The organism is Yaniella halotolerans DSM 15476, from assembly GCF_000420805.1.
GTDB lineage: Bacteria > Actinomycetota > Actinomycetes > Actinomycetales > Micrococcaceae > Yaniella > Yaniella halotolerans.
Genome location: NZ_ATVQ01000001.1, coordinates 403,701 through 519,043, shown reverse-complemented (window position 1 = coordinate 519,043; position 115,343 = coordinate 403,701). Strand labels below are relative to the sequence as shown.

Annotated in this window: 98 protein-coding genes, 1 tRNA gene and 1 pseudogene (2 of these 100 cut by a window edge); 46 read left to right on the top strand and 54 right to left on the bottom strand. The window is 57.4% G+C overall.

Going from position 1 to position 115,343, the window contains the following annotated elements; all coding sequences use genetic code 11:
- The 3 genes from G583_RS0102475 to G583_RS0102465 form a co-directional block, all read right to left on the bottom strand.
- Positions 1-618 carry the 5' portion of a helix-turn-helix domain-containing protein gene (locus tag G583_RS0102475; protein ID WP_022869615.1) on the bottom strand. 363 nt of this gene lie to the left of the window's left edge, so 618 of the gene's 981 nt are visible here — the first part of the coding sequence; its start codon is at positions 616-618; its stop codon lies off the left edge, out of view.
- A 178-nt stretch (positions 619-796) separates the two neighbouring features.
- A complete protein-coding gene (locus G583_RS0102470) occupies positions 797-2,404 on the bottom strand; it encodes an FAD-binding oxidoreductase (protein WP_022869614.1) in 1,608 nt (535 codons plus the stop codon).
- Between the two features lie 135 nt (positions 2,405-2,539).
- Complete coding sequence (locus G583_RS0102465; protein WP_022869613.1) at positions 2,540-3,928, bottom strand: MFS transporter; 1,389 nt, start codon at positions 3,926-3,928, stop codon at positions 2,540-2,542.
- A 179-nt stretch (positions 3,929-4,107) separates the two neighbouring features.
- Between G583_RS0102465 and G583_RS0102460 the strand changes: the two genes are divergently transcribed.
- Positions 4,108-4,695 carry a TetR/AcrR family transcriptional regulator gene (locus tag G583_RS0102460; protein ID WP_022869612.1) on the top strand — a complete coding sequence of 196 codons (588 nt, stop codon included), beginning with the start codon at positions 4,108-4,110 and terminating at the stop codon, positions 4,693-4,695.
- A gap of 162 nt (positions 4,696-4,857) precedes the next feature.
- Here the strand turns inward: G583_RS0102460 and G583_RS0102455 are convergent, their stop codons facing one another.
- The 3 genes from G583_RS0102455 to G583_RS0102445 are packed head-to-tail and all read right to left on the bottom strand — an operon-like array spanning position 4,858 to position 7,681.
- A complete protein-coding gene (locus G583_RS0102455) occupies positions 4,858-5,730 on the bottom strand; it encodes a DUF4097 family beta strand repeat-containing protein (RefSeq protein WP_022869611.1) in 873 nt (290 codons plus the stop codon).
- The gene (locus G583_RS0102450; RefSeq protein ID WP_022869610.1) at positions 5,727-6,413 is read right to left on the bottom strand and encodes a response regulator; all 687 of its coding nucleotides are present in this window, start codon (positions 6,411-6,413) and stop codon (positions 5,727-5,729) included. The genes G583_RS0102455 and G583_RS0102450 overlap by 4 nt, the downstream gene beginning before the upstream one ends.
- Positions 6,401-7,681 carry a sensor histidine kinase gene (locus tag G583_RS0102445; protein WP_022869609.1) on the bottom strand — a complete coding sequence of 427 codons (1,281 nt, stop codon included), beginning with the start codon at positions 7,679-7,681 and terminating at the stop codon, positions 6,401-6,403. The genes G583_RS0102450 and G583_RS0102445 overlap by 13 nt, the downstream gene beginning before the upstream one ends.
- A 137-nt stretch (positions 7,682-7,818) precedes the next feature.
- Between G583_RS0102445 and G583_RS0102440 the strand changes: the two genes are divergently transcribed.
- Positions 7,819-8,313: a DUF3237 domain-containing protein gene (locus tag G583_RS0102440; protein WP_022869608.1), complete on the top strand. Its 495-nt coding sequence runs from the start codon at positions 7,819-7,821 to the stop codon at positions 8,311-8,313.
- On the opposite strand, the gene G583_RS13775 is transcribed toward G583_RS0102440, so the two are convergent.
- Positions 8,310-9,434 (bottom strand): DUF418 domain-containing protein, encoded by a 1,125-nt coding sequence (locus G583_RS13775; protein ID WP_084677210.1) that lies wholly within the window; start codon positions 9,432-9,434, stop codon positions 8,310-8,312. The two genes, G583_RS0102440 and G583_RS13775, sit on opposite strands and share 4 nt — an antisense overlap.
- A 155-nt stretch (positions 9,435-9,589) precedes the next feature.
- On the opposite strand from G583_RS13775, the gene G583_RS0102430 reads away from it, so the two are divergent.
- Positions 9,590-11,308 carry a gamma-glutamyltransferase family protein gene (locus tag G583_RS0102430; RefSeq protein ID WP_022869606.1) on the top strand — a complete coding sequence of 573 codons (1,719 nt, stop codon included), beginning with the start codon at positions 9,590-9,592 and terminating at the stop codon, positions 11,306-11,308.
- Between the two features lie 74 nt (positions 11,309-11,382).
- Here the strand turns inward: G583_RS0102430 and G583_RS13770 are convergent, their stop codons facing one another.
- Genes G583_RS13770 through G583_RS0102415 form a run of 3 tightly spaced genes read right to left on the bottom strand, consistent with a single transcriptional unit; the run spans position 11,383 to position 16,442 of the window.
- Positions 11,383-14,889: a 2Fe-2S iron-sulfur cluster-binding protein gene (locus tag G583_RS13770; protein WP_022869605.1), complete on the bottom strand. Its 3,507-nt coding sequence runs from the start codon at positions 14,887-14,889 to the stop codon at positions 11,383-11,385.
- A complete protein-coding gene (locus G583_RS0102420; RefSeq protein WP_022869604.1) occupies positions 14,886-15,140 on the bottom strand; it encodes a sarcosine oxidase subunit delta in 255 nt (84 codons plus the stop codon). The genes G583_RS13770 and G583_RS0102420 overlap by 4 nt, the downstream gene beginning before the upstream one ends.
- 27 nt (positions 15,141-15,167) lie before the next feature.
- The gene (locus G583_RS0102415; protein WP_022869603.1) at positions 15,168-16,442 is read right to left on the bottom strand and encodes an FAD-dependent oxidoreductase; all 1,275 of its coding nucleotides are present in this window, start codon (positions 16,440-16,442) and stop codon (positions 15,168-15,170) included.
- Positions 16,443-16,748: 306 nt separating this feature from the next.
- Between G583_RS0102415 and G583_RS0102410 the strand changes: the two genes are divergently transcribed.
- Positions 16,749-17,306 (top strand): hypothetical protein, encoded by a 558-nt coding sequence (locus G583_RS0102410; protein WP_156832034.1) that lies wholly within the window; start codon positions 16,749-16,751, stop codon positions 17,304-17,306.
- Here G583_RS0102410 and G583_RS13765 read toward each other — a convergent pair.
- The 3 genes from G583_RS13765 to G583_RS0102395 form a co-directional block, all read right to left on the bottom strand.
- Entirely contained in the window at positions 17,261-18,727 is a 1,467-nt protein-coding gene (locus tag G583_RS13765) for an amidase (protein ID WP_022869601.1), read from the bottom strand. The genes G583_RS0102410 and G583_RS13765 overlap by 46 nt on opposite strands.
- A gap of 53 nt (positions 18,728-18,780) precedes the next feature.
- Complete coding sequence (locus G583_RS0102400) at positions 18,781-19,149, bottom strand: iron chaperone (protein ID WP_022869600.1); 369 nt, start codon at positions 19,147-19,149, stop codon at positions 18,781-18,783.
- Between the two features lie 127 nt (positions 19,150-19,276).
- Complete coding sequence (locus G583_RS0102395) at positions 19,277-20,500, bottom strand: amidohydrolase (protein ID WP_245540561.1); 1,224 nt, start codon at positions 20,498-20,500, stop codon at positions 19,277-19,279.
- Positions 20,501-20,705: 205 nt separating this feature from the next.
- Here G583_RS0102395 and G583_RS0102390 point away from each other — a divergent pair, with 205 nt between their 5' ends.
- The gene (locus G583_RS0102390; RefSeq protein ID WP_022869598.1) at positions 20,706-22,067 is read left to right on the top strand and encodes an aminomethyltransferase family protein; all 1,362 of its coding nucleotides are present in this window, start codon (positions 20,706-20,708) and stop codon (positions 22,065-22,067) included.
- 59 nt (positions 22,068-22,126) lie between these two features.
- Here G583_RS0102390 and G583_RS13760 read toward each other — a convergent pair whose 3' ends face one another.
- Positions 22,127-23,320 (bottom strand): NAD(P)/FAD-dependent oxidoreductase, encoded by a 1,194-nt coding sequence (locus tag G583_RS13760; RefSeq protein ID WP_022869597.1) that lies wholly within the window; start codon positions 23,318-23,320, stop codon positions 22,127-22,129.
- A 2-nt stretch (positions 23,321-23,322) separates the two neighbouring features.
- Positions 23,323-23,643 carry a 2Fe-2S iron-sulfur cluster-binding protein gene (locus G583_RS0102380; RefSeq protein WP_022869596.1) on the bottom strand — a complete coding sequence of 107 codons (321 nt, stop codon included), beginning with the start codon at positions 23,641-23,643 and terminating at the stop codon, positions 23,323-23,325.
- 131 nt (positions 23,644-23,774) lie between these two features.
- Between G583_RS0102380 and G583_RS13755 the strand changes: the two genes are divergently transcribed.
- The 4 genes from G583_RS13755 (at position 23,775) to G583_RS0102360 (ending at position 28,066) form a co-directional block, all read left to right on the top strand.
- On the top strand, positions 23,775-24,743 hold the full coding sequence (locus tag G583_RS13755; protein WP_022869595.1) for a LysR substrate-binding domain-containing protein: 969 nt from the start codon (positions 23,775-23,777) through the stop codon (positions 24,741-24,743).
- A gap of 137 nt (positions 24,744-24,880) precedes the next feature.
- The gene (locus tag G583_RS0102370; protein WP_022869594.1) at positions 24,881-26,080 is read left to right on the top strand and encodes a cytochrome P450; all 1,200 of its coding nucleotides are present in this window, start codon (positions 24,881-24,883) and stop codon (positions 26,078-26,080) included.
- Between the two features lie 81 nt (positions 26,081-26,161).
- Entirely contained in the window at positions 26,162-27,535 is a 1,374-nt protein-coding gene (locus G583_RS13750) for an MFS transporter (RefSeq protein ID WP_022869593.1), read from the top strand.
- 108 nt (positions 27,536-27,643) lie between these two features.
- Positions 27,644-28,066, top strand: coding sequence for an SseB family protein (locus tag G583_RS0102360; RefSeq protein ID WP_022869592.1), 423 nt, complete (start codon positions 27,644-27,646; stop codon positions 28,064-28,066).
- A gap of 96 nt (positions 28,067-28,162) precedes the next feature.
- Here G583_RS0102360 and G583_RS0102355 read toward each other — a convergent pair whose 3' ends face one another.
- Positions 28,163-28,921: a SurA N-terminal domain-containing protein gene (locus G583_RS0102355; protein WP_022869591.1), complete on the bottom strand. Its 759-nt coding sequence runs from the start codon at positions 28,919-28,921 to the stop codon at positions 28,163-28,165.
- 144 nt (positions 28,922-29,065) lie between these two features.
- Positions 29,066-30,091 carry a LacI family DNA-binding transcriptional regulator gene (locus tag G583_RS0102350; protein WP_029629198.1) on the bottom strand — a complete coding sequence of 342 codons (1,026 nt, stop codon included), beginning with the start codon at positions 30,089-30,091 and terminating at the stop codon, positions 29,066-29,068.
- Positions 30,092-30,245: 154 nt separating this feature from the next.
- Between G583_RS0102350 and G583_RS0102345 the strand changes: the two genes are divergently transcribed.
- From G583_RS0102345 to G583_RS0102330, 4 genes are read left to right on the top strand one after another with little or no spacing between them, the layout of a single operon-like run.
- Positions 30,246-31,907, top strand: coding sequence for an HAD-IA family hydrolase (locus G583_RS0102345; RefSeq protein ID WP_029629197.1), 1,662 nt, complete (start codon positions 30,246-30,248; stop codon positions 31,905-31,907).
- A 49-nt stretch (positions 31,908-31,956) separates the two neighbouring features.
- Entirely contained in the window at positions 31,957-32,859 is a 903-nt protein-coding gene (locus G583_RS0102340; RefSeq protein WP_022869590.1) for a hypothetical protein, read from the top strand.
- A complete protein-coding gene (locus G583_RS0102335; RefSeq protein ID WP_022869589.1) occupies positions 32,860-34,596 on the top strand; it encodes an ABC transporter ATP-binding protein in 1,737 nt (578 codons plus the stop codon).
- On the top strand, positions 34,596-35,435 hold the full coding sequence (locus tag G583_RS0102330) for an energy-coupling factor transporter transmembrane component T family protein (protein WP_022869588.1): 840 nt from the start codon (positions 34,596-34,598) through the stop codon (positions 35,433-35,435). Before G583_RS0102335 ends, G583_RS0102330 begins: the two co-directional genes overlap by 1 nt.
- Before the next feature lie 93 nt (positions 35,436-35,528).
- On the opposite strand, the gene G583_RS0102325 is transcribed toward G583_RS0102330, so the two are convergent.
- Positions 35,529-36,260 carry a PIG-L deacetylase family protein gene (locus G583_RS0102325; RefSeq protein ID WP_022869587.1) on the bottom strand — a complete coding sequence of 244 codons (732 nt, stop codon included), beginning with the start codon at positions 36,258-36,260 and terminating at the stop codon, positions 35,529-35,531.
- 6 nt (positions 36,261-36,266) lie between these two features.
- Positions 36,267-36,587 carry a putative quinol monooxygenase gene (locus G583_RS0102320; protein ID WP_022869586.1) on the bottom strand — a complete coding sequence of 107 codons (321 nt, stop codon included), beginning with the start codon at positions 36,585-36,587 and terminating at the stop codon, positions 36,267-36,269.
- A 234-nt stretch (positions 36,588-36,821) separates the two neighbouring features.
- Here G583_RS0102320 and G583_RS0102315 point away from each other — a divergent pair, with 234 nt between their 5' ends.
- The 8 genes from G583_RS0102315 to G583_RS0102280 all read left to right on the top strand — a co-directional run bounded on the left by G583_RS0102315 (position 36,822) and on the right by G583_RS0102280 (position 47,786).
- Positions 36,822-38,402, top strand: a complete 1,581-nt coding sequence (locus G583_RS0102315; protein WP_022869585.1) for an ATP-binding protein — start codon at positions 36,822-36,824, stop codon at positions 38,400-38,402.
- 86 nt (positions 38,403-38,488) lie between these two features.
- A complete protein-coding gene (gene catA, locus G583_RS0102310; RefSeq protein ID WP_022869584.1) occupies positions 38,489-39,358 on the top strand; it encodes a catechol 1,2-dioxygenase in 870 nt (289 codons plus the stop codon).
- A 529-nt stretch (positions 39,359-39,887) separates the two neighbouring features.
- Entirely contained in the window at positions 39,888-41,282 is a 1,395-nt protein-coding gene (gene glnT / locus G583_RS0102305; protein ID WP_022869583.1) for a type III glutamate--ammonia ligase, read from the top strand.
- A gap of 302 nt (positions 41,283-41,584) precedes the next feature.
- Positions 41,585-42,481: a class II glutamine amidotransferase domain-containing protein gene (locus G583_RS0102300; RefSeq protein ID WP_022869582.1), complete on the top strand. Its 897-nt coding sequence runs from the start codon at positions 41,585-41,587 to the stop codon at positions 42,479-42,481.
- A complete protein-coding gene (locus tag G583_RS0102295; RefSeq protein WP_022869581.1) occupies positions 42,469-43,167 on the top strand; it encodes a GltB/FmdC/FwdC-like GXGXG domain-containing protein in 699 nt (232 codons plus the stop codon). The genes G583_RS0102300 and G583_RS0102295 overlap by 13 nt, the downstream gene beginning before the upstream one ends.
- Complete coding sequence (locus G583_RS0102290; RefSeq protein ID WP_022869580.1) at positions 43,168-44,496, top strand: FMN-binding glutamate synthase family protein; 1,329 nt, start codon at positions 43,168-43,170, stop codon at positions 44,494-44,496.
- Between the two features lie 394 nt (positions 44,497-44,890).
- On the top strand, positions 44,891-46,363 hold the full coding sequence (locus G583_RS13745; RefSeq protein WP_022869579.1) for an APC family permease: 1,473 nt from the start codon (positions 44,891-44,893) through the stop codon (positions 46,361-46,363).
- A 94-nt stretch (positions 46,364-46,457) separates the two neighbouring features.
- Positions 46,458-47,786, top strand: a complete 1,329-nt coding sequence (locus G583_RS0102280) for a flavin monoamine oxidase family protein (protein WP_022869578.1) — start codon at positions 46,458-46,460, stop codon at positions 47,784-47,786.
- A 2-nt stretch (positions 47,787-47,788) separates the two neighbouring features.
- On the opposite strand, the gene G583_RS0102275 is transcribed toward G583_RS0102280, so the two are convergent.
- From G583_RS0102275 to G583_RS0102255, 5 genes are all read right to left on the bottom strand, one after another.
- A complete protein-coding gene (locus G583_RS0102275; RefSeq protein WP_022869577.1) occupies positions 47,789-49,240 on the bottom strand; it encodes a protein adenylyltransferase SelO in 1,452 nt (483 codons plus the stop codon).
- Positions 49,241-49,334: 94 nt separating this feature from the next.
- Positions 49,335-50,975, bottom strand: a complete 1,641-nt coding sequence (locus G583_RS0102270) for a thiamine pyrophosphate-binding protein (RefSeq protein ID WP_022869576.1) — start codon at positions 50,973-50,975, stop codon at positions 49,335-49,337.
- Positions 50,972-51,766, bottom strand: a complete 795-nt coding sequence (locus G583_RS0102265) for a cyclase family protein (RefSeq protein ID WP_022869575.1) — start codon at positions 51,764-51,766, stop codon at positions 50,972-50,974. The genes G583_RS0102270 and G583_RS0102265 overlap by 4 nt, the downstream gene beginning before the upstream one ends.
- 87 nt (positions 51,767-51,853) lie before the next feature.
- Positions 51,854-52,909, bottom strand: a complete 1,056-nt coding sequence (locus tag G583_RS13740) for a threonine aldolase family protein (RefSeq protein WP_022869574.1) — start codon at positions 52,907-52,909, stop codon at positions 51,854-51,856.
- A gap of 36 nt (positions 52,910-52,945) precedes the next feature.
- A complete protein-coding gene (locus G583_RS0102255; RefSeq protein WP_022869573.1) occupies positions 52,946-53,377 on the bottom strand; it encodes a PaaI family thioesterase in 432 nt (143 codons plus the stop codon).
- A gap of 149 nt (positions 53,378-53,526) precedes the next feature.
- Here G583_RS0102255 and G583_RS0102250 point away from each other — a divergent pair, with 149 nt between their 5' ends.
- Positions 53,527-53,739: a hypothetical protein gene (locus G583_RS0102250; protein WP_156832033.1), complete on the top strand. Its 213-nt coding sequence runs from the start codon at positions 53,527-53,529 to the stop codon at positions 53,737-53,739.
- On the top strand, positions 53,739-54,182 hold the full coding sequence (locus G583_RS13735; RefSeq protein WP_022869571.1) for a peptidoglycan recognition protein family protein: 444 nt from the start codon (positions 53,739-53,741) through the stop codon (positions 54,180-54,182). The genes G583_RS0102250 and G583_RS13735 overlap by 1 nt, the downstream gene beginning before the upstream one ends.
- Here G583_RS13735 and G583_RS0102240 read toward each other — a convergent pair.
- The 5 genes from G583_RS0102240 to G583_RS0102220 all read right to left on the bottom strand — a co-directional run bounded on the left by G583_RS0102240 (position 54,179) and on the right by G583_RS0102220 (position 59,129).
- Positions 54,179-54,991 carry an HpcH/HpaI aldolase family protein gene (locus G583_RS0102240; protein ID WP_022869570.1) on the bottom strand — a complete coding sequence of 271 codons (813 nt, stop codon included), beginning with the start codon at positions 54,989-54,991 and terminating at the stop codon, positions 54,179-54,181. The genes G583_RS13735 and G583_RS0102240 overlap by 4 nt on opposite strands.
- A 28-nt stretch (positions 54,992-55,019) precedes the next feature.
- Entirely contained in the window at positions 55,020-55,805 is a 786-nt protein-coding gene (locus tag G583_RS0102235) for a fumarylacetoacetate hydrolase family protein (RefSeq protein WP_022869569.1), read from the bottom strand.
- An 86-nt stretch (positions 55,806-55,891) separates the two neighbouring features.
- Positions 55,892-57,688, bottom strand: a complete 1,797-nt coding sequence (gene selB / locus G583_RS0102230; RefSeq protein WP_022869568.1) for a selenocysteine-specific translation elongation factor — start codon at positions 57,686-57,688, stop codon at positions 55,892-55,894.
- Positions 57,685-59,016 (bottom strand): L-seryl-tRNA(Sec) selenium transferase, encoded by a 1,332-nt coding sequence (selA, locus tag G583_RS0102225; RefSeq protein ID WP_022869567.1) that lies wholly within the window; start codon positions 59,014-59,016, stop codon positions 57,685-57,687. The genes selB and selA overlap by 4 nt, the downstream gene beginning before the upstream one ends.
- 17 nt (positions 59,017-59,033) lie before the next feature.
- Positions 59,034-59,129 (bottom strand) — tRNA-Sec (locus tag G583_RS0102220).
- A 100-nt stretch (positions 59,130-59,229) separates the two neighbouring features.
- On the opposite strand from G583_RS0102220, the gene G583_RS0102215 reads away from it, so the two are divergent.
- Positions 59,230-60,513, top strand: coding sequence for an ATP-binding protein (locus tag G583_RS0102215; RefSeq protein ID WP_022869566.1), 1,284 nt, complete (start codon positions 59,230-59,232; stop codon positions 60,511-60,513).
- Between the two features lie 81 nt (positions 60,514-60,594).
- On the top strand, positions 60,595-61,599 hold the full coding sequence (selD, locus tag G583_RS0102210) for a selenide, water dikinase SelD (RefSeq protein WP_022869565.1): 1,005 nt from the start codon (positions 60,595-60,597) through the stop codon (positions 61,597-61,599).
- Here the strand turns inward: selD and nrfD are convergent.
- The 3 genes from nrfD to fdnG are packed head-to-tail and all read right to left on the bottom strand — an operon-like array spanning position 61,596 to position 66,995.
- Positions 61,596-62,696: an NrfD/PsrC family molybdoenzyme membrane anchor subunit gene (gene nrfD, locus G583_RS0102205; RefSeq protein WP_022869564.1), complete on the bottom strand. Its 1,101-nt coding sequence runs from the start codon at positions 62,694-62,696 to the stop codon at positions 61,596-61,598. The two genes, selD and nrfD, sit on opposite strands and share 4 nt — an antisense overlap.
- Positions 62,693-63,745: a 4Fe-4S dicluster domain-containing protein gene (locus G583_RS0102200; RefSeq protein ID WP_022869563.1), complete on the bottom strand. Its 1,053-nt coding sequence runs from the start codon at positions 63,743-63,745 to the stop codon at positions 62,693-62,695. Before G583_RS0102200 ends, nrfD begins: the two co-directional genes overlap by 4 nt.
- Complete coding sequence (gene fdnG / locus G583_RS13730; RefSeq protein ID WP_245540560.1) at positions 63,738-66,995, bottom strand: formate dehydrogenase-N subunit alpha; 3,258 nt, start codon at positions 66,993-66,995, stop codon at positions 63,738-63,740. Before fdnG ends, G583_RS0102200 begins: the two co-directional genes overlap by 8 nt.
- Positions 66,996-67,125: 130 nt before the next feature.
- On the opposite strand from fdnG, the gene G583_RS0102185 reads away from it, so the two are divergent.
- Together G583_RS0102185 and G583_RS0102180 are read left to right on the top strand one after the other, a co-directional pair.
- On the top strand, positions 67,126-67,572 hold the full coding sequence (locus G583_RS0102185; RefSeq protein ID WP_022869560.1) for an acyl-CoA thioesterase: 447 nt from the start codon (positions 67,126-67,128) through the stop codon (positions 67,570-67,572).
- A gap of 15 nt (positions 67,573-67,587) precedes the next feature.
- Positions 67,588-68,799: an acyl-CoA dehydrogenase family protein gene (locus tag G583_RS0102180; protein ID WP_022869559.1), complete on the top strand. Its 1,212-nt coding sequence runs from the start codon at positions 67,588-67,590 to the stop codon at positions 68,797-68,799.
- On the opposite strand, the gene G583_RS13725 is transcribed toward G583_RS0102180, so the two are convergent.
- Entirely contained in the window at positions 68,796-69,974 is a 1,179-nt protein-coding gene (locus G583_RS13725; RefSeq protein ID WP_022869558.1) for a MalY/PatB family protein, read from the bottom strand. The two genes, G583_RS0102180 and G583_RS13725, sit on opposite strands and share 4 nt — an antisense overlap.
- A gap of 127 nt (positions 69,975-70,101) precedes the next feature.
- Positions 70,102-70,782 (bottom strand): DNA alkylation repair protein, encoded by a 681-nt coding sequence (locus G583_RS0102170; RefSeq protein ID WP_022869557.1) that lies wholly within the window; start codon positions 70,780-70,782, stop codon positions 70,102-70,104.
- Between the two features lie 150 nt (positions 70,783-70,932).
- Here G583_RS0102170 and G583_RS0102165 point away from each other — a divergent pair, with 150 nt between their 5' ends.
- Positions 70,933-72,279 (top strand): MFS transporter, encoded by a 1,347-nt coding sequence (locus G583_RS0102165; RefSeq protein ID WP_022869556.1) that lies wholly within the window; start codon positions 70,933-70,935, stop codon positions 72,277-72,279.
- Positions 72,280-72,360: 81 nt separating this feature from the next.
- Here the strand turns inward: G583_RS0102165 and hpaD are convergent, their stop codons facing one another.
- From hpaD to G583_RS0102145, 4 genes are read right to left on the bottom strand one after another with little or no spacing between them, the layout of a single operon-like run.
- Positions 72,361-73,524, bottom strand: a complete 1,164-nt coding sequence (gene hpaD / locus G583_RS0102160) for a 3,4-dihydroxyphenylacetate 2,3-dioxygenase (RefSeq protein WP_022869555.1) — start codon at positions 73,522-73,524, stop codon at positions 72,361-72,363.
- A 32-nt stretch (positions 73,525-73,556) separates the two neighbouring features.
- A complete protein-coding gene (gene hpaE / locus G583_RS0102155; protein ID WP_022869554.1) occupies positions 73,557-75,056 on the bottom strand; it encodes a 5-carboxymethyl-2-hydroxymuconate semialdehyde dehydrogenase in 1,500 nt (499 codons plus the stop codon).
- 19 nt (positions 75,057-75,075) lie between these two features.
- Positions 75,076-75,750 carry a GntR family transcriptional regulator gene (locus G583_RS0102150; protein ID WP_022869553.1) on the bottom strand — a complete coding sequence of 225 codons (675 nt, stop codon included), beginning with the start codon at positions 75,748-75,750 and terminating at the stop codon, positions 75,076-75,078.
- Positions 75,751-77,229, bottom strand: a complete 1,479-nt coding sequence (locus G583_RS0102145; RefSeq protein ID WP_022869552.1) for a fumarylacetoacetate hydrolase family protein — start codon at positions 77,227-77,229, stop codon at positions 75,751-75,753.
- A gap of 396 nt (positions 77,230-77,625) precedes the next feature.
- On the opposite strand from G583_RS0102145, the gene G583_RS0102140 reads away from it, so the two are divergent.
- Positions 77,626-77,811 carry a hypothetical protein gene (locus G583_RS0102140; protein ID WP_022869551.1) on the top strand — a complete coding sequence of 62 codons (186 nt, stop codon included), beginning with the start codon at positions 77,626-77,628 and terminating at the stop codon, positions 77,809-77,811.
- Positions 77,812-77,863: 52 nt separating this feature from the next.
- Here the strand turns inward: G583_RS0102140 and G583_RS16145 are convergent, their stop codons facing one another.
- Positions 77,864-78,751, bottom strand: coding sequence for a hypothetical protein (locus G583_RS16145; RefSeq protein WP_022869550.1), 888 nt, complete (start codon positions 78,749-78,751; stop codon positions 77,864-77,866).
- A 294-nt stretch (positions 78,752-79,045) separates the two neighbouring features.
- Positions 79,046-80,554 (bottom strand): class I adenylate-forming enzyme family protein, encoded by a 1,509-nt coding sequence (locus G583_RS0102130; RefSeq protein ID WP_022869549.1) that lies wholly within the window; start codon positions 80,552-80,554, stop codon positions 79,046-79,048.
- Between the two features lie 98 nt (positions 80,555-80,652).
- On the opposite strand from G583_RS0102130, the gene G583_RS0102125 reads away from it, so the two are divergent.
- The 4 genes and pseudogenes from G583_RS0102125 to G583_RS0102110 all read left to right on the top strand — a co-directional run bounded on the left by G583_RS0102125 (position 80,653) and on the right by G583_RS0102110 (position 83,999).
- Positions 80,653-81,285, top strand: coding sequence for a TetR/AcrR family transcriptional regulator (locus tag G583_RS0102125; RefSeq protein ID WP_022869548.1), 633 nt, complete (start codon positions 80,653-80,655; stop codon positions 81,283-81,285).
- Positions 81,282-82,937: an acyl-CoA dehydrogenase family protein gene (locus G583_RS0102120; protein WP_022869547.1), complete on the top strand. Its 1,656-nt coding sequence runs from the start codon at positions 81,282-81,284 to the stop codon at positions 82,935-82,937. Before G583_RS0102125 ends, G583_RS0102120 begins: the two co-directional genes overlap by 4 nt.
- 228 nt (positions 82,938-83,165) lie before the next feature.
- Positions 83,166-83,303, top strand: a pseudogene (locus G583_RS17030) (hypothetical protein); the annotation flags it as partial.
- Positions 83,304-83,519: 216 nt separating this feature from the next.
- Positions 83,520-83,999, top strand: a complete 480-nt coding sequence (locus G583_RS0102110) for a hypothetical protein (protein WP_022869545.1) — start codon at positions 83,520-83,522, stop codon at positions 83,997-83,999.
- Positions 84,000-84,011: 12 nt separating this feature from the next.
- On the opposite strand, the gene G583_RS0102105 is transcribed toward G583_RS0102110, so the two are convergent.
- The 4 genes from G583_RS0102105 to G583_RS13710 form a co-directional block, all read right to left on the bottom strand.
- Positions 84,012-84,674, bottom strand: a complete 663-nt coding sequence (locus G583_RS0102105; protein WP_022869544.1) for a hypothetical protein — start codon at positions 84,672-84,674, stop codon at positions 84,012-84,014.
- Positions 84,675-84,722: 48 nt separating this feature from the next.
- Positions 84,723-84,986, bottom strand: a complete 264-nt coding sequence (locus tag G583_RS13715) for a hypothetical protein (protein WP_022869543.1) — start codon at positions 84,984-84,986, stop codon at positions 84,723-84,725.
- 301 nt (positions 84,987-85,287) lie between these two features.
- Positions 85,288-85,614 (bottom strand): hypothetical protein, encoded by a 327-nt coding sequence (locus G583_RS0102095; RefSeq protein ID WP_022869542.1) that lies wholly within the window; start codon positions 85,612-85,614, stop codon positions 85,288-85,290.
- 91 nt (positions 85,615-85,705) lie between these two features.
- Positions 85,706-86,422 carry an ion transporter gene (locus G583_RS13710; RefSeq protein ID WP_040894818.1) on the bottom strand — a complete coding sequence of 239 codons (717 nt, stop codon included), beginning with the start codon at positions 86,420-86,422 and terminating at the stop codon, positions 85,706-85,708.
- A 466-nt stretch (positions 86,423-86,888) separates the two neighbouring features.
- Here G583_RS13710 and G583_RS0102085 point away from each other — a divergent pair, with 466 nt between their 5' ends.
- Positions 86,889-87,500 carry a YdcF family protein gene (locus tag G583_RS0102085; RefSeq protein WP_022869540.1) on the top strand — a complete coding sequence of 204 codons (612 nt, stop codon included), beginning with the start codon at positions 86,889-86,891 and terminating at the stop codon, positions 87,498-87,500.
- A 123-nt stretch (positions 87,501-87,623) separates the two neighbouring features.
- Complete coding sequence (locus G583_RS0102080; protein WP_022869539.1) at positions 87,624-87,842, top strand: DUF6458 family protein; 219 nt, start codon at positions 87,624-87,626, stop codon at positions 87,840-87,842.
- 606 nt (positions 87,843-88,448) lie between these two features.
- Here the strand turns inward: G583_RS0102080 and G583_RS0102075 are convergent.
- The gene (locus G583_RS0102075; RefSeq protein WP_022869538.1) at positions 88,449-89,027 is read right to left on the bottom strand and encodes a DUF421 domain-containing protein; all 579 of its coding nucleotides are present in this window, start codon (positions 89,025-89,027) and stop codon (positions 88,449-88,451) included.
- Between the two features lie 281 nt (positions 89,028-89,308).
- Positions 89,309-89,923: a GerMN domain-containing protein gene (locus G583_RS0102070; protein ID WP_156832031.1), complete on the bottom strand. Its 615-nt coding sequence runs from the start codon at positions 89,921-89,923 to the stop codon at positions 89,309-89,311.
- A gap of 162 nt (positions 89,924-90,085) precedes the next feature.
- Between G583_RS0102070 and mvk the strand changes: the two genes are divergently transcribed.
- Genes mvk through G583_RS13695 form a run of 7 tightly spaced genes read left to right on the top strand, consistent with a single transcriptional unit; the run spans position 90,086 to position 100,093 of the window.
- Positions 90,086-91,207, top strand: a complete 1,122-nt coding sequence (gene mvk / locus G583_RS13705) for a mevalonate kinase (protein WP_022869536.1) — start codon at positions 90,086-90,088, stop codon at positions 91,205-91,207.
- Positions 91,207-92,178 carry a diphosphomevalonate decarboxylase gene (gene mvaD / locus G583_RS0102060; protein WP_022869535.1) on the top strand — a complete coding sequence of 324 codons (972 nt, stop codon included), beginning with the start codon at positions 91,207-91,209 and terminating at the stop codon, positions 92,176-92,178. Before mvk ends, mvaD begins: the two co-directional genes overlap by 1 nt.
- The gene (locus G583_RS13700) at positions 92,175-93,263 is read left to right on the top strand and encodes a phosphomevalonate kinase (protein WP_022869534.1); all 1,089 of its coding nucleotides are present in this window, start codon (positions 92,175-92,177) and stop codon (positions 93,261-93,263) included. The genes mvaD and G583_RS13700 overlap by 4 nt, the downstream gene beginning before the upstream one ends.
- Before the next feature lie 2 nt (positions 93,264-93,265).
- Positions 93,266-94,354, top strand: coding sequence for a type 2 isopentenyl-diphosphate Delta-isomerase (gene fni, locus G583_RS0102050; RefSeq protein ID WP_022869533.1), 1,089 nt, complete (start codon positions 93,266-93,268; stop codon positions 94,352-94,354).
- A gap of 55 nt (positions 94,355-94,409) precedes the next feature.
- Complete coding sequence (locus G583_RS0102045; protein ID WP_022869532.1) at positions 94,410-95,495, top strand: hydroxymethylglutaryl-CoA reductase; 1,086 nt, start codon at positions 94,410-94,412, stop codon at positions 95,493-95,495.
- An 18-nt stretch (positions 95,496-95,513) separates the two neighbouring features.
- Positions 95,514-96,662 (top strand): hydroxymethylglutaryl-CoA synthase, encoded by a 1,149-nt coding sequence (locus G583_RS0102040; RefSeq protein ID WP_022869531.1) that lies wholly within the window; start codon positions 95,514-95,516, stop codon positions 96,660-96,662.
- Positions 96,659-100,093: a DEAD/DEAH box helicase gene (locus tag G583_RS13695; RefSeq protein ID WP_022869530.1), complete on the top strand. Its 3,435-nt coding sequence runs from the start codon at positions 96,659-96,661 to the stop codon at positions 100,091-100,093. Before G583_RS0102040 ends, G583_RS13695 begins: the two co-directional genes overlap by 4 nt.
- Positions 100,094-100,103: 10 nt before the next feature.
- Here G583_RS13695 and G583_RS0102030 read toward each other — a convergent pair whose 3' ends face one another.
- From G583_RS0102030 to G583_RS0102005, 6 genes are all read right to left on the bottom strand, one after another.
- A complete protein-coding gene (locus G583_RS0102030; RefSeq protein ID WP_022869529.1) occupies positions 100,104-101,981 on the bottom strand; it encodes an HNH endonuclease signature motif containing protein in 1,878 nt (625 codons plus the stop codon).
- Between the two features lie 326 nt (positions 101,982-102,307).
- Positions 102,308-103,180, bottom strand: a complete 873-nt coding sequence (locus G583_RS13690) for an ABC transporter ATP-binding protein (RefSeq protein ID WP_022869528.1) — start codon at positions 103,178-103,180, stop codon at positions 102,308-102,310.
- Positions 103,177-104,862 carry an ABC transporter permease gene (locus G583_RS13685; RefSeq protein ID WP_245540559.1) on the bottom strand — a complete coding sequence of 562 codons (1,686 nt, stop codon included), beginning with the start codon at positions 104,860-104,862 and terminating at the stop codon, positions 103,177-103,179. Before G583_RS13685 ends, G583_RS13690 begins: the two co-directional genes overlap by 4 nt.
- Entirely contained in the window at positions 104,817-105,848 is a 1,032-nt protein-coding gene (locus tag G583_RS0102015; RefSeq protein ID WP_022869526.1) for a thiamine ABC transporter substrate-binding protein, read from the bottom strand. Before G583_RS0102015 ends, G583_RS13685 begins: the two co-directional genes overlap by 46 nt.
- Before the next feature lie 186 nt (positions 105,849-106,034).
- Complete coding sequence (locus G583_RS0102010; protein ID WP_022869525.1) at positions 106,035-107,498, bottom strand: MFS transporter; 1,464 nt, start codon at positions 107,496-107,498, stop codon at positions 106,035-106,037.
- A gap of 8 nt (positions 107,499-107,506) precedes the next feature.
- Positions 107,507-108,595, bottom strand: coding sequence for an agmatine deiminase family protein (locus tag G583_RS0102005; RefSeq protein WP_022869524.1), 1,089 nt, complete (start codon positions 108,593-108,595; stop codon positions 107,507-107,509).
- A gap of 313 nt (positions 108,596-108,908) precedes the next feature.
- Here G583_RS0102005 and G583_RS0102000 point away from each other — a divergent pair, with 313 nt between their 5' ends.
- Both G583_RS0102000 and G583_RS0101995 read left to right on the top strand, forming a co-directional pair.
- Complete coding sequence (locus tag G583_RS0102000; protein WP_022869523.1) at positions 108,909-110,279, top strand: FAD-binding oxidoreductase; 1,371 nt, start codon at positions 108,909-108,911, stop codon at positions 110,277-110,279.
- A gap of 46 nt (positions 110,280-110,325) precedes the next feature.
- Positions 110,326-111,258 (top strand): DMT family transporter, encoded by a 933-nt coding sequence (locus G583_RS0101995; protein WP_022869522.1) that lies wholly within the window; start codon positions 110,326-110,328, stop codon positions 111,256-111,258.
- Here the strand turns inward: G583_RS0101995 and G583_RS0101990 are convergent.
- Positions 111,255-112,655: an aspartate ammonia-lyase gene (locus G583_RS0101990; protein ID WP_022869521.1), complete on the bottom strand. Its 1,401-nt coding sequence runs from the start codon at positions 112,653-112,655 to the stop codon at positions 111,255-111,257. The two genes, G583_RS0101995 and G583_RS0101990, sit on opposite strands and share 4 nt — an antisense overlap.
- 781 nt (positions 112,656-113,436) lie before the next feature.
- Between G583_RS0101990 and G583_RS16140 the strand changes: the two genes are divergently transcribed.
- Entirely contained in the window at positions 113,437-114,297 is an 861-nt protein-coding gene (locus G583_RS16140) for a M23 family metallopeptidase (protein ID WP_022869520.1), read from the top strand.
- Positions 114,298-114,374: 77 nt separating this feature from the next.
- Here G583_RS16140 and G583_RS13675 read toward each other — a convergent pair whose 3' ends face one another.
- Positions 114,375-114,869: a MarR family winged helix-turn-helix transcriptional regulator gene (locus G583_RS13675; RefSeq protein WP_022869519.1), complete on the bottom strand. Its 495-nt coding sequence runs from the start codon at positions 114,867-114,869 to the stop codon at positions 114,375-114,377.
- Positions 114,870-115,041: 172 nt separating this feature from the next.
- On the opposite strand from G583_RS13675, the gene G583_RS0101975 reads away from it, so the two are divergent.
- A protein-coding gene (locus tag G583_RS0101975) for an MFS transporter (RefSeq protein WP_022869518.1) crosses the window boundary here: on the top strand, positions 115,042-115,343 show its 5' portion. The gene runs 979 nt beyond the window's last position; only the first 302 of its 1,281 coding nucleotides appear in the window; its start codon is at positions 115,042-115,044; its stop codon lies off the right edge, out of view.

Genomic DNA, 115,343 nt, shown 5'->3' with positions numbered 1-115,343 from the left:
ACGTGCCAAGGTGGTGCCATCTGCATCGCCATGGACTGTCTGGAGGATCGTGAGAAGCATTTCGAAGGCACCTTCGCTCTCATGACTCAACAAGTCACCTCGGTCAGCGGCGCTCGCAAGCCGTGCCACAAAAGGAGCAGCGAGCTGGACGAAAGGGGATTTTTGCGCGCTGAGGCGTTGGGCGGTTTGCTGCGAGATATGATCTGCGCGCGGGCCCAAAAGCTGCTTGGGAAAGCTCAGCACAAATAAGGATAAGTTCCCCGGAGATTCGACAATCGAAGGTCTAGAAGTGTCCTGGATTCCCATGTCGCCAGCTGCGAGGACGCATCGTCTGTCGTCTTGGCCGATCCGGAAATTACCCTGCCGAGCCAGATACAACAAGATGTGCTCAGGATCAGACTGCGAGATTTCCGTGGGCTCCCGTTCAATCCGGTGCGGACTACCGTTGATAGCTCGAATGGTAACCGGTCCGACTTGCGAGCCCTTCATCCAGCCCTCGAACGGTCTTGGACCCAGGGGGCTGAAGCGTGTTTCGAAGAAATGCTCTGCAATCCCACCGGTCCAATAATCCACCCGGCCTAATGGATGGACTGCCGAAGTATTCAGGAGCGTCGACATCAAACAAACTACCTTCCATCCGGTACGGTTCGTACCGATTCTAATGTATGGTGATGATAGTCACAAGTGATGGTGGTAGTGCAGATGCCCTACCTCAAGCAAGAGGTAGGGCATCTGAGGTCGAATTTATGACTGGCTCTCGTAACCCGGAAGCGCTTTGGCGCTGAGTGCTACGAGACTAGGCGTTATTGCCGTTGCGTAGGCGGGCCGGCCAAATACCTGACTTTCCTGGAGCGAGGATGCCATTGGGGTCAAGGGCGTCTTTAATGGTTTCGTTGAAGCGTCGTTGCGAGTGGTTGTTGAATCCAAACTGGTCCGCAGCGAGGTCCATGAATGAGAGGTGCGCACGGTATTCGCCGTAGCCTTTTTTGCCGGCGATGGCCACCATCTTCTTGGCGACTTCGTACGCTCGACGGGTTTGATCTTCGTCCTTGGTGTCGAAAGCAAGCACATTGATGAAAGTGGTCGACCGTGCGTTGATGGGAAGCAGTCCGGCCATGAGGTCCAAACCGGCTTCTTGTACCATCTCTTTCATGAGAGACTGGGCGGCCAGGGTGTCAGTTGTGGTGAGTGGAATAACCGGCGAGAAGTCAACGTGACCGCCTTCGTCTCCGCCGTACCACGAGGCCATCTTGTAAAGGTCGAGGTTCGGGATCCCGATTTGGATCTGTTCGTGAGGGTTCTGTAAGTTCTTCCACTCGGATTTTTCGTATTTCTTGCCGGTGACTTCAACGCCGGAAATCGATTCGAAACGTTTCTTGAGCTTCGCGTAGCGGTGATCCACTACTGCTTCATCGCCATACAGAGCAAAACGCATCATCCAGCGGCCAAGGTTCAATTCTTTGGCGATTTTGTCGATGATGTGTTCTGGCACTGGGCCGTCGCCATCCCACCAGTCTTTTCGGGAGGTCATCATGGAGGCCATAATGAGCGTGTTGGAGAACTGTGGGCGCATATCGATGGTGCCATCAAGCATGAGTTCACGCAGTGCATTCACAATGGGGCCTACGTCATCTTCGTTCCATGAACGCAGCCACAGAGGCATATAGACCTCGGGTTTTGGCATGAGCCAGTAGCCCATTTTTGTGACGATGCCGTTGTTCGATTGCATGAAGAGCTCAGTCGACGTCGGGCCTAAACCGCGCTTATACAGCGGCCAGGTCTTATTGCCTTCCATCGCGCCCATGCCTGTGCGAATGAGGTCGCCGTCTGGGAGAACAACTTCCATGCCACAGTGTGACGCCTGGTCGATTGAGTAGGGCATATAGGTCAGCCCATGGTCCAGGGTGTTTGAAACAACGCCACCCCAGCCAACGTCAACGATGGAAGCAGCCAAATCGTGGCCACCGGCTTCGATTGCCTCATACAGGTCGATCCAGCTGACGCCGGGTTCCACCATGGCGTAACCCAGCTCTTCGTTGATCTCCAGCACTCGGTTCATGTTTTCAAACGACACAATGATCGATCCGTTGACTTGTGGAGCCGGCCCGCCGTAACCATTGTTTTTTCCACGACCAATCGGCCACAGCGGGATGCGGTGTTCATTTGCCAGGCGGACGATCTCTTGGACCTCTTCGGTGCTGGTGGGCTTGACGACAGCAGCAGCAAGGTTGGTGGTCCAAGTGGAGATTTGGTACGGGTCGCGGTAAGTCTTGAGTGTCTCGTCGTCGGAGGCGACCTTCTCTGCGCCCAACGCTTCAACGAAGGCGTCCAGGGCCTTTTCTAGGCCTTCTTCGGTGACGCCGGGTGGGACAGCTTTGGTCTGGTTTTCAACGTTTTGAGTCATCGTAGTCTTCCTTTCGAAATTCGTGCATGCGGTGATACTCATCACACCAAGTTCTTCGAACTTTTAGGGAGAAGTGGGGTTGATAGTGCATTGGCTGCACAGTGGTGTGCAGCATCCGCATAGGGGCAGGTTTATCTAGGTCAGAGAATTCACGAGGGGCTTCTCTTGAGCGTGTGCTTGTTTTGTTTTGCGCTGTTGCGAGCGTTTGAGTACGCCAAGTGAGCCGCCAAGAATACCCAAGGGAACGAGGAGGACAAGGAAGAAGCCACCAAGACCAATTCCTGCGCCAGCGACGACTCCTCCAGCGGCGCCGAGGCCTGCCGATCCGAGTCGGGCATAAAGCTCCATGACCCCTAGGCCGGTGCCCTTGAGGTCAGCTGGATAGGCGCCAACCGTGAGCACATTGCGTGTCGGGCCCACGGCCGCAGGGATAAAGAATCCGGCCGCTGTCAAGGTGATGAGCAAGGTGCCGAAGCCGGCATCCGAAGTGACGCTCACCAAGACTGCGGTAAAGGCCGCGAGAGTTATCGCTACTGCGACTGTACGGTACATCGGCAGCTTGACCAGAACCGAGCCCAGCAAGAGCATGCTCAAAACGCTGGCAAAGCCATAGAGCGCAAAGATAGTGCTGCTCTGGGCGGTATCCATGCCCGGGGAGGGCTGTTGTAAGAGCAGCGGCAAGTACTGCACAATGACCATCTGGGTTCCCAAAGAAAAGAACGCAAAAACCCACAGGGCGATGGTGGTTCGGCGGAAGCTAACCGTGAGAAGCTGTTTCAGTCCGCGGGTGGAGTGACTTGAGATTTCCGCACTCGCCAGGTCGATGCTTTCCACATTAAAGCGTGGGTTGATTCGCAGTATCGCATGGCGCGCACGGCCGTGATGTCCTTTGTGGGCCAAGAATATTGGGGATTCAGGGATGATGAGCCAAATAAGCGCAATGAACACAAGAGGAAGGATGCCGCCCAGGTACATGAGCGTTTGCCACCCAAGGGTGGGGAGCACAAATCCGGCCAGGACCGCACCAAGGGAAGTGCCGATGCCAAGTCCAGCATATGAGGCGGCAACCATGGCGACACGCTGTTTGCCGGGAATGAGGTCTGATAGCAATGCAACGCCGGTGGGCAGGACTGCGCCGATGCCAAGGCACGCGAGGAAGCGCCAGGTCATGAACATATTGAAGTCTGGCGAGGTGCCACCAAGACCAGTGCCAATAGCAAAGAGTAGACCGGCAGCAATCAACACCACCTTCCGTCCTAAGAGGTCTGATAGACGTCCAGAAATCAGAGCCCCGATGCCCATGAAGATGAAGCCGCCGGTGACCACGAGGGAAATTCCCCCGCCGATCGAGACACCCCACTCAGCAATAAGTGAAGGGAAGATATGGCTGACGATCGTGGCGTCCATGCCATCGGTAACGAAGAGGAAGAAGAGGAGGCCGAAAAAGAGCCAGTGGCGCCAGTTGAGGCCACCGGCATCTATGGCATCCGACAACGTGTGTCCGTTAAGAGATTTGGTAGTCATTTTGAACCTTGCATGAAATTAGGGATAGATGAAAACGTAGCGATACGGGCCGTGTCGTATCGAATATACCTCACCCAGGCGTGTTGCGCATCACATTCATCAAAGTTTTTTTGCGGAGCATTTGGTCGTAGGGCACTAAAGGTGACCGTATCGTATCGAATGAGTGTAGGATTGGCTCCATGGCAGTACGTAGTGAAGCAAGTCATAAAGCGGTTCTTGATGCAACGATGGAGCTCCTCGACCCAGAGAGCGGGGAGGGGGTGTCGGTGCAGAAACTGTCGATTGAGCGAATAGCTCGAGTGGCCGGTGTCAGTAAGACCACGATCTATCGGTGGTGGCCCAGTAAGGTTGCGGTCGTCATTGATAGTTTCGTAGCCAGCCATATTGCGCGTACTCCCATACGCGAGGATTTGCCAGGAATCGAAGCATTGCGCGAACATATGGGGGCGCTAGTAGAGACCTATGCGACCCATGAGGGGCGACTTGTTTCGCAACTGATCGCTGAGTGTCAGCACGACCCCGGCGCAATGGATGAGTTCAAAGAACGTTTTTGGCATAACCGGCGTGATGCGGCTGTCTCGATAATCCGGCGTGCCCAAGAAGAAGGGGATATTTGGGCGGAACTGGACCCCGTCGGCGTCGCCGATTTAATCTACGCCCCGATTTATTTCCGCTTACTGTTCCAGTCCGGGCCGTTGGAGAAAGCGTGGAGCGACCGGGTACTAGATCTGGCATTAGCTGGTTTAACCCCGCGTGAGAGCGCCTGAGAGCGGTTCGCTGTTTTTGTGTCCGGGCTTTGTGCGAAAGGTTATTTCGCAGCCGGGGGGATAACCATCTAGGGCAGAACCTAGCAAGCGATTATGTTTTGCAGGTTCTGCCCTAGGACGCTCAATGATTGAGCCTATTCAGTTGTTCTATAGGCCGTGCTGTTACTGCTGTGTGGCGGGTTCTCCTGGACGCAGGGTCGCGCCGCCTGCTGACAGCTCCACGAAAACCTTATGGTTCGAGTCCGAGCTGGTTTGCAGTTGATTGTCTAGGTCGCCGGCGCTGATCTCTGAGGTGACCGCGTATTGGGTATCCGGCAGGGTCAGATCGAACTGCCCCGCGCTGACCTCGGTGTTGACAGTGTCCGGTGCGCTGCCGGTGAGTTCGGTGGTCAACCGTCCGGCTGACACCTCAAACTCGGCGGTCTGGACGTCGGCCAGATTGAGGTTGGCGCTGCCGGCACTCAGCTGGGCATCCAGCGCGTTAGCCGAGCCATTGACGGTGGCTTCCCCGGCGCCCAGTTCTACTTCGAGATGATCAAAGTTGCCGTCGGCAATGAGCCGCCCGGCTGACAAATCCATATCGGCGTTGAGGCTGCCGTCATTGAGTTCTTCCGGAAGGGTCAGGGTGACACGGTTTTCTTCGAAGTTGCAGTTGAAGAAGCACCAGTTGAACCACTGATCCGGGGCGGTGACTAACAGCTCGTCGCCTTCGCGGCGCAACTGCCAGTTTTCCGCATTCACGCCGTCGGTGCGCAGTGTTGCTTCGGTGACATCACCAAATGCCAGGTTGAATTCCGAAGCGTTGGCCTCAATATTGACGCCGGTGATGCCGGTCGTATCGGCCGTTAGGTTAGCTGATCCTCGATTGAAGTTTATGGTAGAGGAGAACACCGCGGTCGCGGCGACCACCAGGAGGGTGAGCCCGCCGATGATGGCGATGAGGATCATGATCGGTCTGGTAGCCGGGGAGCGTGGGGGTTGGGGCGTATGCAATGGGGCGTTGCCCGAGGTCTGAGAGGTGTCGTGGATACTCATGGCTGTTCCTGTCTGGACTGCGGGCCGGACTGTGGCCCCTGATTTTCTATGTGTGCCAGGGCAGCAAGCACGCGGCGGTTCCCGGTGCCATCGGCTTCAAGTTCGAGTTTTTGGAAGATCGCGGTGATGTGTTTCTCCACGCTGGCCGCTGACAGGTGCAGCAGGGCCGCAATGGCCTGATTCGATTTCCCTTCGGCCACCGCTGCCAGCACGGTGCGCTCGCGGGCGGTGAGCCGTTGCATGCGGTCGTCGTGATGATTTCTGCTCAAGAGCTGTGCCACCACTTCCGGATCCAAAATGGTGCCGCCGGCTTGGATCTGTTGTAGCGATTCCACAAAGTCAGCGACATCCGCCACCCGGTCTTTCAACAGGTAGCCCAGTGCCGGACTGTGCGCGGAAATCAGCTCGGATGCGTAGCGTTCCTCAACGTACTGGGACAGCACCAACAATGGCAGGTCGGGGTAGGTGTGCCGAATCTGCAGTGCTGCCCGAATGCCTTCGTCCGTGTAGGTGGGTGGCAACCGAACATCCAGGATCGCAAGATCTGGCATATCGGTTTGCAACGTGGAGATCAGATCGGTCGTATCGGGTAATGCGGCAGACACCTGGTGTCCTGAATGCTCCAGGAGCCGGACCAAGCCTTCGCGTAACAGCACGGAGTCTTCACAGATTAGGATGCGCATGGCACGTTCACCTCCAGGGCTGTTGGACCACCGGCAGGACTGTCGATGGTGATGGTGCCACCTGCGGCAACCACCCTGTTGGTTATGCCGTCGAGTCCACCACCGGGCAGTACTTTGGCGCCACCGGTGCCGTTGTCTTCGACTCGAGCCCACAGGTATGGTCTGCCGTTGTTGTCTTCACGCAGCCGGACGCTCACCCGGGCTTCGGATGCTCGCGAGTGCTTGGCCGCATTGGTCAGGCCCTCGGCGATCGCAAAGTAGACGGCGGCTTCTGCATCCCGGTCGTACCGGTGGGGGAGGCGTACATCCAGGTTGACCGGAATGTGGGATCGCCCGGCCACCGCCGACAGTGCAGCATCCAAACCTCGATCATCGAGTACCGAGGCGTAGATGCCGCGGGTCAACTGACGTAGCTCGGTAATCGCTGCTTTGGTGGAGGTGTGGGCTTCATCCACGAGTTCTTTAGCCTGTTCGGGGTTGTCGTCGATCTGTTGCTTGGCGATGCCCAAGGTCATGCCGACTGAGACTAAACGGGGTTGGACGCCGTCGTGCAGATCGCGTTCGATGCGGGTTCGTTCTACGGCAGCGGCACGCATGGCGCCTTCGCGCTGCACCGTGGTGGTCCGTACCCGTTCGGTCAGATCAGACTCTCTGGCGGTTGCGCCGATGATTGCCACCGAAATGGCGCGGTGGAGGAACACCATGCCCACCACCACGCCAGCACATAGTAGGGCCAGCGCCACGAGCCAGGCAACCTGGGAGGCCTCGATTTCCATGTTGAAGGGTGCAGCAACCACGAAGTCCGCATTCGATGCCGGAGTGAACACACCGGCCGCGAAGTGCAGCATGGCCTGAAAAGCGGCCAGGGTCACGGCACCCATGATGGATGCGAGCAGGAAGTTCCCAAGCGCCGCCCACATACGACCATTGGCGAGGTTGCTGCCCAACGATTTGAGGTAGCCGCCGAATGTCTGTTGGATTCGTGGCCGCCACGTCAACGAGTGGGCCGGCAGTTTGTAGAGACTGGCAATGCGTTCGATTTCGAACCAGGCAAGCCCGAACAGTGTGTAGAGCACGCCCAGCAGGATAATGAGACCAAGACCAAGCACGAATAGAAATCCGACGCCGGCGCCGATCGCACCGCCAAGCAGTCCGATGATTACCCAGCCAAATGAACCCATCACGGCCAGATGAAGCAGTGTCAGGCCCAACCGTAATGGTGGGCGTTGGGCTGTGTGAGCCGCTGGGGGAGCTGTTGTTGAAGTCATGCTTTAACAGTATGGTCCCGTACGACAAAGCAACACCGAGGAACCCGGACACTTTGATTATGGAAAACCCGAAGATTCAACCTCGAGGTTGAGTCCCAGGCGCTGTAGGTGGGACTCATCCGAGTAAGGTAATCAACATGACTACTGCATCGGACAACACCACACCCCAGGCGCCAGATCTCGAATACTTCGGCACACTGCATATTGAAGTGGCCGCACCGGTGGAAGTTGGGCATACTCATGCCGGCCAACGCCGGGTCATTCCAATAACCGGGGGTACGGTCACCGGGCCAAAGGTATCGGGCAGGATCCTGAATGCCGGTGCGGATTTTCAAGTTATCCGAAGTGAAACGGAATCTGATCTTGATGCACGTTACGTGATGGAATTCGACGATGGCGCACGCGTGTTTGTCACTAATATGGCCTATCGGACCGGTGCCGCCGAAGATATTGCTGCCATTGCTCGGGGCGACAAGGTTCCGGCCCAGCGCATCTATTTCCGCTGCGCCCCACGGTTTGAGGTTGCCGATACCGCTGAGACTTCGTGGCAGTGGTTGGAATCCACCGTGCTGATTGGTTCAGGACGGCGCGAACCCGAGGCCGTCATTATTGACCTGTGGATCGTACGCTAGCGAGTAAGGCGTGGTGGCCAGCGGAGCAGCCGTTCCAGTGGGCCAATACCCAGGTGTCGCCACCACAGATGTGCTGCGGCAATAAAGAACACCGACATGATCGCGATGGTGAGATACCCTTCGACCACGTTGTGTGGACCAGGCCGCACCAGCCACGCAAGCATGAACAGGTGTGCCACATAAATCGTCAGGGCCAGGCGTCCGGCTGAAACCAACCAGCCCAGCCGATGCACAACGACTTTTTCACCCCGTAGGAACATACCGATCACCAGCACCGCGCTGCCGCAACCCGAGATCATCCACAGGGGCATTTGGGAATGCGGTTCAGCTGACATCAGGCGGTCCCAACCGTATTCCGAGTCTGGGAAACCGAAGTTCATGACCAGGTATAACCAGGCCAGCATCGGGACCGTCGTTGCTACAGCACCCCAGCCGATGAGCCGATGTTGCACTGCTGTCTCCGAAAGAGCCAGCCGCCCCAAAACGAGGCCGAGCAGAAACGGTGCGAACCACACTGCCAACGGATAAGCGCCGGTCAGCAAGGTCGCGTGCACCATGGTCCACAGCGGATCGGTCAATGCCGGGGCCATAAAATCAAACGTCGTTGCGGTCTGCTGCTGCAGATACAGCCAGACCACCGGTCCAGCTGCCAGACTCACAAGCGCCAGCGCCGTTACCAACCAGGTGGGGGCTCGCAGCAGCGGCAGGCCACAGAAAAACAGCACTCCGTAGTAGGTCAGAATCACGCTGATATCGTGATCGAGCATTTGGAGTGCTGCACCGCTCAAGATCAACAGTGTCGCCCGCCAGACGATGGTCTGCCACGGCAATGGGGCACCTGTTGTGCGCGAGCGCTTGGTCATCAGCGACATCCCGATGCCCGCTAGGATCATGAACAACAGTGATGCTCGGCCGTGGGGCAGATCGTAGATGAGTACGGCCAGTTGGGTTTCGCCGTCTTCTTTGCGGGGGCCCACATTAACGGCCAGCATCCCAATGATGGCAAGCGCCCGGGCTGCGTCCAGGCCATGGAGCCTGTGTGACTTACCGGCGCTGCGATCTTTGGTATTGGAGACCGGAGCTTGAGGCATATGCGGGTTCTGGTTTCGTGTGGAGGGCATCAGGATTGGAAGTCTAGGGGCTTTAGTTTCATGCTAACTGGACACGCGATATGTTTTGGCTTGACCAGGCCAAACACGCCGATACGAATAAAATAGGGCTGATGCAGTCGTGTTACTGTGGCCCAAGTTATGCTCTGATCGGAAGGAACCCGTCTATGTCGAGGCACCTACCGAAAACGCGGTCTCGTTTTCGTGCGCTCATGTCCATGACGTCGGTGGCGGCACTGCTTGCCGTAGCCGGTTGTGCTGACGAAACGGAAGAACAGGACCCGATCCCCCCGCCAACCCCGAGTGAGTCAACGCCTGCGGAAACACCCTCTGAAGAACCCACAGACCAGGATGAGGAGGCCGAAGCCGCTGCTGAATTGAACCAGCAAGGTGTGGCCGCAGCCCATCCGGAAGCGGTTGAGGCCGGGATGCAGATTCTGGAAGATGGTGGCAACGCCGTGGATGCCGCGATCGCCACGTCCTTTGCGATCAGCGTGGTCGAACCCTATGCCTCGGGTATTGGTGGAGGTGGTTCCACCCTGCTGGCCAGTCCAAGCATGGAACCGGTGGGCTATGACTACCGTGAGGTCGTGGCTGAAAACGGTGAGATCCCAGACTCCGGTACCGGCGTGCCCGGCATGGTTGATGGCATGGCCACCCTGCACGAAGAACACGGCAGCATGGAATGGTCCGAACTTTTGGCGCCGTCTATCGAATTGGCCGAGGAGGGTTTTGAAGTCACCGAACTGTTAGCGCAGCGGTTTGAAAGCGACTGGGGACCGGCTTCGATCTCCGGGCTTAGTCACTTTCACAGCTGGGGGCAGCCACTGGACGCTGGTGACACTCTGGTCCAGGAAGAGCTCGCCGAGACGCTACGAACGATCGCCGATGAGGGTGCCGAAGCCTTCTATACCGGTTCGATCGCCGATGAACTCTCCGAGGTCGATGGCCTCGACGCTGAAACCCTGGCCAACTATGAAACCAAAGAAGCCCCACCGGTCAGCGGCCCATTCGGCGACTATGAATTCGTCTCGGCCGCACCACCACTGCCAGGCGCTGCCGTCGTCCAGCAACTCCAAATAGCCGAATCCTTAGGAGCCGGTGACTCGGCACCCGGATCGGCCGACTACATCGACCAAACGTCCCAGGCGTGGCAAACCGCGAATCAGAGCGTGAGCGATCATTTCGGGGATCCTGACTTCGTCGATGTGCCAACCGATCAACTCACCGACGCTGAAGCCAATGCGAATTCGGCTGAACCTGCCTCGGCACAGCGACCAATGACCGAGGAGGGTGAACGCCCAGAAATCGAAGCGGGCAACACCACACACGTGACCGTGGTCGATGAATCCGGGCTCACCGTCTCGATGACCAACACCCTGACCAGCTTCTGGGGTGGCAATGAATCTGAGTACGTGGGCGGGTTTTTCCTCAACGACCAGCTGTCACGATTCGACGCGATCGATACCCCTTCCAACCAGCCTGAGGCCGGGCGGAAATCCGTCAGTTGGTCTGCACCCTCGATGGTCCTGGACGATCAGGGACGCGTTGTGATGGGTATTGGTACTCCGGGTGGTCACCAGATTCCAAATATCCTGACCTCCGTCATGGTCCCGTGGGCACTGCATGATGCACCCCTGCAAGAAGCTATCGATGCACCGCGCCATAGCCTGCAGGATGGTGTGCTGGCCATGGAACAAGAGCCCAGCGCAGAAGTTTCCGACCTGATCGATGACCGCGGATGGGAAGCCCAGGTCACGACTCGTGCCGATGCGGTGTTCGGTTCGGTCCAAGCACTCGAAATCAACTATGAGGACGGCAGTGTCATCGGTGCTCAGGACTCGCGCCGTGACGCCGACTTTGCGGTCACCGACGTCGAAGAATAACTCACGTTGTCTTCAATAGCACAGTAAAGTGGCCGGCCCCATTTCGGGACCGGCCACTTTTTGGTGGTTCTTGATTAGCCTGCGCTGAACCCTACTGGTTCGATGCGGTATTCATTACCGGCATCGAGCAGTGTGTTCCACAGGTACTGACCCGATGACCGCTCGCAGTGCAGCACGTAACTACGCTGCCCCGAGAGATCATTGCGGGCAATATCGGTGACCACACCGGCTACCGAACTGCGCAGTGCTGCCCCATTGGGCACCATATCGTCGGCGAATTCCAACGAGCACAGCTTATTGAGCACTTCAGCCGACTCGTCACCGGTGAGCCGGAACATGGCTCGTCCGTGGGTAAGATCCACGGCCGTGGTCAGCTCGTCGCTGTCGTCACCAAGTTGTTGTAGGTCAGCCAGCGCGCTGGCTTGGGAATCGACCTCGGAAATCACGTGCCACTGGCCCGGACCGGAACCAATGACTAACGTGCCGCCTTCAGCCTGATAGGTGCGACCGAAGTGGGTTTGTAGTTTCTGGGCAACCGCACCATTGGCCTGACTGCGGACCTCAATCTTGGCCAGTGCCGACTGATCCTCGAGCGTCAGTGCTGCCGTCGATGGCTGGGCGCTGACTTCCCAATCACCAATCCGAGTCGTCGCTGCGCCTAAGGCAACCGGACCGCGTGCAACCGGTTCGGCAAATCTACCCATCGGCTGCGGCACAGTGTCATTGTCCAGCCGGGTACCTTCGGCATCAACCGCAGACATTTGCGACGTGACTTTGGCCTGGATGGTGGAACCATCCGGAAGCCGCACATTGACGATGGTTCCCGGTTCAGACAGTGAGATATCGACTTGTGCCAAACAGATCGACCGGTTCAGGGTTGGGGAGTGGCGACTCGAGGTGATTCGTCCGGCAATCTTGCCGTTGTCTCGAATGATCTGACTTGCCTCGGTCGGCACAACGGTCGGATCCAGCGGCTGCAGTGGCACCAGTCGGGCACCGGCTTGTTTCTGTTGTTGCCACAACAGTTCCGGTTTGCCAACGAAGTCGTCTTTATCCAGTTTGATCGCCCAGTCCAACCCGGCGCTATAGGCCTGGGTGAGGCCGTCGGTATCTTGGCCAACAATGAGGTGACCGCTTTCCAGACGCAGCACGCGCTGAGCTTCGATGCCGAATGGTCCAACACCCAGATCCTTGCCGGCTTCTAACAGGGCTTCCCACACGTGCAGACCATAGGCGGCCGGGACGTGGATTTCATAGGAGAGTTCCCCGGTGAACCCAATGCGCCACAGAATGGAGTCGGCAACGCCAGCGACCGTGCCGGTGCGCACCTGCATGAACTTGAATGCATCGGCTGACAGGTCGACATCGGTCAACCGTGACAGCAGGGTACGGGAATGCGGTCCGGCGATATTGATACTGGTGTACGCGGTGGTTACCGGTGTTGCATGGACCTGCCATTCTGGGCGGTAGGCCTGCAACCATTCTTCAATCCAGTCCCAGACACGACCCGCGCCACCGGAGGTGGTGGTGAGCAGGTAGTGGTCCTCGCCCAGGTGAGCGGTGACGCCGTCGTCCATGACCACGCCGTCTTCGGACATCATGGCACCGTAGCGGACCTTGCCGATATCCAGTTTGGACCACTTATTGGTGTAGAGCAGGTTGAGCAGCTTCGGGACATCCGGGCCGCGCAGATCGATCTTGCCCAGCGGGCTGACATCGATAATGCCGACCTGTTCGCGGACCCTGCGGACCTCTGCTTCGGGGTCACCGTAGTGTTCTGGACGAATCCAAGCACCGGCGACCATCGGAGTGGCACCGTGAGCATCATGCCACGGCTGGATCGAGGAGTACCGGACCGGATCATAGTTGCGACCGGCCAGGGCACCCAGCGTGACCGGTGCGTACATCGGACGCCACGTGGTCGTGCCGGTTTCAGCGATCGTTTTTCCGGTGGCTTCGGCAATGATCGCGATGAAGTTCATCAGCTCGATCTTGCCCTGTAGCGGCCCCATGGTGACCGTGGTGAAACGCTTGACCAGCTCTGCTGAGTCATAGCCTTCCTCAACGGCTGAGACGAGATCTGCCGAGGTGATGTCTTCGGAGAAGTCCACATACCCGTGGGTTGAAGAGCGATACACTTCGGGGTGCTCGGGAAGATGCAGCGGGGTGATGTCCGGCAGCTGGGCTTGCGCCAGGCCATCCTGGTCACCCGCTACGGTTGGAGCCGAGGCGATCTTTTGACCGCGTTCGGTCAGCGCATGTGCTGCGGCGCGTGCCCCAACGGATGCCGCGTGATCGATCAGTTCTTGGGCGGTGCCGTCACCGGCAATACCACCGGCCGCGTATACGCCTTCTTCGGTGCCACCTGGCAAGAAGCGTGCAGACCGTGGTTCGTAGTACGGCTTATCCCCGGACATGTTCAGCAGCGAGGTTGGAGCGGTCCAACCCACCGCGGTGACCAGCAGATCAGCATCCACGCGCTGACCGGTGGACAGTTGTACGGACTGGAGTTGTCCGCGACCGCGGGCTTTCACTACGGTTTCACCGGCGCGAGCATCAACAACCGCTGCAACATCCACACCGGCTGCTCGGAGATCAGCAACTACGGCGTCGCCTTCGGGGTTGGCGGTCAGCACGACCGCACGCTGACCCGGACGAACCGAGTGCAGGTTTATCAAACGGCGGACCGCGGTGGAGAGCATGACGCCGGGCAGATCGTTACCCTCAAATACGTAGGGGCGTTCGATGAGACCGGCGGCCACCACCAGGCTGCGAGCCCTCGTCTTGATGATGCGCTCATGCATGCCGGGTTTCGGTGAACGCTGGACAACGGCCATCCAGTTATCGTCATAGCGAGCTGCAACCGTTGAGTTGGTGAGCACCCGAATATTGGTGGTCGATTCGACCTGGGAGCGCAGCTGGCGTGCCAGATCGCCGTCGGCCCAACGCAAGTGGCCGCCCAGTTCGTGGTCTTCTTCCACGAGCATGACCGAAGCACCGGTTTCGGCAGCTGCCAGGGCGGCTGACATCCCGGCGGGTCCACCACCGGCGACTAATACATCGGTGTGTGCGTAGCGTTTTTCATAGGTTTCTGCTGGCCGTTCGTCGGCGACGACACCGCCGTGGACGAAGCCGCGCAGAACCTTCTGATATAGCGGGCGCAGGAAATCGGGTTTCATGAAGGTCTTGTAGTAGAAACCCGGACCCAAAAACCGACTGCCCAGCTGGTTGATTGAACGAATATCGTATTTCAGCGAAGGCCAGGTGTTCTGGGAGCCGGCGTTCATGCCGTTTTCAATGCGACGGTGTGCCCCACGCACGTTGGGTTCGTCATCGATCTGCATGATTGTGCCCGGATCGTGCAGTGAACCGGTGAGCACACCGCGGGGGCTGTGCAGTTTCATACTGCGCGAGAAGACGCGTTCTCCGGCGGCCGCGAGTGCCGAAACCACTGAGTCACCCTCATAGCCGGTGTAGGACTTGCCGTTCCAGGTGAAGGTGACGCGCTTGGAACGATCAATCACCTCGTTGGGCTGGGTTGGCAGGCGCTGCGGCTGGTTGTTGTGTTCAGAGGATGTCATCGAGGGTCTCCTTCGGAACGGATGGCTTTATTGGCAAAGGTGTCGCGGTGCAGGGTGAAGAATTGTCGGCAGCCTGCCGAGTGGAACCACATTTCTTTCACAACGCCCCAGTGGTTGCTGCGGAAGTAGAGGTAGTCGTGCCACTGTTCCATCGTGGTGGTGGCGACATCTGGACGTGGCGGTTTTTCGCCGTGTTGTTTGAATTCCGTGGCATTGCGTAGTCCGCACCACGGGCAGTTAATTTGCATCATAGTGAAGCTCCTTGAGGTGAGACGGGTTTAGTGACCTACCGCGGCGGCGCCTTTTTCGCCGACCAGCTGGCCGGTCGAGAAGCGCTCCATGCCAAAGCCTTTGATCAGTTCCGGGGTTTTCTCGGTGGCGATCAGTGCCGCCATGGATTCCCCGGCGACTGGCCCGGCCTTGAAACCGTAGGTGCCCCACCCAACATCTACATAGAAGCCATCGACCTCGGTCCCGCCCATGATGGGGGAGTAGTCCGGAGTCATGTCACACAGGCCCGCCCACTGGCGCAGCAGTCGCATTTTGGACAGCGAAGGCATCAGGCTCAGCACGTTGGTGGCCAGACCTTCGACGAACTCCAGGGTGCCGCGCATCGAATACGATGTAAATGGATCGACACTGGCACCGAATACGAGTTCACCGCGGTCGGTTTGGCTCACATACACGTGCAGGGTTCCCGAGACCACGACGGTGCCCAAGAACGGCTTGACCGGTTCGGTGACTGCCGCCTGCAGCGGCGACGTGGTAACCGGCATACGCACACCGGCCATATCGGAAATCAGTGAAGCCCAACCAGCGGTACAGTTGACCGCAGTCTCGGTGGCGATGCGCCCCTGTGAGGTCTGCACCCCGGTGACTTTGCCGCCTTCGACGTCAATGCCGGTCACTTCGGTGTGCTGAATAACGTGCACGCCCATTTCGTGTGCGGCACGAGCATAACCCCACACCACAGCATCGTGGCGAATGGTGCCGCCCGGTGGGTGGTAGAGCGCACCCAGTACCGGATACCGGGTGTTTTTGGAGACGTCAATGTAGGGGACGAGTTCTTCAACTTCTGCGGGACCGATGACCTCGGAATTGACACCCTGGGCTTTATTGACCTCGGCGCGCCAGCGCATGGTGCGCATGCCCCCGTCGTCGTGGGCCAACGACATGTGGCCCATCTGAGCAAACATCAGGTTGAAGTTCAGCTCCCCGGAGAGCTCTTCATAGAGTTTCAGCGAGCGATCATAGAAACGCACGCCTTCTGGGGTGAGGTAGTTGGACCGCAGAATCGAGGTATTGCGGCCGGAACCGCCGCCTCCGATATAGCCTTTGTCGATCACAGCGATATCTGTGATGCCGTGGTTTTTTGCCAGATAGTATGCGGTGGCGAGGCCGTGGAGACCACCGCCGATAATCACCACATCGTAACTGCTTTTCATCTCAGGCTGGGACCAAACCTCGGGCCAGCCTTCCTGGGTAAGGCCCTTGGAAAACAGTTGGAATGCCGAATAGCGGGAACGTTTTTTGCCGGAATGTTGTGTCGTCATGACGCGTATCAAGTCCTTTATACGAGCGTGCTCGTAGAGGTTGCGTTTCGTGTGAACCAATCTTGAATTGTGGGCTGCGTTACAGTTAGTTTCAGGTTGGCATCCGGGATGTTCCCGGTCAAGGTTTGGTAAATAGCCTGGTGACGCGTCGTGTTAATCTCAATACACAGCTCCTAACTACACTTCATGACTCCAAAACTTCGCTGTATTCTGGCTTTTTAGTGCGCAATGGGTCCGATCGTTTCGGAATCAGAATCGATCCTGAGCGAATCAAAAATGCGACGGGACGTTCGCTACAGTAAGAGCATGCAGCAATGGTTGAGTTTCAGGGCACCAAGCTTGGTGGCGGTCGGCATCTTGGCCGGCGGACTGCTGGGGTGTGTCAACGAGTCCGAGGAACGCGAGTGGATTGACGCAGCCGAAGCGCGCGAGGGCAGTATCGCCACCATGCAGCTTATTCGAGACTTGGTGCCCGACGATGTTGTCGATACCACCCGGCCGCTGCCCGAGCTAGCAGACCACGATGCTGCACCACGGGTCTGTCAGGGCATTGAGACCGGCAATGCTGGTGCCGCGCTGTACTATCCCGGTGAAACGCTGGTGCCGTTGGCTGACGGAACCGATGCAGCGGAAGTTATTGATGACCTCGTCAATGTGCTGCATGTCGAGCACGGTTGGCGGCTCGCCACGAATATGTCGGTCACCGAAGACAAGGCCGGCACCGAGCAGGGTTTGGTGACCGAGGATGCCTACATGGTGGCGTTGCGCAGCGTCGAGGATGGTGGGACGCAGTTAGAAATTTCTGCTTGGAGTGCTTGTTATAACGAGGACGCTGACACCGGGGTCAACGACGGAAATTCATAACGTTGTAGTGCCAAACCGATGCGCACTGCCCGATGTTCTTGGCCGGGACCAGAAATCAGCGAGATGCTCATCGGTAACCCACTGCGTGATCCAAGCGCGGTGGGAACGGTCACCGCAGGAAACCCGGTAAAGTTCCACAGCGCAGTAAATAAGGTCATTGGGTCTTCTCCGCCAACCGCTTGATCGGCATCATAACCACTGCCGCGTTTGGGTGCCGGAATCGCCTGGGTTGGCTCCAGCAGCGCATCAATGCCGTGGCCCCGGAACCAGTTGCGCCAACGGTCGGTGGCCTCGATGCGCGCATGCTGCGATGCTAAATACTGGCTGACGGACATCTCGGGTGCCCCAAACGCCAAAAAGTCTCGCGTACTGCCCCGATACAGTTCCTCGTGTTCCGCATAGCGGGCATGGTAGCTGCGCGCCTCGGCCAACAAAATGGTGTCGTAGTCGGTTTTATTCATCTCCACCGGAGCCGACAGTTCCACGATCGTTGCGCCCAATCGCTCACACGCTGCACGAGCGTCGTCCACGGCTTCAACAACATCGTCGTCAACCAGGTCGATCATAGTGCGCTGGGTAACTGCAATGCGCGTGCCGGCCAGCGGCCGTCGGCTCAAATCCGGCTGGGTGGCTAAGTTTAGGCTCGGGTCGCCCCATCCCATCCACGGAAGCCCTGCCATAGGAGCCTGACTCATTTCATTGAGCAGCAGCGCACAGTCAGCTACGGTCCGAGCCATAGCACCGACATGATCAAGTGTTGGTGCAAGTGGTATGACCCCGGTCGTGGGCACTTGATTGAAGGATGGTTTAATGGCCGCAATCCCGCACAGTGACGCGGGAATGCGAACCGATCCGGCGGTGTCGGTGCCCAGGGCTGCCGGGACCATGCCGGCGGCAATGGCAGCAGCCGATCCACCGCTTGACCCGCCGGCGGACTTGTTGAGATCCCACGGATTGCCCACCTGATCGGTTGAACCACCGGCCGCAAACTCATGAGTGTGGGTGTGCCCCAACAACACCATGGATTGTGCTTCCAAATGCTCAACGACCGCCGCGGATCGTTGTGCAATGTTGTGCTCGAGCACACGAGAAGACGCCGTTACAGGTAGCTGTGCAACTGGAAAAAGATCTTTGGCGCCCCAGGGAATCCCGCACAGTGCTGGTGCGCTGTCCGCTTCGGTTCTCAGCCGCTGATCGGCGGCTATGGCCTGCTGTCGACCACGTTGGGGATACACTCGCGCCCAGGCATTAATCGATTGCTCATCGCCATCAAAACTTGGTTCGCCACCATTGCGTTGCGCAATACGGTCAAGCTGAGCCTCTAGGAGTTCAACCGCGGTGAGCTCCCCGCAGCGCAGCGCGTGGGCGGCATCGATGACGGATAAATCCGCGGCATGCGCGGGCGGATTATGGGATTTCATAATCGCACATTAGCACCCCGGCGCGAACGATAGGTGGTTCAGGCTACAATCCGTTAGGCCCAGAACGTTGTTGAACCCTTTTTGAATTCAATGCTGCGCTCGATGATGTCACTCAAGAGCGCATAATCGATCTCTTGGTTCCATTTGATCTGGAATTTCATCTTCGTGTGCCCATAGCCGGTCTGGATGATGCGATCGAGGAATTCGTGCAAAACGGCCGTTTCGGGTGCAATCGAAACATACTTTGCGGCTGCACTGAAGCCGATAATGAATGTTTGGTTGTGAAGCATCATCGGCTGATTCCATTTGATCTCAAGGTTCAGATCCGGAAAGTTCGCGGCCACCCACTCAATGAGGTGCTGCATGCTGTTTCGATGCTCTTGGTTCGGGACGGTTTCCAGGTATTGCTGCAGCGTATCCATGAGCCCAGTGTACTGCGGGATAGCTCGCTGGCAGAGACTGTCGAGTCAGATTGTTGCGGTCACCCGTTGAGGGTCTCTTGACGGTGGCTCATAGACGGCGTTGGGGCCGTGGACGATATCGTCGTTGCTACGGTGCAGCGAGGTAGGCCAGTGCGGCTACCACGTGTGTTTGGATTCCGGTCTCTAGCGTCGGGTCAATGTCCGGTGCGAAAGCCGGCGAATGATTTGCGGGGATGTTTTGGGCAACCGTGCCTTCGGCAACCGCCTGACGATACTTTTCAGCCTCAACGGAGCCAATCACCCAGTAGGTATACGGGATACCAAATGCATCGGGGAGACGGCTGAAGTCTTCAGACGCGGTGTATGGATCGGTCTGATAAACGGCTTTGCTGCCAAAAAATTCCGTGAATGCTTCGGTCACCTTTGCATTGACCTCAGCATCATTCGTGGTCAACGGGAACTGGTCATAGTAGGCAAACGCTGGGTCCAGCGGTGACCCAGCGGCTTGGCACATACCGTGCACAATACGTTCAATGGATTTCATGATGCGCTCGCGTACTGCCTCGTCGTAGGTGCGCAGATTCAATAAGAGTTCCGCGCGATCGGGGATGATATTCGACTTTGTTCCCGCATTGAGCGCACCAACGGTCACAACCGCGAATTCACCAGGATGGGTTTCTCGCGAGACGATGGTTTGCAGCTGCAGCACAATGGAGGAGGCCAGTACTACCGGATCAATACTGTTGTGCGGCATCGATCCGTGGGCGCCTTGTCCGTGCACGGTTATTTTGAGGGAATCCCCGGCAGATAAAATCGGTCCGGCGCTGGTGCCGATGGTGCCAGCTTCAGTGGGCATGACATGTTGTGCCAGGGCAACCTCGGGGCGCGGGATCTTCTCGACCAGACCATCATCCAGCATTGCTTGGGCTCCGGCAGCGATCTCCTCGCCCGGTTGGAACACGGCAATATAGGTTCCTGCCCAGGCCTGCGGCTTGGCAGCCAACACTTTCACCGCGCCCAACAGCGTGGCCACATGCATATCGTGGCCGCAGGCATGCATGACACCATCTATCTTCGATGCGTAGTCCAACCCGGTTTGTTCGGACAGTGGTAAGGCATCGGTGTCTGCGCGGGCCATGATAGTGGGCCCGTCACCGTTGCGTAGCACGGCGACCACACCAGTGCCGCCGATGCGCTGAACTTCTATATCCAGTGTGTCCAGCTCGTTGTTTATTCTTTGTGCGGTGTTATGTTCCTGCATGCTGAGTTCAGGTTGCAGATGCAGATCGCGATACAGGGCTCGTTGTTCAGCGAGCAGTTCATCCAGTTCATGCAGTATGTCTACGGCCAAGGAAACCTCCCGTGGGATCAGCAAAGACATCGGGTCAGCCGGGACGCTCACCCGTGGACTTGGCTTCAGTGTATCGACCCCCGCTATCGATAGCGCATCCGAGCTGCAGGTGCGTTACAACCGCACCGCGATGTGCTTTTCAAAGTGAGCTAGCACGCAGATACTGGGAGTGTGGCCGCAGCGTCAAGCATTACAAGGAGTGTTCATGTCCAAGAATCTTGAAGAAGCCATTCAGCAGGCCGGCAGCGCCGTCAATCTGTTGTGGGAGGCCCAGACACCACCGTCGGTCGTTCCGCGGCTGGCCCCAGAATTTTCGAACTGGCGAGATGAACAACTCGCCTGGCGCAAAACAGCAGTCATCTACGACCAGTCGCACCACATGGTCGATCTCAACCTCAAAGGCCCCGACGCCCTGCGCCTGATCAAAGACCTCGCCATCAACTCGATGGAAAACTTTCCCGTTGACAAGGCCAAACAATTCGTCGCGGTGAACTATGACGGCTACATCATCGGAGACAACATCCTCTTTCATCTCGATGAGAACGAATATCGTGCGGTTGGCATTCCGCCGTCGATCAACTGGATGCAGTATCACGCCGAAACTGGTAACTATGACGTCGAAATTCGCCGCGACGACAGCTCCGCGGTCCGCCAAGGACCACCAGAACTGTACCGCTATCAGCTCCAAGGCCCCGGCGCTATGGAAGTGCTGGCCGAGGCCATGGGCGCACAACCGCCGAAGCTCAAATTCTTCAACATGACCACGGTGACCATCGCCGATAAGCCCGTGCGCGTGCTGCGTCACGGCATGGCGGGGGAGCCCGGTGTTGAAATTTGGGGACCGTGGGAGCATCACGACGCGGTACACGGTGCCATCTTGGCCTCCGGGAAACAGCACGGCCTCGTCCAGGTCGGTGCACGCGCTTATCACACCAACGCACTAGAATCAGGGTGGCTACCGCGACCCCTGCCTGCCATTTATACCGGTGAACGACTCGCCGACTACCGTCGGTGGCTGGATGACAACGCCTACGAGACCATCTCGCCACTGGGTGGGAGCTTTTATTCCGAAAACATTGAAGACTACTACTTCACACCGTATGAACTCGACTACGGCAAGATCATTTCCTTTGACCATGACTTTATCGGTCGTGACGCCCTTGAACACACGTCAGCAGAGGGAGCCCGTCAGAAAGTGACCTTGGTGTGGAACGGTGACGACGTCGGCAAAGCGTATGCCTCGATGTTTCAAGATGGCCCGGGCGCGAAATTCATCAATCTGCCGATGGCGCTCTATGATACATTCCATTTCGACCGGGTCGAGGTCAATGGACGGACCATTGGGCTGTCCACGTGGACGGGATACTCCGCCAATGAACGGGCCATGCTCTCCCTGGCTGTGGTTGATCCACAATTTGCGGAACCGGGAACCGAAGTGGTGGTGAAATGGGGTGAAGACACCCCATCGTCGAAGTTGCAGGTCGAAGATCACGTGCAGGTGCAGATCCGTGCAACGGTCCAACCAGCTCCACTGACGGAATTCGCTCGCACTACATATCGCGCATAACCACCCGGTGCATAATGGGCGGTGATGGGAATTTCCCGTCACCGCCCATTACTCTGACATTAGCTCGCTACTTGAGACGCCAGATGCGTTACCGAGGCTGCGAGCGTTTTCCTGGCCTTCATGTGAGGGCCAGGAGCGTTGATAGTTTCAACTGCTACCAGACGATCGTCTCGCAGACGCTCAACGACTAGCTTTCCTGTGGCCTCATCGTGCTGTACAACTCTTGTGTCGTCGTCAGGAAGTGCCAGACCTGCAATCTGTACGCGCTGGGTTCCCTGAATACTCCAGAACCACGGGAGCGCCTGATAATCTTCCAGTGAGCCCTTTGTTATGACCGAGGCGACGTGTCGTGCTTGGTCAGTCGCATTTTGGACAGATTCCACACGCATAGTGCTGTCTGCATAAACGCTTGGAAAGACGGCGCAATCGCCAATAGCAAAGATACTGTCATCGCTGGTCCGAAGTTGTTCATCGACAATGATCCCTGCATCGGTCACCAGACCCGCTTGAGCTGCAAGCTCATCGCGCGCCGTAGCTCCAACCGAAACTACTACGCGCGCTGCAGCTATACGTTCGCCATCTTCCAGCTCTACTGCGGCGACTTTATTGTTTTCGCCAAGGATAGCTCGTATTGAGGTACCGCACCGGATGTCGACACCAAGCTGTTGATGGTGTTTGGCTAATGCCTCAGCGGCTGGGCGACTCAGCACACGTCCAAGGATTTGTGGTGCGACTTCCAGAACGGTGACTGAACCGTGGCGGGCGGCTTCAGCTGCCACCTCAAGATTCAAGAATCCGCCGCCGATAAAGACCGTATGCCCACCGTTAGTGAAACATTCTCGCAGGGCATCGGCATCTTCCACCGTGCGAACGGAATGAAGCCCAGATAATTCCTTGCCGGGCACCATGAGATCACGGGGTTCCGAGCCTGTTGCGATGATTAGCCAACGGTATTGGAGTCTTTTGCCATTGTCGAGGACGACGACTTTTTGTTCACGATGCAGTTGAGTTACTGCCACACCAAAGTGCGTTGTGATCTGTTGATTGCCCAGCGCCGCAGTTGAACACAGTGCCAGGTCAGATATATCCTCGGTGCCTGCAAGATAGCCTTTCGACAGAGGCGGACGCTGATACGGGACGTGACCTTCTGCTCCAATGATGTGAATCTCTTGGTCCCATCCCTGGTCGCGAAGCGATAGAGCGGCTGTGACGCCTGCTTGTCCAGCTCCAATGATGACGACATTAGTAGTCATTTCTACACCTGACTTTCTGGCAGTCGTACTGTGATCTGGTTGAAGTGCGTCTCGGCGGATAACTGACATCCGAGTCGGCTATTTGGCAACTGTTCATCAGCAGTGCACTCGAGCATTTCTTCTTCGTCTTCGCTGATCTCGGGAAGTTCGCCCTCGACGTCTTCGACGTATACGTGACAGGTTGCGCACATGGCTTGGCCACCACATTCACCAACGATTCCTGATACAGAATTCAGGATGGCGGTGCGCATAACACTCTGATTCGCGGGGGCTTCGACGGTCTCTTCGGTTGCATCCGGGTGTACAAAAGTAATCTTAGACATCTTTGATTCCTAACTCTTTGGTCGAATATTGTCCGCTACCTTCGATTATGATCTAAGTCATACCCGTACGGAAGCGGGAATAATCGTTTTATATCCCCGGGTAACCCGGGGATAGGAAGTGGAGTGTTGGCATGGTGGATGAGCATTTTGAACAACCAGCATCGTCATTGCGGTTTACGTTGCGACAAGTTGAATGCTTCCTTGCGGTTGCAGAAGCCGGTTCAATTGCAAAAGCAGCCATCTTGCTTAGCGCTTCCGACTCAACGGTGGCCGATGCGATCTCGGCGATGGAAAGGTCTTTGAGGGCAAAACTTTTTCAGCGGAGGCGATCGCACGGCGCCACACTGACTTCGGATGGCCGAACGGTCCTGCCGCTTGCACGGCGGATCCTTGCGGATGGCGCCGAGCTGACTGCTGCGGTTGGGCGCGACGCGGGGGCGGTGGTTGGTCCTGTTCGAATCGGTTGTAGTCCAACGCTTGCTAGCCTGATCCTGCCGCAGTTGATCGTGGAAGTCGGTCATCGGTTCCCGGGAATTGAGCTTGAGTACCACACGGATGATCTGGCGCCGATGATTGCAAAAATCGAGAACTCAGAATTGGACCTCGTAGTTTCCTTCGATATAGATGTTCCGCCGGAATTTGAAAATGTCCAATTGTCAACGACCCGAGCAATGTTGGTCGTCGCCTCTGATCATCGTCTAGCGGATCGGGAATCTGCTTCGCTTAGTGAAGTAGCTGATGAAGATATGGTTCTGCTCGACATTCTGTCCAGTCGAACCCATACGTTGGAGCTGATGTCCGCCCGGGGAGTGACGCCTCGGATTAAGTATCGCACTCCGGACTACGAGTTATGTCGCTCTCTTGTTGGTAGAAACTTGGGGTACACGCTTTTAATGCGCCGACAGGTCTCCAGGGACACCTGGGACGGCAAGCAGGTTGTGTATTTGCCCATCGATCCTGCTCCGCGAGCGGTGGGCGTTCAGATGAGTTGGAAACTGGAGACCATCCCGCCGCGCGTTAGGGCAGTGGTTGATTGCGCGCAGTCCATTAGCGCGGACCTCGTTGGTGCCATGGATAAAGGTGACGAATCCTCGTTGTAAGCGTGGAAGTTACACGGAAAATACCGCTTGTCACGCGGTGTCAAGAGTTTGCAGAATGAGCACTACTACGCAATATATGACGCAAATCACGCTCGAATCACATCGTTGTTTCGGAAAACGCCTTTAGGAGTTGCACTATGACTACAACACCCAGTCGGACGAACCTCCCTGTTGCACAGTGGTTTGATCCACAGGAAGCGATGGTCGACCCATACCCCCAGTATGAGCGGCTCCGCGAAGTGGGACCTGTAGTTTATGCTCCTGCGGTGGCGAGGGTTTTGGTCACGACCCACGAAGCAGTGAAGGAAGCCGAACATCATCCGGAAATCTTTAGCTCGTATTCAGAGACAAACTTGACCATGATGCGGGCCATTGGGGCCCGGCCGATGTTGCGTAAAGACGATCCAGAGCACGCGACTGAACGTCAGGCGATTAACCCAACGTTGCGTCCACGAGCTATCAAGAATTTATGGTCTCCGAAGTTCAAAGAAACTGTTGAAAAATGGTTGGACTACCTCATAGAAAAAGGCCCCGCCGATGCAGATATAAATGTTGATTTCGCAGCCCCGGTTGCAAGCCAGAATCTTATTGACCTTTTGGGATTCCCTGAGTCTGTGGGAGTCGAGGACATGAGCAGATGGTCAATAGATTTTATTGCTGGCACCGGCAATCTGCTGGACGATCAGGAGATTTGGCGACGTTGTGACCAGAGCCGGGAAGAGGTAGACGAGATCCTAGACGATCTTTTGCCTCGATTGCGTAAACAACCAGACGGTTCAATCACTTCCCACCTGCTAGAAGTTGGACTGCCTGAAGAATCAGTCAGGGCAAACGCAAAACTCACAATCTCTGGCGGCATGAACGAGCCGCAGCATATGATCTCCAACATGGTGTGGGCTTTATCGAAACATCCACAACAGCGAGACCTACTGCTGGACGGAAGCGCCCAGTGGAATCATGCCTTTGAAGAAACAGTCCGTTGGCAGTCTCCCATCGGGATGATACCTCGGGAGGTCGCAGCCGACACCGAATTCTTCGGGGTGCATCTGGAACAGGGAACGAATGTAGGGCTCCTCTTGGCGAGTGCCAACCGGGATAGCCAGGCATTTGTCGACCCAGATACATATGATATCCGTAGAGCTGCCGGGGGACACCTTGGTTTCGGTAGTGGAGTCCACCTTTGTGCAGGCAAATTGGCTGCCAAGAATGCTATAGCCGAACATGCTCTACCTCGGTTGTATGAGCGTTTACCGAACCTGGAGCTTGATCCGGTGCGCCAGCCGAAATGGCACGGCTGGGTTTTCCGGGGACTTACAACGTTGCCGGTCACCTGGTAGAAGCGCGACGTATAAAATTAACCGCTGCGTTCACGGGTGCGAAGAGTCCCACGAATACAGCTCAAAATTGAGGAAAAGAATATGACAGCACAAGCGCAGAGTCACAAGGCTGGTTTCTCCCGTGAACAGAAACGTGTTCTTGGGGGAACACTGGTCGGCACCACCGTCGAATGGTACGACTTCTTTATTTATGCAAACGCCGCAGCCATTATTTTTGCGGGACAATATTTCGGTCCAGTCGGTCAAGAGAACCCCCAGTTGGCGCAGTTACTCTCGTATGCATCAGTGGGGATATCATTTCTCTTTCGCCCGCTGGGAGCGGTCATTGCAGGCTGGGTCGGCGATAAGTTCGGTCGGCGTATGGTCTTGATGCTCACCCTTGGGCTCATGGGTGTGGCCACCACACTCATCGGTTTGCTGCCTACCTATGCAACTCTTGGTGTGTGGGCGCCGATTACGCTGATTCTGCTGCGGATTCTGCAGGGTGTATCAGCCGGCGGTGAGTGGGGAGGTGCCGCGTTGATGGCCGTGGAGCATGCTCCAACGCCTAAACGTGGACTCTTTGGCGCCTACCCGCAGATTGGTGTGCCGCTCGGGATGCTCCTGGCTTCCGCTATCCTCGGCGTCTGTTCGATGGTACTTACCGAAGAGCAATTCCAGCAGTGGGGCTGGCGAGTCCCCTTCCTTTTATCATTTATTCTGATTTTCGTTGGCTACTATATTCGTCGCAAAGTAGCTGAGACTCCGGTGTTCCAAGAGCTTCGGAACAGTGCCACGCAAACCAAGACACCACTAAAGCAGCTTTTCCAAGATGATTGGCGGACTGTCATCAAGGCTGCACTTGCGTTTGCTGGGAATAACGCAGCCGGCTATATGGTCACCGGCGGTTTTGTCTTAGGGTATGTGACTTCGACTCACGGTGTCTCGGAAAGCGACATGTTGATGTTGGTCTCCGCTGCGGCCGCGGTCTGGATATTCACCACGCTGTTTGCAGGTGTGATTTCGGACCGCATTGGTAGGCGTCCAACATATTTGATTGGCTTCGGATTCCAGGTTGTCTGGTCGATCCCGATGTTCCTCATGATCGACACGGGGAGCATGCCTCTGATCGTATTTTCTGTCATGGTCTTCACGATTCCGATCGGTTTGAGCTACGGTCCACAATCTGCCATGTACTCAGAAATGTTCCCTTCGCGTACTCGGTTGTCTGGCGTTTCAATTTCTTATGCCATCGGCGCTGTTATTGGTGGCGCGTTCGCTCCCACCATCGCGCAGTATCTGACCGGCGCAACCGGATGGGTTGGATCAGTGGGTATCTACTTGACCCTTATGGCAGTTATCTCTGGTCTAGCAATCTTGTCGATTCGCGAACCGAAAGGTGCTCCTTTGACTCCTGAACAAGAGAACCAGGCTCGTCAGGTCGAGCGCGCATCAGAGCGTATAGCAGAACAATAAAGCCGACGATGCTCAACGATTTCACACGAGGCCTTGTATTGCGTAGCGTGGAGGTCGTTATGCCTGTGGACAGCAGGTCCCCGATGAAAGAATAATTGAGGTATTGAGATGACACAGGACGCAGGATTTCCAGAGCAGACGGACCTACGAGAAAAGCTGATCACAGCGACTTCAGGCGAGACAAGCAATGAGCACGTCGTGGATGTCGTCAATGCCTTTTTGAACTCACAGGTGGTCTTCCCATCCGTGGATCAGGCCGGCGAAGATGGCTCGGTCAGCCCACTGATGTTACAGGACACCGAAGGCAATCCGGTGATGCCGCTGTTCACCGATCCAGAAGGCATTCCGGAAGATTTCACCGAGGCTGCCCCACATGTGAGTGTGGTCCCGGGTTCGGCGATTATTCAGTCTGTGACAGACGCCGGCATTGTGCTTGACTTTGGTGCCGACCACCAGTTCGGACTTGCCCAAGAGCAGATCGAAGCGGTCCGTAACGAAATCGTTTCCCAGATGGGTCAAGAACAAGAATAAGAGACTTCTTCAAATAGCTTCGGCCGCGGTGCACGGTTTTACCCGTACACCGCGGCCGAAGTCTTTTCATGCACCGGGGCTGACGTGATCGTCAGTTTAGATATGTGTTTCGATCTCAGCGTCCTCACGGAGTGTCTCCAAATGAGCTGAGACGGCTTCGTTTTCCTTCTGCTGGGCGGCCTGTTCCTCGAGGTCGGGTTTCAACTCTTCAAAGGATGGGACCTCTTGTTCCTGGCCTTCTTCCATTTGCTCATTCATGGCCTCGAGCTGTTCGACCTGAGTGTCGTATATTTCCTTGATGTCTTCATCTGATGGTTCTTCAACGTCAACGGTTTCGACGACCTGGTCCATGAGCACTTCCTTGCGGACGTCTTCACGAACACGTTCTTCGTCGAGGCCTTGTTCTTCAAACTGCGTCACCAGTTCATCAGATGATTCCATGCCATTTTCCTCAGCCATGGTCGAAAGATACTCATCGACGTCCTCGTCGGAGGCTGTGAAGTCCTGCTCTTCGGCTTCATTGACCAGCAGCTCGCTGTTGATCATCATCTCCAGAGCCTGCTGCTTAATTTCATCCTGATCCGGTTCCTCGCCGGTCATCTGGGACTGCATGGACAGTTGCTGGAACTGTGCTTCGTAGTTCTGCGAGAATTCTTCACCGGAGATCTCTTCGCCATCAATTTCCGCAACGACATCTGGAATGTTTTCAAGATCCGGTTCCGGCATCGCCTGTTGACCCTGTTCCTGGCTCTGTTCGGCCTGGCCGCCGTCCTCTTCTTCACCGTCTGCTCCGCATGCTGCCAGGGTGAAGGCCGCAGCGGCTGCTGCGAGACTCAAAAGCAACTTCTTCGGCATTTTCAGCACTTCCTAACGTTGAAATCGTGATTCTCGGTGACATTAGCAAAGGAGGCTGAGTGTCATGCCCAGCAGATATTCAGCCCATACTCAGCAGCGCCGTCTCCAACAGTCACACGCTGTGGGGCTCAATCGAGGATAAGTTCAGGCAGTTGACGAATTGCGTTGCACTAACTGTGGCGTCATAATCTCCACGCGATATTCGGTGCGCCCTGCAATGCGCTGCAAAAGGTACCGCATTGCAAGGCTGCCCATGTCGTTGCGGGGTTGATCCACGCTGGTCAACCCCGGGCGCATCGTCGAGGCCACAGTGGAATTGTTGTAACCCACCAGCGCCATATCCTGTGGAACCCGCAGTCCGCGGTCCAATGCTTCCCCGAGCAGTCGGATTGCGGTGCCATCGGTTGCCACAAATAGCGCGGTCGGAGCATCTTTGCTCGGTGTTTCGGCCACTAGGTCAAAGACTCGTTGCGCAAATCCTGGATCCTTCGGAAAATCTGTGGGCAGTTGCCACCGATAGTCCAGACCCAAACGTTGCATCGTTTGCTCATATGCGGCCCCGCGTGCGCGGACTGCTGCCTGGGTTGACGTGGCGATAAAACCGATACGGCGGTGGCCCTGAGTGTGCAGGTGCTCAATGGCTAGTGCGCCGCCAAGTTCGTCGTCGTTATGGATCACATCCACGAATTCGCTGGCACCAGTTGGTCGCCCTACCACCACCACTGGACGGCGGCGAGCCGCATCGTCCAAGACTGCTTGCGGAACTCTAGAGGACACCACAATGAGCCCGTCGACACCCAACTGCAACATGCGTTGCACTCCACGGGCCAGGTGGTCAGGATCGCGCCGACCGTGGGTCACCAGCACTTCATAGTCTTCTTGGGCTGCCTCATCCTCGATGCCGACCACCACATCAGCGTTGTAGGCGCTGGCAATATCGGTTGCTACGACACCTATCAAACGCGTGCGGCCTCGAACCAGCGAACGGGCCCATGGATTGGAGGTGTAGCCAATCTGATCGGCGGCCTTCAGGATTTTGGCACGGGAGGTTTGACTGACGCCGGATTTATTGGACAGGGCTAGTGACACTAACGATTTCGAGACACCGGCGGCACGTGCCACATCAATGATGGTCGGGCGTGAGCGTCCGGGGGGTGCAGAGGATTCCATGCTGCTACTTTTAGCATGATTCACCGCCAAGATCAGACAGTTTGTGCTTTCCGTAGCCGAAAATCCTGGAACGTTCCAAAAGATAGCTGGAACGTTCCAGATTGTTCACCTGGCTGACACGCTCAAGTCAAGATGGGCTCTTAGGCTCAGAGCCATGAGTTCACTGATTACCTCCAATGTCGCCGCGCTTGCCGCGACAGCGACCGACACCACGACCCCCACTGCATCCGGCTTGCCGTCACCGCAGGCCATTCTGCTGGACTTTGGGGGAGTCATCTTCGAAACTTCGAAATATCCAGACGGCCGCGATCGGCTGGCTGCGTTCTATGCCAACCTGCTGGCCGACATCAATATCGACTACACCGTTGGACGGTTACGTGAAAGCATTGATGCCGGACTGAGCGCGCTGAAATCCTGGAAAAACGCCTCGAGTCGCACGCTGACACCTCGCGAACTGACCCATCGCGAAGTGATTACAGAGTTCATGATGTCCGATTTGCCAGCCGGTCTGCGAGAATTTCTTGGCAGTCATGCTCACGAGCTGGTCAAACAACAAAACTTCCTGATCTCGGATCATCACCTGCGCCCTGGAATCCCCGAGCTCATTGCAGCGTGTGCCCGGCGCAAGATCCCGTTAGGCATCGTTTCCAATGCACATTCCGGAGCCTCACACCGCCAGATCCTTGCTGACCACGGATTGGACCACGCGTTTTCGGTCCAGGTCTACTCCGATGAAGTCGGCATCCGAAAACCACACCCCCAGATGTTGACGTTGGCCGCCAACGCACTCGATGTAGAACTAGGGGCCTGCTGGTATGTCGGCGACACCCAGGATCGTGACGTGGTCGCCGGCCGTCGAGCCGGAGTCGGCGCCGTCGTACTGACCCGCTGCCATCACACCGATACACCGCCATTTGCGGTACGAGATCGTGCCGACGTCATCCTGGATACTCCCAGCGGACTGGTGAACCTGTTAGCACAAGCGACCCAGCAGACTCCAGCGCCACCCGAACCTGCCGGAGACAAACCACCCAGATTCGCATTGCTCATCGACCACGGTGGCGTGATCTCCCACTCGCAGGACGATCCGGAAGCCCAGGCAGAGTTCGTAGACGAACTCGCCGATCTGATGCGACCGGTTGACGGTGTGAATGACCCGCATCAGCTTGCTGCCAACATCCTGGCCAACGCGACCGCGGGCCATCGCCACGGCAAACGCGAACGCCAAGAGCGCGGTGACCACAGCGAGGTTACCCCCGCGACATTCTGGGGCACCTACGGTGCCAAACACCAGAAACCAGCGGTTGCCGCATTGCTACGCTGCGAAGCCCCTCGACTCATGGCCCACTGGGGTCAAGCAAAATCCCGCCGCATCATGCGGTCGGGAGTAGACGAGCTCATGGCCTGGTGTACCGAGCAGGGATATCCCGTGGTCGTGGTGACCAATACCGTCTCCGGTGCTGCCGTGCGTGCTCAACTGCAAAAACACGGCCTTGCGCAATACGTCACAGCCGTTGTGGCCTCTGACGAAATCGGTTTACGGAAACCACATCCCGCCATCGTCCAAGCCGCCCTGGATATCGCAGACGCCGACCTACACCACACCTACTTCCTTGGAGATAAACCCCAAACCGATGGACTCGGGGCCCAGGCCTGCGGCATTGGACAGCGCGTCCTTGTACGGGGTGGCAGCACCGCAGAGTCCGCACTTCAAGCGGCACTTGATCAAAGCGTTGCGACCCACATTGTTGATACACCCCGCGACTTGCTGCCGATCATGCAACAGGCAGCCGCACACCACCGAACACTGTCCTAAACCCGTCTCAGCCACACTCCACAGCATTTTGAAAGGCAGAACTCCTCATATGAACGCCGTATACCAGCGCGCAGGCACACTGCGCGGTGCCACAACAGCAGGCAACAAACCCCGTTATGACCTCTCCAACCCGCAAAAACTTATGATCTTCGTCTTGTCGATGGCACTGTTTGGCCTGTCGAACATCCTGTTGGAAATCATCCCGGACATCCACATTGGCCCCGTTGATATCTCGGTTGCATACTTCGTGTTCATCCCGCTCACCATGGCCGCACTCTTCAGCCCGTTCTGGGTCGCTCTTGGCGCACCGCTTGGTGAAATCATCTTCACCGATCTGCTCATGGGCGACTTCTCAGGCCTGTCTGAAATCGAAGGCTTCATCCAAATGTTCCTGGCCATCTACATCGCTGGATCGGCCATCCGAAACCCAGGCAATGGCGTCCAGATTGCTATCGGCGCCCTGCTGATCGTGGTCGTCGACAAGTTCTTGTCCGCGGCAGTCGACCTGGCCAAAGTCTGGGTCGGAGTTGAAGAAGCCGAATACGTTGAAGGCCTCCCAGAATCCATGCTGCTGCTTGAAGGCGTTGGTTTTGGTGTCGACCTGATCATCTCGGGCATCCTGTTCGGAATCCTGCCGGCCATGTGGCTGATCCCAGCTCTCCACGGCAAGATCGAACCACTTATGGGGATGCGCCCACGCGTGGCTGGTGAACCGATCCCGGGCAAAATGCCAAACTCGGGCCTCTTCGTTGGCGCTGCCGTGTTACTGTCTATCGCCTCATTCTTCTTCGCCTTCCTGGAAGCCTGGGACGTGAGCATCGGTGCCTTTGAACCCGAATTCCTCGAAGAATATGGCAACGGCTTCCTCTGGATCTCCGTGATCGCCATCGTGGTCGTCACCGGCCTGGCCATCATGTTCTTCCGCAAAGCACAACACAAGGACAACCGCTAAATGACCACGACCCCCGCAATTGCCTTACACGACGTGTCATTTCGGTATCCCGGCGCCGACGAGGACACGCTACGAAACGTCAACCTCACCATCGACACAGCAGACTTCGTAACCGTTGTTGGTGGCAACGGCTCGGCCAAGACCACGCTGTGCAAAACCTTCAACGGGCTGGTCCCGCATTACTGGTCCGGCGATTTCGCCGGTGTGACGGAAGTCTGCGGCATTGACACCTATACCTCTAACGTCGCGGAACTGTCCTCGCGTGTGGGCTATGTCTACCAAGACTTCATGAACCAACTGGTCCGGCCAACTGTGCGCGACGAGATTTCGTTTAGCCCCATCAATTTCGGGATGCCCGATCACGCCGAACGAACCGCCGAAGCGCTCGAGATGCTGCGGATTACCGACTTAGCTGACCGGTTCGTGTGGCAACTTTCCGGCGGCGAGGGACATCTCACCGCCTTAGCCTCGGTGCTGGCCATGCGCCCGGAAATCATTGTGGTTGATGAACCCGTCGCTGAACTTGATCCAGCCCGTGCCCTGGAGATATATGAGCGCTTGGAAGTGTTGAACCAGCAGCACGGCATCACCGTGGTCACTATCGAACACCACGCCGAGTTCATTGCCCAGTTCGCCAAATCTGTGGTGCTGATGGACCAGGGGAGCCCCGTCTGGCACCTGCCGGTCCAAGAGGCCGTGAACCGTTCGAGTCAACTGGAAGCACACGGCATCCCGGCACCGCAGGTCGTCCAAGCGGTCCAGGCCCTGGGCTACGATCAATCACCACGCACGGTCAAAGACGCCGCACAGCTGATCGGTCCAGCAGTTGCAACGCTCCAGTCCGATGCCGTAGCGGACCAGGAAGAGCATGCAGCGCAGCGACCGGTGGTTGCTGCAGCGTCCAAGGTGCACCACAGTTACCGCACCGTGAAATCTTCGCTGCAGCCGGTGCTCAACGGCCTGGATTTACAAGTCCATCGGGGCGACCGCATTGCGCTGGTGGGTGGCAACGGATCGGGTAAAACCACCTTGTTGAAACTGCTGTCGGGCATCATGGTTGCGCGTCAAGGCGAGATACAAGTCAATGGAATCAACACCCGATCCCGCTCGGCGACGCGACTGTCCGAGCATGCCGCCTACCTATGGCAGCACCCTCAGCAAATGTTCCTGAAAGAATCCATCGAAGCCGATATTGCGCTGTACCCCAAAGAACGCAAAGTCGCCGACTGGCAACACCTCGTGCAACACACTCTGCAACAAGTACGTTTGACCCAATTCGCTCACCGTGACGGCCGTAGTCTGTCCGGCGGGCAACAACGTCGCGCCACGCTGGCCATCGGCTTGGCCATGCAGCCGACACTCTTGGTGTTGGACGAACCGACTGCCTCATTGGATATCACCAGCCGCGATGCGGTGATTAGCATGCTCGATGAACTCTCGGATGTCATCGCCAGTGCTGTGGTGGCAACCCATGACATGAGCCTGGTGTCGGAATGGGCCAACCGGGTGGTCGTGCTGCGCAACGGTCAGGTCGCCGCCGACCTGACCCCGCGAGCCCTCTTCGACTATCCGGAGCTGTTAGCCGAAGCCCATCTGGTGCCACCCCAAATCGCACAGCTAGGTCAAGCCGTGGGACTCTCACCGGCACCGCTGTCGGTTGCAGAGTTCATTGCCCGGTTTCAACCCGACGAACTGGTCGGGACTGGTTGGACGAAATCAGTAGGGGTGAAACAGTAATGGCCCGTAAGCAACGCGATGTTCTCAGCGTGGAATGGGTCAAACTTGAACTAATTCGTACGGCGTATGCTACTCGCGGTGGCCTCTTTTCGGTTATGGACCCCCGGATGGTGCTGGGTTGGTACCTCATTCTGGCGATCATCCCGTGGTTCACCCACAACCTCACCGTTTTGGCGGTGCTGTTTGTGGTGGCCGCAATCTCGGTTGCCTTGGCCCGGGTCGGCCCACTGATCCTGGCATTATTCGTCTTCGGACTCTTGACCGAGGCCGTTTATATCTTCATTGCAGCAATATTTTTCGGCGGGGATCTCACCACGATCATGGCCCTGCTGGAACTCACTCTGAAACTCGGCACCATCTCGATGGCCTCAATGGCCGCCTTTGTCTCATTGGATCCTGAAAAACTCTCAGATGCTCTCCTGGCACTGCGTGCTCCGGCATTGCTGGCATTTGCCGTCAGCTACGGATATCGAATGCTGCCGATTTTGGTGGAAGAGTTCAACACGGTCTTTGATAACTATCGACTGCGTTCTGCACCGCCCGAGAAACCAGGATTTTTAGGCTTCCGCTCGATTGCGCATTGGATCAAAATGGCCATCTTGGCGTTCTACCCAATTTTCCTCAATACCGCCCAATCCGTGCGGACCACGGTTGAAGCCTTGGAAACCCGAGGTTTCACTTACGCCACCGTCGATCAACGCGGCAGAAATATCCGGCTGGCCTACCTCAAGGTTGGCGCCCTAGATCTGGCGGTTGTGGCCGTGACGATCATCCTGGTGGCCGGCGCCTTCTGGTGTGGTCAGGTGTGGCCCGTGTACCACGTAGACCTACTGCGCTAACAGTTGTCTGCAGTAAAAAGCCGGCGAGCACCTCGATGCTGCAATGCTCGAAGTGCTCGCCGGCTGGTGTGTGCCCAACTGTCGAGGGCGACATTAGTAGGCGGCAAACGCCATGGCGTAGTCCACCCCGGCCCAGCGTCCAGTCTCAGCCAGCATCTGTGGCACAAAGTCGGCCGGAACAGGATGTTCAGGAATATCTGTCAGATATTCCTTATGCGCTGCCAACGACGCTACGGCGTTGTCCACCCCGGTCTGAGAGACCTCCACAAAATGGGTTGGCGCCGTCCCGGTCAACAACATGGTCTGGGTCTGCCACGTGGTCAGCCCCTCGTGAAACTGTTCGGTGAATAACCACTGGTTGCCGGCATCTCGAACCGCATCGATGGTCGCTAGTCCCACCGCACGGTGGTCCGCGTGATCAAGCCCCCAGGCCACCTGCAGCTCGCCGGCGCTACTGACCACGACGTCAGGCTGGAATGCACGGATTTCCCGGGCGATGGCCTTGCGCAACTCCACCCCGTACTCAACGAGCCCGTCGGGAAAGTCCAAGATCGTCAGGTGCTTCACGCCCACGATATCGCAGGCCTGGCGTTGTTCTGCTGCGCGGACCTTGCGAGCTTCGAACGGCGGCCGTTGCATACCTGCCTCACCGGCGGTCACCAGCAGGTAACCGACTTCGATGTTGCGTTCGGTCCACATCGCTACGGCAGCCGAGGTCCCGTATTCTGCATCGTCGGGGTGGGCTACGACCACCAAGACGCGTGTAAACGCACTATCGTCTAAGCGAGCCAGTGCAGGGGCCGTGTGTTCGGTGGGCTGGGACATAGCGAATTAGTTCACTTTCATTTCGCCGAGTTCATCCCAATGCTCGCCTTCGAGCATCATGTTGCGAACTTTTGGGGTTTCCTGCAGCAACTGCGGCAGATCCTCTTGGGCTTGTTTGAAGTGATCCGATGTTACATGGGCTTCGGCAGCATCATCTTGGAATGCCTCCAGCAGCACATATTCGTTGGGATCCTCAACACTGCGTGACCAGTCGAACCACAGATTGCCCGGTTCAGCACGTGTGGCTTCGGTGAAAGCGCGAGTATGTTCGGGCCACTGGTCTGCGTATTCGGGCTTGACCTTGAACTTTGCAGCGATAAAAATCATTGACGTTGCCTCCTAGGCGAAATCCGACGGTGACCGTCTGTGCTGACCACCCACAGTTCTAGCGTGGCACGGCCTGGGGCGTGGAGCAAGTGCTGACACCACTGACATATAGCCTCCACGTATGAATGTAGACAGATCTAGTATTTATACGATCTCAAATCTGTCGGTAGGCTGTACGCATTCTCAAGTGATCACTATCACGTAAGAGGTGGTCGTTGTGCAAGGAGTGCAGAAATGTTTGTGGCCCCAGCAGAGGTCGTATCCGCTACGACGTCGACAGACCTCGAGGTGGCGCGACGCCAAGCGGCGAACTGGCGTTCTCAAGAGATGGGCCTGGCGGAAAAATACTTGACCGACGCTGCGCTCGCAGACCTCGCTGACGCTGCCCGGCAGCTCGACGATGCGACGTTTGCCACAACCGTTATGGCCGTCCAAGCTGCCCGAGCCGGCCAGTTCCAGCCCATCACACATATTGGCGCTGCCGCCGAGATCTTCCGAGAATTTCTCAAGACCGAGCTGATCGACGGATGGCTCTACGTCCAAGAACCCGACGGGTATCTTCACCCGTACTTGGTGATCAGCATTGACATGGAGCATGCTGATCGTACTCGCGAAGCTCGCATCAAGATCACCATGGAAGCCGATAACCCAACCGTCAAGCGGCCCTCCCGTGCGCCTCGCGTCCTGTACTTCGAAGAAACCGAACTCCTAGGCAAGGCCCCCGCAGATGTCTTGACGGGGCACCGGGTATATAAAGAGACGCCACACCTCAAGACGCAGTACACCCAGCGTCGTGAGCAGTTTCAAAACCTCATTGAGCATAGTTTTGGCCAGCAATTCCTGTTCACCGGCCGCGCCATCCGAACCGAAGACTTCCGCAGCGCAAAAGATCGCAAACAACGCAAAGTCGTCCACGACATTGCCCCGGAAGATATCGCCCCGCTGCGAATGGTCACCGCCTCGACGCTCTTTGACCTCGGCGAGCACGGTCAGGTCCCGGTCGTTACCGCAGTGCGCGTCTTTGATCTACTCGCGCAAGATTATCTCGACGTCAATACCGCCGACCTCACTGCCTACGTGTACGACTCCGAGCTGAAAGACAAGCTGGTCTTACCCGAGGACCAGCGCGAGCTGCTGGATATCCTCACCTCCGATATTTCCGTCTTCACCGGCGATATTATTGAAGGAAAATCGGCGGGTAACGTCATTCTGGCGCGTGGGCGCCCCGGTGTTGGCAAAACCTTGACCGCCGAAGTATACGCCGAGATCATCGGCAAACCGCTGTACTCGATCCACACCGGCTCACTGGGTATTACCGCTGATCTTGTGCGCCAGAACCTTGAAGAAATTTTTGCACGTGCAAAACGCTGGGATGCGGTCCTGCTGCTCGACGAGGCCGATGTCTTTGTCTTGGAGCGCGGCTTTGAGCTGGCACAAAATGCCATCGTTGCAGAATTTTTGCGCACCCTGGAGTATTACGATGGGCTGCTGTTTTTGACGACCAACCGCATTCACGGCGTCGATGAAGCGATTCTTGCGCGCTGTGCCGCGGTGATTGACTACTTGCCGCCCACCACAGATGACGCTCGTCAGATCTGGCAGACCATGGCGGCCGAGCACGGGGTCACACTCGAGGCGACCTTGGTGGAAGAACTCCTCGTGGGATTCGAGGGCATCACCCCGCGAGATATCAAAATGGTGCTGCGTCTCGCCTTACGTATGGCCCGGCACCGCGACGTGGAATTATCCATGGAAGTCTTTGCCGCGGCCGCACGTTTCCGCGGGCTAGCACCCCAATTTGAACTCCGGACCTAACCGCATCGACCAAAACTTTCATATTCCAGACCAATAACGGCATGATCAAACCCAGCCGTTGTGCAACACGAAAGAAGGACAACACCATGACAGAACAAGATGGTTACCTCTCTGAAGCACCAGCCGCAGCAACCTCCGGTGGGCTGGCCTCCGAACGGTTCCGTGAACGCGTAGCAGCAAGCCACAGCGGTGTCGTCGACATCGAGCGCGTGGATCGCTTAGCATCACGTGCGGTCAAGGCGCTCAACGACATCGTGCTGGAAGAAGCCGTGAGCTACGACGAATACAACGCCTTCAAAGCCTGGCTCATCAAAGTCGGCGAAGATGGCGAATGGCCGCTGTTCCTTGATGTCTGGTTGGAGCACTCCGTAGAAGATGTTGCCACGGCACACCGCGACGGCTCTAAGGGCTCCATTGAAGGTCCCTACTACATCGAGGATGCACCAGAACTCGAGTGGAACGGCACCATCCCCATGCGTGAAGATGAACCGGGCACGCCACTCAGCTTCTCCGGCCAGGTCCGGGCCGTCGATGGCACCCCGCTCAAAGATGCTCGGGTGGAACTCTGGCACGCCGATAATGACGGCTTCTACTCACAGTTCGCACCGGGCATCCCGGAGTGGAACCTGCGCGGTATCTGGGTGGTCAATGACGAAGGACGCTTCGACATTCACACCATTCGCCCGGCGCCTTACCAAATTCCGACCGATGGCGCCTGTGGTCAGCTCATCGCAGCAGCCGGCTGGCACGCCTGGCGTCCAGCCCACCTGCACTTCAAGGTTCGTGCGCCAGGTCACGAGCTGCTCACCGCCCAGCTGTACTTCCCGGGCGACCCGCACAACGAAGACGATATTGCCTCCGCGGTGAAGCCAGAGTTGATGCTGGCTCCAAAACCAGCCGCAGACGGCAAGGGCGAGAGTGTGGTGTACGACTTCGTGCTCGATCCTGAGGCCTAGTCTTGCTGCACCCAGGTGCTACAAACGTTGCGAGGGGCGGAAACTCCGCCTCTCGTGGCGTTTAATGCTGTTGTGGGTTTTCGCTATTACCGAACCGAAAGTCTCGGGCGTGTAATTCTTTTCGAAACAGGGCTCAGGAATGTTCGACAATACGACTCAGGGCCGCACTCAGGGTTTTCTGTAGTGCTGCGGTTCGTCGCCCCGTGCAACACGCCTCTGACGGAAAGTGTCATGACAGCTTCGATGCTTCCTAGCCCGTGAGAAATATGTGATCTATGCGACATATTTTGGGTCATTATTCTCATATCAAAAACGATCCTTTTGGCAGTGGTAACATGAAAACTTGGTTGTGTCTATACCTAAATGGCGCTCAGCTGGTCCGCAATCTCGTGGTTGACACCGTCGGGAGGGCCTGGAAAAGTAACCTTTGATCACTGAGTCGACCTCAGACATTTACGTCCGAATCAGACTCTTCGCTCGTATGAGCGGGGAGCGACCCTGAGTTCAAGCATCACTGAAGGAGCAGTCCGTGGCACAACCCCAGTCTGTAGAAGATGTCAAAAAACTAATCAAAGAACATGACATTGAATTTATCTTTGCCTCGTTCACCGAAGTGCAGGGTAAATCCAGCGCTAAACTCGTTCCAGCCAGCCAGGTTGACGAGCTGTTCTCCGAGGGTGTTGGTTTCGCCGGCTTCGCCGCCGGTCACATCGGCCAGGGCCCACAGAGCCCAGACGTTGAGATCATTCCTGATCCAACGACCTTCCGCATTGTTCCATGGCAGAAAGGCCTCGCACACGTCATCGGTGACGTCACCGTTGAAGGCAAGCCATGGGAGTACTGCCCACGTACCATCCTGAAAAACCAGATGGAAAAGGCAAAAGAACAGGGCTACGTCTTCAAACTCGGCTTCGAAGCTGAATTCATGCTCGTCGACTTCGACGAAGACGGCAAGCTTGAAGTTGCAGACAAATACGACAACTGGGCCCGTCCTTGCTACGACGTTAAAGCTCTTTCACGTCAGTACGAACTCATGACCACCCTGTCCAAGTACGTCACCGAACTCGGCTGGGAAAACTACGCAGTTGACCACGAAGATGGCAACGGCCAGTTCGAAATTAACGTTACCTTCGCCGACGCTCTTGAGACCGCAGACCGCGCGATCTTCTTCCGCTACATGGTCGACTCCCTGGCCGAACAGCACGGCATGATCGCTACCTTCATGCCGAAGCCATTCACCGATAACACCGGTAACGGCTTCCACTACACCATGAGTCTCTGGGATTCCGAGACCGACGAAAACCTGTTCTTGGACGAAAACGACCCACGCGGCCTGGACCTGTCAGAACTGGGTTACCAGTTCTCTGCCGGTATCCTGGACCACGCACGTGGCTACATGGCCATGGTCGCTCCAACCGTGAACTCCTATAAGCGCCTCAAGGCCGGTACCGAACTCATCCGTACCTGGGTTCCTGTGGCCATCACCTACGGTGGCAATAACCGTACCCAGATGCTGCGCATCGCCCGCTCGGGTGCGATCGAAGACCGTACACCGGACTTCGCAGGTAGCCCATACCTCGGCTTTACCGCTGCCCTGGCCGCTGGCATGGACGGTGTGAAGCGCAAACTGGATCCAGGCGAGCCAAACGACATGGACCTCTACATTGCTCCACAGCAGGAGATCGCGCGTCGCGGCATTCGGATGCTGCCACACTCCCTGATGGAGTCCGTCCACTACCTCAGCAAGGACGACGTCCTGCGCGAAGCATTTGGCGAAGTCCCAATTGACGGCCCATACGGTGAGGCATCCGACGACACCGAAGACTTCGTTGACTACTACGCACGCATCAAGCGCGCCGAGTACCACGAGGTCACCGACGAGGTCACCTCACACGAAATCGATCGCTACCTGCGCTTCCCATAAGCCATCGGGCGTGATCGCGCCCGAAGGCAACGAAGTGTAACTCAACTGTGTGCCTGGGATCGTTGGCGATACTCCAAACGCTGAAGGCGTCGCTGACGGCCCAGGCCGTTGCGGTTTGTGGGCGTCATTGTAACCGCACACCGACCGGGAATCTTTTCGAGTTTTAACCTGTTGAACAGGCTGGAACCGACTAAGCTATGTGATGATGCCGCGACGCTGCGCCGAAGTGGAAGTGTCAGCTACCGGTCCTGCCAAAGGCAGACACAAACTTACAAATCTTAAAGACACTAGGAGGTCTATCCATGTGTGGAATCGCTGGAATCCACCTGCGCGACGAATCACTCGTGCCGCAGTTAGGGTCTCTCATGCATGACATGGTCGAAGGTATCGTTGTACGCGGACCCGACTCCGCTGGGCTAGCGCTGTACGGTGACCGTCATCGTCTCCCTGAAGACTATTCATCTGTATCCATGCTCGACGCCCCGAACGACATCAAGCAGCTCGTTGCTGACAAACTGCCGCAGAACGCTGACGTCAGTGTCGAAGAATTCGCTGAAACCACGTTCGTTCGTGCAAAAGTCTTCTCCAAAGAACTGGCACAGGTCGTTCGCGAAGTTGCCCCAGATGCCATGATCATCGGCACCGGTGACGACAGCGTCGTCTACAAAGGCGTCGGCAACCCAATGGACCTGCGCGAAACCTACCGTCTCTCCGAAGCAACCGGCTGGCAGGGTGTCATCCACACCCGTCTAGCAACCGAATCTGCTGTTGATGCAGAAGGTGCCCACCCATACTCGGTCGGTAACGGCCTGTCCATGGTGCACAACGGTTCCTTCTCCAACCACGCCACCATCCGTCGTGAACTCGAAGACGAAGGCGTCGAATTCGACTCCCAGAACGACACCGAGGTGGCAGCCCGCTTCATCTCCTACCGTATGGAAGAAAAAGGCGACGACCTTGACTCCGCGCTGAAAGAACTCAGCCGCACATTCGACGGCTTCTACACCCTGCTCGTCACCACCGAAAACGGTTTTGCCGTGGCTCGCGATGAGTTTGCTTGCAAACCAGCCATCGTTGCAGAACATCCCAAGTGGGTTGCCATGGCCTCGGAATTCCAGGCCATTTCGCATCTGCCAGGTATCGAAGACGCCAAAATTTTCGAACCAGAGCCAGGGAAGGTCTACACATGGAATCACTAACAGACACGACGGTCAACATTGACCTGAACGAAAAAACGGTTCGGGATCTCAACGCTGCACTCCACGCACCCACCGCCAAGAGCTACCACGTGACAAACCCGCAGGGTGTGCACTCCGTAGCCGTTGGTATCAAAGACGAAATTGACGTAGAGGTTGACGGCGACGTCGGCTACTTCTGCGGCGGTATGCACCAGAAGGGCAACCTCACGGTCAGCGGCATGGCCGGACCAGGCGTCGGCGAGAACATGATGTCGGGCAAAATCCACATCAAGGGTCACGCCTCACAGTCCGCTGCAGCAACCGCCCACGGTGGTCTGCTCGTGGTCGACGGCAACGCTTCCACCCGTTGCGGCATCTCGCTGAAGGGCGGCGACATCGTTGTCAAAGGCAACATCGGCGGGCTCAGCGCGTTCATGGCACAGGCCGGACGCATGGTTATCTGCGGTGACGCAGGAGAGGCACTCGGCGACTCGATCTTCGAAGCTCGTCTTTACGTGCGCGGTACGGTCGCCTCACTCGGCGCCGACTGCATCGCCAAAGAAATGCGTGATGAGCATCGCGAAGAGCTGGTACAGCTACTCAAAGATGCCGGCATGGAAGACGAAGCCAACGACGACGACTACGTCAACTCTTTCACCCGTTACGGCTCCGCACGTACCCTCTACCACTTCAACTCTGGAGAGTAAATGAGAAGTCCTGAAGATCGTGGACTCCGCCAGTCCGCAATTTTTGATAAAGCATCCATTGCCGCCATCCAGCACGCCGCCGAAACCGGCGTCTACGATATCCGTGGATGGGGCGCCAAGCGTGCGGTCCCACACTTTGATGACCTGCTCTTTCTCGGCTCAGCCATCTCGCGCTACCCGATGGAAGGCTACCGCGAACGCTGCGACACCGACGTCACCATGGGTGCAGACACGGCGTCCCAGCCGATGGAACTCGACATCCCGATCACCATTGCCGGAATGAGCTTCGGTGCACTCTCCGCTCAGGCAAAAGAAGCCCTGGGCCGTGGCGCATCAGCCATGGGTACCTCTACCACCACTGGTGACGGCGGTATGACCGACGAAGAACGGCACCACTCATCCAAACTGGTCTACCAGCTGCTGCCATCCCGTTATGGCATGAACCCAGATCACCTGCGCCAAGCAGACGCGATTGAAGTCGTCGTCTCACAGGGTGCAAAGCCAGGTGGCTCCGGTATGTTGCTGGGCCAGAAAATTTCCGAACGTGTGGCAGAAATGCGCACCCTGCCGGTCGGCATTGACCAGCGCAGTGCATGCCGCCACCCAGACTGGACCGGTCCAGACGACCTGACACTGAAGATTGAGGAACTGCGGGAAATTACCGACTGGAAAGTCCCAATCCACGTCAAGGTCGCTGCCTCTCGTCCGTATTACGACACCAAACTGGCTGTTGCGGCCGGTGCAGACGTCGTCGTCGTTGACGGTATGCAGGGCGGAACCGCTGCGACGCAGGAAGTGTTCATTGAACACGTTGGTATCCCGACCCTGTCGGCCATTGGTCCGGCCGTCCAAGCACTCAAGGAGATGGGTGTACACCGCAAGGTGAAACTCATCATCTCCGGCGGTATCCGCACCGGTGCCGACGTCGCGAAAGCACTTGCTCTCGGCGCCGACACCGTAGCCATCGGTACTGCAGCGCTCATTGCACTGGGCGATAACGACCCACGCTGGGCTGAAGAATACGAGAAGATCGGTTCTGCTGCCGGCTACTACGATGATTTCCAAGCCGGCCAAGACCCCGCAGGTATCACCACCCAGGATCCAAAACTTGCCTCACGCCTCGACCCAGTCGCAGCTGGCAAGCGCCTGGCCAACTACCTGCAAGTCCTGACGCTGGAAGCACAGACCATCGCACGTGCCTGCGGTAAGTCACACGTCACCCACCTCGAGCCTGAAGACCTGGTCGCTTTGACCATGGAGTCCTCAGCTATGACTGGCTTACCACTGGCCGGCACCGACTGGGTTGTCGGAAAGAATGGTGGCTTCTAGGCCCGTCTCGTAGCCGCTACGAACAGGTACTCAAACCACGCACACGGCAGGACCACCCGAGCAACATCTCGGGTGGTCCTGCCTTTTTGTATGCCCAAAAACCAATCGCCCCAAAAATAGGTCCCGACGTGGGACAGGAATACTCAGCATTTCAACTCAATACCTGGACCAATACTCGCCCGGTCGGTTATTGACGTACGTCACAACTGTCTCCTAAAGTGACTGTATTGATAGTCAAGACAAAATGTTCCATAGGCAGTCGCTATCGATTGACCTAGACGTTCATAGCTTCTGAGTTGCTTCACCTTGAAGAGTCTTACCGCAGTTCACGACGCTATGCCGACACAGTACCGGGCCACTGGAAGCATTGGTCCACCCGTTATAAGGAAGTATCGTGAGTGAATTTGGGACGGTAGAAGTCGACCAGCACCAGCGGTTGCAGCGGTCGATCGATTGGAAACAGGGACTAGCCATCGCACTGGGCGTTCCCATGTTGATCTTGCCCTCGCTCGGCTACATGCCGATGTACTTTGCCGGAGCAGCAGTCCTGATCTGGGGACTCTCCGTGCTGCAGGGGTTCTTACAAAACACGGCCTATGCCGAAATGGCCACCACCTTCCCGCGAGCCTCGGGTCTGCCAGGGTTCGCCCAACACGTTTTTCGGGCTGAAAACCATCAGGGCAAATACGACCGAGGCAAACTCATCGGCGGTTTTAGCGCCTGGAGCTATTGGTTTGCGTGGAACCCGGTCATGGCCATCTTCTCCCTGCTCGTCGGGAATTATCTCTACGGACTCTTCCCAACCCTGGCTGAGACCTTCACTGAGTATCAGCTCTCACTGCTGGCAGGCATTGTGATCTTTGCCGCTCTGTTCATCATCAACTGGTTTGGGCTCAAAGAAGGTGCCATCGTGGGGTATGTGCTAGGTATCGGCGCCTTGATCCCGTTGATCGTGTTGTCGGTTGCTCCGTTTGTGACCGGTCACGTCGATATGTCGAATATTAGCCAGAACTGGCTCCCCGCAGACTTCGCCTGGGACATGCACCACATCATGCTGCTGTTTGGTGTCTTTGCGATTGCTCAGTGGAGTGCCTGTGCTTGGGAAACCGCTGCGATCTACGGGCCGGAATATAAGACCCCATCAAAAGATGTTCCTAAGGCACTCTTGGCTGTTGGCCTGATCTGCCTGGTGCTCTACCTACTGGTCCAGACCTCTGTTCTCGGTGTTCTCGGCGTCGACGGCGTTGTTGATGAAGCCATTTCCCCGTTGCTCTCGGTCGCTCAGACGATCTTTGGCGAGGTCGGTGCGATGATCACGATCTTCATGTTGATCGGCGCAATGATCCTGGTGATTCAGACCGCCTTCCTCGGTTCGTCACGGGCCATGCACTCGATGTCGACAGAAGGCAACCTGCCACGCGTTCTGGGTACAACAAACCGCAACGGTACGCCGTTTGTCACCATGGCAGTCATTGCGGTCTTCAACCTGGCGTTGATCTCCATGGGCAACCCGGCAGCGATTCTCGCGGCGTCGGCCATCGGTTACACCTGTGCCAACGGTATTAGCCTCTTTGCCTTCGTCAAGGCTCGCAAGAAAGATACGGCGTTTGCCAAACTGGAGCGTCCGTTCAAGGCTCCCAAGAGCTGGAAATACGTTGGCTTGATGTTTGGACTGTTCAACCTGCCATTCTGTCTTGTCGGCGTGATCTACCTCAACAGCCTGGAAATCGGTTGGACTTCCACCTGGGTGGGCGTCATCGTCTTGGGGGCTTACATTCCGATCTGGTTCTATTCACAAAACGAAGCCCGCCGGTATAGGACCACCCCAACGACTGAGACTTCGACTGAGACTGTCCAGAATAATTAAGTGACGAAAGGTCGCCTGATGCCGCATGATTCAACTGACATAACTCTTCAGTAGCAGACACCTCCCGTATCTCAAGCCATAAGGAGTGAGATCGTTGTCCACGAATCAATATGATGTCATTATCGTCGGTGCAGGATTTGCAGGAGTCACAGCTTCCAGAAATCTCAGCCAGAAAGGGCATAAGACCCTTGTCCTAGAAGGCCGAGACCGAATGGGAGGCAGAACTTGGTACGACGAACGCCTAGGCGAACACCTCGAAATGGGTGGCACCTTCATCCATTGGTTCCAGCCGAACGTTTGGCACGAAACGATGCGCTATAACCTGGAAGTGGTGAAGCTCATCGATCTTCACCAGGCATATTGGATTACCGATGGCCAGGTGAAAGAAGGGACCCAGGATGATGAATTTGCCCTCATGAGAGAGGGAATGAAAGTCCTGGCCAGAGACGCGGAAAAATACTTTCCCCGGCCATTTGAGCCCTTCTATAATGAAGCCGCGGTCAAAGAAATTGATCACCTGTCGGTGGCCGATCGACTCAGAGAAATCGAATCAGAAGTCAGTAAGGAAGTTAGTGACATCCTGACAGCTTACTGGTGTGCATATTTCTGTACAGACGATTTGGAAGAACCAGCGTTGACACAGTTATATCGTTGGGTCGCGATGTCCTATAACGACTGGGACGTCATGGAAGACATCTTTGAACTCTACAAATTCAAGCACGGAACCAAATCCTTGCTCGAGAGTATTTTCCATGACGGCAACGCAGAGCTCAAACTCTCAACACCGGTCACGACCATCGAAGAAACAGAACACGGTCAGAAAGTCACTACCAAAGACGGTGACGAATATACGGCCACCGCGGTGATCGCGGCCATTCCAACCAATACCATCAACAATATCGAGTTCAAACCAGCACTAGCCGACGAGATCCACCAATTCTCTCGCGAGAATCAGTCAACAACCAACGGTGGAAAATTATGGGCAAAAGTCCGAGGTCCGAGCATTACCGATACCTTTCGGCTCACGGCACCTGCATATCCCGTCAGCAGTATGCACACGCAGTTCTTTGACCAGGAAACGAACGAGGGCATCATCATGGCCTACGTTTCCAACACCAACAAACTCGACGTCACCAACAAGGCGCAAGTACAAGAACTGCTGCGGAACTGGATACCCGATATTGAAGTCATCGATTGCACAGGCCATAAGTGGGACGAAGATGAATTCTCCAAAGGCACCTGGTCTGTGCTGCGGAAAAATCAACTCACCAAATACGGCAAGGCAGTTCGTCAGCCACGCAACGGCTTCTATCTAGCCGGTTCAGACTACGCCAACGGCTGGTCGGGATTCATCGACGGAGCCATTGAAAGTGGCTCATCGATCGGCGAATTTGTCGACGAGTATCTGAAAAACGGAGCCTGACGTCAGGTTCCACAGAACGTCTGGTAATTGAGCGAATACGCCATGGACGCTGGTTGCTCCAAGTGCGCAAAGGCGTCGTGGCGCTCATAGGGGGTGGTCACCGCTGCTAACAGTGTGTGAAAAACACTGAAATCGTGATCTGTCACCGCAGCGGTGAGGGCCTCCTCCACCAGATGATTTCTTGGAACATACACCGGATTCAATGCTGCCACCTGGTCGGCGTCCGGCTGCAGTTGCAACCACTGGGTATACCAGGTCGACAATTCCGGTGAGGTCTCTTCGGGGATCGTCCCGGTTCGGGCAACGTCCGCCAGATTGGCAAAAAACGACGTGAAATCCGCGTCCGCAGCACGCAACTGCTCCAACAAATCGGTCCCAAGCTCAGCGGTACCAGCCTGCGGAATCCCCAATCGCCGATTAAACCTGTCAGCCCAGGTCGTCGAGTAGATGTGGCGGAACGTAACCACCGCTTCGGTCGCTTCACGGATCGCCTCATCCTGCGACATGACCTGCTCATCGGCAGGCTGCATAATGGCCGGTAGGAGTGCCTCGGCAAACCGAGCAAGATTCCATTCAGCGATGACCGGCTGATTACCGTAGGCATAGCGGCCGGCAAAGTCGATGGAAGAAAATACCGCATTGGGATCAAATGCATCCAGGAAAGCGACCGGTCCGAAGTCAATGGAATGCCCGGCGATCGTCATATTATCCGTGTTCATCACACCGTGGATCATGCCGGCGTGCATCCAATCTGAGAGCAGTTTGGCCTGATGTTCGACCACCTGGGCCAACAGGGTCAGGCCAGGGTTCTCGCCCGTGGCTGCAGGATAGTGACGTTGCAGACTGTAGCCGGTCAAACGCTGAAGCAGCTCGAGATCATTTTGTGCCCGAACATACTGGAAGGTGCCCACTCGAATATGCGAGGGCCCGGTGCGCACTAAAACCGCTGCGGGCTGTTCGGTTTCACGAAGAATCGTGCCACCGGTGGTGATGACTGCCAGCGCCCGAGCCGTCGGAATGGCCTGGGCATGTACGGCCTCGGACACCAAGTATTCCCGCAGCATTGGTCCTAAGGCGGCATAACCATCCGAACCGGGACGGGAAAACGGGGTCGGACCGGAACCCTTGATATGAATATCGACCAGCTGGTCATCAACGGTCAGTTCGCCGGTCAGGATGGCGCGACCATCGCCCAATACTGGTGCGTACCCACCAAACTGGTGACCGGCATACGCCTGGGCAACCGATGTTGCTGCATCCGGGAGCCGGTGTCCAAGGAGAAAATCGATCCCCTCGTCGGTGGCCAACCACTCAGGATCCAGCCCCAAGTCACGGGCCAACTCGTGATTGAGCACCACCAGTTGTGGTTCGGGGGTGGGAGCTGGTGCGGCGGCTTTGACGAGTTCGGGGAAGACCTCAGCATACTCTGAGCTCAGGTTGGGCAGGCTGGTCATATCCGCTCCTAAACGATGTGGTGCCTCCAGGATACTCAGCCGGCAGACGCTGAAGGTAGTGGCTGCGTCACGGGTGAACACGCTTGGGGCGTCGTCAGTGCCCTTGGAAAGCCTCGGCTAACCACCACGAGCCGCCATCGTTGGCAATCTTTGCATCGATGACCAACGGAACGGTCGGGGAGGAGCCCAACCAGGTGCTGACCGCTTCGAGATCGGGGAGATCGCGAACCGTGATGGCTTCGGCGCCGAACCCACGGGCGATCGAGGCGATATCGGTGTCCGGGAACGTCACCGGTTCTAGATCATGATCGGTACCGAAGTGGTGGATTTCTGCACCGTAGGCAGCATCGTTGTAGACCAGCACGACCAGGGGAATCTGATACCGAACCGCGGTTTCTAACTCGTGGACAGCCATGAGGAACCCGCCGTCACCGGTACCCAGCACGGGAAGCCGGTCGGGCTGGGCAAAGGCTGCGCCCAGGGCAGTGTAGAGGCCTAGCCCGATGGACTGGAAGGCCTGGGTGAAACAGAACCCAAACTCATCCGGGACATCCAGGTACTGGGATGGGTAGCCCATGAAGTTGCCCGAGTCGATCGCCACGACCCGTTGGTGGGGCAGCAGCTCGTTGAGCCGTCGTGTCACTTCGCGCGGATCGACCAGTTCGCCCGACACCGAGAGATCCTCGGTTGGGGTTTGATCCCAGCGCGCACCGGTTGCGATGCGTTGCCGCACCTCGTCGGTCCGGTAGCGGCTGGGCTGGTTGTGGGCCAGGGCTGCCATGGCATCGGTCGCGGTGGCAGCGGCATCAGCGACCACGCCTAGGTCGACGGGTCGGTGGGCACCGATGGCAGTGTCGTCGGTATCGATTTGGACGACCTTGGTGTCCGCACCAATGAGTTTGCCGCCGCGCATGGTCCACATATTGAGCGCGCTGCCGAAAGCCACGATAAGATCGGCCTCGGTGATCAGTTCGGCGGTCAGCGGTGAAGAAAAGCCACCGGAGATCCCAAGGTTGTAGGGGTCGGCGTTGAACAGTCCTTTGGCCACCGCACTGGTGGCCAGTAGTGCGCCGGATTGTTGGGCGAGCGCGGTAATTTCTGATTTTGCTCCTCGACCGCCGCGGCCGGCTATGAAGACGGGCTTGCGCGAAGATTCCAACAGGGCAACAAATTCGGCCAGTGCACGCTGGTCTGGACGCTGCGCAGGTGCCTCGTCGACGGCAAGATCGGTGATAGCGCCGACAGACGGTGCATCTTGGACATCGAGGGGGAGGTTCAGCACCACGGTTCTGCGCTGTCGCACTGCGGTTCGGTAGGCACGCAGTGTGTCGGTGATGGCAGTTGCGGGTGTGTGGACCCGGTGGGCATCTGCTCCAAGGCTGGTCGCAAACCCCGTTTGATCCATCGCAAAGTTGGAATGTACCGCACCGCGGGAGGCTTCGGCGGCCAAGACTAGAACCGGGGTGTCGGATTTTGCGGCCTCGCCGATCCCGGTGGCCGCATTGGTAAGCCCGCACCCCTGGTGCAGTGACACGACGGCGACCTGATCGGACATCCGCGCATACGCATCGGCCATCGTGGCCGCGCCACCCTCATGGCGGGTGGCGGTAAACGGGATGCCGGCTTGACGCAGCGCATTGGTGAGATGAAAGTTCCCGGACCCCACCACACCAAATGCGTGGCCGACGCCCAGCTGACCCAGCAGCGCACCGAGTTGTTGTGCAACCGTGGTCATGCGGCCTCCACCAGTGCAAAAACCCGGCACGGTGAAGCGGTTCCACCAACGATGGGCAGCGGGGACACAATGATGATGGCTCCGCGAGTCGGCAACTTGGCCAGATTCTGCAGCGAGGTGATGCCATATTTGTCATGGCCCAGTAGGTGATAGTGCATCGGAAACGGCGGCTCCAGTTCCGCAGCATTGCCCTGGTCAATCCCTACGGTCTCGACACCGATCCCGGAAATCATGGTTTCCTCGGCTAACCAGCGTGAGCACTCGGCCGAAAAGCCGGGCGTATGTGAACCGTTTTCATCGGTGTTCAGGAAGGCTTCCTTATCCTGGGCGTACTGATCCCACCCGGTACGAAACAGCAGCCAGCCATTCTTTGGCAGGGGCCCGTGTTCGGCAATCCAGGCCTGAATGTGTTCAACTTCGATCAGAAAATCTGGGTTCTCGGCGGATTCGGCGACGAAGTCCAAAACGACGGCGGGCCCGACCAACCGCTCAGGCTCGATCTCAGAGACATCTTTGCCATCCTTACCGGAGATCCAGTGGATCGGCGCATCGATGTGGGTGCCGACGTGCTCACCCTGGGAAAAGTTGTTGTGGCGCCACATGGGGCCGGCATCATCAAAGCACGCAACCTCCTCCAGACTGAAGTCATCTAGATTCGCAAATGGTTCGGGTAGCTGCAGGGTCGGCGTAGAAGACGACAGCGTATTGGTCAGGTCGACGATTTGCACGGCCTTGTCGGCCAGTCCTACGGCCAGTTGTGCCAGGGTCGATCGTGTTGGTGTGGTGCTCATGAATTCTCCTGATGTGGGCAAAGTGGGGCTGTGACCAATATAGTGTGGCCCAGCTCATGCAGCTGTCCTGTGGCGCAATGCTGCAGACTAGGCGGCCAAGACTTTCAACAGGTCGGTGATCTTGGCATCGGTGGTAGCCCACGAACAGACCAGCCGAACAATTGGTAGTCCGGCGGTATTGTGTCCCCACAGATGGGCCACGTAGTGTTCACGCAGTCTGGTCACCAGGTTGTCGGGCATCGCGGCCAGCACGGTATTGGCCTGTGGTGTTTGCACCTCGACGCCGGCAATATCTCCCAGACCCTGCGCCAACCGGGTGGCTGCCGCATTGGCCGTGGTCGCGTTGCGATGCCACAGGGAGGTACTAAACATGGTGGTCAACTGAGCCGACAGGTAGCTGGTCTTGGAGGACAGCTGGGTGGTGTATTTGATAATCGGTGTCAGCGTATCCTCGGGCACCCGGTTCGACAGTACGACGACGGCGTCGGCACCCAGCCCGCCGTTCTTGGTGGCGCCTAATGACAAAATGTCGACTCCCAGGGCGGTTGTGGCCCCGTGCAAATCGAGTCCGAGTGCCGCCGCAGCCGGTGCCAGCCGGGCGCCGTCCATGTGGATCGCCAGGCCGGCGTCGTGGGCGGCGTTGCATATCGCGGTGAGCTCTTCGGGTGTATAGACCGTGCCCATTTCGGTGACCTGCGAAACCGTCACAGCCGTCGGTTGGGTCGCTTGAGGATTACCCAAATCTGAGGCAACCACCTTCGCGATATCCTCGGGCCGGAGTTTGCCGTCAAGGTGCGGTTGTGGCTTGAGGCTGATGCCAGCACGTACCGGAGCCGACGCCTCTGAAGTATAGACGTGGGAGGTATCGGTACAGATCACCGAACTGTACGGATGGGAGACAGCCTGCAGCGAGACGATATTGGCACCCGTTCCGTTAAACACCGGAAAACCATATGCCCCCGTACCAAATTGCGTATCGAGCATCTCATGGAAATCATCGGTGAACTGATCGCCACCATAGGCCGGGGTATCGAGGTTGGCTTCCATGACCGCGGCCATGATCTCCGGGTGTGCGCCGGAGATATTGTCGGAGGCGAAGTGTGGATCGGTGCCGGGTAGCCGGAATCGTCGCGAGTGTTGCATAGCAATATTCTTGTCTGGTCGACGATGAAATGCCAATTACTGTTCGTGGTCCAAAATGGCCATCGTGCAGCGGGAAATGCACACGAGCTTGCCGTCCTGGTTATGCAGGCGGATGTCCCACACCTGGGAGCGACGTCCGCGGGAGACCGGTGTGGCGCGCGCGGTGATGACGTCGCCCGGTATGCCCGGACGGATGTGGTTCGCGTTGATTTCTTGTCCCACGGCAAACTGTTTGTTCAGATCTATGGTCAGCGAGGCGCCAATCGAGCACACGGATTCAGCCAACACCACCGAGACCCCGCCGTGGAGAATACCGGTGGGTTGCAGCACGCGATCATCGACAGTCAGGGTGGCTTCCAAGGAATCGTCCCCGATGCGGCTGAACTCGATGCCCAGGACTTCGCCCACCGTGCCCTGGTTCAACGGGGTGATGTCGTCGAGGGTCGGCTGACCGAACCAAATGCTCATGAATAACTTCCTTCTGGGTCATGCGACTGTAAAGTGCTCTGCTGCTTAGGCTACTAGAGCGCCCTGGCATGTCAGAGCATTGCTGGTTTACGAGAAGTTCATACGCTGCAGCTTGTCATGTGTTTCGTCGGATGGTTAACCTGACCTACATGGAACTTTCACGACGGAAACTGTTTACGCTCGGTGCTGCGTCGGCCACGGTCGCAACCGCAGGTTTGGTGGCGGCTCCGGGTGCGCACGCCGCAGAGCTTGCTGAGCAACCTGGTGAACAACCGCTGGGCAGTGCCACCGCGGCGGATCGCGCGGCACAAGAGGAGAACCCCGAAAATAGACTGGGCTGCCCGCTCGGTAAGGGGCTGTAATGCAAGCGATTTGGAAGACCACAGAGAATTACAGCAGCGGCCGCGACGGAACCGACGTAGATCGCATCGTCGTCCACTACATTGTCGGCACGCTTGCCGCCGCGGATGCCACATTTGCCAATCCGTCATCTGGCGTCAGCGCACACTATGGAATCGGCGAAGGATCGCTACACCAGTACGTCAGTGAGATGAATACTGCCTGGCATGCGGGCGATTTTCCGATGAATCAGCGAAGCATTGGCATCGAGCACTCGGCGTCCCCGGACCGTGCGCCGTCAGCATCGACCTACGATATCTCGATCGAGCTGTGCACGCAGATTTGTGAGGACTACGGGCTGAATCCGCAAACGCAGATCATCCCGCATCATTCGGTCGTAGCAACCGCGTGCCCGGGTACGGTGGATATCCAGCGCATCCGGGACGCGGTCGAAGCACGACTCTAGTAGCTGGTGGTTTCGGTTTCGGTGCTGGTCCACTTGGCAGCAAGCGCTTCGGTTGCACGAGCCAACAGGGCTACATCGGCGCCAACGTTGACGAAATCTGCACCGGCGGCCACGTAGTCGGCAGCCTGATCCGGGTTGAACGCGTTAACGCCGGCGATCTTGCCGGCGGCCGTGGCCTTGGCAATCACGTTCTGGGCCGCGGCAACCACATCCGGGTGGTTTTGCTGGCCCAGGTATCCCATGGACGCTGAGAGGTCCGACGGGCCAATAAAGATCCCGTCGATCCCTTCAACGGTTAGGATCTCGTCGATGTTCTCCAGCGCTTCGGCGGTCTCGATCTGGATGATCAGCGTGATCGTATCCCGAGCCGTGGTCAGGTAGTTCGGGTACCGTCCCCAGCCACCTGAACGCGCCAGCGCCGAACCGATCCCGCGAATACCTTCCGGCGGGTACGCGACCGAGGCGGCAGCCTTGACGGCGTCGTCGACGGTGAAGATCATCGGCACGATCAGCGATTGCGCTCCGAGATCCAGGTACTGCTTGATGATGCGCGAATTGTTTTCGGGAACACGAACCACCGGAATGGAGTCGTAGCCTGCGATGACGCGCAGTTGGGACTGGACTGATTCCAGGCTCAACGGGGAGTGTTCGGCGTCGATGAGCAGGTAGTCCATCCCAGCGCCGGCCGCGATTTCTGCGATGCCGGCGTCTCCGGAAGACAAGAACATACCGGCTGCAGCACGGTCACGATCGGACTTTGCTGCATCGGTGAACAGTGTTTTGAATGATGGGCGAGGGGTCATAGCCATGGTGTGATTCCTTGTGCGTTGCTGGTGATTAGTCGAACTGGACGCCGATGGTGCCCAGCGGCCCGAAGTCGGCAAACACCGAGTCGCCTTCATACACCCACATGTAACGGGTGAAGGAACCAGCCAGGATAATTTCGCCGGCTTCGAGGTAATCATCGTGACCGGCCAGCCGGTTGGCCAGCCAGTGGACACCGTTTGCCGGATGGCCCAGGATGCCGGCGGATAGACCGGTTTCCATGATTTCCTGGTTGCGCCACAGGGCACCTCCAACCCAACGAAGATCAACGTCTTCTGGTTTGACCGGGCTGCCACCCAACACCATGGCACCCAGGGCGGCGTTGTCTGAGATGGTGTCGATGATGGTGCGACCTTCCATCTCGATGTGGGCGTCGAGCACCTCGAGCGCCGGCGTGACGTATTCGGTTGCCCGCAGGACGTCGAAAATATTGACGTTTGGTCCACGCAGGTCGTCCTTCAATACGAAGGCCAGCTCAATTTCGATGCGCGGGTGGGTGTATTTCTTCCACTCGAAAACGTGGCCGGATTCAAAGACTTGGTCGTCAAAGATGACGCCGTAGTCGGGCTCATCGATACCGGTTGCGGCCTGCATCGCCTTCGAGGTAAGACCGATCTTGTGGCCGGCCTTGCGGCGTCCGGTTTCAATTTGGCGATCTGCCCAAATTTTCTGAATCGCATAGGAATCTTCAATGACCATGCCCGGATAGCGCTTGGTCAGCAGTTCGACCGGTTTCCGATCAATGTTGGCCTGGTGCAGTTCGTCAGCAATTTTGACATGTGTTTCGTGATCTAACATCGGACTCCTTTGAGTAGAAAAGCCTGCCCCTAATCGTATACGAAATGGGCGGCAGGGTGCGGTTTTTGTCTCCGCTGTGCAATGTACTAGCGCCCTGAGACCTGACGAAGGTTGCCGTCGAGTCGTTCGGTCCAACCCCGCGCATCGAGGTGTTCTAACAGCGGGATCAGGGTTCGCCTGGTGGTGCCTAATGCTTGGCGTGCATCGGAGACGGTGAAGGGTTGCTCGAGTTGTACGATCTGCCGCATCGCCAGTGCCGGGGTCTTGGGGCTCAGCACGATGTTGCCCTTGAGCCGCAATAAGCGCTGTTGTTCCGCGGCAGCGGCGAGTTCTTTATCGCCAAGCTGCAGCTCGTCCAGGTCATCGGCGGTCGGTGCCGCAAACGGATCGTTGATAAAGCGCTGTTCCAATTCAGCCACTGCGGCTTCGGCCGCTCCGAGGGATGGTCGCAGTGCCGGATCCGCAATCCGCCCAGCCGATTGCTGTAGCTTGGCCTCGGTCACGACCAGGGACAATAGGCTGCGGTCCGGCAGGTCCAGGGCGTTGACGGCGGCCTGTTCGGTGATGCCTCCGGCGCTTGGGTCCCGCTTATACTGGGCGACGACCCTATTGCGCAGTTGCTGTCGCCACGAGTCAAGTGCCTGTCGATCAACCAGCCACCGGTCATGCACCAGCACATCATCGGCCAGCGGGTCGGGGACCGCAATGCCCATGGCCGTGATCATCGACCGATCAACCGCCCGACGACGTCGGACTTCCAGTGCCAAATGATTTTCTGCCGTGAGGTTGGCCAGTGTTTCGGCGCGCTGTTTGGCTGCCCCACGACGACGCAGGGCAGGAGGTTGGACATCCACGACGGTTGCGCCGCCGGTAATGAGCCGTTGTCCGGTGCCGCGCAGCAAGAATCGATCACCGATGTGTAATGGCAGGCTACGATCCAGGGACAGCCGAGCAAATTCGGAGCCCAGTGGACGGCAGTGCGCATACACGGTGGCCGTCCCGATGTGGACGGAGAATTCTTGGGGGAGTTGTGTGAAATCAACATCCGGGGTGCCAGCCACGTCGATGACATCGGTGTTGAACCAGGCACCGGGGGTCACCAACACATCGCCACGAGCCACAGCATCGGCGGTGATACCACGCAGATTCACCGCGGCACGGGTGACCGGGACCAGTTCGTTGGCAGAGCTCCCGTGACTTTGCAAACTCCTGACCGTCACCTCGGAGCTGTCTTTGGACAGCAGTTCGAGCCGGTCATTGACGGTCAAGGTCCCGTCGGCTAGCGTTCCGGTCACTACGGTGCCGGCCCCTTTGACCGGGAAAGCACGGTCAATCCAGTATCGGATAGGTTCGGTGAGATCGGGAGCAGCCAACTGATCGAATACCGTATCCATGACGGTGCGCAGCTCATCGAGACCCCGATACTCAATGGCTGAGGTCGCCACAATTGGTGCATCGGCCAGCGCCGTATCGGCCAGCTCGTGTCGAATCTGAGCGGTCACTGCCTCAACATTGTCCGGGGCTAAGTCGAGCCGAGAAATCACCACGACCCCGCTCGAAATGCCCAGGGCTTTGATCGCATCGCGATGTTCGGAGGTTTGGGCCTGCCACCCCTCATCTGCGGCCACCACCAAACATACGACCGGTGCCGGCCCGAGTCCGGCTAGCATATTGCCAACAAACCGTTCATGACCCGGCACATCGACAAACGACACCGAGCGTCCAGACGGCAAGGACATTTCCGCGAACCCAAGATCAATGGTGAGGCCGCGCTCGCGTTCTTCGGCCCACCGGTCGGTTTCAGTACCGGTCAGCGCACGCACCAGGGCAGATTTTCCATGATCGACGTGTCCGGCCGTGGCCACCACAAACTGTTCGGTCACGCTACACCCTCCGCGATCTGCCGGAGCCGCTGCAGCACCCTCTCATCCTCAGCCGCCGGCACGCACCGGAGATCCAGCAGACAGCGACCAGCGGCAACCCGGGGCAAAATCGCCGGACTGCCGGTACGCAACGGATGGGCGAAATGCTCGGGGAGGCGCACCGCCCACCCGGCAATCGGCACGCCGGCTCCGCCGCCACCGCCAACGCGTCCCTCGTGGGCGACCACTTGGGCGTCAAGTGCTTCGGCAATCCGGCGGCTTCGGGCATACAGCTCATCGCCATCAGCGTGCAGCGCGTCGTACACCGGGGTAGAGGGCGCATTGAGCGTGGCTTCTAGCGCCGCCAGCGTGAACTTATCGGCTCGGAAAGCGCGCGCCAGAGGATGGGCGGCAAGCTTCTGTAGCGCGGTGCGAGAACCCAGTAACAGACCGGCTTGTGGACCGCCCAGTAGCTTGTCGCCACTGGCAATCACCACGTCGGCACCATCGCGCAGTGCCTGGCCAATGGTCGGCTCATCCGGCAGGACCGAATCGGATTCAAATAGTCCTGACCCGACATCTACGATCAACGGGAGTGCTTGCTCGGCCGCCAGGGTGGCCAGCTGTTTCGTCGTCACACTCGAATTGAAACCACCGATCCAGTAATTCGACGGATGCACTTTCAGTAGCGCGCCGGTGGTCTCAGTGACCGCACCGCGATAGTCGTCCAGCGTGGTGCGATTCGTCGTGCCCACCTCGGCCAATCGTGTACCGGTCGACGTGATGAGATCGGGAAGACGGAACCCCGCCCCAATTTCGACCAGTTCACCGCGACTTAGCACCACTTCCGGTGTGCCCTGAGCTACGGCTAGGCCAGTCGTTGCCAGCGACAGTGCCGCGGCACCATTGTTGACGATTAACGCGTCGTCGGCATCGGGTGCTTGGGCCAGCAGTGCGGCTTTGGCCCAAGTACCGCGCTTACTGCGTTTGCCGTCGTCAAGGTCCAGTTCAAGATCCACGTAACCGGCCGCAGCCAACAGGGCATTGCGTGCCGCATCGGATAACGGGGCACGCCCCAAATTTGTATGAATAATGACGCCGGTGGCATTGAGCACCGCCGACAGCTCGCTTGGCTGCGTGGTTTGCACAGCCTCGATCACCCGGGGTACCACCGCGTCTGGCGGTAGCTCACCGCGTCGAGCAGCAGCCTGGATGTCCGTGATCAAACGGCGAATCACCTGCGCAGCCAATCGCTGACCGGCAGCCACGACCTCCGGTAGCGCTAACAGCCGATCAGTCGAGGGGATCGCGCGGCGCGGGTCTGAAGTGGCGGGACTATCTGAACTCACCGGGCACCTTTCAAATCTGGCGGAGGCGGACGGGAATCGAACCCGCCAGACCAAGCTACTTGGTCTCGTCGGTTTTGAAGACCGCGGGGACCACCAGGAACCCTAACGCCTCCAAAAAATCAAACTATCACGTTTGCCGTGCTGCAGCATCACTGCGCGCCCACATATTTCAGCACTCTAGACCGCACACCGGTCAGCTGCTACAGTGCGTTCATGCAACGCGCTCACGTTCGAGAATTTCACGACGACGATCTTGACGCCATCGTGCGGCTCTGGGAGCGAGCCAAGCAGCGCGGCACCCCGCCGGTGTACTCATTGCCAGAGGTCATCGCGTCATGCCAAGCCGACTATGCCCTGGTGGCCACCGAATACGATCGTGTCATTGGTGCGGTCGTCGGCCGCGCCGCGCACGCCCAAGGCTGGATTGTCTTTTTCGGACTCGAAAACTCCACCGGTCCCGAACTTGGCGGCCGCCTCTTGGACGCCCTGGAACGGCGCATCGCGCCCCTGGGGTTATCGAAACTTTCGATTCTCACGTCACTCGAGGACGAATCAGCCGCCGCCCTAACGGCCAATGGCTTCGAAATTCATAACCCGCTGCGGTATTTGGAACGGGGCATGCCGGTGCAGCGTCGGGAATTGGACAAACTCCGAGAACTGGGTGGACGTGTGCTGCCGCGCCGTCTCTGGAACGCGGTCAGCGGTATGCAGCAGGAGAAGGGCCTTCTTGAAGAGCGGCTGATTACCCCGTTGTCACAACCGAATCTGGCCGATCAATTCGGGGTGGTGCCACCCCGTGCGGTCATGCTGTTCGGCCCACCCGGAACCGGCAAGACGACGTTTGCCAAAGCGGTCGCTTCACGACTGGGCTGGCCCTTCGTCGAGCTGTTCCCCTCACGACTGGCCGAGCTTCCCGGCGGACTCCCCAATGCTTTTCGCACCACCTTCGAGGCGATCTACGATCTGGAACACGCCGTGGTCTTTATCGATGAGGTCGAAGAAGTCGCCTCCCAACGTCGCGGTGATCCGCCGTCGCCCACGCAGGGCGTGACGAATGAACTGCTCAAACAGGTCGCCGAGTTTCGCGACCGAGACGGACTGTTGCTGATCTGTGCCACCAATTTTGTGCGCGCACTGGACACGGCATTTTTGCGGCACGGTCGCTTCGACTATGTCATTCCGATCGGCCTGCCCGATACCGAAGCCCGCATCGCGATCTGGCAGCGTTATGTCCCTGAATCGGTCGCCGAGCAAATCAATTTCGACGACCTGGCCCAGGCCAGCGAGGGTATGACACCCGCCGACATTGAGTACGCCGCCCGACGGGCCTCCCAGGAAGCCCTGGCGCGTGCGCTCAATGGCAATGGTTCGCAGCGTCCCGCCGATGAACTGACGACGACCAGCTATATCGACGCACTATCTGTCACGCGTGCCACGGTCTCACCGCTCGATATTGACGCCTTCGATGAAGATATCGAATCCTACGCTCGGCTCTAGGACCTTTTTGAGCTCTGCGAGGTTGATTGCTCCGCGAGCGGGCACTGTCGGTGTTGCTCCAGCGTTCCTATACTGGGGCGTATGTCCGAAATTTTAGAACAAGCTTCCGTTCCGCGTTTAACCACCACGGCCTCAGGTGGTGGGTGTGCCTGTAAGATCCCGCCGGGTGAACTTGAAGGCGCTGTCGCCCAGTTGGCCGGCCAGGATTATGGCAATGTCCTGGTGGGCGTTGATGATGGCGATGACGCCGCTGCGGTGCATCTTGACGGTGACACCGCGATCTTATCGACCGCCGACTTTTTCACGCCGGTGGTCGACTCGGCCTATGACTGGGGTCGGATCGCCGCCGCCAATGCGATCAGTGATATTTATGCGATGGGTGGCCAACCGATCGTGGCCATCAACCTGATGGGCTGGCCACGCGGTGTGCTGCCGGCGGAGATGATGTCCGAGGTGCTGGCCGGTGGGTTAGCCATCGGGCGTGAAGCCGGATGTCCGGTCATTGGTGGGCATACGGTCGATGATCCAGAGCCGAAATACGGTATGGCCGTTACCGGTACGGCAAAGGTAGATCAGCTCCTTCGCAATGACACAGCCGAGGCCGGTTTGCCGTTGACGCTGACGAAACCGATTGGTTTGGGGTTGCTGAATAACCGGCACAAAGCAACCGGTGAGGTCTTCCAAGCTGCGATCGATACGATGACGACGTTGAATAAGGCGGCCGCAGAACAGAGTGTGGTTGCCGGACTCAAAGCCGCGACCGATGTGACTGGATTCGGGCTGTTGGGCCATCTGTATAAGATGATGCGTGCCTCCCACGTGGGTGCGGTGGTCGATAAGGCTGCGGTTCCGCTGGTTGATGGCGCGGCCGAAGCGCTGCGCGATGGTTTTATTTCGGGCGGTACGCGACGCAACCTGGATTGGGTTGCGCCGCATATCGAGACCGGCAGTGGCCTGACCGAAGAAGATCTGTTGGTGCTGGCCGATGCACAAACCTCGGGTGGGTTGCTCGTGGTTGGTGAACTTCCGGGTCATCCGGTGATTGGTTACACCACTGATCGTGCCGGGGTCGTCGAGGTGCGTTAACCTACGGTCGTGATTGAGTCGTCGACAATGCCTTGCGCGCGGCGTGCTTCGAGGCGAGCTTTTTGTGGTTCCACGACGTGGCGGGGATCTTTCGTCGACTCGATACCGGCTTCCAACACGCCTGAGCGGGTCAGTAGGGAAGCGGTAGCCAGGGCTGCACCGGAGACAATGGCAGCTACCCGGTTGCCGCCCAGCAGTGCTGCTCCGATCCCGCCGGCAATCGTGAGGCCTTTGGCCCAGCGAAGTTTTTTGCCGGCCCGACCGGTTTGCAGTGGTTCGGCCTCTGCTGGGTGCATCGGCTCGGTGAGCTTTTCAGCAAAATACAGATCAGCGGCCGCACCGAGGGTGGCCAGTGCCCGTGCAGGACGGGTCTGCGACGCCGGGGTCGTCATCATCGCGACCCCGGAGGACGCCATGGCTGCTGATGACACGAAAAGATATGACAGATTGTCTTTGGCCGCATTCCAGGTGGGGACGGCGGTGTCGGCCAGCAGCGCCCCGGTGTAGGAGGCTAGCGGTGCTCCGAAGAGGGCGGCGAGGGCACCGGTAGGTTTTTCTATCCAGTGCAGTAACGCCCGAAGCGGGCCCAGCGGAAGGTTTTCGCCGGTCAGCCGGTCGACTTCGATGGCCGCAACTACACCAGCCGCAGTGCCAAATCCTCCAAGTATCCACGTTCCCATGTTCATGGGAGAGGAGGGTTTGAACGTACGCATCATGTGTAAAAAGCGTTCTGGGCGTCCGAGGTCGAGAATCAAAAAGCCTGTACCACCGATGGTGGCGCCCAGGGCGGTGAGCCGACTATTGCGTCGTAGTGCTTCAAGTCCTGCTGCCTGTGCTCCGACGGCGAGCATGGCTGAACCGCCAGCGACCCCGCCCAGGAAAAGGTAGGCCGAGATCTTATCGTCCCACGGTGGTGGTTTAACAATCGGGCGACCGTAGTAGGAATCACTGAATTCGACGTCATCGACCATCGACATTTCGCGCGCGCCATCGCCGCCACCACCGCGCCGGCGACCATTGCCAGCAGGGCGGTTGCGTTTCTTTTTACGGCGACCTTCATTCGCGGGCCGATATGAGTCGAAATCAGAAAGGGTCACTTTTTGCGCGCTCCTACGAAAGCGGTCGCCGCAGCAGCCAGCATTCCGGCCGCAGCGATACCGACCTTCTTATACATGTGCGGTAGGTCTTTGGTCGGAACCTGTGGATCTGGTGGGAGTCCATAGACTTCTGGTTCGTCCAGCAGCAGGAAGACCGAACCAATGCCGCCGACACCGTCGTTTGGATTGGCACCATAGAGGCGGGCTTCTGTGCTGCCCTGTGCGTGCATGGTGGTAACGCGTTCTACCGCGCTTTCGACCATTTCAGACTGATTGCCAAACTTGATTGAGGTGGTCGGGCAGGTTTGGGCACAGGCTGGCTGCTGATCGTCCACTAGACGGTCATAGCACAGCGTGCATTTATTGGCGGTACCCTCGTTTTTGACGTCCATGGCGTAGCGGGAATCTACCCGGTCTGGTTTGGTATGTATCGTGCCTGTATCGCGGCGTTCGATAACACCGAAAGGACAACCGGCAACGCAGGTCCCACAACCATTACAAATATCGTCTTGGACGACTACGGTGCCGTACTCGGTGCGGTATAGGGCGCCCGTTGGGCAGACGTCCAAACACCCGGCGAAGGTACAGTGTTTGCACACATCCGAGCTCATCAACCACCGGAATTCCGGGGTGTCTGGGTTCGGCGGGTTATCCACTTTTTCTTTGATGCGGGTACCGGGGGAGCCAAACTCTGGCATACCAATATGTTTGGCGCTCTCTTTTTGACGAGCTTCCGGGGCACCGATGGAAGGCATCCCGAGACTCACGAGTTTTTGACCGGAGTCACGGGCTTTTTCAATTTGTTGCTCGTCTTGCTCGATGAACGCGACGTGCCGCCAGGTATTGGCCCCGAGATCACCGGTGTTATCGTATGATGATTCCAGCAGTTCAAGGTTGCCGTCCATGGGCACCTCGTTCCACTCTTTACAAGCGACCTCGCACGCTTTACAACCAATGCAAATCGAGGTGTCGGTGAAGAATCCCTTGCGTTCGGTGTCCTGACCGTGGGCATCGATGAGCTGGCCGGGTTTTTCTCTGAAGTCAAACAAGTTTGTCTCCTTCGTGATGCTCAGGTTCAGACAGTGTCGGGGGTTCGGCAATTTCCATGGTTTCCGGATCACGTTCATAGGTGAGCCTGCTTTGACCGGTCATTTCGGTAATACCAGCCCGTTCGCGGTATTCGTTGACGAACTCCACCAAGGCTTCGCCCCGTGGACGCCGCCCCGGTTGGATAGCGCAGGCCACGGCTTTGGCCGATTGGATGAACACGTTGGGATCCAGTGTCATCCCCAGTAGGTCATTGGCCCCGTCACCGGTAATGAGGGCCTCTTTTCCGACGCCCCAGTGATACGGCAGACCGATCTGGTGGATCGTCTTGCCGCCGGCGCGCACCGGCTTCATCCGCTGGGTGACCAGGACCCGGGCCTCGATTGCACCGCGCGGTGAAATAATGGTCGCCCAGCCGTAAGATTCCAATCCGTATTCTTCGGCGAGTTCTTCGGAAACCTCACAGAACATTTCGGGTTGCAACTCGGACAAATATGGCAGGAATCGGCTCATACCACCTGCGGTGTGATGCTCAGTGAGACGGTACGTGGTGAACACGTGCGGGTAGACTTCTGATCCCGGGTTCCCGGAAGCAGGGGCCAGTTGGTTTCCTTCAGCTGTAATGAGCAAGCGAGAAGGTGACTCCTGCTGTGGGTACATGGTGTTACTTACCGGTGACTCAGCAGGTTCGTAGTGCGTCGGTAGTGGTCCGTCCTTCATGCCCATGGGGGCAAAGAGCCAGCCTTTACCATCGGTTTGCATGATAAATGGATCATCTCCGGACAGTGCATCCGGGCCGAAGACTCCCTTTTCTGACTTGGCATTGGGTGCACGGTCGATGGGGAAGTCCGGGGTGTCGTGACCGACCCACTTCGTGGCGTCTTCATCCCACCAGACGAGCTTCTTGCGCTCCGACCACGGTTTGCCGTCTAGGTCGGCTGAAGCACGGTTGTAGAGAATTCGACGGTTCGCAGGCCAAGCCCAAGCCCACTTTTGAGCCATTTCGTCCTGTTTATCACCGGGTACACGAAGTGCAGCACGGTTGACCCCACCAGCATAGACACCGGCGTAAATCCAACAGCCGCCGGCGGTGGAACCATCGGTCTTCATCTGGTTGAAGTTGTCCAGCGGTTTGCCCGCGTCGGGACCAGTCGTGTAGAAGCCGTTGATTTCTTTCATGACGGCTTCGGCGTCGGGTTCACCGTGCTCATCAACAGGGTAGTCCCAGGTCATGTCCAGCAGAGGACGATCCCTCGGGTCTGTCGAGTCTTGGAGGCGTTCCCGGAGCCGCTTGCCGAGGTCGTGGAAGAATTCCAATTCAGAGCGTGCGTCTCCGGGTGGCGTTACAGCCTGGTGACGCCACTGGACTAAACGCTGTGTCTGGGTAAACGTGCCGGCTTTTTCTGTGTGGTTGGCTGCGGGCATGAAGAAGACTTCAGTATCAATTTCTTCGGTCTTCAACTCACCGCTCTGGATCTCTGGACCATCGCGCCACCAGGTGGCGGTCTCGATTTGCTGGAAGTCGCGCACGACCATCCATTTGAGGTTCGCCATACCCATGCGCTGCATACGACCATTGGCAGACCCGACAGCCGGGTTCTGGCCCAGCACGAAGTAGCCGTCCACACCCTTATCGAACATGCGCATGAGCGTTTGATACGTGCCATGTGCACCGGTCAGACGGGGCAAGTAATGATATGCATAATCGTTTTCTGCCGTTGCAGCATCGCCGAACCAGGCTTTCAGCAACGAAATCATATAGGCGTCTCCGTTATGCCAAAACCCTTTTTGGTCTTGCGGAAATGACTCGTCGAAGTAGTCCTGGAGGGTGTCATGCTTGCCAGCAACCGGGAAGGGCAGGTAGCCGGGCAATAGATTGAATAGCGTTGGGATATCCGTGGAACCCTGAATGGTGGCATGGCCACGCAGTGCCATAATGCCACCACCGGGACGACCCATGTTCCCCATGAGCAGCTGTAGGACGGCGCTTGTTCGAATGAATTGGGCACCCATCGAGTGCTGTGTCCAACCCAGGGCATACGCGATGCAAGTTGTCCGATCCCGAGTGGAGTTTTCGGCAAAGGCATCGGCCAAGTACTTGAAGTCTTTTTGGCTAATGCCGGCCATGTCCTCAACGGCTTCCGGTGTGTACCGCGAGTAGTGACGCCGCAGGATTTGGAAGACCGACCGAGGATGCTGCAGGGTCATATCCTTGGCGATGCCATCTGCCGCATCAGGATCTTCCTCGTACTGCCAGGTTTCGTTGTTATAGCCTTGCAGCTCGTCATCGTAGCCAGAGAACAGTCCGTCCAGATCTTCTGGCCCGGCGAATCCTTCTGAAATGATGTGGGCGGCATTGGTGTAGTGCGTAACGTAATCCTTGAACCACAAATCATTTTCGATCATGTGGTTGATCAGAGCGCCCAGCAACACAATGTCAGAGCCGGCACGAATGGTGATGTGCTTATCAGCAACCGCGGACGTGCGCGTAAAGCGCGGGTCAACGTGAATCACCTTGGCACCACGCTGCTTGGCTTCAGTAACCCACTGGAACCCAACAGGGTGACATTCAGCCATGTTGGAACCCTGAATCAAAATCAGGTCTGCATTCGCCATATCTTGCAATGGCTGGGTGGCACCGCCACGCCCAAAAGAAGATCCTAAACTAGGAACTGTGGAGGAGTGTCAAATCCGAGCCTGGTTCTCGATCTGTACCGCGCCTGCGGCCGAGAACAGCTTCTTGATCAGATAGTTTTCTTCGTTATCAATGGTTGCACCGCCGAGGGACGCAATGCCCATGGTGCGATTGACGGGAGTACCTTCCTCGTCGTAATCTTCCCAATGATTTTCGCGTGCTTCCAAGAAGCGATCCGCGATCATATCCATGGCCTTCTCGAGCTCGATTTCTTCCCAATCGGTAGCTCGCGGTGCACGGTAAAGTACGGTTTTCTGACGTGACGGCGTATTGACTAGCTGCTCTGAGGCAGCGCCCTTTGGACACAATCGGCCACGCGAAATCGGCGAGTCAGGGTCACCTTCAATGTGGATGACTTCATTGTCTTTAACGTAAATGCGCTGGCCACAACCAACGGCACAGTACGGGCAGACACTCTGGACGACATCGTCTGCATCCTCGGTGCGAGGTCGCATATTCTCGTATTTTGGCGACTCCACGCTGGGACCGCGCCCATATTTATCTTTGGACTTGGTCTGGCGGAAGACCGGCCATCCGAGCATTGAGAACCGTGACATGGGTCCCACCTTAGCAGAGGTGTTGCCTTGTGGGGAGGCCCAAACTGTGGGAGTTTTTCGTAGTGGTTTTGGGTGGCAGAATAGCTGGAAAATAGCGCTGACAGCCAGAGAAAACAGGGAGCAACGCCACATGTCTGATTACCAAGAAATTACGTCGTATGCCACGGACATTGAGGTGCAGATTCGGTGGTCGGATCAAGATGTCAACGGTCACGTCAATAATGTGCGGATCATGACTCTGTTTGAAGAGGCCCGGGTTCGTGCCATGCAGCAATGGACCGGAGCGACCCCTGATGGGACAGGCTATCGACGTGCTGTCCGCGCGCTCACCACAACGTACGATCGCGAAGTACAGTACGGGCGCCAGACGACGATCTGGGTGTGGATCTCACGTATCGGCAACACCTCGTTCGTTGTGAGTCATCTGCTGGTCCAAAATGACCAACCGTGCGTCTACACAGAGACGACCATGGTCGTTGTTGATACTGTCACTGGTAAGCCCAGACCGCATGATGCTGCGTACCGCCGGGAACTAGAAGACCACGCGGGTCCGGCATACTCCGGTGACCACGCCTAGGAGAGGACATACACATTGGTAGCAACCAACGAGCTCATCGATCACCCGGATTTCTTCATGCTCGACAATGAGCTCAGTGTCCAAGAGATTGCACTGCGCGATAAAATCCGTCAGTTCGGCATCGAACATGTACACCCTGTGATCAACGAACACTGGGAACGCGCAGAGTTCCCCTACGAGATTCTGCCAGCGCTCAACGACATTGGCATTGTGGGCAGCTTCGTCCAGGGATATGGAGCTCCAGGATTTTCACGTCGTGAAGCAGGTCTGCTGGCGAGGGAGCTTGGACGAATTGATGGCTCGGTTTGCACGTTCTTGGGAGTGCACGCCAACCTCGCGATGGGCTCCATCTATTTGCTTGGCAACGAGGAGCAGCGCCAGCGCTGGTTGCCAGATATGGCAAAGCTCGACAAACTCGGTGCGTTCGCGCTCACGGAACCCAATCATGGATCTGACTCGGTGGCGTTGGAGACCGCCGCCCGCCGCGACGGTGACTCGTGGATTCTAAACGGTCATAAACGCTGGATTGGCAACGGGCACATTGCCGATGTGACGGTAGTGTATGCACGCGACGAGGCCGACGGCGAAGTGAAGGCATTCGTTGTCGAAAAACTCGAAGGGGAATATCCAGCGGGATACAACCCCGTCGTCATCGACGGGAAGGTCGGCAAACGCTCAATCCTGCAGGCTGATATCACAATCGACAATGTGCGGGTCCCTGATGCAAACCAACTGGAATTCGGGCAGTCGTTCAAAGACGTCAACCGGGTCCTCCAGGCAACTCGTGGCGGCGCTTCGTGGGAAGCACTCGGCCATGCCATGGCAGCGTTCGAACATGCTTCACGCTATGCACTGGGTCGCGAACAGTTCGGTGCACCAATTGCCCACTATCAGCTGGTGCAAGAAAAACTGGCGACCATGCTGGCAGATGTCACCACCATGCAACTGATGTGCATGCGTTTAGCCGAGCTGCAAACCCGAGGTGAAGATAACCAAGCGATTGCATCGATGGTCAAAATGGTCACGTCCCGTAAAGCGTTAGCAGTATGCCGAGAAGCCCGTGACATGATGGGCGGCAACGGCTTGCTGTTGGAAAACCATGTGGCTCGTCACCTGACCGATATGGAAGTCATCTCCACGTATGAAGGAACTGACTCGATGCAGGCGTTGATTGTGGGTCGTGCCATCACCGGCAAATCAGCATTTACGACGAAACGTCGCGCCTAAGCCGTTGGTGGCCAGGCGGTCCCCATCGCTGTGATGATGCGTTGAAGCCGTTCGGCTGAGGTCCCCATATTCAACCGGGCATAGCCTTCACCTACCGCACCGAAGCGCGTGCCTGGATTGAGAGCGACGCGCGCTTCGCGCAAGAAGTACTCGGAAGGCTCCTCCTGCAGATCGGTATCTCGGAAGTCCAGCCAAGCCAAGAAACTTGCTTCGGGAGGATGGAAATTGACCCCGGGGAGATGATCAGCAAGCAACTGGGGGAGCCGCTGCGTCTGGGCGGCAAAGTGTTCGCGTACTGTGTCGAGCCAGTCGCGCGACTGGCTGAAGGCTGCTTCGGTGGCCAAAATGCCCCAGAACCCCGAATCGGTTAGCGAGGTTTTGGCATCTAAGTCATCCGGCCACGGGCCCGTGGTGTAGCGTACGGCGATTCCGCATTTCAGTCCCGCGAAATTCCAGGATTTTGTTGCGGTGTGAATCGCAATACCGGTTTTGGCGGCGGCCTCAGAGACCGTGAGCCAAGGTGAGAAGTTCACACCCTGGTAGACAAGCGGTGCATGGATCTCATCGGAAAGGACGACGGCGTCATACCGTTCAGCCAAGTCGGCTAATTCGGCCAGTTCCTGGCGGGAAAAGACTCGACCCAGCGGGTTATGCGGATTGCACAGCAGGATGACCTTGGTGCCAGCTTTGAGGCCTGCTTCAATGCCGTCTAAATCGAAAAAGCCGCCATTGGCAACGTCCGTTAACGGAACTTCCACGGGGCGGACACCACCCACATCGAGCCAATCGTAAAAACGGTTATAGACCGGCGGCATAATCATCACCGAACGATCTGTTCCTGCGTAGTGGCGCATTAGTTTCGCCGCGGCGCTGGCCGCATCGACGTGGATGCTCACCTGATTCGGTGCTATCTGCCAATCCCAGCGGTCCTGCGCGAAATCGGAAAACGCTTTCGTAACACCCTCGGCCGAGCCGGGGTAGCCGGCATCGTGGCGAGTGATGGCACTTTGTAAGGTGTCGATGATGGCCGGGGCGAGGTGGACATCCATCTCGGCAACCCAGGCGGGTAAGACGTCAACATCGACGTTGGACCATTTGAGGCTTGCACGTTCACGCAAACGCTCATCTGATATATCAAAGAGTTCGTCAGCTGTGGGATGTGGTGAATGCGTCATGGGCCCAACGATAGATGCGTTGTTGCCAGAACGCGAGGGTTTTCGCAAGCCAGTTGTATAAGCCTATGGTCGTGCGGGTTGCAGTGGACTTCAAACGTAATATGAACCAGCCAGACAGCTTCGGTGATTATTGGCGGGAGACCATTTCGTTGATCCACGCCGGGGCATACGGTGATGTGCAGTTTGGGGGAGTGGGGTAATCCTTGAGTACTTCGAGTCGTTCACCAATATCCAGTGCTCGAGCGCGATGTTCCGGGTGGTGGATGCCAATGCTGGCTAAACACTCATTCATAGCCCACTGAAGTTGAGCAGGGGCCTGCTGCATTTCGCCTTCGATCATATCGAGGAGCTCATCCAACTGCAGATGCGCAGCATCCTTGGCAACGGCAGCACTGGTCAGTGCCCAGCCGGCGCTTGCGACAACCTCGTCTGGATCACCCATCCATGCCAGTCGTCGGTTTTCGGCCTCGGGGTTCTTTTTCAGAATGTAGCTGACGAGCCAGTCGTGGACTTTTGGTACCCGAGCCTCACGCAGCATGGTGTCCAGTTGCTCGGCGGTGTACTTCTTGGGGCTGCTAATTAATAGCGCAACAAGCCGTGCCTGGGTGTCGCCGGTGTCCCAGAGTTCTGCGGCAAAGTCGTGCTGCGTTTTGAGTCGCTTGGCGATAGCCCGAAGCTTCGAGAGGTTCACGCCGATATCGTTGCCGTGGCGTTCATTGACGGCACGGGCTTTGGGATCTTCCAGCTCAGCCAATTCCGTCAGTACTTCATCGACAGAAACTTCGGGTGGTGGTGTGCGCGTGGCCAAGAGTCCTCCAATATACGGGGTATGAGTCGCAGTCTACCGCCCGCAACCACTGTGATGCGCCGCAATTGATCGAGTGTTCTGCGACATGTACTATCTATGAGCATAGGTAGTTTTTGTGATGCGCGATACAGCGGAACGGAGAACCGGGTAGTGGACCTTCGGGAAAAAATCGACTCGACCAAGATGACCGGGTACCAGTGGCTCATCATTGGGATCTGTACGTTATTGAATGCGCTGGATGGTTATGACGTCCTGGCCATATCATTTGCCTCGAACCAAATCACCGAGGAATTTCAGTTATCTGGCCTAGCGCTGGGACTGCTCATGAGTTCAGCCCTGGTCGGCATGGCCATCGGGGCGCTTTTTCTAGGGCCGGTCGCCGACCGGATTGGTCGCCGCAAGATGACGATCATCGCCGTGGTCATGAATATCGCCGGGCTCTTGCTCTCAGCCACTGCTTCGTCAGCTTTCCAGTTGGGGATCTGGCGCGTCCTCACCGGTCTTGGGATCGGTGGTATTCTCGTTGGGACAAATGTCATCAGCGCTGAATTCGCATCTCGAAAACGACGCGGTCTGGCCATCGGTATCTATGCCGCCGGCTACGGTATTGGCGCCTCTGTGGGTGGTACCGCGATGGTCGGACTCATCAACGCGTTTGGCTGGCGATCGGTCTTCCTCGCCGGAGGCATTGCGACCGCACTTGTCTTGATACTTGTCGTGTTGCTGTTGCCGGAGTCTCCGTCATTTCTGTATTCGCGTCGTCCTGCAGGGGCGCAGCGCCGGATCGACACGATCGTCCAACGGTTGGGATACCGTGAGAAATACGACTTGGACGCCGTTGGACAGCCAACGAGTACCGAGTCGAAAACCAGCATCATGGATCTGTTCAGCCCAGAGAACCGTCGGGTGACCTTCGTGATCTGGACGGCGTTCTTCGTCATTATGTTTGGCTTTTATTTTGTGAACTCGTGGACGCCGCGACTCATGACGACAACCGGACTGAGCGAGACCTTGTCAATGTTCGTCACCGTTGCGCTGACCCTCGGGGGAGCCATCGGTTCGGTCTCCTTTGGGCTCTTTACGGCCCGCTGGTCGACCCGAACAGTCCTGACCTGGTTTACCGTGGTTGCCTCGGTATTGATGATGATCTTCATCTTTACCGCCCAGATCCTCGTCTTGGTGTTGCTGCTTGGCCTGCTGGTCGGGGTATTTATCAACGGCTGTATTGCAGGGCTCTACGTGTTGACGCCGCAGTCGTATTCGGCTGCCCTACGTTCCACCGGGGCCGGATGGGCGATTGGTATCGGCCGGATCGGCGCCATTATCGCTCCGACGGTAACCGGCGCGCTACAAGATCAAGGCTGGACTCCGCAAGCCATCTATATTCTGGTCGGCGTCATCATTCTGCTGGCCACGGCGGTGCTCTTCGGTATGCGCGGCGCCAACGTGGAAGCAAACCATCGGCCGCAACGGGTCGGTTCAGACGCCACCAACTAGAACCCAATTAAACGACTGATGCCTGCGAACCACAAGGTTCGCAGGCATCGTCGTATGCTCACACGTTAGTGTGTCGCAGCCTTAGAGCTGGTTGCCGAGTTTGAACTCGCCCTTCTTCCAGTCTGGCATTTCTTCTTCATCGTCTGCACGAGTGTAGGAGAAACCATCGGCGCCGATGGTAACTTCCATTTCGCTGTCGTGCGTACGTTCAACGACTTCCTGTGGGTTACCGTCCAGGTCCAGAACCAATGAAGCATCGGTGTACCAGGAAGGTACAACCGGGGTGCCCCACCAGTCACGACGCTGGTTGTCGTGCACGTCCCAGGAAACAACAGGGTTGTCTGGGTCGCCGGTCCAGTAGTCCTGGGTGTAAATTTCTACGCGGTGACCGTCTGGGTCACGCAGGTAGAGGTAGAACGCGTTGGAGACACCGTGGCGACCTGGGCCGCGTTCGATGGCATCCGACTGGCGCAGTGCACCGAGACGGTCACAAATCGCTAGGATGTTGTGCTTCTCGTGCGTTGCGAAGGCTACGTGGTGCATGCGGGGACCGTTGCCACCGGTCATTGCGGTGTCGTGCACGGTTGGTTTACGACGCATCCAAGCAGCGTAAACGGTCTCGCCGTCTGCAATTTCTTCGGTGACGCGGAAGCCGAGATCCTGCATGTAGGCGGCAGCGCGTGGCACATCTGGGGTGACCTGGTTGAAGTGATCGAGACGGACCAGGGCGCCTGGTACGTGCAGATCGTAGCGCCATGCGAGGCGTTCCATGTGGTCGACGTCGTAGAAGAACTCGTATGGGAAGCCCAGTGGATCTTCTACGCGCAGTGAGTCGCCGATACCGCGGACGAAGCCATCTTTACGACGCTCTGTGCGGCAGCCCAGCTCTTGGTAGAAAGCTTCGGCTTTGTCGACGTCTTCTGGTGAACGTACACGGTAGGAGAATGCACCGACGGCAGCAACCGGGCCTTTTTTCAAAAGCAGGTTGTGGTGGATGAATTCTTCCGAGGAGCGAAGGTAGATCTCGTTGTCATCTTCGTGGGATACGTGGAGTCCCAAGACGTCAACATAGAATTTGCGTGAAGCGGCAAGGTCAGTGACCTGCAGTTCCATGTACGCTACCCGCAATACATCCGGAGCTTCGGCTTTCGGGGTTGGGACAGGGTTGTCCGAGTTTACTGACGCGTGCTGTGACACGTAGAAGCCCGAACTGGTTTTGGTGCGTTTGTTTTTATCAATCTTCATGATGTTCCTTCGGTTATGGTTCCAACCAGGTTTTACTGTTGACCGAATACTGGGTTGTGTACTTCGCCCAGGTTGATGTGGACTGCCTGCTGATCGGTGTAGAAGTCGATCGAGCGGTAGCCACCTTCCTGACCAAGGCCGGATGCCTTAACACCACCGAATGGGGTGCGCAGGTCACGAACGTTGTTGGAGTTGAGCCAGACCATACCGGCGTCAACGTTGTGCGCGAAGTTGTGGGAGCGCTTCAGGTCATTGGTCCACACGTATGCGGCCAGACCATACTGGGTGTTGTTCGCCAGTTCGAGGGCTTCCTCGTCGGTGTCGAACGGTGTGATCGCAACAACCGGCCCGAAGATTTCTTCCTGGAAGATGCGTGCATCTGGCGCAACGTCGGCGAAGACGGTTGGCTGCAGGAAGTTTCCTTCTGGGAATTCTTCCGGACGGTCACCACCGGCGACCAGGCGTGCTTCTTCTTTACCGATCTGGACGTAGGACCAAACCTTGTCGAAGTGCTCTGGGTGAACCAGTGCACCAACTTCGGTTTTCGGGTCGCTTGGCAGACCGACTTTGACGTTGGCGGCCTGGGCTGCGTAGCGCTCGACGAATTCGTCGTAGATGCTGCGCTGGACCAGGATGCGTGAGCCGGCGGTGCAACGTTCGCCGTTCAGGGAGAACACACCAAAGACGGTTGCGTTGATCGCGGCGTCGAGGTCGGCGTCGTCAAAGACGATGGCTGGGGATTTGCCACCCAGTTCCATCGAGAGGCCCTTGAGGTATGGTGCAGCGTTGGCCGAGATGAGCTTACCGGTGGACGATTCACCGGTAAACGAGATCAATGGCACATCTGGGTGCTTGACCAGTGAGTCACCAGCGAAGCCTTCTTCGCCGTAGCCGTTGACCATGTTGAAGACACCGACTGGCAGGCCAGCTTCTTCGAAGATGCCTGGCCACAGGGAGGCCGACAGCGGGGTGAATTCGGCTGGTTTCAAGACCACGGTGTTACCGGTTGCCAGAGCTGGACCGAGTTTCCAGGATTCCAGCATGAACGGGGTGTTCCACGGGGTGATCAGACCGGCAACGCCCTTTGGCTTGCGGTTGACGTAGTTTGCCTGACGACCTGGCACCTTGAAGGCGTTGTCGTGCTGGGAAACGATCAGGTCGGCGAAGAAACGGAAGTTCTCTGCGGCGCGACGAGCCTGGCCCAGGGTCTGGGAGATCGGCAGACCGGAGTCCCAGGTTTCCATTTCGGCGAGTTCCTGCTGACGAGTCTCAACGACGTCGGCAATGTTGTGCAGGATGCGGGAGCGTTCGCGTGGCAGCATGTGTGGCCATGGGCCGTTGTCGAAAGCTTCTTTTGCTGCTTTGACAGCGGCATCGATGTCGGCGACTTTACCGGATGAGGACTTGATGTAGGCCTCGTTGGTTACCGGGTTGAGTACGTCGAAGGTGTCGCCGTCGATCGAGTCGACCCATTCACCGTTGATGTAGTGACGGATTTGATCTGGCATGTTTGCGGGTTTGCCGTTTGTCATGTCGTCCTTTCGAATGTTGCTAAAAATCTATGGTTGTGGATTTCGCATGATGGTTCAGATAGGCGTTCAGGGTATTGAGCCGGTGGTTTCGAGCAGCCGATTCGATGACCGAAAACTCTGCGCCATCGGCGATGAGTGTCAGCAGTTGTTCGTGTTCGGCAACCGAGCTGATGGCCCGTGAAGGCACAAAGGAAAAGGTTGACGAGCGAAGTGCCGCCAAACGATTCCAGCCGCGGTGCACGAGATCGAGGATGTGCGGGTTCTGGTGGTGTTCAAACAGTGCCGAATGAAACTGCTCGTTGAGTTCAGTGAACTTCTCAGGTGCGAAGTCCTGTGCAACGAGTGCTCTCATCTGCTCGTTGATGCCACGGGCTTTCTCCAGGGTCTCATTGGTGACCAGCGGTGCACACTGTGCCGTGGAGTAGCCTTCGGTCAACGCTAGGGTTTCCATGGTGTAGCGGTATTCGACCGGGTCGATACCGGTGACCGTGGCCCCAACGTTGCGTTGAAACTGCACCAGATCATCGGTTTGCAACCGCCGAATGGCCTCTCGCACCGGAACGACCGACATGCCAAGTTCATTGGCAATTGTCGAAAGCACGAGCCGATCACCGGGCTGGTAGTGCCCGGAGGTAATGCCCTCCAGCACATGCTGGTGGGCCTGATCGGCTTTGGAGAGACCATTGGGCTCCATTTAGTTGCTTTGCTCCGCGCGGTACGCCTCGTACTTGGCTTTCCACTCACCCGTTGGTGGGAATAGGCCATCAACGGCAGCACCGTTCTTGACCTGTTCGTAGACCCACTCGTCTTGCTGTTCTTGTTCGAATGATTCGTCGATAATTTCGACGAGCATCTCCGGTGGGACCACGACGACGCCGTCGTCATCACCGATGATGATGTCGCCTGGCTGCACGGTGGTGCCGCCGCAAGCAATCGTGCCGTCCATTTCCCAAGGAACATGACGACGACCCAAAACTGCAGGGTGGTTGCCGTTGGAGTAGACCGGAATGTCTACATCCTGCACGGCCGCGGAGTCACGAACACCACCGTCGGTGATGATCGCGTTTGCACCGCGAACTTTTGCGCGCATGGCCAAGACGTCACCGAGTGTTCCGGTGCCCTTTTCGCCGCGTGCTTCCATGACGACGATATCGTCGTGCTGGACCGAATCCATGGCCTGTTTCTGCTTGTTGAAACCGCCACCGTGTTTTTTGAACAGGTCTTCGCGGTTTGGCACATAGCGCAGGGTTTTGGCGAAGCCCAGGATCTGACGACCAGGGTGCATCGGGGTTGGACCGTCGATGGTGCAGTTGTTGATACCGCGCTTGCGCATGTTGGCAACGATGGTGGCAACGGCGGTCTGGGAGATTTTTTCACGCAGTTCATCGGTCAGAATGGCACGTGGATCTTCGATACCTGCTGCTGCTTTCGAGCCCCAGGCTTCTTCGCGCTGGACGTCGTCAACTTTTGGACCGTGACCGTAGTCGGCCAGGGAGAAGTCGGCTTCGGCAACATTGGAGACAAGACGGCCGGTTGATGGTGCGCCCTGTGCATTTGGTGCATCGACTTCCACTTCAACGACGTCGCCCGGCTGAGCAACCGAGGAGCCTGCAGGAGTACCGGTCAAAATGACGTCGCCTGCTTCAAGGGTCATCATCTGGGAGAGGTCTGCGATGAGCTGGCCAAATGGGAAGACCAGGTCGTCGGTGGTGTCATCCTGGGTGACTTTGCCGTTAACCCAGGTGCGGACCCGCAGCTGGGCTGGATCGATGCCTTCGGCGTCGATAACCGCTGGGCCCAGCGGCGTGTAGTTGTCACCGGATTTGTTTTTGACGTTGGAACCCTTGTCTGCGTGGCGCAGATCGTACAGGCCCCAGTCGTTTGCTGCGGTGATGCCAGAAACGTAGGACCAGCCGTCTTCTGGTGAAACGCGGCGGGCATCTTTACCGATAACCAGCGCGATTTCGCCTTCATAAGCGAGCAGCTCGGTGCCGGCCGGACGTTCAATGGTCGAACCAGTGGCTGCGATCGAAGAAGTGGCCTTCAGAAAGTAGCCTGGGAATTTTGGATTGCGTCCGCGCTGTTCGATGCGGGACGGGTAGTTCAGGTGAAGGGCAACAATTTTGCCCGGACGATTGTGCTTTGCTGAGAAATCGAAAGCAGTGACGTTCATTGAGTCCGTACCTCCATGGGGTTGATGCGTGATCAAAATCTCCTCATACAGATCGTATACGATTTCGGGAGATCTGTGAAATCAGCAGCGGACTTTGCGCCACCGGAGAGCAGTGCGTCTTTCCAAAAACCAGCCTAGAGCTCTCGATTGAACAGCGGGTTGCCGGCCGGTGTGTGGATGCTGGGTGTGCCTGCATTGGCCTTAGGTTTTAGTGGGAATGGATGGTTGAGGCGGTGGTTTTTTCTAAGGAGCCAGTGGCGCTCTTGCGTGTCGTTGGCGAACTTGGCCGATTGCTCGTCGATGAGTTTGGTCAGCCACGCTTTTTCTGTTGCTAGCTAGTTGTAGTTCCTCGGAAGGTTGTAAACACTTGGGGTAGGAAGAAGACCTCCGGTAGAGATGGGGTTTACCACAACGCTCATCGAACCGGAGGTCTTCATGTTCCACCCTAATGTACCATTGACTGCTGAAGGGCGTCGACGTCTTGCTGTGCTGATCGTTGAGGATGGTTGGACGGTCCGCCTCGTGCACATCGGCGATAAGGCCGGGGTATTTTTGGTCAAGCTGCTGGACGTCACTCTGTAACCAGTGACACGCTGGTGATCCCATCAGGAGTTTCTGTGTGGAACCAGTTTTTTCAGATTAAAAAATTGTTGCTGCGTGCAGCGAAGTAGTGAGCGTTCCCCGCATTGAATGCCGGAGCCATCTGCCCTTCTAGATGACCAAAGGTCTGCTCTAAGAAGATACGGTCCAATGACGACAAAGCAATAGTGCCGTCCGGTGTGATGGAGATGTCTCCACATTCAAACGCTTGATCACACCCTAAAGTGCATGCCCACATCACGATGTTCTCAATGTCTTTGCGTTGGCGTTCTGTGGCCTCTGATCTTGTCTTAATATGTGCGGCATGAAGATAACGCGCAGGCATTTCTCGTCCGCAGATTCCGCAACGAAGTTCCCCACGTTGGAGTAAGTATTTCCGTAATTGATACTGTTCACGACGGACTAACGCCAAGCGCTCAACATCGGTGGCACCGTCAATTTCGGGTGCAAGCTGCGTATCGTCCGCGGCGCTTTCAAGCTCTCCAAGACCTGCGGCTTCCTTCAGGGCATCCCAGAGCAGTTGAGAGACCGGGAAAAAATATCCCTGTTTAACCCGGATGCCATCACGTTGAAAGGGGCCCCTGTTCTTCGCGGCTTCTTTTCGCGCATCAAGAGCAATGTCTGTTTTGGCAATAGGGGCTTCAAGCCATCGCAATGAGACATCGATGCGCTTACCCTCTTCAGTCCATTCATCTTGGAGTTCATCGGCGAAGGGATTCGCGGATGGGACTGCACCATTGTTGGCTTCGCTAACAGCCACGATGTGCTGGTCTGTATAGTGCACAATGATGTCCCCGGGCTCTACTTCCCACATGGTTGCCCAGTGCCAAGATTCTTTCTCGCCTGTAGGAGACCACACCACTTCATTTGCTACTCGACCATCAATTTTTACCTTTTGGTTAACCCACCAAATCTGACTCATCACACTCACCTCAGATTATGAAAACCGCCTGGCGCAAAAAATGCGATAATTACGCGGCATTACCTCGATATCACTATTGCAGCACTACCGACGAAGACTACAGCTAGGTTTTACAAGATCGCGCAACGTCACCTGGCTCACCCAGCAACGGCTGTTCAATTTCCTAACGATCATCGAGGATTTTGCACTCGCCAGAACAAAGCTTGGTTCCACAAGTACGAGTTTGAAGTAACGAGGACGCCCCTGCCACGGTCGAATGAATCAACCTTGACAGGGGTTGTGAATGTGGGAGGTTTAGTTGGCGACTTTGTCTCGTAGGACGTGTTTGAGGAGTTTGCCGCTGGGGTTGCGGGGTAGCTCGTCCACAGTGTTCACCCTTCGTGGCATTTTGTAGCGCGCGATGTGTGCCTTCAGGAATTCTTGTAGTTCATTGGTCTCGAGCGGCTCTGCGTCTGATGTGGTGACAAATGCGGTGACCTGTTGACCCCAGTCGGGGTCCGGCTGTCCCACCACGGCTACATCTGTCACGAGGGGATGCTGGGCGATGGCTTCTTCGACCTCCAGGGAGAATACGTTCTCGCCACCGACGATGATGATGTCTTTCATCCGGTCCACGATGTAGTAGTAGCCATCCTCATCCATGCGCGCTATGTCTCCGGTGCGATACCAGGGTCCAACGAACGCATCTCTGGTTGCTTCGGGGTTATGGAGGTACTCTTTCATGCGGGTGTCAGACTTGTACCAGATTTCGCCGGTTTCGCCCGCTACGGCGTCGGTGCCGTCTGCTGTGACCACCCGCATTTCGAGTCCGACCATCGCGTAGTTTCCGATGCTGCCAGCCTTGCGGAGCTGATCCTCGGGCCGAAGTTCGGAGCCTGCTGGGCCAAGTTCAGACATTCCGTAAAGCTGGCGGTGCGTGCCCGGCTGGTAGTGGTCCATGATCGTCTTGGTGGTGGCTTCGTCGACTGGAGCCCCACCAAATGTCCACGTTTCCATGCTCGAAAAATCGTAGTCGCTGAAATCGATGCCCATTTTTTTGGCAATTTGCAGTGGTGCCAGAAATGCGATGCTGGGACCAAAAAAGTTGGTCACCCGCTCGGCGCCGATGCGTTGCATTGTTTCGACAGGGTGGTATTCCCGCTCCAAGATGACGGTGCCGCCGACGAACAGGGTGGGCATCGTGCTGACATTCAGCGGTGCGGAATGCCAGATAGGCATTGCGACCAGGGTTCGTGTATTGGAGTGATAATCGAGTGCGTGTGCTAGCAGTGGCATCAGACGAGAAATGCCCTCGTGGGTGTGTACGCATCCTTTGGGTGAGCTGGTAGTCCCGGAAGTGTACAGAATCAGAGCGGCATCCTGATCGTTCTCGTGTTCTTCCTCGTGGAGTGCTAAGTGGGCAATGTCCTGCAGGAAACTGTCATCGTCGCCGGTTTGAAGCCACTGCATACCCGGTGCCGCCTCGGTGGCCGTTTCCAAGAGTTCGGGTGAGACGACACCGAGGGTGGCTTCACAGTGTTCCAGGATGTATTTGGCCTCGGGGGTGGCGAATTTATGGTTTACCGGCACAAATGTTGCCCCAAGCATCCAGGTGGCGAATGCGGTAATGACAAATTCCGCTTCGTTATAGGTCATGGCGGCGATCGTCGAGCCTTCACCGGCACCGCGGTCTGTGAACAGGGTGGCAGTTTTTGCGGCGTCCTCCTGGAGTTGGCGGTATGTCCACGTCCGCTGTGGTGTCACCAGCGCATCCTTGTTTGGGTGTCGAATAGCGCCCGATTTCAAAATGGAGTTAATTTTCATGCGTCCCTCACGGTTGTATTGTGATACCGTTCACATTGAATCATGATTCAAAGCTTGAGGGAAGGCCTCGAACAAAAATAGTAGGAAGTGCAGCCCCGATGTATCGCGTCACTGAAAAAACCCTGGAGAACGCCCGGAAGCGTCGTGCTGCCATCGCTGAAGCTGCTCGGTTGCAAATCACTGAAGGCGGGTTCGTTTCAGCAACGGTGAAAGCCGTGGCCGTTCGCGCAAACTGCTCGACCGGGTTGATCTACCAATATTTTCGCAATGCTGAGGATCTACTCAAGGGAGCCTTTGCACATATATCCGCATATGAGTTGTCGATATTTAGCCGCGGCCTTGAACAGTACCAGGACATCGGCCAGGCCATGGACACCGCAGTCAAGATCTTTATTGGCCGGTCCCTGCAGGGGCCAAGGCTTGCGGATGCGCTCTTATTCGAAGCGCTACCGCCGTTGGTTGAAGAAGAGCGATTGCGGTTCAGACGTTCTTGGACCCACGCACTATCCCAACGACTTGATCAAGCAATTGCCAATGAACAACTGGAGCAGCAGAACACCGTGATTGTCGCTACCGGCGTGACCGGCGCGCTATCCGAAAATTTATTGCCACGGTTGCATCACGCCACCGTGGAACGAACACATCTACCGGTCCAAGAATTCATTTCCACATTACAAATATTGTGTCGCAAGATGATTGGCCTGCCACACCACATTGGAGGACGACCATGAGCACGTTTGTCGAAACCACACACGCTGTGACAAACCAGCCAACCCCACGCGTTGACGTCAACGAATACACCGCCAACCAAGCACTGGTGGAAGCCGTTGCGGCTTTCGCGCCGCAAGCTGACACCAACGTGCTCAGTGAGATAGGAGCCCACGTCGGCGCCGAAGCCTTCCAACAGCAAGCCGAGATCGTCAATACGCAAACCCCAGAGCTCCAGACTCATGATCGCTGGGGCAACAGAATCGATCATGTGGAATTTCATCCGGCCTATCACGAGATCATGCGTGCCTCGCTGAGTTATGGCAACCACAGTTATGCTTGGACAAACGACGAAGAAGGCGCCAACGCTGATAGGGCAGCGCGCTTCTCCCTGTTCGCTCAGATTGAGCCAGGCCACGCCTGCCCGATCTCTATGACCCACGCCGTGGTTCCCTCACTACTCGGGACAGATCTGGAGGAATTCTGGGTACCCCGACTGACCAGCACCGCCTATGATCCACGACTGATTGATCCTGCAGAAAAAACGGCCGTCACGTTCGGCATGGCGATGACCGAAAAACAAGGTGGATCCGATGTCCGAGCAAATTCTACGGTCGCCGAACCAGCAGGGGATCATTACCTGCTAACCGGCCATAAGTGGTTCTGTTCGGCACCACAATCTGATGCCTTCTTGGTCCTAGCACAATTGCCCGAAGGAGTCAGCTGTTTCCTTGTTCCACGAGTATTGCCCGGAGGAGACCGGAATCCGTTTTTCATTCAACGACTCAAAAACAAACTCGGCAATAAATCCAATGCCTCATCCGAAATCGAACTGAACAACACCAAAGGCTGGCTGGTAGGGGAGCCCGGTGCAGGTGTACGCACCATTATTGAAATGGTGGCGCGAACCCGACTGGACTGTGTGATCGGTTCTACTGCGGGAATGCGACAGTCTGTAGCCGAAGCCGCTTGGCATGCACGCGAGCGAGAAGCTTTCGGAACGAAACTCATTGATCAACCACTCATGCGCTCGGTGCTAGCTGACCTGCAGCTGGAATCTGAAGCCGCCACCTGGACCATGATGCATCTGGCAGCCGCTCATGACGATGATTCCTCAGATGGTCGAGCATTCCGTCGGATAGCAACAGCAATCGCCAAGTACTGGATTTGCAAGCGCGGTCCGGGACACGCGTATGAGGCACTCGAATGCTTGGGCGGCAACGGGTATACAGAAGATTTCCCGCTTGCTCGACGCTATCGCGAACAACCAGTGCTTGCAGTCTGGGAAGGGTCAGGCAACGTGATCGTGCTCGATGTGCTCCGGGCGATGGCACGGGATCCGCAGACTGCCAAACAACTCATGGCGTTTTTCGAAACGGGGCTGGGTCGGCATGCCGCCTATGATGCGCGGTTCGAATCGCTTGCTGCTGAAATGCAGGACGCGCTCGCAGCAACCTCAGCGCAAGATCCCACCATGATGGAGAAATTGCAGCGTCGAGGCAGAGTGCTCGTGGAGGATCTTGCGGTCATGCTGCAGGCTGCTGTCTTGCTCAACTATGCACCAGCCCAAATTGCGGAGTCCTACATCATCGCGCGACTTGGTTCGGGACGTGGACAAGCATACGGTGCGATGCCCGAGGGGGTGGCGATCGATCTGTTAGTTGACCGGGCATAGAACCTGAGCGCCTATTGACAATTCAGGGTTTGCTGAGATAGTCCTGCTCGACTCTATGGTGAATTCGAGGGAATACTCAGGAAGATTTCTTAGACTATAAATTACTCTTCAAAGTGTGAGTGATGACAGTTATGAGGCCCAGGATTTGAGTTCCGGGGCCTTATTTCTTTTTCAGAGCAGGGCGGTCCAGACCTCAAGCTGAAAAAGAAATAAGGCCCGTTACATGAGGCGTTGCGAACCATGCGTCATGCCAGTGAACAGCTGGCCGTCGTCACCAGCGATACCGGGGCGCTTGGCGTCATCACGTTCCAGGACGCCATCCGGCGCCTCCTACCCCGCCAGGAGTCAGGCGCACAGTCAGCGTGAGCGAGCACCACCCGGTGCCCGCGCACGATCCGTCCGGAACGGTGAGCGTTTCCTCCGAGGACATCTGACACGTGAATCTCTTAGTCGGACATTGATATAAATCCACCTTGTGGATTACAAACCTCCATGTCGTGAGCGTGGTGTTCAATCGCTAAGTTCGCACCCCAAGCTGGTCGCAAATGTCCCAGAACGAAGCCCCCGTGTAAAGATAGCTACATGAAAAAGACACTCACGCTTATCACTGTGGCCGCTACTTGCATGCTCGTCGGTTGTGGCAGTACCGATTCCGAAAGTTCTACAGGCAGTGCCCCTGCTGAAGAAGCGACGCAGCCGCCTGAGCTCACAGGTGCTTGGACGCAGACCAATTCGGAGAGCGAATCCGATTTTATGGTTGCTGAAATAACGGACGACACAATCTCGGTTGATTGGGAGTTAGACTCTGCAGAAATACCGCCAGCCTTGGATGACAACGGTGACGGATCTATGACTGCGATCTATTGGGTTGGTAGCTTCACCGCTCCTGACGACGCTTCAGATCCATATAGCTGGAGTTCCCAGCGAGATGCTGAAGCAACGGATACCGCATTGCTGGCGTCCACCGCTGATTCTAAAGACTTCACGTATGAAGATGGTGTACTTCACTTCACCGTGAGCATCCAGGGGGAGTCCTCAACTGTAGAGATGGAACAGGACTGACCAGCAGGGGCTCTACCAGTCGTACCCCGAAGCACTAACCAACCGAACGGCGCATTCGGGAGTGTCGCGGTATGAGGACAAGGTCCACGTGGCAGAGTCGCCAGCATCCACGTCGTCGTTGTCCGCATAGGTCTCATCGTACGTAACACTGTCATCGTCGGAAAAGCACACGGTATCGATACCGATAGGCCCGCCGACCGTGATGTCATGCGGGTTTGCCACATCACCCGTCAGATCACCATTTGATAGCTCTTCGAAATTCTCAATATCAAGGGTGACGATACTTTCAAAGCTGCCGAGTCCCTCGGTGAAGTCCACGCGCAGGTCCGGGATCGTCGAACCTGACGGCAGCGTGTGGTCTGAAGAATCAACGTAAACGTAGCCAAAGGCGTAGTCGCCCGGTGCCACAACGTTCGGAGAAACGTCGTGGGAAGAGCCGGTCCCTAGCGTCTCGCCATCAGCATCGACTGCGCGGCCGCTGACTTCAATGCGAGATACGGTCTCATCGGTCTGGTTGTGCACAATAAAGGGGAACGTGGTGTTGTTCTCTGAGGCATTGATCGCAACGACGGAGACTTCTCCTGCTTCACCTTCAGGCAGTGCGTCTTCATCTCCGAGGGTGGTCAGGGATGAATACGCCAGGGGAGTGCTGAGCGCATCAGCAGAGTCGTCCAATGCAGCGTCGATATCCTCGTCAGGATCCTCGATGAACTCCTCTAGCTCTTAGGGTTCCATTTCAAACAAGTCTTCGGGGTTCTCCAACTCTTCGTCCACGATAGACAAGAATGCGCTGGTGAAGATGGCGACGGCGAGGGCAACCACGATTGAGACCGCGCCGGTGATAATACCGGCGATGCCTTGGCCTTTGCCTCGCTGCTTGATGACTGCAAAGATCCCAAGCCCAATGGCGACGAGGCCCAGCACAAATGAGGCCATACCGATAATGGGGATGAAGGCCAACAGGACGGCGATAATGCCCACGACCATCGATGCGATACCGAAGCCTTTGCGATGCGGAGCTGGAGGCGGCGGGGATACTCTGCTGAAGCGTAGGGATCAGAGTGACTTGGGTAAGGTTCGTACGTCATGCAGGATGCTTTCGGTGAGTGTTCTCAGGGGTGAGGACCGGGCGGCAGGAGTAGCCATAAATCCCGGATGGGAAGAACGCGGAGCCGTACTATAGGTGGCTCCACCGCCAAGATAAAGGTAGCAGTAGCTGGTCTGTGTTCTCCGTAGAAGACCGATGAAGTCGACCTTGTGGGAACTCTCAGAGTGCGTTTAGCCCTGCTTACTCGCGGCGATACGCTGCCCCGGTGGATTCGTGGGGCAACCAGTCTGTTCCGAAGAGTTGTTTGCGCAGCGTGAGGTGCTGCTCGTTGGGTGTTGCCAGGTGGCCGCGGGCGCGAAGTTCCGGACTGACGAACTCGGCAAACGCTGCCATATCAGGCTGGCGTAAAGCGTAGTCCACATTGAAACCATCCACGCCGGCCACTGTCATCCAGTGCTCCAGTTCGTCCACGACGGTCTTGCCAGCCCCAATGATGACCGGACCGCGGGCACCGATCGCCATATAGGCTGCCACATCGGCAACCGTCCACCGTCTGTCGGGGTCCATTGAAGTAAACGACTGCAGGGCCGACCGGTTGCCCTCGATGTGTGATTCTTCCAGGACGTCGCCGGGATGTAGACACGATCAAGAATATGGCTTAGTCCCGCCCTATTCGGTGATGCTTCGAAAGGGGAGCGGCGTCGTCCGTTTCAGGGGAGGCCTGCTCGTCTGTCACTGATTCCCGACCGAGAAAGTACGCGCCGAGACTACCGGCGAGTGTTGCGAATACCGCGACTGAGAAGACGGCAAGCACGACATGCAGGATACGAGCGAAGACTGTGTCTGCGCTGAAGCCGGATCCGGTGATCGTCGCGAGTGCGGCTTCGTAGAGGGCATCTAAGTAACTTGGGTACTCAGCGAATATATACAGCAGTTGGCTGGCCGCCAGAATGATGATCGCGGTGACTGCCAGTAGCCACGCGACCCGGTTAGAGAGTAATTTCTCTGCGGATCGTGTACCGCGAACTCCCGCCGAGAGCACTCTGCCAAATCGCGTGAGACGCAAGATCCGTAGGGCTCGTAATGCTCGGAAGAACCGTAAGAATGGCAGCACCAGAAAGATAATCTGCCACCAGTTTTTGCGCCAGAAGCTGGCCTGGAATCGTGCCACGTAGGCACGCAGCAGGAATTCGGCGACGAAGATGCTCCAAAAAATCCAATTGATGACCGCGAGCACTGTTTGACCCGTCGAGTCTGTCACAAGAAACTGTGCAAGCACGACAAGCAGAAAGATGATACCTAAGACACCCATCGGGCGGTCGAGTCGTTGTGCGAGGGATTCCGCCTCGATGAGTCGCTGTTGGTTGTCAGCCACGAGTTGTTCATCTCCGTCAACGAACTGAGCTGCAAAGCCCCCTTGATGGTTACCATCCGAGCATTGCACGGGATACGCTGCCCCTCCAATGGCTAGGTGCCGACATTGACTTCCATCTAGGGGATAAGGGTTATGCAAATTCGTGGAAAGCCGCCTAATCACGCCAACAATCAGACTTTTGTGAGATACATGCTGGTCCTGCAGCTGAAGGGGTCCGTCTGTTCGGCGGATTTTCGGCGTCGTTATTCATAGCCACCGCGAATCACCACGTCCATGGATAGGATGACGGCGTGGGACCCTGCTGGAAGGAGCGGCGCGGCTAGCGTTGGGCTCCCTGGTCGAACCAGCCGGGGTGACGTTCATCCATCGGCCGCCACCGAGTACACCGCTTGCTTCATGATCCAGGCCTGCGGCACAAGTATTATGACAGGTGTTAGCCAACCGACCTGTGAAAAGATGTGACATTATGGGCTCGACCACTGCAGGAGCTGACGGTTCTGCAAAGTCGATATTGCGCGGGTTAAAGCTGGCCGGCGGTGTAGTTGCTGCGCTGGCGGCCGGATGGTTCGTTTATGCCACCGTGAACATCGTGTCGCTCTCCCAGGGAGAACTCGACAAACGTGTCGATGCGGTGGTGAGTTTGGCTCCGCAATACTATCGCCTCCCACTGGCTCAGCAGCTGGTGGCCGATGGGGTAGCGGACACTCTGGCGGTGTCGTATTTCGACCACGACACCTCAAGGATTCCTCTCAATGGAACCGGTGAGCCTGTGCCGCTTGCACAGCATTGCGAGCTCGAGCATGTTGTGTGCTTTAGGCCGGCCGATGCCACCGCTGGCGAAGCCGTGGCACTGGCTAAGATGGCCAGCAGCGAGTCCTGGCAGTCTTTGACCGTGGTGACCAATCAACACCATGCGTTCCGGACGAGGTTTATCTTTGATCGCTGCCTGGGGGAGCAGGTTGATGTGAATGTCGTGTATGCGCAACGGGATTATGGCTTGGGTGGGACTGCTTGGCGCGTGGTGTACGAAAACGCTGCGATGTTTAAAGCGCTCTACGACGTGACGTTTCGGTGTTGATCGTCATAAATACTGGGTGAAGTGTTGGCCTCATGGACTGAGACCTTTTCGCGGCGTCCACCGTCGGTCTAGTGTGGAATCAATATGAATTGTAAATGAGTTTTTCACGCGGGGAGAGCAGTTATGAGATACGGCGGATCCGTTGCCCTGATAGTTATCGGAGCGATCCTTTATTATGCGGTGAATGTCCAAGTGCAAGCAGTCGACATTAGTCTCGTGGGCCTGATCCTCATGGTTGCTGGGGTCATCTGGTTGGTTGTGAATCTGATCGCGGATGCCACGACTCGACGTCGGCGCCGTGTTGTGCCTGTCGACGAGCGTCGCGAGATTATCGACGAGTAAGTTTGCGCCGCCACCGTACTACTTCAAGCACAGGCGAATTATCGTCGTGCCCCAGACCCAAGAGGTAACGCATGAAGAAGGCGCGTGCGATCGATTTGAGCGGCTGAAGCCCGATTCCCGAATCCTTCGAACATGCTGGCGAGCAAAGCCGAGTGGTCTTATAGGGAGCCCAAGAACAAGCGTTGTTTGAGGGGTGCTGAGCGTTCAAGAAGCTGTCATCCAATTCAACCAGCGGAAACCCGCACGTGGATCACGTGATGCGGATCCAAGCGTACTTTCAACGTGCTATTGACGGTGTCATCGTTCCAGATGAGCAAGGCGAACCTCTAAACGCGACTTCGGTTAGCGAAGAATTATTTGAGTTCCGGTGGAGTGCGTGGACTTTTCACTCGGGACAGAGCTCAAAGATATTTGGACCAGTGCACCCGATTGCCCGCACGAGCATCGTTACGGCAGCCGCGCGTATCGGTTTTAAAATCGAGCCTCTGCCTGCCTACACGCCCGATCAAATAGGTGCTATCGATGCTGAGACGTTTGAGACCCAGGGTTGCGCATCGACTCCGCCAACTCGTGAGCTACGGCGGCGTCATGTTCTTCGAGGAGTTTCTATGGTTCGACAATCTCGCCCGCGAGCACCCGGTCGGCCCCCAATACCTCGTGGAGTATGTCGGGGTCCAACGTGTCGTTGTAGTCAAGCACGCTGAGTGCGCCACTGGGTTCGAGGACAACACATCGCACCTGTCGCAAATTCGAGATGCCGGCCCTTCGTACGCAGCTGGTGATTTCGTCGTTCGTTATATGCGTCTTGCGCATCAGGTCTGGTTGGGGTCGACCGTGCGCTAACACCACGGTGGGTTGAGCATTGATGGCCCGATGGAGGCGTATGTTATTGCGGATCAACCCGAATGCAGCTTCACAACACAGTAGGGTGACTAGACCGATGACTCCGGCAGCCAGTGTTGGTGGATGACCGATAACAACGCGTCCGGCGACCGCGCCGAGCATGACACCCACGACGATGTCGAATCCCGTGAGCCCAGAGAGCACTCGTGCCCCAAATATGCGCACGAGTAGGAGGAAAACCAGGTAAATAGCGATCGCTGAGACGATCACGATGGGGATCCGCCACAGCTCAATCCCCAAGGTGTCCACTAACTGTTCGTTTGTCACGCTGAAAGCATCCATGCCGCCATCTTAAGCCGTTTTGTCCGGTTGACCATGAGCTCAGCGTCGTACAGGCAGATCACACGGTTGGCTCTTTGTTGCAAAAGGGTGCTCTTGAGCATTGGAACGTCATGACACGAAGGGGCCCATCATTGCGTTGCTGATGTTCATGGTCTCGGCGTTGTAACAGGTCCACTGGTCAAGGGGCTGAACTGTGCTGTGGCACTGAGGTCTTAATGGGCCAGCACAATCATCTGACGACCCTTTGTTCGCCGGTGTAGACGTTCAGCATTGGCGGGAAATTACTGAGCATCCTGGGCGAAGAGTTGTGAAGTGTCGAAGGGTTCGACGTTCAGCACCTCGTTGAGCTCGGTGCCGCCGACACTGATGGTGACTTCTTCTACGCCAGCGGTCGATGCCGCTGTGCCGTAGAGCTGGGCCTGAATGCGATAGGCCTCGCATTGGCTTTGGACGACGGGTTCACCGGTGAGCTCGATGTGGACCGCGTCGCGATCGAGTTCAACATTGGCGAGCTCGAGCGTTTCTGACAGGGTCAGCGAGTTCGTGACGGCCGGGTCGCCGTGATAATACTGCGAATCATCCAGGAGGAACTCGATGGCCGCAGTGACGTGATCTTCGGGACTTTCGGCCTCGATCGGAACGGTACCAATGGTGACGAGCGTATCGGAGCAGCCGATAGTCGGGCCCTCGAGGCTGTCTGGGAATGCGGTACCTGACTGGGCGACCATATTGACCCGAAGTGACTGGAAATCGTCGTCGGGATCCTGCGTCGGTGACACCGCTTGATCCGGTTCGGTGTCGTCGTCAGTTCCGCCCGACCCGGAAGATGGACCACAGCCAGCAAACAGCAGGGTGGATGCGGCAAGGGCTGTCACCAAGGCGGAAATTCTTCTCAAGCGGTCTCCTACGGGGCCGTTTCACGGCAACGCGAATCAGTCGGTGCTGGCAATTCTAACGTGGATTATTCGGTTGAACGGTTAAACATTCGGCACAGCACTTCGGGTGGCTTAGAATAAAGAGTTCCGATTTGTTTTGACTTAGAGGTTTCTTTCATACCGATGAGACACAGTGCACCACACGGTGATATTTCCGGGTCCAACGCTCAGTGGAGTGACAGCGGCGTTGAGCAGTCGCTGACCGGGCGGGGCCGGTTGACCGACCCTTTATTAGGCGGCGGGGTTGGCAAAGTTGCCGGCAGTGGCGTTGAAACCGGTTTGGGCTCGGCTCATGGGAAAGCTATTTTATTGGGCGAACACTCGGTCGTGTACGGGGCCCCGGCTATTGTGCTGCCACTGTTGGACCTGCAAGCCACCGCTTCTATTCGTCGCGCTCGCCGTGGCTATATCACCTCGGATCTCTACACCGGCCCGCTGACACACGCACCGCTCCACATGGATCCGGTGCTCACCGCGCTGCGTGTGTCAGCAGAACAACTCGATGTTCGCCCCGACCGGGTCGAACTGATTCTGCGCTCCACCATTCCCTTTGAACGTGGTCTGGGGTCCTCGGCGGCCACTTCCGCCGCGGTGGTCCGTGCGGTCGCGAATTTGGCGGGCGTACGGCTCAGCGACGCACAAACTCACGCCCTGGTCCAAGAAGCCGAACACGTAGCCCATGGAACCTCATCTGGTTTGGACGCCCACGCGGTGCAGTCGATGACACCGCTGCGTTTCCAACAGGGCAAACCCACCACCGTTAAGGTGGCCGAAAAGTGCACCTTCGTCATCGCTGATACCGGCACCTCGGGCTCGACCGCAGCGGCCGTTGACGGTGTCTCGATGCTGCGGGACATCCAACCTCGCGTGGTAGATCGGGTCGTAGAAGACCTCGCGAACCTGACCGATGACGTCGTCTATTCACTGGGCATCGGCGACCCAATTCGCGTCGGACAATCCATGCACGAGGCCCATTCACTGTTGGCTTACCTGGGGGTTTCGTCACCGGCGCTGGACGCCGTAGTCGCAGCAGCCCTGGAAGCCGGAGCCTACGGTGCCAAACTCACCGGATCCGGCTTAGGTGGCTGTGTGCTGGCCGTCGTACCGGACCAAGAACAAGCCGGTGACGTAGCCGCCGCCATGACCGCTGTAGGCGCGACCCGCACCTGGACGACCTCGCTGATTCCAAACGATTTTGATTTGATGACCGCACCAACCGCTCGTGTTCGGCAGGAGGACCGCTAGTGGCATCCATTGCGCGAGCCCATCCCAATATTGCCCTGGTTAAATACTGGGGTAAAGCCGACGACGAGCTGATCATTCCGGTGGCTGGTTCGATGTCGATGACCCTCGACCAGTTCGCGACCACTACCAGCGTCGAACTGACTACCGGCCACGACACTTTCGAACTCAACGGGGCCTCAGCCGATGCCAAAGCCGCGGGGCGAACAACCACGTTCTTGGATCTGGTGCGCTCGCTGGCCGCCGAAGCCGGTCTGGATACCGCCGATGCCCGCGCCAACGTGGTCTCGACCAATGAGGGACCAACAGCAGCCGGTATGGCGTCCTCGGCCTCCGGTTTTGCCGCGTTGGCCACCGCCGCGGCACATGCATACGAATTGGAGTTGTCCACCAAAGATCTCTCTCGGCTGGCCCGTCGCGGATCGGGCTCGGCCTCACGCTCACTGATCGACCGATTCGCCGTGTGGCACGCCGGAACCTCGGACGAGACCAGCTACGCCGAAACCATTGCAGCACCGGATATGGCGATGGTGTCGGTGACCGTCAACGCCCAACAGAAAAAGGTTTCCTCACGCGAGGGCATGGTCGCTACCCGCGAAACCAGTCCGTTCTATCAGGCGTGGATTGATACCACCGTCACCACGCTCGACGAGATGATCGCAGCCTGTGCAGCAGACGACTTCACCCGCGTCGGTGAGATCACCGAAACCCACGCCCACCGCATGCACGCCGTCATCAATGCCACGCACCCACCCATCCGGTACTTGGCGCCGATCTCCTGGCAGGTCTTTGAAGAAGTCACCGCCATGCGCGATGACGGCCTCGAAGCCTATGCAACCGCTGACGCCGGACCCAACGTGGTCATCATCTGCCGCCCAGACGATGCCGACGCCGTAGCGCAGCGCGTTGCAGCGTTCGGACAAGTCAACACGTTTCGACCGGGACCCGGAGCCCACCTGGTGGACGCTGCATGAGGCCACTGCCATTTCGGGTGGCCGCACCCGGAAAGCTGTATGTGGCAGGCGAATACGCCGTCGTGACCGCAGGACAGCCCGCCATCTTGATCGCGGTCGACCGGTACGTCTCCATGACCGTGACACCTGCAGAACCGGCACCAACTGATGCCCCCACCGCGCAACTACTGGCCAACGATCACGGCGTCGCTGCCGCAACGCACCAGAGCTTTGGCTCCGACTATGCCCTGGCCGCGTGGCTCGTGATGGACAAACTGCGTCAAGAACGCGGCATCCAACGCATTGCCGCTGACCTACATTTCAGCTCCACCCTGCGTTCGGAAGCCGGTGAAAAATACGGACTCGGCTCCTCCGGCGCGGTCACCATGGCCGTGGTCACCGCATTCAATGAGCTCTACGACCTCGGACTGTCCGTCATCGAAAAAATTCAACTCGGCATCCTGGCCTCCATTGAAATTTCGCCAAAATCCTCGGGTGGCGATCTGGCCGCTGGTGCACTGGGTGGCTGGGTGTACTACCAGGCCCCGGATCGCGAAAACCTGCCCCGCGTGCTCACCGGTAACGCCGCGGTAGCCGACGCGATGACCGGACCGGCCTGGATTCCGATGCGTGCCCGACGTATCCCCACCCCGACCGACCTCCAAGTTCTGATCGGTTGGACGGGCAGTCCGGCCGAAACCGATCAACTCGTCAGCCAGGCCACCTCAAACGGGGGAGCGCTGAACTGGGATGACGCCTTTCTGCGACCGTCTGCCGCCAACGTCAACAGCCTGATCCTGGCGCTGGGCGACGAAAAATTTCCACTCATCCACGCCGGCATCCGCACCGCCCGAACACTGTTAGCGCGCATGGCCGAGCACACCGCAACGTTGATCGAAACACCCCAGTTGACCGCCCTCATCGAAACCGCCGAGCTGATCGAAGGCGTCTCCGCCAAAACATCGGGAGCCGGTGGTGGCGACTGCGGTATCGTATTGGCCGAACCCACGGTCGATCCGGCCGTCATCTACAACACCTGGCAACAACACGGTATCCAACCGCTACATCTGAACGTGACCCAACTGGGTGTCGGGCTCAAGGAGTAACCATGGCACAATCCCGCAAAGATGATCACATTCGCCTGGCCGCAGCCCAGCAAGAACAACTCGACGGCGCCAACAACGCCTTCGACGACATCGATTTTATCCACCACGCACTTGCCGGCATCGACGCCGACGACGTCGATACGAGCACCCGGGTGGGACCCTGGACGTTCGATTCGCCGATCTACATCAACGGGATGACGGGCGGAACAGACACCGCGCTGCCAATTAACACCGCACTAGCCAAAGCCGCCGCCGCAACCGGAGTTCCCATGGCTTCCGGCTCGGTCGGTGTGGCACTCGACGACCCAGAAACCGCACCATCGTTTACCGTCATCCGCGAACATAACCCCGACGGTATTGTCTGGGCCAACCTCGGGGCCGGACGCACACTGGACCACGCCAAGGCCGCCGTCGATCTACTGGCTGCCGACGGACTGCAGCTGCACGTCAATCCCATCCAAGAAACCGTCATGCCCGAAGGCTCCCGGAACTTCTCGTCCTGGTTGAGTCTCATCGAAGACATCGTCGCCGGACTCAACGTGCCGGTGATCGTCAAAGAAGTCGGCTTCGGACTCAGCGCCAAAACGGTCGCCCAACTGCACGACATCGGTGTAGAAATCGTGGACGTAGCCGGTAGTGGAGGCACAAACTTTGCCCGCATCGAAAACGATCGCACCCCGCACCCGTCATCCGTGATCGATGCCCACGCCAAATTCGATTGGCTCGAAGCCATGGGCCTGACCGCCGTCGACTGTCTCTTAGACCTGGCGCAAAGCACCCAGGACGTCACCGTGTTAGCCTCCGGCGGTGTGCGCAATCCCCTGGACGTGGTGCGCGCACAAGCACTGGGTGCCAGTGCGGTGGGTCTGGCCGGCGTCATGCTGCGCGTGGCCATGTCCGATGGGGTCGACGGCGCAATCGAAGTGCTCAACCTCTGGAAAACACGCATCCGTCAGATTTATGCTCTGCTCGGGGCCCGTACCGGACACGGATTGACCGCAACCGACGTGATGGTCACCGGTGACAGCGCGCAGCGGGCCCGGGCCCGCAACATTGATGTCACACGGTTCGCTGACCGTGTCAGAATTTGACCAACACGCACCCTGAAGTCCACAGTAAAGAACACGTGAAGCGCAAAGGAATGCCGTGATCGATCCAACTGTCATTGAACCTTCTCAGTCCACCTATCAGGACACCTTTACCACCGCTGTGCCCACCCGCTGGGTTGGACCACTGCGCATGAGCGGTGCGGCCTTCGACGGTGTTGAGGAACTCGACGTTCCGCTGGCCACCTATGAAACCCCCTTGTGGCCATCGGTAGGGCGCGGCGCAAAAATCTCGCGCATGCTCGCATCCGGGATCACCGCGACTGTCCACGACGAACGCATGACGCGCTCGGTACTGTTCAGCGCCACCGACGCCTCCGCTGCACAAGTCGCCGCGGACACCATCCTGGAACGCCTTGATGAACTGGCCGACGTCGTTCGCCAGGGCTCCCGATACGCCCAGCTGATCGAAATCCACCCCGAAATCGTGGGTAACCTGCTGTTTCTGCGCTTCGCCTACCTGACCGGCGATGCCTCCGGGCACAACATGGCCACCGCGGCTTCCGACTCCCTGATGTCTACCATCCTGTCCTGGAATATCGGACTGTCCTACGGTTCGATCTCCGGGAACTTCTGCACGGATAAAAAGGCCACCGCAGTCAACGGCATTCTGGGTCGCGGCAAAAAGGTCACCGCGGAGCTGATCATCCCGCACGAAATCGTCGAGAACAACCTGCACACCACCGCCGCAAAAGTGGTCAAACTCGTGGTGGAGAAAAACTACGTCGGTTCAAACGTCGCCGGAGCTATTCGCTCGGCCAACGCGCACTTTGCCAATATGCTCTTAGCGTTCTATTTGGCAACCGGCCAGGATGCCGCAAATATTGTAGAAGGTTCCCAAGGATTCGTGTGGGCTGAGGACCGCGATGAAGGCTTATACTTCGCTGTGACCTTGCCCCACCTGATCGTCGGGACCGTGGGCAACGGCAAACACCTGCCCTATATCGAAGAGGCCATGGCGCGCATGGGGATCGGTCAAAGTAGCGAACCCGGTGCAGACTCGCGTAGACTGGCTAGCTTGATTGCAGCTAGTGTACTGGCGGGCGAATTGTCGTTGCTGGCGGCCCAAACGAACCCTGGTGAATTGATGCAAGCCCACGTGGCCTACGAACGCCCCGAAGCATAAGGCAAAAAGGAGAAATCGGTGAAAATAGGCATCCACGATTTGGAAGTCGCCACCACCCATTACGTGCTGGACCTCGATACCCTGGCAGAACGTCATGGCATCGACCCCAAAAAGTTCAGCCTCGGATTGGGCCAGGACGCTTTCTCCATGCCAGCACCTGACGAGGACATAGTCACCATGGCCGCCGAGGCCGCCGCGACCCTGCTGGCACGTCACGATGTTTCCAAAATCCGCCAGGTGCTGTTCGCCACCGAATCCTCGGTCGACCAGTCCAAGGCCGCGGGTGTCTACCTCCACGAGCTCCTCGGACTGCCCGCCAACGTGCGCTCCGTGGAACTCAAACAGGCATGTTATTCGGGTACCGCCGCGCTGCAGATGGCCGTCAATGCCATTGCCCGGACTCCGGAAGAACAGATCCTGGTCATCACATCCGACGTCGCGCGCTATGCGTTGGATACCGGGGGAGAGCCGACCCAGGGTGCCGGAACCGTCGCCATGCTGGTATCCGCCAACCCAAATCTGGTCGAAATCGAACCGGGCTCTGGCTTCCACACCTCGGATGTCAATGACTTCTGGCGACCCAATGACTCGACCACCCCGTATGTGGATGGCCAACTGTCACTGGATGCCTATTTGAACGCCACGACCGCAGCGTGGGATGACCTTGCGGCCCGACGCGAGCTTTCCATCGACGACGTCGACAGGTTCCTCCACCACCAGCCGTTTACCAAAATGGCCCGCAAACAACTCGCAGCGCTGGCCGAACACACCGGCCAGGAGCTGTCGGACGAGCTGATCGAAGAATCCATGAGCTACAACCGTGCGCTCGGGAACACCTATACGGCCTCGTTGTACTTCGCGCTGACCGCCCAGCTGCATAACAATGCCGAGCTGGCCGGCAAACGCCTCGGCTTCTTCTCATATGGCTCCGGTGCGGTCGCTGAATTCTTCACCGGTGTAGTCCAAGAAAACTATCGCGATCATATCTATCCGGATCACGTGGCCAAACAACTCGACAACCGGGTGGCACTCACCTACGACGAGTACCGCGACCTGCACAGCAATTTTGCGGCCACATCGGAAACCTTCACCACACAACCCACCACCCATGCACCCTTCCGGTTGAGCGGCGTAACCGAATTCCAACGCCGCTACGAGGCACAGTGAGCTACCCATTCGTTGATATCCAAGCACTGGTTGCCACGTTTGGCGACACCATGGTCGAACGCGGCCGCAACTATGCCGCCCAAGACCGTGTCCTCACGCTGAAATTCAACGACGAATCCGGCCGCCTCGTCGGTCGTGTACGTGGCTCCGAAGACAAAATTTGGCGGGCCTCCGTGACCTTGCGCAAAACCGAGGGCAGTCTCGGTGGCATTCCCATTTGGGATGTCGACTGGGCAAGCTGTAGCTGCCCGGTGGGTCTCGACTGCAAGCACGCCGCCGCACTGATTTTTGAATCGAATCAGCGCACCGTGGCAACCTCCGATGTGCTGACCGCGGCCGATCTGGAACAGTCTCGAGAACCCGAAGAAGCCGAAACCGGCATTCCCGGGTTATCGTGGCGTCAAGTCGTCAACGAACTGCTACCGGTCATGGACTCGGACCAAGAATTTACCGATGTCGCCCTCGGTGTAGAAATTGATGCACTGCACACCGAACCATCTGGCTACCGCACCCGTTTCGTATGGCGTGAAGCCACCGCCAATGACCTCCAAGAACACACCGACCTGACCGTGCGTTTACGCCCGCTCCGGGTGGGCGCTCGTGGTCGTTGGATCAAGGGCAACATGAACTGGACCATGTTTGACCTGCCCTTCCACCAGTCGGCGCACGGCGAATACCAGTTCCTACCTGAACAACACGATGCCCTGCACGAGCTCAACCGACTCTATACCTCGTCGGTCTCATCGTTGGGTTCCAACGACGTCATCACGCTGGCGACCATCAACATGCCCCAAATGTGGGACGTCCTGGACAAAATCGATGACGCCGGTATCCCGTTGATCCCGCTTCAGAAAATCATCAACCGGGTGACCATTACCGAACCTGCACGCATGATCTTCGACGCCGCGGAAAACGAGCAGGAAGACATCGCGCTGTCCATCCAGGCACAGCTGCCATCGGAAACCCGCATTCCCTCGGGCACCCTGGGCGCCATCGGCCTGTACACGATTGATTACTATCCCGAGTCCGCCACCGCAGACATCAACGTCATTCCGGTTGCCCAACCGCTGAGCCGCACGGTCATGGATCTCATCGAGTCACCCGAGCCGATGCGCATCCCGGCTGATGACACCCAAGATTTCTTCGACAACGTGTACCCGTTGCTGGCCGGCGTCATTCCGTTGGCCAGCCACGACCATTCCGTGGACCTGCCAGATATTCCTCCGTCCACCCTGGAATTGACGCTCGAGTACTACCAGGCCACCCACCAGGGTGAGCGTCAAGACCACGTGCGCATTTCCTCCCGCTGGGACTATTTGGGCACCGAGGACCAGACCGAGCACCAGCACCAGGTGCTCGCCGACATCTCTGACGACATTGAGTTGGGCGCGATCCCGGGCAAAACCATTCTCATCGGTGCCGATGCCGCCCGATTTGTTGATGAGTCGCTGCCAGAACTGTTGCAGCACGACTATGTGCGCATTGTTGAGACCGAAGAACGTCCGGCCTACACCCGCTTGACCGGTGAACCACACATCGTCATCAACGCAACGCAGTCAGAAAAGAATGACTGGTTCGATCTTGGTTTTCAGGTCACCATCGAGGAACGCACAATCCCGTTTCGTCAGCTCTTCATTGCCCTGGTACGAAACCAGAACAGCCTGCTGTTAACCGATGGCACGTATTTCTCCTTGGATAACGAGGCGTTCGACCCGCTGCGGAAGTTGCTGGAAGAAGCCTCGACCATGGACGACTTCGGTGTTGAGTCGACTTCCATCTCACGGTTCAACTCGGCATTGCTCGACGATGCTGAAGAAGCCGCCGACGCGTTTCATGCCGATCCGGCGATTGTTGAATGGCAGAACGCTCTGGCCGTGCTCCGTGAAGCCACTGATATTCCGAAGCTGGACGTGCCAGCCACGCTTGATGCCGAGCTACGCGATTACCAGCACGAGGGTTATGAATGGTTGTCCTACCTCTACGACCTGGGCCTGGGCGGGATTCTTGCCGATGATATGGGTCTGGGTAAAACCCTGCAGTCGTTGGCTATGATCGTACGGGCGAAGGCCCAAGGGGAGCAGCGCCCGTTCTTGGTGATTGCTCCGTCGTCGGTGTTGCCTGTGTGGCGTGATGAGGTCGAGCGTTTCGCCCCTGACCTGCGGGTAGCTGTTGTAGATGTTTCGAATCTGCGGCGTGCCGAGACGATTGAGTCGATCCGTGAGCGTGCTGACGTTGTCGTGACGTCGTATTCGATTGCTCGTTTGGATGAGGCCTTCTTGTCGGAGGATCCGTGGGCCGGGCTGATCTTGGATGAAGCACAATTTGTAAAGAACCATCAGACCAAGGCTCACAAGGCGATTCGCAATTTCCGTGCTGGATTCAAGTTGGCGATCACCGGTACTCCGATGGAGAATACTCTGTCGGATTTGTGGTCTATTTTCCGTCTTGTCGTGCCGGGTATGTTGCCGCGCTTTGCGAAGTTCCGGGATGATTATTTGCGTCCTATTGAGGCCGGGCAGCGTGTGGCGCGAACAGAACCGGGCAAGACTGATGATGTTGAGACGCAGGTGCAGCGTCAGACGCGCTCTCGTGAGGTGATGACGAAGTTGCGGACGAAGATTCGGCCGTTCATGCTGCGTCGTACTAAAGAGTCTGTGGCTGCTGAACTTCCTGAAAAGCAGGAAATGGTCTTGCAGGTGCAAATGGAGCGCGAACATGAGCAGCTGTATCAGCAGATCCTGCAACGTGAGCGTAAGAATGTGCTGAATCTTGTTGCTGATATGGATTCGAACCGGATTTCGATTTTCCGTTCGTTGACGCTGCTTCGGATGTTGGCGTTGGATCCATCAATTGTTGATGACGAGTATGCGCATGTCCCGTCGTCGAAGCTCAATGATCTGATGGCACGGTTGACTGAGATTCTGCCCGAGGGCCACCGTGTACTGATCTTTTCGCAGTTCACGTCCTTCCTTGGACGTCTTGGTGAACACTTGCAGCAGCGCGATATTGATTACGCATATCTGGATGGCTCGACTCGGAATCGTGGGGACGCGGTTGATCAGTTCCGTGCGGGTGATGCTCCGGTGTTTTTGATTTCCTTGCGGGCTGGCGGATTCGGTCTGACCTTGACCGAGGCAGATTACGTGTTCTTGCTGGACCCTTGGTGGAACCCAGCGGTTGAAGCTCAGGCCGTCGACCGTGCACACCGTATCGGCCAGGACAAGAACGTGATGGTTTATCGCATGGTCTCGAAGGGCTCGATCGAGGAGAAGGTCTTGGCATTGCAGCAGCAGAAGATCGAAATGTTTGCTGCCTTGACTGAGGACGATACGGCGTTTGCTTCAAACGTCACGGCGGATGATATCCGCGCACTTTTCGATGACAGCCCCGTGGATCTTGGCGACATGACCGATATGGAAATCGAATCATAAGTTCGCGGTGTTAGATATTCCAGTAGGCATTGCGCAGCAGCGGCTGATATGGATCGAGCCATGCAGCTGGTTGGAAGAACGTTAGACCGTCGGCTTTTCTGATGGTCCATTTACCGTGATGGACTGCCGTGTGGTGGCGGGAGCATAACGTGATGGCGTTAGTTTCGTCGGTGTGTCCACCGCAGAGCCACGCAACGATATGGTGGATATCGCAGTAGGCGGCAGGCACCGTACAGCCCGGCGCCTGGCACCCGCGGTCGCGTGTCAGTATGGCTCGGCGTTGGGCCGGGGTGAATAACCGTTTCGTTCGTTCTTGCCGCAAGACGGTATCTGGCCCATTGCGTATTTGTGCCACGATTTCTGCATTGCAGGTCAGGATCTCAGCGTCGGCCGGGTGCATCGGTCCCGAGTTGATCACTTCAGACTCAAATGGGGTCCAAGGGACTGGGCTGACATGATCGTTGAAGTCTCCTCCAGGATCTCCCCGGTCAGTTGTCCTCGTCGTATCTGGATTCGGTCGTTTGATAATTGGTGGCAACAGTCCGTCTGGGCCGGGTGGACGCTGTGCATCCGGCGGTAGAGGTGGATAGCCAAGCGTCTTGTACGCTGTCTGGATGTCTTGCACGACCACTAACTGCGCTGATGCTCCGTGGCATTTCTTCACTCCGATTTCCGCGGGTTCCATGCTGAGGATCGTGTTGAGCATGCCAATGAAGATTGCGCCTAGTTTTTGTCCGTGCGTCATTGAGTCAATGAGCGCCATATATCCTGCTGAGACTGGCTGACCTTCGGAATCTTCGGCAACGGTCTCCTTTGGATCCTCGACAGGGACGTCCCTGTCGAGGTCCGGGGCAATATCTGAGTTCAGCAGCTCAGCAAGTTCCGGTGGAATAACCGGAGCTTTGCCGTTGAAATTGGACTGATGCAGAATAAAGTTCTTAAATTTGGCGTAGACCTCGGGAGTCGCATCCATCCAGATTCTGCCGCTGCCGTCAGGTTGTCCTCGTGTTTTGAGTGCATTGTCAGCCTTCTTGGCAAGGAGTTGAGCAGGCGACGGTCCATCTGGGCTGATCTCATGCGCGATACGATCCATCCATCGACGCTTTTGCTGACTCAGTTCTTCGGGACTGGCAGACTCTCCGGCTTCGACTAATCCGTGCTCAAAGAAATGCATAATTTGGTCTTTGAATTCGGTTGTTTTGCCTGATTTCTTTGCATATTCGATGAGGTCTTTATCCATGCCAACTAATCGATCGGCATTTTCGCCGGGTAGGCGTCCTGCGGTGAATGACTCAGCTAGCTTTGGAAAGATTGGCTGGTTCGCTTGTTGCTGTGGGTCGGTGCCAGGGCGAGTGGCAAAGTATGTAGCGCGATCGAGGTGCCGTTGTGCTGCGTTCGACGAGAGTTTCATGGTGTCGCGCAGATATTGTCGACTATCACGGAAGGACGTTTCCGCATGCGTTGCTCCCAGGTACTTGATCTGATCACGCATTACGGAATCGACCATGCCAGCGTAGTTTGCCATCATCACCTCGTTGGTACGAGTCAGCTGGGTGAACATTGTCCCGATGGCGGGCAGCGTATCGCAGTAATTCTCCGGTGGGGTAGGGGTGGGCGCGGGCAGCGTTGCCTCATCGCACTCAACGTTGACTTCATCAGTGTTCTGCTCGGCGCCCTGCAAGCCTGACCAGTCAGCACCACCAGACTGTGTGAAGGTTGCAAGTTCGTGGAACGTGGCTGGATCCGCCATGCGCGCAGCCGCGATATGGCTGAGTGTGGTTGCCGCATGAATGATTTCACCGATTGACGCGTCATCGGCTGCTTGGAGGTCAACGATATTCGTAGACACGGGAAGTCCGATGGGCGGCAATATCTCAGTGCGATCCACGATGAGCATCCTCTCAGCACAGGGGATGGAACAAGGGGTAGTAGTGACCTCGGAAAACGAATAGTAGCGGAAGAGAAGCGTGATGACGTATTCCTACTATTTTACCCCGACAGGACAGTTCTGGCAACACTCTTGAGCATATTTTAACAAGGTTTTAAGTAGGAAGATACTTTTCTTTGGCTCCGTAGCATGAGTTTTATCTTCTGTCATTGAGTGTCGTGGCTTTTGTGGATAACTTGCAGTCAAAAGATGCGGGATTTCCACAGGTCAACGCACACGCATGACAAGCGTGGCTAAGGCCTTAGTTGAAGTAGGGCACCGAGAATTTAACGGCGGAGCTGCACCATCACGGTGTCGCCGACGGCACCGTGGCGTCCGGGTAGCACCACGTGCTGATCGATGAGTTCGACGGTCGTGGATTGTTCGGAGACCGACGTGACCCTCCCGGAGACCTCGCCGATTCCGCCCAATAAGCGAGTCACAGATTCGGTCAGCGCGGAACTATCCAACTCACCGACCGGTCCGAGTTCGACGATCTTGCCGTCTTCGACCACGGCGATTCGATCGGCGACCGTGGTAGCTTCATCGGCATCGTGCGTTACATAGACGGCTGACGTGCCGGTTTGTTTCAATAACTCACGGATGTCGACGGCGAGAGTTTGCCGCAAGCCACGATCCAGTGCTGAGAGGGGTTCATCAAATAAAATAACGGCAGGATTCAGCGCCAAACACCGTGCCAGCGCGACCCGTTGTGCTTGTCCGCCGGACAGCGCGGTCACCGCACGGTTGGCAAGCTCGGAGATCTGCACCATCTCCAACACCTGCGCGACACGTTGACGACGTTGGGCACGCGGTACTTTGGCGGCTTCGAGACCGTAGGCCACATTGGCGGCCACGGTGCGGTGCGGGAACAGCTGGGCATCCTGAAACACCATGGTGCAGTCCCGCAGATGGGGTGGCACCGGGCGCATCCCGTCGTCGTCGGTGGTTATTCCTGCGACGATGACAGTTCCGGCCGAGGGCTGTTGCAGCCCAGCGATGACGCGCAACAGCGTGGATTTCCCGGCTCCGGAAGCACCGAGGAGACCAACGATTTCGCCTTCGGCAACTTGTAGGTCGGCCCCGTTGAGCACGGCGTCGCCGAGGTTGTGGCCGGTGCCGTAGTGCAGGTGAACGTTCGTGAGGTTGATGGCCTTCATCTGGTGCTCCTGATGCGTGGGCGGATGCGGTCGCCGATGAGTAGGGCGATTGCGGCGACGATACCCAGTACGACCGCTGCGGCCAGTGCCATACCGAAATTATCGGCGCCGGGGCGGTTGAGTAGACGGACGATGTAGACGGGCAGGGTTTGATAGTCGGGGGAGGCCAGGAAACTGGTGGCGCCGAATTCGCCCAGCGCGACGGAGAAGCTCAGGCCGGCGGCCAGCCCCATGGCGCGTAGTAGATAGGGTGCGTCGATGGTGGCCAGGATGCGGGTCGGGCTGGCGCCGAGAACGGCGGCGGCTTGGCGTTGTTTCGGGTCGACGGCGGCGAGGACCGGGATGATGGTGCGTACCACCAGGGGCAGGGCGACGACGGCCTGCGCCAGGGGTACTAGCACGCCGGACTGCCCTAACGAGGGATTCACGGCGTGGATGGACACCAGAAAGCCAAAACCGATGGTCACCGATGATACGCCCATGGGCAGCATGATGAAGGTGTCGAGGAACCGTTGGCCGCGGGCCAGGACCGGGTGGTTGGCGTCGCGGGTAATGATCAGCGAGATCAGCATCGCGGCGACCAGTGTAATGATCGTGGCATCCAGGGCGATCTTCAACGAGTGTTCCAGGGCCTGGGCGGCGGTCGTACCACCGGCAAATCCGGAACCCGAGGACGTGACGAGCAGACGGTAATTGTCAAGCCCGTAGCCGTCATTGGTGATCAGGGATCGTTCGATCAGCGTGATCATGGGCAGCAGAATGATGACGACGACGGCGAACATCGTGACGCCGAAGGGAAACCAGTCGGTGCGCGCCAGCGGTTGGCGTACCGGATGTTGCAAGCGCAGGGCCGTGGTGGCGCGGTGGGAGAGACGCTGGGTCAACCAGACCGAGGCCAACACGAACACGACCTGCAGTGCTGAGAAGACGGCGGCGGTGCGCAGATCGAGGAAGGTTTGGGTTTGCCGGAAGACTTCGGTTTCGATTGTGCCCACGCCGGGGGAGCCTAGGGTGCGCACCAGTGAGTAAGCGGTTGAACAGTAGAGGAACACCAGGCCTGCGGAGGCACCGATCGCGGGTGTCAGTGCGGGGAGGGTGATGGTGCAAAAGGCTCGCGCCCGGGACGCCCCGAGGCTGCGCGCGGCTTCAACTGTGCGCGGGTCTAACATCTGCCACAGCCCGCCAACCTGCCGGGCGATGAGGCTGATGTTGAAGAACACCATGGCCGCGACGATTGCGCCGGTCGTTTGGTCCATGCCCAAGAAGCCGAGCGGCCCGTTGGAGCCCAGGAGTGCGCGGAAGGCAACACCGACGACGACGGTTGGCAGCACGAAGGGCACCAGGGTGATTGACCGCAGCACAGTTCGCCCCGGAAAATCCGTGCGGTAGAGGATATATGCGGCGGGCAGGCCGAACACTACCGATCCAATGGTGCCGAGCACGGCCATGGTCAGTGTGTGGCCCACGATCTGCCAGGTGCGTGTCGTGGTGAGGACTTCACCGAATGCGCTGAGGTTCAGCGCTCCGGCGTCGTCGAGGATACCGCGCAGCAGCATGGCGCCAACCGGCCACGCAAAGAATATGGTGAGGAAGGTGATGACGGTGACAAGTGCGGCACCCCACCCGATTCGAAGGGTCACGAGGTGGCGTTCTCGTAGAGGTCGGTCCAGTCGTGTAGCCACGCTTCGCGGTTCTCTGCGACTTCGGTCAGGTCAGCGGTGATTGGTTCCTCGGCGAGGTCGGCGTGTTGTTCCCAGGCCTCGGGTAGGGCTACCTCATCGTTGACCGGGTACATGTACATTTCTTCGGGCAGTGAGCTTTGGAACTCGGTGTCGAGCATGAATTCGATAAACGCTTTGGCGCCGTCGGGGTTGACCGCGTTGTCGACCACTCCGGCGTATTCGACCTGTTCGGTACAGGTGCCCAGAGCCGAGGAGGTTCGACCTTCTTCGGCAGACGGTGAGGAGGAGTAGGAGAGCACCAGTGGGTAGTCGCCGTCACCGGCCGAGCTGAAGTCTGAGTAGTAGGCATCAGACCAGCTGCCGGCAACCTTGGTGCCATTGGCCAGTAAGTCTTGCCAGTAACCCTGCCAGTCGTCTTGGTCGGTAATGGTGGCGACCAAAAATGCGAGCCCGGGCGAGGAGGTGGTGGGATCGGTCGTGACGAAGAGCCCCTCGTAGGCGGGATCGGTGAGGTCATCCAGGGTTTCGGGTGGTGCAATGCCTGCCTCGTCGAACCATTCATTGTCGATATTGACGCACACTTGGCCGTGGTCGATGGGGGCTAGCTGGTCTTCGGTGTCGGCATCGACGGTGTACTGTTCGGCTGAGCCCAGGTCGGCGTCGTGGGGTGTCAGCATGTCGTGGTTGAGCAGTTCTGGTGCAGAGTAGCTGTCGATACCGTAGACCCCGTCGACCGTGGGGTTGTCCTGCTGCAAGATCAGTTGATTCAGCATGGCGACGGCATCGCCCGGGGAGGTGGTGGAGACCGAGTACCCGGACTCGTCTTCGAATGCGGCGATGAGTTCGTCGGGCACATTGAACGAGTCATGGGTCATGATCGTGACCGTGGGCTGGGTTTCTTCGGCGCTGTCCGGGGCCTGGTCGGCAATAGAGCAGCCGGTAAGTGCCAGTGCACTGGCGACCAGTAGCGGTAGAGATTTCTTCATGGTTCCTCCTTACTAGGAGGGCACGCAGTGCGTGGAGAGTTACGACTTCCTCCGCCAGTATGAGCTGGATTCAGGTTCGAGGGTCTGCTTTTGCACTCTCAGCAGCATGTTTGGGCTGCTCCCCTGTCGATGCCCTAACCTACCGCATGCGTGCAGTGGCTTCGAGGCCGGTGTAGCTGTGTGACGCTATTTGGCTTCATGGCCCTGCGGTACAGCGGCCTGCACGCGACGGGTGCCGATAATATCAACGACGGCGACGACCAGCGCGGCCACGACCATCAGCATGATCGTGCCGAAGGCTGCCACAAAGGCCCAGTTCCAGGAGTATGCTGCTGCAACACCGAATAGCATCGAGGTGATCAGGGCGGTGCCAACCGAGGTCCCAACGCGTTGACCGGTTTGCATGACACCGCCGGCAACCCCTGATACGTGGGCGGGGACTTCGATCAGCGATAGCGTCTGATTGGGCGAAACGATAAACCCTTGCGCGACCCCGAGCAGAGCCAAGGTCATGATGAGCCACCAGACCGACCAATCCCACAGATGCACGCCCACCACGACGAACATCGACGAACCCAGGGCGGTCAGCGTGACTGTCATGCCCCAGGCAACCATGGCGCGGCCAGCGCGCAGCACGTAGCGGCCGGCAATCTGGGAGGTGATGGATGTTGCGACGGCCGAGGGCAGACCCACCAGTGCGGCGAGCAGCGCTGAGATACCGTGTCCGGTTTGCAAGAAGATCGCGACCGTGACCCACACCGAGGTGGAACCGGTAAAGAACAGACCGATTAGCAGGGTGCCATTGCGATACGAGCGGTTTTTGAACAGTGCCATATCGACCATCGGGTCGCCGCCGCGGCGTTTATAGCGGCGTTCCCACCAAACCCACCAGGCTAAAATGATGACGCCGATGGGGAGCATGATCAAGTAGAGCCCGCCCTTATCGAGTTCTAAGAATGTCCACATCACCAACAGGGTGCCCAGGGTGAACATGGTGGTACCCACGGGATCGATATCTGGTTTGTGGTGTGTGTCGTCTATGCCTTCGGGCACATAGCGTCGCCAGGCTGCAGCGGGGAAGTTGCGGTAGGCAGACCACATGGCGGCCGCGGCGATGGGGACGTTGACCAAAAACGTCCAGCGCCAGCCCAAATCCTGGCCGAGCAGCGCGATCAGACCGCCACCCAGCACCGGCCCGATGGCAACCGAAACTCCGACGACCGAGCCGAAGGATGCGAAGGCGCGTGCGCGGCGTGGGCCGTCGAAGAATTGTTGGATGAACCCCACGGTTTGGGGGTTGAGGAGTCCGGAGCCGAACCCGGTGATAATTCGGGCGGCGATCAGCATGGGGCCGTTCAGTGCGAGCCCGGCGATGAGTGAGCCGAGACCGAAGAGTGCCAGACCCGCGACGAAGAGTTTGCCTCGTCCAAATGTGTCACCGGCACGTCCACCGGCCACCAGTAAGACCCCGAAGGCCAGCGTATAGCCGGAGAGTACCCACTGAATTTGGCTGGTTGGTGCCTCGAGTGAAGCTTGGACGGCCGGGAGGACCACGTTGATCGAGGAGATCGACAGCAGCGACATGAAGACCGGAACGAGTACGACCACCAGGATGGATCGCTGTGTTCTGGTCATGTGCTGTGTGGCCAATGCACTCCTTAGCGTCGGTTGCTGATTTGAGGTTGTGGCAGGGTCACGGCACGAATCGAAGCACCGTGGTCAAAGAGGTCTTGGGCCATGAACGGCACAATGCGATGCTCCGGGTAGAGCTTAGCCAGCAGTTCGTGTGCCTCGGCGTCATGCGGGTCGACGAAGCGCGGCACAATGATGACGTCGTTGAGCACCAGGTAGTCCAGGTATGACCAATTGACGGGGCCGCGCATGTCCGAGTGTGTCTGCGGGGCCGGGATCTCAATGATATCGAGGGGATTGCCGTGTGCATCGGTTGCATGTTGGAGGATCTCGCGTGCCTGATTGGTGACTTCGTGATCAGGATGCGAAGGGTCTGTCTGATTGTGGAGCAGTACCCGCCCTGGGGAGTGGAAGGCGACGAGCTGGTCGATGTAGCCGCCCCATCCCTCGGGGGCTGCCCCCTGGGTCAGGCCGCGTGGTAACCAGATGAAGTGATCGATTCCGACGTTGCGGCGCAGTTCCCGTTCGGCGTTGCTGACGGACCAGCCCGGATTGCGCCGCTGGTCGGTCAACATGGCTTCGGAGGCGATGGCGGTGCCATTGCCGTCGGTTACCCATGAGCCACCCTCGGCGACCATCATGGAAAGTCTGCGCTCGGTCATTCCGGAAGCGGTGTCCAGCAGACCCATGAGGGTGCCGGGCAAGGTGTCGTCGAGGCCGTAGTTCACACCGGGGAGGCGTCCGAAACCATTGAACGTGAAATCCACCATGCCTAACACCCGACGCGGACGCCGTCCACCATTGGCTTGTGGACGGCGGGAGGCAACCATGGTGGGACCGGTGCGACGCAGGAGTGCGTTATTGAAGGGTAGGACCATGGTGTCGATGTCGGAATACACGAAGGAAGACACGGTGCGCTGATCGTCCGGATCAACGAGCAGCGTGACCGGAACGTGGCGATTGATCGTTTCGGCCAACCGGGTCCAAGCACGACGACCAGAGGAGAGTTTCCACAGGGCGGACAGGTTTTGGGCACCAGCGCGCGGGAAGTTCATCCATACCCGTTGTGTGGGTTCAGTTTCGGCCGGGGTAATCCACCGTGACCCATGAGCCATCAGGCTATTCCTCCCTTACGTAGCCGTCTCATCAAGCGCGAGTTGATGTTGAACACGTGCCATGCGCGCAAAAATCTCGTGCCGACTACCCAAACGCCTTGAAGGACACAGTGCTTGGCAACGACACAAGAACACTTGAAGGCTATACTACTCGTCTTGTCGGCGGACTGAAACTAGCTCGCCGTACACATTCTGCGGCTTGAGGAATACGACATGTGCGCACGGAACTGTAATATTCTGGTCGTGTGATAGGTCACGGTGTGGTCGCCGTGTGGCCCATACTGGATGCTTCAACTCGACAATAAGGATTCCCATGCCCGGCAAAACACTCACACAGAACCAAGCGCTCGCCGAATTGCTCGAGTCGCTGGGTGATGCCGTGGTGACCGAAGGACCAGAGCTTGAACGCACGGCCAAAGACAGTTCCCGGTATGTTCCGTGCGGGGCGCCCCTTGCCCTTGTGATAGCCAGCAGCACCGAAGACGTTTCCACCGCACTGGCATGGGCTAATCGGCATCAGATTCCGGTATCCATTCGTGGTGCCGGCACCGGATTGGCCGGGGGAGCGGTCGGGTATGCGAATGGTCTCGTCATTTCTCTGGAACGCTTTAGCACGATCCGTGAAATTGATCCGGTCAATCGGCTCGCCGTCGTGGAAGCCGGCGTCATCACAGCTGACCTGGACATCGCCGTGCGAGAACACGGATTATTTTTCCCACCCGATCCAGCAAGCGTGGAAATTTCAACGGTCGGCGGCAATATCGCCACCAACGCCGGTGGCCTGCGGTGCATCGCCCACGGTGTGACCCGTGATGCCGTTGCCGCACTCGAAGTCGTGCTGGCCGATGGCACCGTACTCGATACGGGTGCACGCACTCGAAAGAACGTGGCAGGTTTGGATTTGACCAGCTTATTCGTGGGCTCGGAGGGCACCCTGGGCGTCATTACCGCGGCCACTGTGCGACTCAAGCCGGTGCCGCCGGGTACCCCGCGCACCTTCCGAGCGAGTTTTGATGACATCCAGTCGGCCGGTGAAGCCGTTACCGCGATCGTCAACGGCGAAGCTCAGCCAGAAGTCCTTGAGCTCATGGACGCCTACAGTGTTGAAATGGTCGAAGAGTTCTATCCCTCGGGGATGATTGTCCCCAAAGCTGCGGTGCTGATCGGTCAAACCGTCGGGCACGATGCCGAACAAACAGCTCACCACATCACGCAGCTGTGTGAACGGCACGGCGCCGTTGAAGTCACCGTGGCTCAGGACGACACATTGCTTGAGGCCAGGCGTCTCGCCAACCCGGCACTGACAGCACGGGGTCTGCGTGTATCTTGTGATGTCGGAGTGCCGGTCGGAGAACTTGCCAACATGTTCCGGGGGATCGAAGCACTCGCTGAAAAACACGATCGGGCCATTACTTTTGTTGCCCACGCTGGCGATGGCAATCTGCATCCAACCGTTGAAGCCGACGATACGCCCGAAGAGCATGAGGCAGCCGAACGAGTTCTCGACGATATTGGCCGGCTCGCTGTCTCCCTGGGTGGGACGCTCACGGGTGAGCACGGTATCGGTGCCGTCAAACACCACGAGCTGCCTATCCAGCTGAGTCAGGCAGTACTTGACACGCAACGGAGTATTAAACAGGCGCTGGATCCCAACAATATTCTCACACCGGGGCGGGCCATCTAGCTTCCGACTAGGCTAAGGGTAGTTTTGTCTACCATGGGAGTTTGCGGTGCTGTATGGGCTACTAGGTATGGCGATCGGCGTGTTGATGCCGTCGCAATCGGCGATCAATAACCGGCTACGTTCAGCGGTTGCCTCGCCCTGGGTGATGGCTACCATCTCCTTTCTGGTTGGGACCCTGTGTTTGGCGGTCCTGACCTGGGCCACAGCCGGCACCCTCGGATTCGACAGCAATCATCTGACTACCCAGCCGGGCTGGCTGTGGATCGGCGGACTCGTTGGAGTGGTCGGTATGACGACGACGGTGTTGCTGTTACCCATCATCGGGGCGTTATATTCGACCGCACTGAACCTCACAGCCCAAGTCATCACCACTATGACCATTGATCATTTCGGTCTGTTTGGTGTCGACATTTACGAAGCGAGCCCCTGGCGGTTGGTCGGAGCCTTGATCGTATTGTTAGCAGCACTGCTCGCGGTTATCGGCGGCCGGGCAAGACCTCAGCTGCAGCGCGCTGCGCCGTCACCGATCTGGTACCTGGTTGGACTCGGCGTTGGCATCTGTTTTGGCATCCAGGTGGCGGTCAACGGCCAACTGACCACTGTGCTGGGTTCGGCCATCCACGCAGGGTTTATCTCATTTCTCGTCGGAACCGCGGCACTGCTCTGCCTACTGGCCATCACCCGACCGTCATTGCGGCTCACCGTACCCGCCGGTGAACGGAAAAACCCGTGGTGGATGTGGTTAGGCGGGGTCCTAGGTGCACTGTATGTAACAGGCGTGGCGTTCTTGTCACCCCTGATCGGATCTGCCGCAACCGTGATTGTTACCCAAACGGGTATTATCGCCGGCTCGCTCGCTGTTGATCACTTTGGTTTGCTGTCAGCACCAAAAAAACCAGTCCAACCACTACAAGTGATCGGACTGGTTTTCATGGTCGCCGGGGTGATCATCATGAACGCCCCGGAACTGTTTGCCTAAATCTCTAGGGCGTCATTAATCAACTGCTGCACTTGCATTTTCGAAAGTAACCCCTTGTCCACGGCCAGGTCGGTGACCTTCGCGCCGGTGGTGTTCGCCTCGACGGCAAGCGCGGTCGCAGCCTTGTAGCCAACTACCGGGGAGAACACGGTGGCCAGCCCAGCGGACCCTTCAACGACGTCGCGCATCAATGCAGTATTGGCGGTGATGCCGTCGATGCACTTCTCAGCAAACATCGTCGCAGCATTGCTCAAGGTCATGATCGAGTCGAACAGCCCACGCGCCATGATTGGCTCAAACGGGTTCAGTTCTAGCTGACCTGCTTCAGACGCCATGGTGATGGCAGTATCGTGGCCAGCAACCTGGAATGCAACCTGGTTGACTGCTTCCGGGATAACCGGGTTGACCTTGCCCGGCATGATCGATGAGCCTGCCTGACGTGCTGGCAAGTTGACTTCTGCGAAACCGCCGGAAGGACCGGAGGAGAGGACCCGAAGGTCATTGGCGATCTTCGACATCGTGGTTGCTGCACGTTTGAGCGCGCCGGAGAGATCCACAAAGATTTGGGTATCTGCGGTGGACGCAATCAGATCGGATGCTGAGGCAATGCCGTTGAGTCCGGTGATCTCGCGCAGATGTTCGATGGCGCGCTCGCGGTAGCCCTCGTTGGCGTTTATGCCGGTTCCGATGGCGGTGCCACCGAGGTTCAGCTCCAACAGGTCAAAGCGGACGCGTTGCAGACCGGTTTCAGCGCGTTCGATCATCACGGCCCAGGCACCAAATTCTTGGCCCAGGGTCATAGGAACAGCGATTTGCATCTGGGTGCGACCCATTTTGACGGCACTGTTGAATTCTTTGGCCTTGGCCTGCAGGGAAGCTTTGAGCACAGCCAAGCTATTGAGCAGGTCGCCGGTCATCTGGTGCAGGGCCAGCTTAAGTGCTGATGGGTAGACGTCGTTGGTCGACTGTCCCATGTTCACGTGGTTCAGCGGGTGCAGCACATCATAGTCACCTTTGGAATGTCCCAGATGTTCGAGTGCGCGGTTCGCGATCACTTCATTGGCATTCATATTGGTGGAGGTGCCAGCGCCACCCTGGATCATGTCCAGAATAAACTGTTCGTGCAGTTGACCCGAGGCCACTTCCTGTGAAGCCGAAATAATGGCGTCGGCGATTGTTGCATCCAGCGCACCAACATCACGGTTTGCTGCGGCTGCGGCCTGCTTGATAATGGCTAGCGCAGCAATGAGTTCCGGAAACTGGTTCAGACGTGTCGACGACAGCTGAAAGTTTTCTGCCGCACGAACGGTGTTGACACCGTAATACGCGTCAGTCGGTAGCTCGACCGTTCCGATCAGATCGGTCTCGGTACGATGGTCTAGTTGAACTTCTGTCATGGCTCTCTTATCCATAACCGCAATGCGACTCGCACTTCCGTAGGACGACACCATCGCGGCTTACACATACGAAGACCCGGGGCGTAACCCCGGGTTCAAATTCATAGTTGCTCCGGGATGTGGAGCAGGTCTAGCGGATCGGTCCGCTTCAGAATCGTCACACACGTCTTTGTATGCGGCGCAGGCCAGTTGGTAACTGACGTATTCGGGCCATCATACAACTGAAAACATATTTCGTCTCTGATGTCTCGACAGCACAGGCACGTTATCCACAATTGCAGCGACACAACGTTGCGCAAATTGTGCCAACCGTAGAGTCAGAGCATGTTTATAACGAGGAGATCACACGATAAAGATGCGTTTCGCTGCTGGGCGAAGCGAGACCTAGCTTACCCGCTGAGGCCTTTGCAATGCATTGCAAGGGGCCCACCGCTGCAGCTTGTTCGGACAGTCAACGTCTGGAATCTGCATATATTTCCAGGAGTGGGTCAGCAAAAACTTCCGTGCAAATATCCGGGTGACCTCGGACGAAACGATCTGTTCGTATGGCGGTAGCTGTATATCGCGTCACTTGTCGTGCGTCGACCTCAGTGAATAGGCTCTGCTCTGAGCCTCTGTTACAAGACTTCCTCCCCAATACGTCCAGCGGTAAATCCGCAGCTCCAGGACGATTAACGATTCGATATCCATGAGCATCCTCTCGGCGATTGGATATAACGAATTGATAACGCTACTATATGAGAAGCAATCTTTGATTTTCCCTTTCTGGTGAGCACTTTTTATGACACTTTCCGAATTTCCTTCACGTCGCTCGCTGCGCGAATCCAGCAGCCACAAGGGTGGACGTAAAGCTCCCGTCGTTACCACGGGCATTGCCGTTGCAGTGTCTTCGGTGGCCGTTACTCTCGGCGCTACCGCATTGAGCGACGGTGAACAGCTTGCCTTCGGCGGCACTGCTAACGCCAGCGGAATTGACGAGGCAGCTGCAGAAAGCCCACGTCAAACAACAACCATTCCTGCGGCCATCAGTGGTGGAGACGAACGAGTCGTTGCCAAGATGACCAGTGAAATGGCTGCCTCCCAAGTTGGTCTGGGACACCTTCACCAAGAAGGTGAAGGCGATGTCGCAGCTGGCCAGCTAGCCGTTGCTGAAGCAACAAACCCAGATAACGGATCCCTGAAATCGCTGCCCGGCAACTTGCAGCTGACCTTCCCAGCGGATTCGACCAGAACTTCTTCCACCTTTGGAATGCGCGGCAACCCAACTGGCGGCGGCACGCAATTCCATGTCGGAACAGATTTCCCGGTGCCAACAGGTACCCCGGTCAAAGCAACCGAATCGGGCACTGTCACCTTTGCTGGAGTTCACAGCACCGGTGGCAATCGCGTCGAAATTGACCACGGCAACGGCGTAGTAACCGCCTACAGCCACAACTCCCAGCTCAATGTTGGGGTCGGACAGACCGTCGGACAGGGTGACACTATTGCCCTTGCTGGCTCAACAGGTAACTCGACCGGTCCTCATATTCACTTTGAAATTAAAATCAACGACAAATGGGTCGATCCAGAATATTATCTGCCTTCGTCATCCAGTGGCGATGACTCCAATAAACGTCTTTACACCGTATCGAGTGCTGAATAACAGTATCCGGTAGAGTTCAAAATCGTCAGGCGGCGTGCCTGACGATTTTTGCTTTAAGCACGCCTTCCCTTGTGAAGCTAGGGGATTGGCAGAATTCGACGCAGTAGGGCGTCCAGGGCTTTTTGGTCTCGTCGCGACAATGCCTCGGTTAATGATTCGTGTACCTGCTCTACGAGTGCTTTGGCTTGCGTATAGAGTTCCAGACCCGCATCTGTGATCGCCAGTAACTTGGACCGACGGTCGTGCGGCGACGTCTCGCGCGTTAGCAATCCGTCAGCTTCAAGAGCTTTTGTAAGTTTGACCGCCTGTGAGGGATCCAGCTGAAGAATTGCGGCGACATCGTGCTGGGCCCGACCAGAACCTGTTGCAATAAACGACAGTGTTGTGTACTGGCGTACGTCGAGCCCGAGGCCAGTCAAGGCCGTGTGCATTCGTGTTTGAAATTCATAATGAATTTGTTCGACCAGAAAGAACAGCTCATCGCCAAGCGGTGAAGCCTGGGCAGCGAGAAGGGACGAAGCCCCACGCTGCGCGGCAGGGATATAAGTCCGGTGATGGTACGGAGAATTCATGGTTTCACCTAAGGATCTGAACAACAGAAGAACTACGCCTGGTACTTGCCTATAACACTACTGATAATGCCAATATGCGGCTTGAGCATTGCATGTCTAACACCTCCGTCTTGGTAGTGTTGTCTGTGGCCATCTGAGGCCCCACAAGTTATAAGGAATGCGCTCTCTACTCATGACAAAAACGTCCGGTACTGGATTACCAGGGTGGCTCTGGTTAATGGTCGCCGCAGGTGTGCTGACTCAAACAACTGCGAACCTGGTCCGACCGGTCACCAGCTATAAGCTCATTTCACTTGGCTGGGGCGAAACGGAGATTGGTATGGCAACCGCAGCATATGCGCTGTTGCCACTTTTCTTAGCGCTACCTTTTGGTCGGCTTCAAGGACGTCTCAAATCTCCGCGAAATTTCGTCGCGCTTGGGATCATGGTCCTGGTGCTGGGTGCGGCATACCTAGCGCTCACCGACCATATTGT

Excerpts from the sequence above, each read along its gene's own strand:
- G583_RS0102470 (WP_022869614.1), bottom strand. The coding sequence starts at position 2,404 with ATGACTCAAAACGTTGAAAACCAGACCAAAGCTGTCCCACCCGGCGTC.
- G583_RS0102465 (WP_022869613.1), bottom strand. The coding sequence starts at position 3,928 with ATGACTACCAAATCTCTTAACGGACACACGTTGTCGGATGCCATAGAT.
- G583_RS0102460 (WP_022869612.1), top strand. The coding sequence starts at position 4,108 with ATGGCAGTACGTAGTGAAGCAAGTCATAAAGCGGTTCTTGATGCAACG.
- G583_RS0102455 (WP_022869611.1), bottom strand. The coding sequence starts at position 5,730 with ATGAGTATCCACGACACCTCTCAGACCTCGGGCAACGCCCCATTGCAT.
- G583_RS0102450 (WP_022869610.1), bottom strand. The coding sequence starts at position 6,413 with ATGCGCATCCTAATCTGTGAAGACTCCGTGCTGTTACGCGAAGGCTTG.
- G583_RS0102445 (WP_022869609.1), bottom strand. The coding sequence starts at position 7,681 with ATGACTTCAACAACAGCTCCCCCAGCGGCTCACACAGCCCAACGCCCA.
- G583_RS0102440 (WP_022869608.1), top strand. The coding sequence starts at position 7,819 with ATGACTACTGCATCGGACAACACCACACCCCAGGCGCCAGATCTCGAA.
- G583_RS13775 (WP_084677210.1), bottom strand. The coding sequence starts at position 9,434 with ATGCCCTCCACACGAAACCAGAACCCGCATATGCCTCAAGCTCCGGTC.
- G583_RS0102430 (WP_022869606.1), top strand. The coding sequence starts at position 9,590 with ATGTCGAGGCACCTACCGAAAACGCGGTCTCGTTTTCGTGCGCTCATG.
- G583_RS13770 (WP_022869605.1), bottom strand. The coding sequence starts at position 14,889 with ATGACATCCTCTGAACACAACAACCAGCCGCAGCGCCTGCCAACCCAG.
- G583_RS0102420 (WP_022869604.1), bottom strand. The coding sequence starts at position 15,140 with ATGATGCAAATTAACTGCCCGTGGTGCGGACTACGCAATGCCACGGAA.
- G583_RS0102415 (WP_022869603.1), bottom strand. The coding sequence starts at position 16,442 with ATGACGACACAACATTCCGGCAAAAAACGTTCCCGCTATTCGGCATTC.
- G583_RS0102410 (WP_156832034.1), top strand. The coding sequence starts at position 16,749 with ATGCAGCAATGGTTGAGTTTCAGGGCACCAAGCTTGGTGGCGGTCGGC.
- G583_RS13765 (WP_022869601.1), bottom strand. The coding sequence starts at position 18,727 with ATGAAATCCCATAATCCGCCCGCGCATGCCGCGGATTTATCCGTCATC.
- G583_RS0102400 (WP_022869600.1), bottom strand. The coding sequence starts at position 19,149 with ATGGATACGCTGCAGCAATACCTGGAAACCGTCCCGAACCAAGAGCAT.
- G583_RS0102390 (WP_022869598.1), top strand. The coding sequence starts at position 20,706 with ATGTCCAAGAATCTTGAAGAAGCCATTCAGCAGGCCGGCAGCGCCGTC.
- G583_RS13760 (WP_022869597.1), bottom strand. The coding sequence starts at position 23,320 with ATGACTACTAATGTCGTCATCATTGGAGCTGGACAAGCAGGCGTCACA.
- G583_RS0102380 (WP_022869596.1), bottom strand. The coding sequence starts at position 23,643 with ATGTCTAAGATTACTTTTGTACACCCGGATGCAACCGAAGAGACCGTC.
- G583_RS13755 (WP_022869595.1), top strand. The coding sequence starts at position 23,775 with ATGGTGGATGAGCATTTTGAACAACCAGCATCGTCATTGCGGTTTACG.
- G583_RS0102370 (WP_022869594.1), top strand. The coding sequence starts at position 24,881 with ATGACTACAACACCCAGTCGGACGAACCTCCCTGTTGCACAGTGGTTT.
- G583_RS13750 (WP_022869593.1), top strand. The coding sequence starts at position 26,162 with ATGACAGCACAAGCGCAGAGTCACAAGGCTGGTTTCTCCCGTGAACAG.
- G583_RS0102360 (WP_022869592.1), top strand. The coding sequence starts at position 27,644 with ATGACACAGGACGCAGGATTTCCAGAGCAGACGGACCTACGAGAAAAG.
- G583_RS0102355 (WP_022869591.1), bottom strand. The coding sequence starts at position 28,921 with ATGCCGAAGAAGTTGCTTTTGAGTCTCGCAGCAGCCGCTGCGGCCTTC.
- G583_RS0102350 (WP_029629198.1), bottom strand. The coding sequence starts at position 30,091 with ATGGAATCCTCTGCACCCCCCGGACGCTCACGCCCGACCATCATTGAT.
- G583_RS0102345 (WP_029629197.1), top strand. The coding sequence starts at position 30,246 with ATGAGTTCACTGATTACCTCCAATGTCGCCGCGCTTGCCGCGACAGCG.
- G583_RS0102340 (WP_022869590.1), top strand. The coding sequence starts at position 31,957 with ATGAACGCCGTATACCAGCGCGCAGGCACACTGCGCGGTGCCACAACA.
- G583_RS0102335 (WP_022869589.1), top strand. The coding sequence starts at position 32,860 with ATGACCACGACCCCCGCAATTGCCTTACACGACGTGTCATTTCGGTAT.
- G583_RS0102330 (WP_022869588.1), top strand. The coding sequence starts at position 34,596 with ATGGCCCGTAAGCAACGCGATGTTCTCAGCGTGGAATGGGTCAAACTT.
- G583_RS0102325 (WP_022869587.1), bottom strand. The coding sequence starts at position 36,260 with ATGTCCCAGCCCACCGAACACACGGCCCCTGCACTGGCTCGCTTAGAC.
- G583_RS0102320 (WP_022869586.1), bottom strand. The coding sequence starts at position 36,587 with ATGATTTTTATCGCTGCAAAGTTCAAGGTCAAGCCCGAATACGCAGAC.
- G583_RS0102315 (WP_022869585.1), top strand. The coding sequence starts at position 36,822 with ATGTTTGTGGCCCCAGCAGAGGTCGTATCCGCTACGACGTCGACAGAC.
- catA (WP_022869584.1), top strand. The coding sequence starts at position 38,489 with ATGACAGAACAAGATGGTTACCTCTCTGAAGCACCAGCCGCAGCAACC.
- G583_RS0102300 (WP_022869582.1), top strand. The coding sequence starts at position 41,585 with ATGTGTGGAATCGCTGGAATCCACCTGCGCGACGAATCACTCGTGCCG.
- G583_RS0102295 (WP_022869581.1), top strand. The coding sequence starts at position 42,469 with ATGGAATCACTAACAGACACGACGGTCAACATTGACCTGAACGAAAAA.
- G583_RS0102290 (WP_022869580.1), top strand. The coding sequence starts at position 43,168 with ATGAGAAGTCCTGAAGATCGTGGACTCCGCCAGTCCGCAATTTTTGAT.
- G583_RS0102275 (WP_022869577.1), bottom strand. The coding sequence starts at position 49,240 with ATGACCAGCCTGCCCAACCTGAGCTCAGAGTATGCTGAGGTCTTCCCC.
- G583_RS0102270 (WP_022869576.1), bottom strand. The coding sequence starts at position 50,975 with ATGACCACGGTTGCACAACAACTCGGTGCGCTGCTGGGTCAGCTGGGC.
- G583_RS0102265 (WP_022869575.1), bottom strand. The coding sequence starts at position 51,766 with ATGAGCACCACACCAACACGATCGACCCTGGCACAACTGGCCGTAGGA.
- G583_RS13740 (WP_022869574.1), bottom strand. The coding sequence starts at position 52,909 with ATGCAACACTCGCGACGATTCCGGCTACCCGGCACCGATCCACACTTC.
- G583_RS0102255 (WP_022869573.1), bottom strand. The coding sequence starts at position 53,377 with ATGAGCATTTGGTTCGGTCAGCCGACCCTCGACGACATCACCCCGTTG.
- G583_RS0102250 (WP_156832033.1), top strand. The coding sequence starts at position 53,527 with ATGGAACTTTCACGACGGAAACTGTTTACGCTCGGTGCTGCGTCGGCC.
- G583_RS13735 (WP_022869571.1), top strand. The coding sequence starts at position 53,739 with ATGCAAGCGATTTGGAAGACCACAGAGAATTACAGCAGCGGCCGCGAC.
- G583_RS0102240 (WP_022869570.1), bottom strand. The coding sequence starts at position 54,991 with ATGGCTATGACCCCTCGCCCATCATTCAAAACACTGTTCACCGATGCA.
- G583_RS0102235 (WP_022869569.1), bottom strand. The coding sequence starts at position 55,805 with ATGTTAGATCACGAAACACATGTCAAAATTGCTGACGAACTGCACCAG.
- G583_RS0102215 (WP_022869566.1), top strand. The coding sequence starts at position 59,230 with ATGCAACGCGCTCACGTTCGAGAATTTCACGACGACGATCTTGACGCC.
- selD (WP_022869565.1), top strand. The coding sequence starts at position 60,595 with ATGTCCGAAATTTTAGAACAAGCTTCCGTTCCGCGTTTAACCACCACG.
- G583_RS0102185 (WP_022869560.1), top strand. The coding sequence starts at position 67,126 with ATGTCTGATTACCAAGAAATTACGTCGTATGCCACGGACATTGAGGTG.
- G583_RS13725 (WP_022869558.1), bottom strand. The coding sequence starts at position 69,974 with ATGACGCATTCACCACATCCCACAGCTGACGAACTCTTTGATATATCA.
- hpaD (WP_022869555.1), bottom strand. The coding sequence starts at position 73,524 with ATGAAGATTGATAAAAACAAACGCACCAAAACCAGTTCGGGCTTCTAC.
- hpaE (WP_022869554.1), bottom strand. The coding sequence starts at position 75,056 with ATGACAAACGGCAAACCCGCAAACATGCCAGATCAAATCCGTCACTAC.
- G583_RS0102150 (WP_022869553.1), bottom strand. The coding sequence starts at position 75,750 with ATGGAGCCCAATGGTCTCTCCAAAGCCGATCAGGCCCACCAGCATGTG.
- G583_RS0102145 (WP_022869552.1), bottom strand. The coding sequence starts at position 77,229 with ATGAACGTCACTGCTTTCGATTTCTCAGCAAAGCACAATCGTCCGGGC.
- G583_RS0102140 (WP_022869551.1), top strand. The coding sequence starts at position 77,626 with ATGGGGTTTACCACAACGCTCATCGAACCGGAGGTCTTCATGTTCCAC.
- G583_RS16145 (WP_022869550.1), bottom strand. The coding sequence starts at position 78,751 with ATGAGTCAGATTTGGTGGGTTAACCAAAAGGTAAAAATTGATGGTCGA.
- G583_RS0102130 (WP_022869549.1), bottom strand. The coding sequence starts at position 80,554 with ATGAAAATTAACTCCATTTTGAAATCGGGCGCTATTCGACACCCAAAC.
- G583_RS0102125 (WP_022869548.1), top strand. The coding sequence starts at position 80,653 with ATGTATCGCGTCACTGAAAAAACCCTGGAGAACGCCCGGAAGCGTCGT.
- G583_RS0102120 (WP_022869547.1), top strand. The coding sequence starts at position 81,282 with ATGAGCACGTTTGTCGAAACCACACACGCTGTGACAAACCAGCCAACC.
- G583_RS0102110 (WP_022869545.1), top strand. The coding sequence starts at position 83,520 with ATGAAAAAGACACTCACGCTTATCACTGTGGCCGCTACTTGCATGCTC.
- G583_RS13715 (WP_022869543.1), bottom strand. The coding sequence starts at position 84,986 with ATGGTCGTGGGCATTATCGCCGTCCTGTTGGCCTTCATCCCCATTATC.
- G583_RS0102095 (WP_022869542.1), bottom strand. The coding sequence starts at position 85,614 with ATGGACCCCGACAGACGGTGGACGGTTGCCGATGTGGCAGCCTATATG.
- G583_RS0102085 (WP_022869540.1), top strand. The coding sequence starts at position 86,889 with ATGGGCTCGACCACTGCAGGAGCTGACGGTTCTGCAAAGTCGATATTG.
- G583_RS0102080 (WP_022869539.1), top strand. The coding sequence starts at position 87,624 with ATGAGATACGGCGGATCCGTTGCCCTGATAGTTATCGGAGCGATCCTT.
- G583_RS0102075 (WP_022869538.1), bottom strand. The coding sequence starts at position 89,027 with ATGGATGCTTTCAGCGTGACAAACGAACAGTTAGTGGACACCTTGGGG.
- mvk (WP_022869536.1), top strand. The coding sequence starts at position 90,086 with ATGAGACACAGTGCACCACACGGTGATATTTCCGGGTCCAACGCTCAG.
- G583_RS13700 (WP_022869534.1), top strand. The coding sequence starts at position 92,175 with ATGAGGCCACTGCCATTTCGGGTGGCCGCACCCGGAAAGCTGTATGTG.
- fni (WP_022869533.1), top strand. The coding sequence starts at position 93,266 with ATGGCACAATCCCGCAAAGATGATCACATTCGCCTGGCCGCAGCCCAG.
- G583_RS13690 (WP_022869528.1), bottom strand. The coding sequence starts at position 103,180 with ATGAAGGCCATCAACCTCACGAACGTTCACCTGCACTACGGCACCGGC.
- G583_RS0102015 (WP_022869526.1), bottom strand. The coding sequence starts at position 105,848 with ATGAAGAAATCTCTACCGCTACTGGTCGCCAGTGCACTGGCACTTACC.
- G583_RS0102005 (WP_022869524.1), bottom strand. The coding sequence starts at position 108,595 with ATGGCTCATGGGTCACGGTGGATTACCCCGGCCGAAACTGAACCCACA.
- G583_RS0102000 (WP_022869523.1), top strand. The coding sequence starts at position 108,909 with ATGCCCGGCAAAACACTCACACAGAACCAAGCGCTCGCCGAATTGCTC.
- G583_RS0101990 (WP_022869521.1), bottom strand. The coding sequence starts at position 112,655 with ATGACAGAAGTTCAACTAGACCATCGTACCGAGACCGATCTGATCGGA.
- G583_RS16140 (WP_022869520.1), top strand. The coding sequence starts at position 113,437 with ATGACACTTTCCGAATTTCCTTCACGTCGCTCGCTGCGCGAATCCAGC.
- G583_RS13675 (WP_022869519.1), bottom strand. The coding sequence starts at position 114,869 with ATGAATTCTCCGTACCATCACCGGACTTATATCCCTGCCGCGCAGCGT.